Raw genomic sequence first — 115,343 nt, 5'->3', positions numbered from 1 at the left:
GTCTGCGCGTCAAGGCCGGTGATCAGCTGAATATCGGCCCAGCGCCAGGTCGCCTTGATCCGCGCGCCGAGGGTGCGGCGATCAACATTCGACGCCATCGGGCCTGCCATCATGCCGGTGCCGGACGGTGTGCGCAGGGTGTAGTTGTCCATCACGTGGTCGGCGTAGTTGTAATAGACCTGCGCTTCGAATTTCTCCAGCACGTCAGTGATGTTTGATTTCTCGAAGCGCAGACCGAGGCTTTCGCGCAGAAATTGCGCACCGTCCATGCCGCGTCCAGCGTAGCGCGCTTCGCCATCGCCCTTGCCGGCGGTGAGCTCGATCAAAGTGTCGGCGTCCGGGGTCCAGCCGAGTGCGATATCGCCGTTCCACTTGTCATAGCGCGAGGCGACGATGTCGTTGTTGCCGTCGCGATAATCGTCGGAATGCGCGGTATTGCCGATCACCCGCACGTAACCCAGCGGGCCGCCAGCAGCGGCGTCGATCACCTTGTCGAAGCGCCCATGGGAGCCAGCCAGAATGCTCGCGTTGACCCGGGTGCCGAGTTCGCCGAAGTTTTCCGGCTCACGCTCGAACAGCACCGTGCCGGCCGATGCACCCGGCCCCCAAAGCACGGTTTGCGGGCCTTTGATCACTGTGAGTTGATCGTAGGTTTCCGGGGAAATGTACGAGGTTGGCGCATCCATCCGCCCGGGGCAGGCGCCGAGCATCATGCTGCCGTTGGTGAGGATATTCAGGCGTGAGCCGAACATGCCGCGCAGCACCGGGTCACCGTTGGTGCCGCCATTGCGCACCAGGGCAAAACCGGGAATGGTTTTCAGGTAATCGCCACCGTCGCTGGCCGGCACCGGTTGGCGCGGGTCCTTGGGGTTGGTGACGATGGTCAGCGGCGAACTCGGTGCGATCGCGGTGATCACCGTCGGGCTCAGTTCTTGATCATGGCCGGCGTGTTCATCGGCCAGCACCAACGGGGATAGCAGGACGCCGCAAAGCACGGCGGTAGCGTGCCTGAAACGAATCGATGATTCGTTCAAAGCGAAAGACGCCGGGGCAGAGCCCGAGCGGGAAACAGCAACAAACCTGGACATGACAATTTCCATCGAACAGTCGTAAACGACACGGCCGGCAGCCTGAAGCTGTCTTCTCAACCGTGTGCAATCAGCGGTGTGTGTTTACGCGGCGATGGGCGGGGCGCGGGTGCGGGCGCCGGGAAACAAGGGTTGCCGGGCGTGACCCTGACGTGGCGAGGGCGGGGTGAAGGTGTTCTGCGGCGGGACGTTGAACGCGACGAAGTCGCCTGCGCCGGTCAGCGCCGGGCAGTTGAACAGCAGGCTGCAGTAGCCGCATTTTTCCCACAGCACGTGGTGCGAGGATTGCGGCGGGCAGTGTTCGGCAGCGGGTTGCGCATCATGGCTGCTGTGGTCCATGCCGGGCATGGCCATCGACATGTCCATGCTCATCGGCATCGAGGTCGAGGCGTGTTGATCCATCGGCATCGACTGAGAAATCAGTGGGCCGATGAAGATCATCAACATGGCGAACAGAGCGATCCAGCTGCCGCGGGTCAGGTGTTCAGTCTGACGGCGTTGCCGGGTGGGCCTGCTGCCTGGCGAGCGCATGGGCGAGGTCTGCCGGATGGCTACTGAGCGTGCGCGTGCGTCTGCGTGGTTTCCGGTGGTTTTTTCTGCACGGCGACTTCGACGGTGACGTCGCCAGCCTTTTCGAAATGCAGCGTCATCGGGAAGCGTTTGCCATCGCTGAGCAGGCTGCGATCGCGCGGATTGAGCAGCATGACGTGGTAGGCCATTGGCGCGAAGGTCACGTTGCCGCCAGCCGGAATCGCCACGTTCGGCACCTGCTGCATCTTCATCAGATCGCCCTGCATGATGTGTTCGTGCAGTTGCGCTTCGGGGACGATGGGCGAGTCGACGCTGAGCAGGCGATCGTCGGTCTTGCCGGTGTTGTGAATGATGAAATAGGCGGCGACCGTTGGCGCATTCGGCGGCAGTTCCTGCGACCACGGATGCGCGATTTCCAGCGCTCCCGCCTTGTATTCATGGGCATGGGCAAAGCACGCCGGCAACAGCAGCGCAGCGACGACGATGAGTTTGTTCAACATGGCAGTTCTCCAGAACGATTTGAAACGCGGGTTATTGCGCGAACAAATCAGACCAGAGGGGAAGCTCGGGGGTTGAGACTCGGCCATTGCTGGCGCGGTGTCGGGGTTTGCAGTGAGACGGGCGCGACGCTGTGGTTGCTCTCGTAGCGGGCGAAATACAGCTGCGGCGAATGCCCCGGCAGCGCCACCAACGGCGCCGAGCCCGAGCAACACCAGCAATGCTGCATGTTCGAATGAGTGTCGTTGAGCGGCGCTTGCTGATCGCTGGCGCCGATATCGATAGCGACCATCTTCGTGCCGCTGCCGGTGCAGAAACTGCTCCAGAGCAATTGCTCGGCCGGTGAACTGGCCGCCTGCGCCATCGCCCCGCTCATCGGCATGGCGAGCATGTTGAACAGCACTGCAAAGCAGGCGATCCAGGCAATTGCTAGCCGGTGTCGGTTCATGGGACAGATCCGTTGGAGTGGGCGATCAGGCGCGGGCTATTTAGCCTGATCAGGGCCGATAAGTAAAAAAGCGTCGTGCGGTTTGGTGTCGCAGTGCTTTTAAAGTGTTACGGCATGCAATCTCAAGCCAAGAGCCTTCATGACTTTCATGATAGTTGCGAATTCGGGATTGCCAGTGCTGCTCAGCGCTTTATAAAGACTTTCGCGGCCCAAACCTGCATCCCGTGCCACTTGTGTCATGCCTTGAGCCCGGGCGATGTCATTGAGCGCTGCACGGATAAGGACGCCGTCGCCTTCATCGTCGTCAAAACAGGCATCCAGATACGCCGCCATGTCCTCGGGAGTTTTGAGGTACTCGGCGGCATCAAAACGGGCGAATTCTTCGCTCATGATCTACTCCTCATTTCCGATGTGTGAGCCATCTGCACGGCGCGTTTGATATCTCTTTTTTGTGTCGATTTGTCGCCCCCGATCAGCAGCAGATAAATCACTTCACCTTTGCGTGTGAAGTACATCCTGTAACCAGGGCCATAATGAACACGCATTTCATAAACAGTGTCACCGACGAACCCGCAATCACCGAAGTTGCCATTTTCGGCTTTTTTGATTCTTGAGATGATTCGGCCTTTCCCATTGATGTCTTTCAAGGCGTCGAGCCATTCGGAAAATATGCGGGATCGTTCAAAAGCGATCATGTCGGGATCGTATTCCTTGGGATACAAGCTGGCAAGCCGCTTTTCTTGGCTGTCTGCTTGTCGGGATTAAAGGAACCGAAGTATTGGGGTGAGGATGTGGTGAAAGACAGTCGGCTGTGTCCTCAAAAATTGCAGGTAAATTCGCAAATAAATTCGAAGTCAGGAAAAGTCTGACGTCGTCAGGGCTTCAAGGACTTCAGACGCTGATCGAAACTCCCGATAAACCCCCGGTAGCCCCGGCCGCTTCAACACCAACACCGGCACCCCGCGTTCGCGCGCCACTTGCAGCTTCGGCTCGGTCGCGTTGCTGCCGCTGTTCTTGCTGATCAACACATCGATCTGCCGCCGTTCGAACAGTGCGCGCTCATCCTCCAACAGAAACGGCCCACGGGCGCCAATCACTTCGCAGCGTTCGTTGCCGGGATAAACGTCGAGGGCGCGGAGGGTCCAGAACTGGTCGGCGGGGATTTCATCGAGATGCTGCAGTGGTTCACGGCCAAGAGTGAACAGCGGTCGGCGAAACGGTTTGAGCGCAGCGATCAACTCGGCCCAGTCGCTGACTTCGCGCCAGTCATCACCGGGCTGCGGCTGCCACGCCGGACGGCGTAATGCCCAGCAGGGGATACCGGTCAGTTGCGCGGCAGTCGCGGCGTTCTGGCTGATCTGTGCGGCATAGGGATGCGTGGCGTCGAGCAGCAGATCGATGCCTTGGTCATGAATGAATTGCGCCAGACCTTCAGCGCCACCGTAACCACCGACACGCACCTGACAGGTCAGATCTGTCGGCACCCGGCCAACCCCGGCGAGACTGTAAATGTGTTCTGGCCCAAGAGTTCGGGCAATCGCCAGCGCTTCAGTCACGCCGCCCAGCAGCAAAATCCGCTTCATGCAAAACCTCCGGCATGCCCGACAATGCCGCCCTGACGATCGATCGCGAACACCTCGACCTGCACCTGCGCCGGCACCACGCTGCGGGCGAAATTCAACGCATGGCGGCAGACTTCATCACCGAGACCGACCCCTGCCGCAGCCGCCATGGCCAGCGCCTGCTGACTGGTGTTGGCCGTGCGAATGCCTTGCTGCAAGGTTGCGTCTGCGCCGATCGCTGCCGCCCAGTCAGCCAGTTGCGGCAAGTCGATGCTCGAGTGCCGTGAATGCAGGTCCATGTGCCCGGCGGCGAGTTTGCTGATCTTGCCGAAACCGCCGCACAGGCTGAGTTTTCCTACCGGCACTTTGCGCAAGTGCTTGAGCACCGCACCGACGAAGTCGCCCATTTCGATCAGGGCGATTTCCGGCAGGTCGTAGACCCGGCGCATGGTGTCTTCGCTGGCGTTGCCGGTGCAGGCGGCGATGTGCAGGTAACCGTTGGTTTTCGCCACGTCGATGCCCTGATGGATCGAAGCAATGTAGGCCGCGCAGGAGAATGGCCGCACGATGCCACTGGTGCCGAGGATCGACAGCCCGCCGAGAATGCCCAAGCGTGGATTCATGGTTTTCAGCGCCAGTTCTGCGCCGCCTTCGACATTCACCGTGACTTCGAACCCGCCGCCGTAGCCGGTTTCCACCGCGAGCAGGTTCAGGTGATCGCTGATCATTTGGCGCGGCACCGGGTTGATTGCCGGTTCGCCTACTGCCAGCACCAGGCCCGGGCGGGTCACGGTGCCAACGCCAACACCGGCCATGAAGCGCACGCCCGGTTCGGCCAGCAACCGCACCTGCGAGTACAGCAGCGCGCCGTGGGTCACGTCGGGATCGTCGCCGGCGTCCTTGATCGTGCCGGCTTCGGCGCCGTGCGCATTCAGTCGGCAGAACTCCAGACGCATCTGCACCTGCTTGCCTTTGGGCAAGACGATCTGCACCGCATCGGCCAAGGTGCCGCTGAGCAGCAGGCGTGCGGCGGCGAGGCTGGTGGCGGTGGCGCAGCTGCCGGTGGTCAGGCCGCTGCGCAGGGGCGCGGGTTGTTCGGCGGTTTCGTCACGCATCGAGGGGTTTGACCAGATCGAGCAGGGTGATCGGCAAGGCCTGACGCCAAGTGTCGAAGTCGCCGAGCGGCTGGGCCTGGGCGACATGAATGCGCGTCAGCTCGCCGCCGTAGCGCTCACGCCAGTTCATCAGCGTCAGTTCGCTTTGCAGGGTCACCGCGTTGGCGACCAGACGGCCTCCGGGTTTGAGCTGTTGCCAGCAGCTTTCGAACACGCCTTCGCGGGTCACGCCGCCGCCGATGAAAACCGCGTCCGGGCGCTCCAGCCCGGCCAGCGCCTGCGGTGCCTTGCCGCGAATCAGCTGCAAACCGGGCACGCCCAAGGCATCGCGATTGCGTTCGATCAGTTGCTGGCGACCAGCATCGGCTTCGATGGCCAGTGCGCGGCAGCTCGGGTGCGCGCGCATCCATTCAATGCCGATCGAGCCGCTGCCTGCGCCGACGTCCCAGAGCAATTCACCGGGCGTTGGCGCGAGGCGGGCGAGGGTGATTGCGCGAACGTCGCGTTTGGTCAGTTGGCCGTCATGCTCGAATGCCGAATCGGGCAGCCCGGCCAGACGCGACAAGCCGCGCGTATCGGCATCTGCCAGGCATTCGAGGGCGATGACATTCAGGTCGGCTACCGGCGCATCAGGCCAGCCGCTGGCCATCGCGTCGACTCGCCGCTCGGCGTCGCCGCCCAGATGCTCAAGCACGCTCATGCGACTGGCGCCGAAACCCCGCTCACGCAACGACTGCGCGACCGCCGCCGGGCTCTCGCCGTCGTTGCTCAGCAGCAACAGACGCACGCCACTGGCCAGATGTGCATTCAGCGCCGCCAACGGTCGAGCCACCAGCGACAGCGTAACCACGTCCTGCAACGGCCAGCCGAGGCGCGCGGCGGCCAGCGAACAGGACGACGGTGCGGGCAGAATCAGCATTTCGTCGCTCGCCACCTGCCGCGCCAGACTGGCGCCGACGCCGTAGAACATCGGGTCACCGCTGGCCAGCACGCAGACTGCTTCACCACGACGTTCCAGCACGGGCGCGAGGGAAAACGGGCTCGGCCACAATTGCCGCTCGCCGCCAATGCAAACCGGTAGCAGATCCAGCTGGCGCTGGCCGCCGACGATCCGCGAGGCGCCCATCAGGGCACGCCGGGCCTGCTTGCCCAGGCCCTTGAAGCCGTCTTCACCGATTCCCACAACCGTCAGCCAAGGGCTCATTCCGATCCTCATTTATCCACAGTATTAGCGGCCGACATGATAACGCGATGGCTGTGCACTGACTGCATTCTCTTTGCCAGTCGATAGAAATCAAATGTATCGGTTGTATTTGGAAAGTTGGTTTTCTTGTTGTTAGTTTGCTCAAGTGCCTACGAACAACGTCAGGCAAATACAATAACCTGATCAATGAGGTTTTCCGTGAGTGAAGTCAATAAGGTCTTGTCCGATAAAAGTAACAGTGTGGTACAGGACGGCAATCTTTTATCGTTTTTCTCTGAAGTGAGCAGGGAAGACAAACGCTTCATAAAAAACAGCATGCGCTGGGCAGAGCATAATGCAGACCTGCGCTTCAATAGAAAGCTGGAGTCCGCCAACTGGTTTGAATTTTATTCGGGCCATCTCTGGTCGGTGGGTTGGGGGCTGGAGCATGAGCCGGTTATTTTCTCTGACAAACGCTTCTCCGGCGATGTTGTCGAGATCTGGGCGAACTCACTCTCCAAGCTATTGAGTCGAGAAAAAGTAAGCGCCATGAAGGCATCATTTCAGTTGCTGGAGTTCGACCCGGCGGCTATCGACGTGTTTACCACGAGTACACGCAAGTTTGGTGATTTCCGGTTTTCTCCGGCGCAGTACAACCGTTATACGGAACTGGAAATAGTGATCAGTAACGTACGTTTGCTGAGTTCCGAGTGGGCCTCGACCTATCTGTTCTGGAATCTGCAGCACAACGGCTCGCAACTGGACATCCAGTCCAGACGTTTCGTCATCAAGCGAGCGCAGATCGACAAGTACCGAGAACGTCTGAATGCCGCAGTAGCCGAACTGCGAGTGAGGGAGATTGAATTGGCAGGTTGATGCTTTAGTTGTGGGGTATCTGCGGGTGTGGACACAAGTTGAATAAAGTGTGGTTTGATTGTTCTTTGCTCCGCAGGTAGTTTTGTTTTGCGCCATAGGGGTGCGTTAATATTGAAAAAGGAATATAAGTAATGAATATGGAAGTTGAGCAAGTAATGTGCGCCGCTGAGCGTATTTCCTTGATTGAAGAATGCAACGCGTTTATCGCCGCGCAGCCTGTGCGGAGTGCGCGAACCGCCCGTGTGGGTAATGCACTGCCGATCGATAAGGACGAACTTAATGCGGCCATCATGGGCTCGGGTATTGCCGGTTTTGATGCAAGCATGTCCAAGCGAAGTAAGCGGATCGTCAAGAATACTTACATGTATGCCGATCTCGCAGCGTTGTTGAAGTATCCGGCGGCTTCGCAAAAAGAGCAGCGCTACAATGAGTTCATGCGTCTTATGAAACTGGCGGGCTGGTTCGCGTTCAGTCAGCCCTATAACCGTTATCAGGCCGAGTCGCAAAAAGTGACGATGGACAATATTGCACTGTCGATTATTCACGCCGCGGTGGGTGCTGCTGTCGGCCAAGGGCAGGCAGCCCTGAAAGTGCTGTCGACCGTGGCGGACTCGACCATGGAGGCGCTCAAGAATGAGCCGGAAGCACTGGCACTGTTCGAAAGAAACTCGAAGAAAGCCGAAGGCGGCAACTTCTGCATGACCAGCGCCGTGCAGGATGCCGAGGGCGGAATCACCATGGCGGTTGCGGCAGTACAATATTTCACCAGCGCTCAGCAGACCAAAGTGCTGTTCGTGGAATGGGCGCCGACCAGTGTCGAGGTTTACAACGGCGCGGCCACCATGGAAATGGATGAAGAAGACTATCTGATCGCCGAGCCCCTGATCGTCAAGGCGCTGACCGCCATGCGCGAGAAAGCGTTGAGCATCGAATTTGGCCCCAAGGCCTGATTTCGCTTAAGGCCAGAGGTGAAAACCTCTGGCTTTTCAGGAGTGGCCAAATGAGCACCGGACTGGATTGTAATGCATTCGTTTGCGCTGGAACGCTGGTTCTGGTGGCAAACGGGTTGCCTGATGCACAGAAGACTGACGTACTGAATGCGCTGCTTTACGCGCAAACAGTGGCCGACCGCAACGTCGCGGATTTTTCGCCTATCGCTTCGTGGACTCAGGCCAGAAACAGGGCGATGAGCGTGACCGGAGCACTGCTGCTGGGGGAGCCGGAGATACATTTTCCAGTGCCAGCGCCGGCCAGTTTCACCTTGCTGACATTGGCGCAGCAGGCCATGCACCGGGTGAATCCGGATATGGCTGTTATTACCGATGGCTGGCTTCAGGGGCTGCGACTGGAGCAGACACCTGCTGCGCTCCAGGTGCTTGAAAAGCATGTCGTGAAAGAGGAAAAGTGGGTCCGCTTCCTGCTCACTCTCGTCACTGCGCAAGCCAGCATCACTACGGTGGTCATAAGCTTTCAGGCAACCGGCCTCAGAGAGGCGCCGGTTATTCAGCGCCGTTTCAGTGCTGGAGCTTTAATCGGAAACATGTCTATCAGCGCAAGCAAGGCGCTGCTGGAGTCGGAAGACTATGACTTTTCCCGGGCAGCGGTTGTTTCATTATTGGGAGAGCGGTGCCGGGAGCAAATCATCAGCTTGACCTGAGCGTCTGTGATTGCAACGTTCAGCCTGTGGCTCTGCCCGTCCCTGTTGCGTTCCGACGGGCAGACTTTTCATGCCGGCGGACAAAGCAGGCATAATACCGCACCTTCGCTTGCGAAGCGCCTTTGCCACACAACCGGTCAGCCCCTTGAACGAACACCCGACTTCCACCGCTGTACGCCCCTCGGCCTGTCCGGGGTTGCTGCGTATCGTCCAGGCGCTGGATGGCGGGATCTGCCGGATCAAACTCAATGGCGGTTCGATCAGTGCCGATCAGGCCGACTCCGTGGCAAACGCCGCCGAACGCTTTGCCAGCGGCGCGATCGAGGCGACCAATCGCGCCAATCTGCAGATCCGCGGAATCGGCGCGCAGTCGGCGGCACTGATCGACAGCCTGCTCGCCGTCGGTCTCGGTCCACGCACGCCAGGCGGCGACGACGTGCGCAATCTGATGCTCAGTCCCGCCGCCGGGATCGATCGGCAGATGCGCTTCGACACCCGCGCCCTCGCCGAGCGCATTCTCGACACCCTGCAAAGCCATTCGCGTTTCCATGAGTTGAGCGCCAAATTCGCCGTGCAACTGGACGGGGGCGAAGCGCTGGCGATGCTCGAGCATGCCCATGACCTGTGGTTGTCGGCGTTCGAGCACGGCGACGAAATCCGGCTGGCCTTCGGCCTGGCCGGCTGCCCGACGGATCGTGCGCTGGGTTCGGTGGCGGTGGAAAACGGCCACGCACTGGTGGTGGCGGTGCTGGAACTGTTTCTCGTCCTGGCGCGTCCCGAGCAGACACGCATGCGCCATGTGCTGGAAGAACTCCCCGTGCTGGCGTTTCTTGAGCAGTTGAGAAACCGCGTTCAGGTCAGCGCCAACAGTGGCTGGAAGCGCCAAGCCGCGCACGACGTTCTGCACATTGGCGTACATCCGCAAAGCATTGCCGGGCAGGTGTATGTCGGCGCCGTGCCGCCACTGGGCCGCCTCGATCCGATGATGCTGCGCGGTGCCGCACAACTGGCCCGCCAGTTCGGTGACGGTAGCCTGCGCTTGACGCCTTGGCAGAGCCTGCTGCTGCCCAATGTCACGGCGGCGGACGCCGCAGAGGTGCTGCGTCGATTACAGGCATTGGGTCTGTTGACCGAGGTCACTGAACCGCTGGCGCGTCTGATCGCCTGCACCGGTGCCAGCGGTTGCGCAAAAGGTCTGGCCGACACCAAGGGCGACGCCCGACAACTGGCGGCGCGGCTGCCCGCAGCGGTCGATGTACATCTGAGCGGCTGCACGCGCTCCTGCGCGGCAGCGCACTGTGCCGCGGCGACGCTGCTGGCCGTCAGTCCCGGTCACTACGATCTCTATTTTCGCGATGCAGCGCTGCCGGGTTTCGGCGCGCTGCACGCCTGCAACCTTACTATTGAAGCGGCCGCGACCTTGCTCGCCGCCCGCGCCCGGAGCCCCCTTGATGCTTGATTACATCCGCGATGGTCAGGAGATTTATCGCAACTCCTTCGCGATCATTCGCCGTGAAGCCAATCTGGCGCGCATCCCGGCCGACCTGGAAAAACTCGCGGTGCGAGTGATCCACGCCTGCGGCATGGTCGAAGCCGTCGACGGTCTGCAATTTTCCGAGGGTGCCGGCAAGGCCGGGCGCGATGCGCTGGCCGCCGGCGCGCCGATCCTGTGTGATGCGCGGATGGTCTCCGAAGGCGTGACCCGAGCGCGCCTGCCGGCCAATAACGAGGTGATCTGCACCTTGCGTGACGACAGCGTGGCTGATCTGGCTCGCGAACTGGGCAACACCCGTTCTGCCGCGGCGCTGGAGTTGTGGCGTCCGCACCTTGAGGGCAGCGTAGTGGTGATTGGCAACGCGCCGACTGCGCTGTTCTATCTGCTGGAAATGCTCGACGCCGGCGCACCGAAACCCGCGCTGATTCTCGGCTTTCCGGTGGGCTTCGTCGGCGCGGCCGAATCGAAAGCCGCACTCGCCGCCGACAGCCGTGGCGTGCCGTTCGTGATCATGCAGGGCCGCCTCGGCGGCAGCGCCATGGCCGCAGCGGCGGTCAACGCGCTCGCCACGGAGGTGGAATGATGCAGGCCAAAGGACGTCTGATCGGCCTCGGTGTCGGCCCCGGTGATCCGGAACTGATTACCGTCAAAGCCCTGCGCCTGCTGCGCGAATCACCGGTGGTGGCGTACTTCGTCGCCAAAGGCAAAAAGGGCAATGCGTTCGGCATCATCGAAGCGCATCTGGTCGAGGCGCAGAACCTGCTACCGCTGGTCTACCCGGTGACCACCGAGGCGTTGCCGGCGCCGCTGTCGTACGAGCAAGTGATCAGCGATTTCTACGACGAAGCTGCCGTGGCGGTCGCCGAGCATCTGGATGCCGGGCGCGACGTCGCGGTGATCTGCGAGGGCGATCCGTTCTTCTACGGCTCCTACATGTATCTGCATGATCGCCTCGCCAGCCGTTACGAGGCCGAAGTGGTGCCGGGCGTGTGCTCGATGCTCGGCGGCGCTTCGGTGCTCGGGGCGCCGCTGGTTTACCGCAATCAGAGCCTGTCGGTGCTCTCCGGTGTGTTGCCGCACGAAGAGCTGAAGCGACGTCTGGCCGATGCCGACGCGGCGGTGATCATGAAGCTGGGGCGCAACTTTCCCAAGGTTCGTCAGGTGCTCGAAGAACTCGGCCTCGCTGAGCGTGCGCTGTACGTCGAGCGCGCGACCATGGCCAACCAGAAAATCGTGCCGATGGATCAGGTCGAGCCGATGTCCTCGCCATACTTCTCGCTGATCATCGTGCCCGGCGAACGGTGGCAAGGTTGATGACGCAGATCACTCCCGCCATCGTCATTCTCGGTCAGGGCAGCCTGGCCACCGCGCGGCGCATTCAGCAGGTGTACCCGGCGGCGCAGATTCACGGCCTCGCCGGACGTGTTGACGGTGCCGATTGTACGTATCAGGAATTCGGCGCGGCCCTGCGTGCGCTGTATCAGCAAGACACGCCGATCATCGCCCTGTGTGCGGCGGGGATTGTCATTCGCACGCTGGCGCCGCTGTTGCTGGAAAAGGGCGCCGAGCCGCCCGTACTCGCAGTCGCCGAGGATGGCAGCGCAGTGGTGCCGTTGCTGGGCGGCCTCGGCGGAGTCAACGTCATGGCGCGCGACATCGCTGCCGGATTGCAGGTGGCAGCAGCGATCACTACCAGTGGCGAGTTGCGCTTTGGTACCTGCCTGCTCAATCCACCGAGAGGTTATGCACTGGGCGATCTGGAATCGGGCAAGCGCTTTGTCTCAGACCTGCTCGCCGGCCACAGCGTGCGCATCGAAGGCGCGGCGCCGTGGCTGGATCAGGCGCAGTTGCCGCAGGATCCACAGGCGCAACGCACCATTCATGTCGGCAGTGCCGAGCGTCAAGCGAGCACCGACGAATTACTGATTTACCCGCGCAGCGTCGCGGTGGCGGTGAGTGCGGAAACCGCCGACCTGGCGAAGGCCGTGCGCAGCGCTTTGCAGCAGGCGAAAGTCGCCGCGCAATCGCTGGCCTGCCTGCTGGCGGCTGACAGCGAAATGGCCTCGGCAACCTTGCGCGAAGCGGCGCTCGAATTAGGCGTGCCGCTGCGCTTTGTCGCTGCTGCAGCTGATGTGCAGGCAATCGCGCTGGCTGCCGTACCGCAAGCGCAGATTCATCTTGTGCAGAGTCTGGCTATTGCGGTGGTCGCCGAGCCGCTGGACATCGAACACGTCGGCCGCCCCCGCGGTCGTCTCGCGGTGATCGGCCTCGGTCCCGGTGCTGCCGAATTGATGGTGCCGGCGGTGAAGGCCGAACTGGCCCGCGCCACCGATGTGCTCGGCTACGAAACCTACGTGCGCATGGCTGGCCCCTTCCGCGACGATCAGGTGCAGCATTGCACCGACAACCGCGAAGAGATGCAGCGCGCCCGTCACGCCTTCCGCCTCGCTGCCGAAGGGCGTTCGGTGATCGTCGTGTCCTCGGGTGATCCCGGTGTGTTCGCCATGGCCGCGGCCGTGCTCGAAGCGTTGCACGAATCGAGCGACCCGGCGTGGCACAGCGTCGATCTGGAAATTCTCCCCGGCGTCTCCGCTTCGCTGGCCACCGCCGCACAGGCCGGTGCGCCACTGGGGCATGACTTCTGCGTGATGTCGCTGTCGGACAACCTCAAGCCGTGGTCGATCATCGAAAAACGCCTGGACCTCGCTGCGCAGGCAGATCTGGCGCTGGCGTTCTATAACCCGATCTCCCGTGCGCGTCCGTGGCAATTGGGCCGGGCGCTGGAAATCGTTGCGCAGCACCGCACCCCGCAAACGCCGGTCGTGCTGGGGCGCGATATCGGCCGTCCGGGCCAGACCTTGCGCACCACTACCCTCGGCGCGCTGACGGCGGATCAGGTCGACATGCGCACGATGGTGCTGATCGGCTCTTCCACCACCTGCACGTTTCCCCGTGCCAGTGGTGGTGAATGGGTTTACACACCGCGTTGGTACGGCGAAAAGCCGCTTGCCTGAATTGCACGCCGAGGCAAGTTGTAAGCAACTTGTCTCGGCGTGACATACGGTCAAAGTTCCTGTCTGAATCCTGTCCTTTGAAATCGACGATGCCTGCGTCTAGAACACCGCTTTGGCTGTCTGGCCAATGACTGGCGGCCAACTTATTTGTTGCCGGATGGTGCGCGTGAGCGACGTGACTGTTATTCAATGTTTCTCCGGTAATCATTTGAGTTTTGTGTTTTTTGAAGTCACTGCATTAGCGGCATAACTTCGTCCAGGTTCACTTTACTGAATCAGGAATGAAGGCTTATGGGTGTCATGAGACAGTATGTCGGCGAAGCGGATCTTATTTCTGCCGAAGATTATTCAGCGCTGCAACGCGCCTTGAAGGAGTTTTCCGCTACTGGCGAATATGCCGAGTTGGCAGCGCTTTACGAGAGCGCCGGCAGGGCCTCGGATTTCACTGAAAAACTACAAGTCGTAACGCTCTTCCTCGACAACTTCGAACGCCTGGCCAAGCGCAAGACGGCGCCCATGCCGGTGGCCATTGATCGAATCGAAAACGGGCTGCGCGATTACGCGGCGCGCCTGGCGGCAACGGTGAGCATGTTCAGTGACGTACCCGCGCCAGTACCAAAAACAATGCATTTTGTATGGGTCGGCGGCAGTCAGGTCGGCGCTATCCAGCGTGATTACATGAATGTCTGGCGTAAGGTTCTGGCCACAGAGGGCTACCAGTTCAATCTCTGGTATGACAGCGATGCCTTGCTGGCTTTCGAAATGAATCGGGTCATTTCCGACAGCGCGCGAGTGGATGCGATGGAGTCGGGCGGCGACACCGTGAGCCGCCCCGGTGCGCTGGCACAAATGATCGAAGATCGTGCGCGAGTCTTGAAGCGCGAGATGTTCGATTTTCTGCAACAACCACAATGGCAAGGCAAAGCCGATCAGGCCCGGATCGAATTGATGGTGCGCGCTTACGGCAAAGACCGGGCGACACTGGAGAACTTCCGGCAGCAATGTTTGCAGACCCATGAACAAATGGCCGGCAGCGATTTGCAGTTGCGCGATGTTCGCCAAGAACTTCACGGGCATTTTCTGGCCGATGTCTATCAGCGTGAAGTGGCGATGCGCGGCAACTTCGCCGCCGCCAGTGATGTAGTGCGCTTGCAGGCGCAATATCTGGAGGGTGGGCGTTACAGCGACATGGACTACTTGCCGCCGTTGGCTGAGAAGTTGGGTGGCGTCGATATAAGCAAGTTCGATGACGTGCAACGCTTGGGCCTGTTGCAACTTTTGCTCAATCACGATGAAACATTGCTGCCAAGTCGCGATCGCCTGCGCTATGCCGACCGCACCGATACCTTGCCTGCTGCCGATCTGGATGCGTTGCTGGCCTTTGCCCGCGGCAAGCCCGGCGTGACGCAGATATTCGTCGCCCCGCTTGAAAGCCGCAGCCCGGCTCATGGTTTGCGCATGGGTACGCAACTGGACCGGGAAATGAACGCCTACATGCTGGCCCAGCCGCACAGCGAAATGACGCTCGCGGTCATGCAGTTGATCCGGTTCAACTACGACTGCCTTCAGGCCGTAGAACAGTCGGCCGTAGCCTCGTCGGTGGATTGGTCGCAGTCAGAACGATTGCTCGACGTCATCGAAAATGTAATGAACGAACACATCGAACGGGGCCGACTGACGCAAACGCTGCAAGATTTTCTCGGTAGTTTAAGCCAGGCCATTCTGAATTATTACCGTGATGGCATTCGCGTCGGAGCGCGCGGCACCATTGCGCTGACCGGACCCGGAGCGGCGGTGACCGGGGTCAGGAATTATGTTGAAACTCGCCTGTTCGCACATGATGTGGTCAAGGTTCAGCAACACTTGAAATTGGCCGAGGGTTACAACGTCCAGACCGAAGAAGAAATGATCTCCGGCTGGACCGTCAATGACGATGAGGCGCAGTGGCTGGCCAAAGAGCAGGAAAAGTGGCGCAGCGGCAAACTCAAGTCGCGTTATACCGGCCAACTGGCGGATCTGCTCAAACCGCAACAGACGCTGACGTTCAAGCAGGGCTGGCCGGTGGTGGGCGGTAAGCCGGTATTGCTGACGTCGGTGCTGCAGCAATGGATGGATGACCTCGGCGAGCCCTTTGTCCGGGCCATGCGCGAAAAACTCAGCGGTGAGATCACCTTCACCGATGCTTTTGCCATCGGCTTCGACACGCGGCAGTTGATTGCTGCGCAACCGCAGAGCGAGCTGCCGGTTTCCCATGGCGCCGAAACGTCCAGTAACCTCAACGAACTGTTCAGTCGGATTGCCCATGACGCGCTGCCGCTGCAACAACTCAGTCCGCTACAGCGGGTCATGCTCGGCGGGATTTTCGGTGCAGACAGTCTGGACGATGCGGGCTTTGCGGGCATCTGGCAGACCGTGCGTGAGCTTGCCGTGGCAACCGATGGCGACGGCACTTTCGCGCGTTTTGACGCTATCGAAAAAGCCATTCACCAGCGCCCGGAATTCGCGACAGCGCTGACGCCGGGTGAGGCGCATGAAGTGCTGACTGCGCGTGAACTCAAGGTCCAGGCGCTCTTCGAAGCGCTGACGGTGCGGCAATGGAGCGAGCGTATCGGGCAGATCAAGCGCACCGCGCAGCGTGAATACCGCACCCGGATCATTCAGCGCAGTGCGCAGGTGCGGGAAATGTTCATCAGCGCCGGCGCGACCTCGGCCCGGCAACTGTCGCAGGACTTACTCATGCAAGGGACGAGCGACCCTGGGCGCCGCTGCTATCCGCTGGCGCTGTTGATGGGCGCAGCGGTGGTCGCCGGCGAGTCGGCCGAGCGCACGCTGGTCGGGCATGTCGCTGCGGCCAACATCGATCCTCAACACACCAGCTCACGGGCGTTGCTCAGTGCGCTGAACGAATTGCGGACGGTGCCGACCCATACCATTGGCAAGCCTCTTGGCGTGCAGAATCTGGACTCGCTGATGCAGAAGCTGGAGGCGAAAACGGCCTCTACCGTCCTGTTGCTCGACACCGGCGATCACGCGTTGTTGATGGCCAAGGTGCAGGTAGACGGCCGGTTCGTCTATCGCTTCTACGACCCGAACTTTGCCATCTACGCGTTCGCCACAGGAGCCCAGACCAGGCTTGGCGTGGAGCGTTATCTGAGTGCAGGCGATAGCGCACTGGCCAGGCTTTACGGGCTGGGCGACATGGCCGGAGCGCGATTCAACGTGGTCGAGCTGAACACCGAGGAGATTGCCACGCGCAAGCTGTCGGCGGGCTTGCGCGTCGACAGTTTTCTGCACTCGCCTTCGAGCGATTCGCGCCGTACCTCGGTCTGGGCCAGACAAGCGCTGGCGCGCCAGCGCTCGCTCAGCGAAAACGCGCGCATGGGCACCAGCCTGGCGCAAGTGGATGCACGGTACTGGGCGCAGGCATTTGGCGAGGCCACGCAGCAATTGCGCAGTGAGCACTCGCTCGGGCGCGAATATCTGCCGTTGCTCGACACCCTCAAGCCGCAGGCGGACGGCGCTTTTTCGCTGACCCTGGTCGATGCGCAAAACCCGCGTCAGGCGCGAAGGGTCAGTACAATCGACCCGCGATTCAACAAGCTCAAAGACCATGTGCAGCTGTTGGTCAAAGCGGCAAAATCCGCGGCCTCGGCTGAGTCTGACGGCGGCAGTCGCTTGAGCTTTGCCTTTGCGATCCAGACCCTGGTCACCGAAATGCGCCAGCGCGATCACCAGGCTGGCGAGCAGTTGCCAGCCCTGTCGATTGCGCTGCAAGTGCAGGTCTACGTCAGTTATGCCCAACTGGGTTTCGGCGTGGTCAGCGATACCGCTCAGGTGATCAACCTGGTGCGGCAGGTGGCCGCCAGTGAGCAAGCGCTGCTGTTGCGTCATTCATCACTGGCCGGGCGCGTGCTCGGGCCGGCAGCCATTGGTGTCGGCTTTGCCTTCTCGCTGGTCAACATCGGCTTCGACATCTACAACCTTTCGCTGGCGCAGAACCACGAGCAGCGCTCGCGCTTTTCCACGTCGCTGGCGTTCAATGTGGCTGCGTTGGGGCTGGACATTGCTGCGCTGGCGGCAGGTGGAGCGGCGGGGGCGGCGGCCGCTTTTCTATCGGTGCCGTTGCTCGGTATCGGCATCGGGGCCACCGCGATTGCCAGCAATCTCGGGCAGATCGCCGACAAGGCTACGGCGGTCGGTAATCATTTGCGTGCCATCCACAACGCTTACCGGCCAGGCGCTTTTACCTTTGCCGACGGGACGCTGCAGTTTCCGGCCGAAGCCGTCATTACCCAGCTCGATCTGCAAGACCGGCAGGTTCGTTTTGACAGCCAGCGTTTTTATCCGTGGGGCGGCGGCCCGCTTGAGTTACCGCAGTACAACGATGATCCGAAGCAGATCCACCGATCGCTGAACATTCGCCAGGCCTTCGGTCTGGGCGAGAGCGCAATGCTGGATATCCGCGACGATGCTGCGCTGCATACCGTGGTGCTGCCCTGCACACCGCTTTGCTATTACGGTTACGACTATCAACTGGGGGGCGCCGGTCATGTCTACGAGGCCTTGCCGGGAGAACAGGTTGAACCGCGTAGCGCCAGTGAACATCCCGACCCGAACTGGTTGTCGTATTTAAATCCGTTCACGGCACTGGGCGAAACTCTGAAAGTACAGCTCGATGAGCGCATCCACACCCGCTACCCGCAGTTGCGCAACAGCGTGGCGGACAAGCTCGAATACGACGAGCGAGGCAACCGACGTTTTCATCTGCACAGCACGCCGTCGCTCAAACATATTCTCTACAAGCTGCACCCGATCTATAAACCGACCACGATCGGCGTGCAGCTTGACGAGCATGTCCGTCAGTTGGTGGTGCCGACGTTGCCGGTGGAGTGGCAGCAAAAAATTTCCTATGAAATCACCGCCACGCCCGGTCACTGTCAGTTGCGCCTGACTCCCGGTTTGAGCGGGGTGAAATTTAACGGCGGTGGCAAATGGCTGGCGCATGCGCCCTGGGTCAACCTCGAGCAGGTCAGCTTTGCTGATGCAGTGATTGCGGACGACGGCGGCCCACGGTTACATCTGGCGGGGCGCCATTTGACGATTGACGGCATCGTGCTGTCGGCTTTCGAGGGGCTGATCGAACTGGCCGGGGGTGAACTGTACGAGCTGGACTGGCAGCACAACGCATTGCGCCTGGTGTCCGTCACCCTTGGCGATACCCATCACTCGCGCGATGTCCTTGCGCGACTGCGCAAACTCGGTGACGAGCAACGTCTGGCCGCCGGCTATTTGAGGCTTGAGCGATTCAACGTGCCGTTCAGTCCGGCCAGCCGCCCGCTGAAGACAACGGCTTTTTACGATGGCACGCGCAGACGCCTGTTATATGCGCGCAACCTGCCCGGCGAGGTTAACGACGGCTTGCTGCTGGGCGCCGCCACTGCAGATCAAGCGTGGTTTTATCATCCCGATCACGCCACCGTCTGGCGCGTAGATGTGCTCAGCGGGCTGGTCGTGCAGCGCTATCGTTTGCTGAGTCTGGAATCCGGCACGAAAATCAGCGCTTTCGTGCAACTCGCAGACGGCACTCTGCGCGTCTCGCAGCAGTTGGTTGAGCGCAAAAACCTCAACGTGCGAACCACGCTGGAATTTCACCTGGCTGACAAGGACGTGACGCTGACCGACATCACGCTAAGGTCGCGCGGGTTGGAAAATTCCCCGCTCATACCTGAAGAAGGCAGCCGGATCGTGTTTTTCCGTCATCGCCAGAAACAGCCTCGCCCCTATGCCGACGAAACCCCCGGCATGGTTTCAGCCATCAGCACCTGGCGTTACGCACCGTATATTCATGCGCAGGCTTATTCCTTCGACCAACTGCTTGAGCGAGCCTGGATCGGCGCGGAAAACGGCCGCTACTTCCGCGCTGACCCGGACAGTGACGCGGACAGAGTGTTGCTCATGCCGCGATCCGCTGATCTGGCCACGGCACGGCTGTTCTACAGCAAGCAAAGCCAGATGCTCAGCCATGGCATCGAACTGCGTGACAATGTTTTCATGCAGCAAGCGCTGGCGCGGGATGTAGTTGACATCAGACGTGTCGGTGACAGCTATCTCGCCACGTTGAGCGATGGCCGACTGTTCGAGATCGACCTGAGTGCCCGTGAGGATAACTGGTTGTCCGAGATAGACAGGGATGTGCTGCAGTTCGTCGGCCTCAGCCAACGCTGGCTGCAACAACATACCGACTGGCTGGTCGCACTGCCGGCGTTGGCCAGGCAATACAACAGCGCAGCATTTAAGATCATCGGTTTGCGCGCCCAGCCAGGCCAGCCCTTTCTGGCCGCGTGGTGCGTGGACGAAAAGCTCGTACTGGCGCAAACGCCTGGCAACCGTGAGCTGACGTTATTGGGCCTGACGCCGGACCGGCAAGCCGTCTGGCTGCTGGATAGCGAAGCCGGAGCTATCTGGCGCCAAAGGCTGGTGTCTTGCGACGACATGCGCGCAGCGTTCGGCGACAGCAGCGTCGTGCAGCATCGCCAGGCCTTGCCACAGGCCGAGCCGGTCTGGTCATCGTGGACATTCAGCGAAGTCCTGCCGCAGGGTGATGGCCTGCTCGGGCGCACCCGCGAAGGCGTGACGCTGCAACTGCAGGATCAACAACCGGCGCGAATCATCGGCACGCAGAATCGCTGGTCCTGGCGCCTCGGCGAAACGCCCGCACAATTGTGCGAGCGTTTGAAGCAACTGCTGGACGGACAATCTCATGCCGCCTTCCTGCCCGTCGAAAATACCGGCAACCGTTACCAATATTACGTACCGACGCTGAATCGGCTGTTCGATGTGTCGGCCCGGGAGGATGGTCATTGGGCGACATTCCTCGGTACGCGCGATACCGACAATCCGCTGTTGCTCGACTCGACCGACGAGCTGGTTTTCAGTGCCGGAACGACCGACAGCGTCTGGTTGCCGGGCAGCCATGCTCATCGTGATGCGCAAGTCATGACGCTGCAAGTGAGCGATGACCTCACCGAGGTCCTGCCGCTGCTGGTTGACGGCGTGGACACGTTGATCCTGAGCTTTGGTTCACACACGGAGGGCTATCGGATTTCGGCCGATAGCTGGCAACGTCTGGATTGCATTGTTGTCGATGCGCGGCGTCCGTCCGCCAGCGAAGCGTCGGAGCCAGGCTTGCTCGCGCTCGACGTAGGGGACTGTGGGCATTGGTTGATGTCACGGGTTGATGACGAGCTGCTGCTTGCCGATCCGGACAATGGCCGCAGTCTGATCGTGCGCAACGCCCAAGAGCAGAGCGCATGCGAGTTGGCGCTCAGCGTGTCGGGTCGCCTGTATCTGTTCGCGCTGGAGCAATGGTTGCTGGCGTTTGGGGCCGCGCAGGACAGCGACGCCACAGCTACGCTAGCGGCCGTAACTGAACAGTTGCCTTGACGGGTTGAGCCTGCACACTAAAACGCCGCGAACGTTGCCGCTCGCGGCGTTTTAGTGTGTCCCGTGCTTACAGCTGCCAGCGCTCAAGGCACCAGATAACCTTTGACTCCGGTAAAGATGATCTGCGCAGCCAGTGCGCAGACAAAGAGGCCCATCAAGCGGCTTACGATCTGCAAGCCCTGATCACCGAGAATCCGCTCAATGCGGTTCGACAGATACAGCACCACGCCGACCGTAAAACTGGCCAGGGCGATACTCATGATCGCGGTGAGCTTGTCGTCCCAATGCGGTTGGCTGACACCCATGACCAGCAATGCACCGATGGTACCGGGGCCGACCGTCAGCGGAATGGTCAGCGGCACGATGGTCACATCCTGCTGCACGTTGTCGGCCTGCACCGCCGGCTTGCCCTGCGCCATGCCCAGTGCGGAAATGAACAGCACGCTGCCTGCACCGATGCGGAACGCATCGACGGTGATGCCGAACACGTCGAAGATCACCCGCCCGAACAGATACAGCAAGACGCTGGAGACCAGCGTGGCGACCGCAACTTTCCAGGCCAGACGCCGTTGCTCTTTGCGCGAATAACCGCGGGTCAGGCTGATAAAGCAGGACAACACGAAGAATGGGCTGTAAAGCACAAGCATCTTCAGGTAAACGCTGAACAACACATGGAGCATGATGCAGGCTCACTGGCGGGGGAATCGTAAGGAGTCTATCAGGCACCGCAAAGCCTGTCGGCTTACGAAGGTTGCGTCGAGGTGCGGTTCTGTTGGTCGCGCTGGGCCACCCAATGCTCGATCAATTCGCGCAGTTGGGACAACTCGACCGGTTTGGACATGTGCCCGTCCATGCCGGCCTGGCGTGCGCGCTCCTTGTGTTCGGCGAGAATGTGCGCGGTCAGCGCGACGATCGGCGTGCGAACACGCTGGTTGCTGACTTCCCAGGCGCGCAATTGCTGAGTTGCCGAAAAGCCGTCGAGAATTGGCATTTCGCAATCCATCAGCACCAGGTCGTAACGCTGTGCCTTCATCGCCTGCAGCGCTTCTTCGCCGTTGGCGGCGGTGTCCGGTTGCAGGTTGAGCTTGCCGAGCATGCCGCGAATCACTTTGGTCGAAATCGTGTTGTCTTCGGCCACGAGGATGCGGAAATCGCTGGGTACTTTCGCCGCCGTGGCCGCCGTGAGCACTTGCGGCTGAAACACGGTCTGGCCTTTGTTGCGCTGGTTCAGCTCGTCGGCCAGGGTAGTTTTCAGGGTGTAGCCTGCCACCGGTTTGGCGAGGATGCGTTTGATCCCCGAGTTGCGCGCAATGATCTTGCTCGGCGCATTGCTGATGCCGGTGAGCATGATCAGCAGGATGTCGTGATTGAGGCTAGGGTCTTCCTTGATCTTGGCCGCCAATTGCATGCCGGTCATGCCGGGCATGTTCTGATCGAGCAGCACTACATCGAAATAATCACGCAAGTGCGCCTTGGTTCGCAGCAGAGCCAGCGCTTCCTTGCCCGACGGCACGGCGCTGACATTCAAGCCCCAGGCACTGCACTGCTGGACCAGCACTTTGCGGCAGGTGTCGTTGTCATCGACCACCAGCACCCGCGCGCCTTGCAGTGGGCTGTCGAGGTCCGAGGTCGGGTGTTCGAGGCGATCGGGATCCAGCGGCAGTGTCAGCCACAAGGTACTGCCCTGCGTGGCGCCGCTCTTGATGCCGAATTCGCCATTCATCAGGCGGATCAGTTGCCGCGCGATCACCAGCCCCAGATTGCCGCCCAGGCGGTTGGCCGACAGGAAGTGCTTGCTGTGCAGTTCGGCGTGCATCAGCGCGTCGCGTTCTTCCTGTTCCATCGGTTGGCCGCTGTCCTGCACGGCAATCCGCAAACGCGGCTTGTTGCTGCGCTCGTCGAGGGCGACGACGATCAGCACTTCGCCTTCGTCGGTCTTCTTCAGGGCGTTTTCCAGCAGGCTCAGCAATGTCTGGCGCAGACGGGTCGGGTCACCGCTGATGACACGCGGCACTTGCGGCTGGATAAAGCTGATCAGCTCGACGTTCTGCTGTTCGGCCTTGGCGCGGTAGATGCTCAGGCAGTCATCGATCAAGGCGTTGAGGTCGAATTGCACGTCGTCCAGTTCGATCTGTCCGGACTCGAGTTTGGAGATGTCGAGGATCTCGTTGATCAACGTCAGCAGTTCATTGCCGGCGCTGTGGATGGTCTGCACATAGTCGCGCTGCTTGACCGACAGCGGCGTGCCCAGCAGCAGTTCAGTCATGCCCAGTACGCCGTTCATCGGCGTACGGATTTCGTGGCTGATCTTGGCGAGGAACTCGGCTTTGGCGTTGATCTCGGCGTTGCTCGCGGCCAGATCGCGACTGACGCTGAAACGGCTCTCGGTGATGCTGCGCTGACGCTCGCCCAGGGCGACGCTCATCAGCAAGCCGCTGATGCAGATGAACACCATCAGAATCATGATCAGGCCTTGCGGCGATACCAATGTCAGCCCCAGCAGCGCCGGCAGAATGATCAGCGTGCCGATGTTGAACACCACCATCGCCGCAACGAAAAGCCGCGCCGGGCGGTAGCCTTTCTGCCAGTGGTAGACGCCGACGAACAACATGCTCAGGCCGGCCAGTGCCACCAGCGCGTAAGTGATGATGTTCAGCGGCAGGGTGTTGACGAATAACAGCAGCAGGCTGCACGTGACGATGAGCAGGATGTCGCCGAGCAACAGTTTGTTCAGCGGGTGCGGGCCGAGCGGAGCGAAGTAACGGTAAGCGAACATCAAACCGGCCGGCGCGGTCAGCAGCAGCGCCAGGTACGCGCCCGGGGTCTGTACCGCATGCCAGTTCGGCAGCCACGGACCTGCCAGATTGAGCAGCAGCAACAGGCTCAGCCCCAGCAAACCCTCGCAGACCGCCAGCCACAGGCTGCTGCGCGAACGCGAATAGGCGTAGCGCACCAGGTTGTGCAACAGCAGCATGGCCAGACAGCCGAACAGCAGGCCGAACAGCAGCGTCTGATGGTGGTCGGCCGCACTCGTCACCGCCGATTGCAGGGTGACGTGCGGGCGCAATTGATGATCGGAAACCATGCGCAGGTAGACGTCGAGCGATTTTTCGCTCTGCGGCAGCGGTAGCATGAAGTCGCTGCTCGGCAGCGGTCGTTCGGCCTGAGGCTGGTCGGTGCCGGTGTTGCGTTGCTCGATCAGCCTGTCGCCGTCGAGCACATACAGATTGAGCTGCGAAAGGTCCGGAGCAAAGATGCGCAGTACCTGTTCATGCTTTCCCGGCGCCAGCCTGAAACGCAGCCACAAGGCGCCATCGGGCGCGGCCGCGGTGAGGCGGTCGAGTTCGATGGGGCTGAATTGATTGGTGTAGCGGGCAGAGCGGATATCGCTCAGTTGCAGATTGCCCTGATCGTCAAGCAATACCGACCAGCCACTGCCTTGACCGGCGAGGGCCGGGAGCATGCAGAGCAAGGTCAGCAGCGTGACGGTGAAGCTTATGGCAATCCTGAGCCAGCGCACGGCGAAATCCCTTCGTAGGTTGATGCCAGAATATAACGACGCGCGGCGGCAGAACAGCCCGGCGAGGAACGACATCCCGCGCCGGGCATGACTCGGCTTATTCTTGCGTTTCGCCACGTTCACGGGCAATGGCGCGGTAGCCAATGTCCTTGCGGTAGAAGCAGCCTTCCCAGTCGATGGCCGCTGCCAGCTTGTACGCCTGCTGCTGCGCTTCACCCACGGTAGCACCCATGGCAGTCGCGCAGAGCACACGGCCACCGGCGGTGACGACGGTGCCGTCTTTCAGTGCGGTACCGGCGTGGAACACTTTTCCTTCCAGGCTTGCCGCTGCATCCAGACCGTTGATCGCCGCGCCCTTGGCATAGTCGCCCGGGTAGCCACCGGCGGCCAGCACAATACCGACGCTCGGACGTGGATCCCACTGCGCTTCAACCTTGTCCAGCGCTTGCGCCAGTGCGGCTTCGACCAGCAACACCAGGCTCGATTGCAGACGCAGCATCACCGGTTGTGTTTCCGGATCACCGAAGCGGCAGTTGAACTCGATGACTTTCGGATGGCCGGCCTTGTCGATCATCAGGCCGGCATAGAGGAAACCGGTGTAGACGTTGCCTTCGTCGGCCATGCCGCGCACGGTCGGCCAGATCACCTGGTCCATTACGCGCTGGTGCACGTCGGCGGTGACCACCGGGGCAGGGGAGTAAGCACCCATGCCGCCGGTGTTCGGGCCGCTGTCGCCGTCGCCGACGCGTTTGTGGTCCTGGCTGGTGGCCATCGGCAGGACATTCTTGCCGTCGACCATGACGATGAACGAGGCTTCTTCGCCGTCGAGGAATTCCTCGATGACCACCCGCGAACCGGCGTCGCCGAACGCGTTGCCGGCGAGCATGTCGCGCACGGCGTCTTCGGCTTCAGCCAGGGTCATGGCGACGATTACGCCTTTACCGGCGGCCAGGCCATCGGCCTTGATCACGATCGGCGCGCCTTTTTCACGCAGATAGGCCAGCGCTGGCTCGATCTCGGTGAAGTTCTGGTAGTCGGCGGTCGGGATCTTGTGACGCGCGAGGAAATCCTTGGTGAACGCTTTCGAGCCTTCGAGCTGCGCAGCACCAGCGGTCGGACCGAAGCAGTCCAGACCCCGAGAGCGGAACAGATCGACGACACCGGCGACCAGCGGCACTTCCGGGCCGACGATGGTCAGGGAAACGTTCTTCTCGGCAAAATCGGCCAGTTGCTCAAGTGCGAGCACATCGATGGCGACGTTCTCGCACTTGGCTTCGATCGCCGTACCGGCGTTGCCCGGCGCGACGAAAACCTTCTGCACGCGCGGATCCTGAGCCACTTTCCAGGCCAGGGCATGTTCACGGCCACCGCTGCCAATGATCAAAACGTTCAAAGAAAGACTCCTTCGGAGAAAGCTGCAAGCTATAAGCTGCAAGCAAGAGCGAATGTGTGGCTCTTAACTACAGCTTATGGCTCTGAATTAATAAGGGTGCATCTGCAAGAAAGAGCGACACATGCCTGCTCTTTCTTGCAGCTTGCAGCTTGAGACTTGTAGCTGCCGTATTTCAGTGACGGAAGTGGCGCATGCCCGTAAAGACCATTGCAATGCCCGCTTCATCGGCAGCAGCAATCACTTCAGCATCACGCATCGAACCACCCGGCTGGATCACTGCGGTGATGCCAACCTTGGCCGCGTTGTCCAGACCGTCACGGAACGGGAAGAACGCGTCCGAGGCCATCACCGAACCGGCGACCTGCAGACCCGCGTGCTCAGCCTTGATCGCGGCGATACGCGCCGAGTTTACGCGGCTCATCTGGCCGGCGCCGACACCGATGGTCTGACGGTTTTTCGCGTAGACGATGGCGTTGGATTTAACGTACTTGGCGACTTTCCAGGCGAAGATCAGGTCGTGGATTTCCTGTTCGGTCGGGGCGCGCTTGGTCACGACTTTCAGGTCATCGGCGCTGATCATGCCGATATCGCGGCTCTGTACCAGCAGGCCACCGTTGACGCGCTTGTAGTCCCACGCGGCGGCGCGGTCTGCCGACCACTCGCCGCAGGCCAGCAGGCGCACGTTGGCTTTGGCAGCGACGATGGCGCGGGCTTCTGCGCTCACGCTCGGAGCGATAATCACTTCAACGAACTGACGCTCGACGATCGCTTTGGCAGTCTCGGCATCCAGTTCACGGTTGAAGGCGATGATGCCGCCGAAGGCCGATTCGGTGTCGGTGGCGTAGGCCAGTTCGTAAGCCTGACGGATACCGCCTTCGGCGTCCGGGCTTACGGCTACGCCACACGGGTTGGCGTGCTTGACGATCACGCAGGCCGGCTTGACGAAGCTCTTCACGCATTCCAGCGCGGCGTCGGTGTCGGCCACGTTGTTGTACGACAGCTCTTTGCCCTGCAGTTGCGTCGCGGTGGCGATGCCGACTTCGGCAGGCTTGGCTTCCACGTAGAACGCCGCGCTCTGGTGCGGGTTCTCGCCGTAGCGCATTTCCTGGGCCTTGATGAACTGGCTGTTGAAGGTGCGCGGGAATTCGCTGCGGCCTTCGGTGGTGAGGGTTTCAGCCGCCTGATTCACGGTGCCCATGTAGTTGGCGATCATGCCGTCGTAGGCCGCGGTGTGTTCGAAAGCCTTGAGCATCAGGTCGAAACGCTGGGCGTAGGTCAGGCCGCCGGCCTTCAGGCTTTCCAGCACGCTGGTGTAGTCGCTGGCATTCACCACGATCACCACGTCTTTGTGGTTTTTCGCCGCCGAACGGACCATGGTCGGGCCGCCGATGTCGATGTTCTCAATGGCGGTCGGCAGGTCACAGCCTGGCTTGTTGATGGTGGCTTCGAACGGGTACAGGTTGACCGCAACCAGATCGATCGGCTGGATGCCGTGTTCACTCATGATCGCGTCGTCAATACCGCGACGACCGAGGATGCCGCCGTGGATTTTCGGGTGCAGGGTTTTCACCCGACCGTCCATCATTTCGGCGAAACCGGTGTAATCCGCGACTTCCACTGCGGCAACGCCGTTGTCGCGCAGCAGCTTGAACGTTCCGCCGGTGGAGAGGATCTCGACGCCGAGAGCTTCCAGCTCTTTGGCGAATTCGAGGATCCCGGTCTTGTCGGAAACGCTGATCAAGGCGCGGCGGATCGGCAGGCGGGTAGTCTGGTCGGTCATCTCAATTTCCATCAAAAGCAAAGGAAGTCAGCAAAAAAGGCGACCGTTTTTTACGCGGGCGCCTTTCTGGTTTGATTGAATGCTTACAGCAGATCGTACTGCTTGAGTTTCTTGCGCAGCGTGCCGCGGTTGAGTCCCAGCAGCTCACTGGCCTTGGTCTGGTTGCCCTTGACGTAGTTCATCACGCTTTCGAGCAGGGGAGCCTCGACTTCGGAGAGCACCAGGTTGTACACATCCGTGACGGACGCGCCCTCAAGGTGGGCGAAATAATTGTGCAGCGCCTTCTCGACACTCCCGCGAAGGGTCTGGCCTTCTTCGCTCGGCGTGTTGAGGTGCTGTTTCAAATTCACGTTGTCGCTCACGGGTGTTGTTCCACTCACTAAAGTCTCGGTCATCATCGTCATGCGGCCACCCCTTCTTCGTCCCCTGTCAGGCTCTTGTAACGCTCGGCGAAGAACTCCCGAACGTTGGCGCATTGTGTTTCCGTACCATCCAAACGATTGAAACGGGCGCGAAACTCCCTGGCGCCCGGCAAGGTTGCGAGATACCAGCCCACATGCTTGCGCGCAATGCGCACGCCCATCACATCCCCATAGAAAGCGTGAAGGGCGGCCAGATGTTCCAGCAGAATGCGTTCCACTTCGTTCAGTTCCGGCGCCGGCAATTTCTCGCCGGTCCGCAGGAAATGATCGATCTCACGAAAAATCCATGGCCGCCCTTGAGCGGCGCGACCCACCAACAGGCCATCGGCACCCGTGGCATCAAGCACGTAACGGGCCTTCTCTGGCGAATCGATATCGCCATTGGCGAAGACCGGAATCGACACCGCCCGCTTGATCGCGGCAATCGTGTCGTATTCGGCTTCCCCGGTGTACAGATCGGCGCGCGTGCGGCCATGCACGGCCAGCGCAGTGATCCCGGCCTGTTCGGCGATTTTCGCCACGGTCAGGCCGTTCTTGTTCTCGCGATCCCAGCCGGTGCGGATCTTCAGCGTGACCGGTACATCCACCGCAGCCACCACGGCCTGCAGGATCTCGGTCACCAGTGCTTCGTCTTTCAGCAACGCGGAGCCGGCGGCCTTGTTGCAGACTTTCTTCGCCGGGCAACCCATGTTGATGTCAATAATCTGCGCACCCAGTTCTACGTTGGCCCGGGCCGCGTCCGCCAGCATTTGCGCATCACCCCCGGCAATCTGCACCGAGCGTGGCTCGGGATCGCCTTCGTGGATCATGCGCATGCGCGACTTGCGGGTGTTCCACAGGCTCATGTCACTGGTGACCATTTCCGAGACTACAAGGCCTGCGCCCAGACGCTTGCACAGCTGACGAAAGGGCTGGTCGGTGACCCCCGCCATCGGGGCGAGAATCAAGCCGTTCTGCAATGTGTATGGGCCGATGCGTACCGCCGACATAGGACTTCCCTGAGGTGGGGCCGGATCATGAGAGTTCGAAAAAGGGTTGGCATGATACCCGCTCTCGATGACTGGTTAAAGGCTGAATTGAACAAAATCTGAACAGTAATTTCGTTATCGCCACTGGTTTGGTCGAGCGCGGCGAAGTCAGAAAACCGCCGTCAATGCACAAGCCTCGCGGGCTTCACTCGGGCGAGTGGAAACTCAGGCTGTAATTCACCGCTTTCGGGCCTGGATCGAGGATGTCCAGTGCGATGTGGATCGGCGTCTGCGGCGGCATCTCCGGCAGACCTTCAAGATCGCCCTTGAGGTATTCGCCGGGTTTGAAGCGACGACTGGCGATCAGATGGCCGTTGAGGTCGGCAAAGCGCAGTTCCAGCAACGGAAACGGCTGGGAAAACGTCGCTCGGTTGTAGATGATCGCATCGACCACCAGCGCACCATTGAACTCGGGATGGCTGCGCACCACCAGATTGCTGCTCTTGATTCTGGCGATGTCGACCTTGGACGGCACCGTGCAGCCGATCTGCGGGCAGATTTGCTGGAACCACGGGCGGTATTGATCCTGCCGTGCCAATTCGTCGAAATGATAGGCGATGTACTGCGCCGCCAGACCGCCCGCCGCGATCAGCACCAGCAGCAGCCAGAGCAGGCGTCGGCCCCAGGGCGAACGGCGTTTCTGCCAGCCAAGTTGCAGCGGGTCGTCGGTGAGGTCTTGCAGGTCGGCGCGTACGCCGGGTTCTGCGCGTTCGCGCTTTTTGCGCAGCGGCGCGAGCGACGGCAAATCGTCATCATCGCTGTCGTCGCTGGCCGACAGCCGCTCATGGCGGGCATTCGGGTCGATCGGGTCGTGCAGGCGCAGCTGCGGGATGCGCGGTTCGTCATCCAGATCCACCGGCTCCAGCGACAGCGAGGGTTCGGTGCGCTCGGGTTCGAGGATTTCGATGGCTTCGATGTCCGTCTCGACATCCGGCTTCGATGTGCGCTCGTCAACCGGTTCGCTGAACAGGCTGCCGGGCCATGCCGCATCATCCGGTTCGGGGCTGTCGCGGCGCGCACTCAGGGCGTCCTCGCGCGGATGCCCCAGTTCGGTGGCCGGCTGGATTTCGCGCTGTTCGAGACGGGCCAGTTCCTGATCCAGATCGAGGCTGTCGAGATCCAGCTCCGAAGCGTTCCACTGCCTTTGGCTGATCGCGCGCGGCGCTGGTGCTTCATCGATAGAAGGCGATGGCGCTTCAGCCTGCGGCGGCGCGACGGGCGTCAGCGCATCCTTGCCGGCGTGTTGTTCAAGCAACTGTTTGGCGGCGTTGAACACTTGCAGGCAGGAGCCGCAGCGAACCACTCCGCGGGCCACGCTCAACTGGGCGTGGCTGACACGGAAACTGGTTTGGCAATGCGGGCACTGAGTGACGAAGCTGTCGGTCATGCGGCGATCCGGTTTATGCAGGCGCTCATATTAGCGCCGACGGCCAGTGATGCGCACCCAGCCGTCGCGATTGGCAATCGGGTCGAGATCGAAGTTCTGTGCATAAGCGGCGGCGACTTCGTCACCTTGTTCAGCGAGAATGCCGGACAATGCCAGGCGCCCGCCGGTCCTGACCAGGCCAGACAGCTGCGGCGCCAGCGAAACCAGCGGGCCGGCGAGAATGTTGGCGACCAGCACATCGGCTTTGACCTGCGGCAGATCGTGCGGCAGGTACAGCGGGAACAACTCGTCGGCGATATTGTTGCGCCCGGCATTGTCGCGCGACGCTTCCAGCGCCTGCACGTCGATGTCGGTGCCGACCGCTTGTTTCGCGCCAAGCAGCAGCGCCGCGATCGCCAGAATCCCCGAGCCGCAGCCGAAGTCGAGCACGTTGCAGTCTTTCAGATCCTGGCCATCGAGCCATTCCAGGCACAGCGCAGTGGTCGGGTGCGTGCCGGTGCCGAAGGCCAGGCCCGGGTCCAGCAGCAGGTTGACCGCATCAGGCTCCGGCGCGGCGTGCCAGCTCGGCACGATCCACAGGCGCTGACCGAAACGCATCGGCTGGAAACCGTCCATCCAGCTGCGTTCCCAATCCTGATCTTCGATCACTTCACTGTGGTGCTCGGGCAGCGGACTGCCGGTCAGCAACTCCAGATGAGCAAGCACCGGTTGCGGTTCGGTGCCGCCCTCGAACAGGGCCAGCAGATGGGTGTGCGACCACAATGGGGTGGTGTTGAGTTCTGGCTCGAAGATCGGCTGATCTTCAGCGTCCATGAAAGTCACCGACACGGCGCCGACTTCAAGGAACGCGTCCTCGTAGGTTTCGGCTTGTTCCGGGGTGATGGCGAGACGGACTTGCAGCCAGGGCATGGCGGTTACCTTCAAAAATCTGTGGGGCAGCCCGAAGCTGCAAAAGCGCGCAGTTTACGCCAGGTCGCCGGCAAAGTGGACAAGCCGCTTTGCTGTTACACATTGGCGGGCGCGATATACCTGTGTATCGCCTGAGCGTGTTTGTCGGCAAATACAGTACACGCTCATTTCTACGCAACGACGGGCTGGGATATGGCGAGTCAACAAGGGATTGTAGAAGAAACGGCAACCGCCGCTGCCTCTACCGGGACGGTGCAGGAGGTTTTGCTGCGGATTACGCGTTGGCAGGCGCTGATCGACAAGCGCCTGAGCAGCCAGATGAGCTTGCTGGAGGCCATGGAAGATTTCGCATTGACCGAACTGCGCAATCATTACCCTGACGGCAATATCGATCCGGGATTTGTGCAGGTCCTGCTTGATGCGGTTATGCAGAAAATGATCGATGGCAAGTCTTTGATGTACCTGGCGATCCGCGACTCGCCGTACCGCTGGCCAGGCGGCGCCGACCGCGGATTGGCCGCCAGCCATCGTCAGGCGGTCATCCAGACAGTGGATAGCGTTGCCGGGCATTTCCTTGTTCAGTACAAGAACTACCTGCAAGAACATTGGGAAACCAAGGGGCAGGAGGCGGCGTTCGATCGCCTCGTCTTGCGCAAGCTGCAGCGTTTTATCGACGACATCGACGCGCTGTTCAACGCAGACCGGCTCGCGGCGCTGACACTGGATCGCTTGCGCAGGCAAATCGACAGGATTCATCGCCGAAGCACTCGCCGGTATCGGTTGACCTCGCTGGCAACCGGTACGGAAAAGAAATTGCTTCAAGCGCAGTCATACGCGAATTTGCCGCACTGGCTGCGAGTGCTGAACGAACCGGACCGTGCCAGGTTGCGCCAGTATCAGCAACAGACGGCGCTGGGGCAGGCCGCGCTTGATGATCTGCTGGAAGGCTATGGATCGCTGCGCGCCTTCGCCCGTCAACAAGCGATCGATTACCTTCAGCTCAAGCTTGACATCGAAGTGGAGCCGGACCGGATCGAGGTGCGCTTGAAATGGCGCTCGGCCGTTGGCGAGCCGACGCAAAACCGCAGCCTGAGCGAATTGCTCGCAGCCGGGCCGATCGGTAAGGATTTTGCTGCAGTGCTGGACGTTACCAGTGGTGCTTCGCAACGTAATCAGCCTCTGACGCCGACATTCGTTGCCGACATGCTGGCAGAGCAGGACTATCCGGCGGATTACCTGCAAATCCTCCCCGGACAGTACGAGCGCATTGACGTACACAAAGCCTCGTTCGACTGGCTTACCGCGCGGCTCAAGCAGAGCGCGTTCGTCGCGCGTTGCGCCGGGCATTTGACTGTGGCCGATCATGAGCGTCTCGAGCAGGCGTGGGCGGCGGATGTCATGCAAGCACGTTTGCAGTTCGCCGCGCTGACGCTGCCCAATGGCATGCAGTGTGCTGAGCTGCTGGTGTGTTATCGCGAAGAGACTGCGCAAAAGGTTGAGGATCTCTTGTTGTACGCGCCGAACAAGCCAGACGGCCAGGAGTGGGTGCGCTTGCGTTCGCTGGCGGCGTTGACCGGAGAAGTCTGGAGCTGGACGCAGAGCGAATCCGGGCGCGAATACCTGTTGCAGCAACTTGCGCCAACTGCACATCGTACGGCGCGCGATTACCTGTTAGCCGTGTCGGCGAGCCCGGCACTCTGGGGAATGACCAGCGACATCCGTCGTGACCCATTGCCGTTCGCCGAATGCATCGAAACAGCGGTAAAAATGGGCCTGGCAAAAAATCTGCAGCGTATCGAGGAAGACAACTCGCTGCGCTGGTACACGACGCTTGGCCTTGATGCCCGCCGGCGCATCAGCAGTCTGAATCAGGAGCTGATAGTGCATCAGCAGGCTTTCAGTGAATTGCTGGGCGGTTTCGAAGTTTTCGTCGACTTCGCCAGGCGCACGGTTGCCGCCGCGATTGCGCCGTACATGCGCAGCAAGAATGTGCTCGAGCCGGTCGACCCGGCGACCGTGTTGATCGATTACAGCCCCGGCATTGTCGACCGCAGGAAGCAATCATCAGCCAGTCTGCTCGACCTGGCGATCTACGGCTACGACGACAACGCTGGCATCGAACATCCGAAAAGAGGTGTGCGCTCGTCAGTCGGTCAGGATCTGAGTCAGGTGCGCAGCGCCGATCTGGCGCGGTACATGCGTGGGGCCTGGCTGGGTGAAAAATACGCGAAAGAAATCCGTGGCCAATATCTGGACGCTCGCGATGAAATCTACGAGTCGCGCCGGTTCGGCTACCGCAATGTGCTGCTGTCGAAAATGGATCGCGATCTGCGCATTGCCAGAAGTCAGGCACGATTGAGCGACGCGGTGTATTCAGCTCTGGTTCGTCAGGTTTCGCTGTTGAGTCAACTGCCTGCGCCGGGAGCGCATTCGCCGGGCGCCGACATTGCGACGAGTGACGGGGTGTTCAGGCTTACCGTGCGCCATAACGTCGTGCTCGGGGTATACGTCTTTATCTGCTGCCACCCCGAGCCGTCCCGGTGGCTATACACGCCGGACGCGCCCGACGGTCTGACGGTGCGGCCGTATCTGTCACTGGAGGGCGACGTTGCCGCTACATTGCATGACTATCTGATGGCGCGCAGCCCCGTTGCTGCGCGCAATACGGTGTCGCGCTCGTTGCGAGCGATAGCGGCAAAGAAACAGCGCGTCGATACGCTGTTCGAAGCGCAACGAGTGGGGGACGCACGCAGCGAATTCAACGCTTACATCGAGCGCACGGTCACCGACGTGGAGGACATCACCACCAGCCGCGCGGAAATGATCGAGAGACAAGTGGTCAAGGGACTGATGTTCGGCGCTGCACCGTTTTGCATGGTATTTGCGCCTTTTGCCTTGCTGCTGGATGTTGTGTTCATCGCTGTCAGCGCCGTTCAGGCAATCGCGGCGCACCTGGAGGGCGATGTTGATGGCGCGCTCGGTCATTGGCTGGAAGCATCCTGGGGCGCGCTGTTTGCCATGGCTGGCGCCGGCAGTTCGGTCAAATTGCTCGCAGGCACGGCCAGAAACCTGAGACGCACGACGAGGCCGGTCTCCTTGTTGGCCGAACGCCTTGAGGCCGTGACACTCGTTCGCAAGGAAACGCTGCCAGCGGTTCGGGAAGTGCGTTTTCGCGCCAGGCAGGCAGTCGGCAAGACACCCGAACAATTGCAGCGGGTCACTGAAGAAGGCGTCTTTTACGGCACATGGCGCAGTCCGGCAAGTGCTGCGCAGCCTCAGCCGACCTACTACATCCGTAACAGAGGCAGCTATTTCCAGGTCAAGGAAAACCCGCATTTCGGTGGGCTCAGCCTGATTGATGCCCGTCGACCCACGGCCATTTATCAGCGGCCCATCCGTTTGACCGCGAACGGTAAGTGGACGCATGACCGGGTCGGATTGCGCGGCGGCAATGATCAGGTGCGCAATCTTGGTCAAGTGCAAAACCTTCGCAACGCGTTTCCCGGGCACGTCGAACCGTTGCTCAACCGCGGGGCAATGCAGGGGGAGGCGGTGGTGGCGAAGTTCATCGCCGGGTCCAGGGACAACTATCTGTTTTCGCTGAACGCGCAGACCTGTGTCATCGCCTCGATGTACAACCCGCTAACGAAGGTGGGTGCGGTCATCCATTTCGATCACAACATTCGCTCGCTGGTCGAGCGCACTGTTCGGAACGTGATGAAGCGCCTGGGAGGTTCGGCCAAGGATGTTCGCGCTACGCTGGTCGGCGGCGACTGGTTGACTGGCACGGATATCGGCGGATCGATCAGGAGTGTGTTGCGCCAGCAAGGGCTGCGACCGACCTGGGATTACTGGTCGTATTCTTCTTGCCTCGGGAACAATTATGCCGTCTCGTTGAATTTGCAGAACGGTGTATCGACTGTGTTCAAGACCTCCGCCAGTCAGGTTGAGCGTTTGTATACGCCGGTTTTGCAACGGGCGCGGTATGCCAATGACGCGGTCTCGACGCGTGCGACGAGCTTCATGCAGCGAGTGCGCAGCAGGCCGTTGTATGAGGATGGCTCAGGCAGCGTAGTCGATCAGGCAGGACGTCGGGCCACCGCCGCGATGATCGAGGAACAGGCTTTTTCGACGGTATTGATGAACTGATGTGTTTGTTGCAGGCATAAAAAAACCCGATCGCAAGGATCGGGTTTTTCACGCCGGTGCAGTCTTACGACTGTTTGGCCAGCTTGTGCTCGAGGTAGTGAATGTTCACACCGCCTTTGCAGAAGCCTTCGTCGCGGACCAGATCACGGTGCAGCGGGATGTTGGTCTTGATCCCGTCGACCACGATTTCGTCCAGGGCATTGCGCATGCGCGCCATGGCTTCGTCGCGGGTCGCGCCGTAAGTGATCAGCTTGCCGATCAGCGAGTCGTAGTTCGGCGGAACGGCATAACCACTGTACAGGTGCGAGTCGACGCGCACGCCGTTGCCCCCTGGGGCGTGGAAATGCTTGACCGTACCCGGGCTCGGCATGAAGGTTTTCGGGTCTTCGGCGTTGATGCGGCACTCCAGCGAGTGACCGCGGATCACCACGTCATCCTGAGTGAACGACAGCTTGTTGCCAGCGGCGATGCTGAGCATCTCCTTGACGATGTCGATACCCGTGACCATCTCCGAAACCGGGTGCTCCACCTGAACACGGGTGTTCATTTCGATGAAGTAGAAACGACCGTTTTCGTAGAGGAACTCGAAAGTGCCGGCGCCACGGTAGCCGATGTCGATGCACGCCTTGACGCAGCGAGCCAGTACTTCCTGACGCGCTTTCTCGTCGATGCCCGGTGCCGGCGCTTCTTCGAGAACCTTCTGGTGACGACGCTGCAGCGAGCAGTCGCGGTCGCCCAGATGGATGGCGTGGCCCTGGCCGTCAGACAGCACTTGCACTTCGACGTGGCGGGGGTTGGTGAGGAATTTTTCCAGATAGACCATCGGGTTGCCGAACGCCGCGCCAGCTTCGGTGCGGGTCAGTTTGGCGAACGCGATCAGGTCTTCTTCCTTGTGCACCACGCGCATGCCGCGACCACCGCCGCCGCCAGCGGCCTTGATGATCACCGGGTAGCCGACTTCGCGACCGATGCGCAGCGCTGTTTCTTCGTCTTCCGGCAATGGGCCGTCGGAACCAGGAACGGTCGGCACACCTGCTTCGATCATCGCGTGCTTGGCGGAAACCTTGTCACCCATCAGGCGAATGGTTTCGGCTTTCGGGCCGATGAAGGCGAAGCCGGAGTTCTCGACCTGCTCGGCAAAATCGGCATTTTCCGCGAGGAAACCGTAGCCTGGGTGAATGGCGGTAGCGCCAGTCACTTCAGCGGCGGCGATGATGGCCGGGATGTGCAGGTAAGACTGAGAGGCAGACGCCGGGCCGATGCAGACGGATTCGTCCGCCAGACCCAGGTGCATCAGCTCTTTGTCGGCCTTGGAGTAAACGGCGACGGTCTTGATGCCCATCTCTTTGCAGGCACGCAGAATCCGCAGGGCGATCTCACCGCGGTTCGCGATCAGAACTTTTTCCAACTTCGCAGTCATCAAAGGCTCTCCGCAGTTCAAACGATGGTGAACAGCGGTTGGTCGTACTCAACCGGCTGGCCGTCTTCGACGAGGATGGACTCGATCACACCGCTGGTTTCAGCTTCGATGTGGTTCATCATCTTCATGGCTTCGACGATGCACAGGGTGTCGCCTTTCTTCACGGTCTGGCCGACTTCAACGAAGGCTGGCGACGCTGGCGAAGATTTGCGATAGAAGGTGCCGACCATCGGCGAACGGGCAACGGTGCCGTTCAGCGCCGGGGCAGCAGCGGCAACCGGGGCTGCAGCAGCGACTGGAGCGGCGGCAGGTGCAGCGGCCGGAGCCTGCATCGGGGCCGGCGCGTAGTATTGCTGAGCCGGAGTCTTGCTGTGACGGCTGATGCGTACGGACTCTTCGCCTTCCTTGATCTCGAGCTCGTCGATGCCGGACTCTTCCAGCAATTCGATCAGTTTCTTAACTTTACGGATATCCATGAATCATCAACTCCCAAGGGTCGGTCAGGGGCGTTTAACGCTTGTTGTTCAAGTCGTTGCCTGTGTTTCAAGCTGTTCTAGCGCGGCCTCCAGGGCCAGTCGGTAACCGCTGGCGCCAAGGCCGCAGATCACTCCCACCGCTACGTCGGAGAAGTAGGAGTGATGGCGGAAAGGTTCGCGTTTGTGCACGTTGGACAAATGCACTTCGATGAATGGGATGCTCACTCCCAGCAGCGCGTCACGTAATGCGACACTTGTGTGCGTAAAAGCCGCCGGATTGATCAGAATGAAGTCGACACCTTCGCCGCGGGCAGCGTGGATGCGCTCGATCAATTCGTACTCGGCGTTGCTTTGCAGATACAGCAGATGATGGCCGGCTTCACGGGCGCGACGCTCCAGATCCTGATTGATCTGCGCCAGGGTCGTTGAACCGTAGGTGCCGGGTTCGCGGGTGCCGAGCAGGTTCAGGTTGGGGCCGTGCAGCACCAGTAGGGTCGCCATCTGCGGAGTCCTTGTCATGAATGAGCAATCGTCAGAACCCGGCGACTATGCCGCAAAGCCTTTGTGACTGTCCAGTTCCATGCAATAGCCGGCACGATGGCCGATGTTTGCGCGAAGTATGTGACCAAGTGCTCTGATCTGGTCATTTGCGATAACAGGGCGGGCCTCTTCGCGAGCAGGCTCGCTCCCACAGGGTTGTGCTTCCATTGTGGGAGCGAGCCTGCTCGCGAAGGCGGTCTGTCAGACGCGGAAGGCTTGAACGGCGGTATGCAGTTGTCCGCCCAGAACGAGCAGATTCTCACCCTGCTCGCGACCGCGACCAATGCGCAGCAGATTATCCCCACCCAGTTGATGAATTCGCTCACTGTGATCACGAATCTCGCTGACCGCGCCGCTCTGCTGCGCGGTCACATCGGCAATGCGGATCGCCGTGTCGGCAATGGTCTGGATCGCGCCAACGATCTTGTCCAGTGCACCGTCCGCCGCTTGCGCCTGATTGGCGGTGGCCTCGGCGTGTTCGACCTGCGCACGCATGCCTTCGACCGATTGCCGTGCGGCCGTTTGCAGGCCGGCGATCAACGTCTGAATTTCCGCCGTGGCGCCGGCGGTGCGTTGCGCCAGTGAACGCACTTCTTCGGCCACCACGGCAAACCCGCGACCCATTTCCCCGGCGCGCGCCGCTTCAATTGCCGCGTTCAGGGCGAGCAGGTTGGTCTGGTCGGCGATCGAGCGAATCACCGTCAGCACGCCGCCGATGGTGGCCGACTCTTCAGCCAGGTGCTCAATCATCTGCGCGTTGCCCTGTACCTCGCCGACCAAGGCATGCAGCCCGGTGAGGCTCTGGCCGATCACCGTCTGACCATGTTCAACGGCAAGGCCCGCGTGGCGGCTGGCGTCCGCTGCCTGCTGCGCATCGCCGGCAACCTGTTGAATGGTCGCTTCCAGTTCGCCCAGCGAATCGCGGATCAGCGCGGTGTCGCCGGCCTGATGTTCAGCACCGCTGTGCAGGTCATTGCTCAATTCGGCGAGGGTGCGACTGCTGCCCGCCACTTGCTCGGCATTACCGCGAATGGTTCCGACCAGATCCACCAGATACGCTCGCAAGCGATTGAGCGAGGCTTCGATGTCATGCAGTTCGCGGTTGGTCTTGCCCAAGCGGATGTCACTGCTGAAATCGCCCTCGGCCCAGGTTGACAGCGCGGGGGCGAGATTGGTCAAAGTGCGCGCCAGACTGCGCTGCAAGGTGTCGATCAGCAACGCGATCAGCAGAATCAGGCCGATCATGACGCCTTGCAGCAAGCGCACTTCGCCCTGGATCTGGCCGTGCTGGGCGCGCACCGCCGGTTCCAGAGCAGCGATGGCTTGTTGCACCGCAGCGATTTTCTGATGGGTCGCGACACTTAAATCAGTGCGTTTCTGAATCTGTTCGCGGGTGCGCTCAAGCTCCGCCGGATAACGACCGAGCAAGCTGTTGAGTTCGCGTTTGAGGCCGACGCCAGCGTCTTCGGCGACGGTTTTTTCGCTGTTCTCAATACCCATCATCGCGGCGAAGTCATCGCTGCCCGATGCGCTCTGACTGACCACGCCGAGCAAGGGCAGGGCGTCGATGGCTTGCGCCTGGGCGCGGATGTTGCTGACTTCGCGCTCGACATCCGCGGCCAGTTCGCTGCGTCCGCTGCTGACCAGTTTGTCCCGTGCGAGCGAAAGTTTGCCCAGATGCTGCGACGCCACCAGCAGCGGCGTCAGATAGCTCGCGTTGCCGTTGGCGTACGTGCTCAGTTGTTCGAGGCTGGCGCTCAACTCGCGCTCGGCTTGCAGCAGCAAAGCCTGCGGATCACCGGCCAGTTTACCGGCGGCGAGCAGGTCGGTCTTGCTGAATTCGGCCAGCCCGGACAGGCTTGGGCGCAGTGATTCGGCCAGCGCGGGCGGCAGTTCAGCGATCTGGGTCTGCAAATCATCGATAGCCTGGCTGGCGCTGCTCAACCGCAAGGCGTCGCCGCTGGCGAGGTAATCCTCGACGTTGCGCGCGACCTCGTTCTGGAATTGCTGGGACAAGCCCAGATATCGCTCCATCAGCAAATAGGGGCGCTCCAGGGCTTTTTGCGACCACCACAGCGTGGCGCCGAGTGCCAGGCACACGGCGACCAGCAGCAGCGTATTGAGATTGGTGAGCAACTTCAGGCGCATGACGGCTACCAACGGCAGAAATGGTAAGCGCCTGAATTTATTGCGGTTCTGTTACAGGGTTATGACCGAATCAGTGGATTCCGATGAAAAAGTGGCACTTTGCTTTGAGTGCCGCGCGGTCTGTACCCGATTGCGTCCGGCACCCTTGGCGCGGTACAGCGCTTCGTCGGCCTGACTGGCCATCATCAGGCTGTCGCAGTCGTCGTGCATTTCCACCACACCGGCGCTGAAGGTGCACCACAAGTCCTGCGGCTGCGCCGGATAGTGGATTTCGGCGAAGCGCTGGCGGATCTCATCGAGCACATTGTGCGCTGCTTCAATATCAGTGTCGGGCATGACGATGGCGAACTCTTCACCGCCGTAACGGCCGATGAAATCGGTCTTGCGCAGACGCTGCTTGAGAAACAGCGCCAGGCTCTTGATCACCCGGTCGCCCATCGGATGGCCATGGCTGTCGTTGACCCGTTTGAAGTGGTCGATGTCGAGCATGGCGAAACTCAGCGGCTTGTTCTCGCGGCGGGCGCGGAACGAGCAGTCCTCAAGCAATTGCAGGATGTGCGTGTGGTTGTACAGGCCGGTGAGGCTGTCACGCACCATCCGCGCTTTCAGATTGCGCGCGCGGGCGGCACGGTTGCGCACCGTGGTAATCAGGTGGCGTGGCTTGATCGGTTTGGTCAGGAAATCATCGCCGCCCTCGCTCATGGCGTCGAGCTGCTTGTCCAGATCGTCTTCGGCCGACAGATAAATGATCGGCACACTGACGTAACGGTCGTTGTGGCGAATCACCTTGGCCAGTTCGGTGCCGGTGCAGGCCGGCATGTACATGTCGAGGATGATCAGGTCGGGTTGAAAATCCGCCAGTTCGGCCATCGCCTGGATCGGCTCGATCAACGTGCGGGTGACGATCCCGGCGCTGTTGAGCAAGCGCTCGGTGTGCAAGGCCTGGGCGCGCGAATCATCGATGATCAGCACTTTATAAGGCTCGTACTGCGCGACGCAGGTGAGCACTTCGATTTTTTCCAGCAGGCTCGACGCTTCGAGGGTGCCGGTGAGAAATTCCTGACCGCCGGCGCGCACGGCGGCGAGACGGGTCGGGGTGTCGGTTTCATGCAGGCTGAAAAACAGCAGCGGCAACGGCTCGTCGAGACCGACCTGGGCTTCAGCGGCAAGCTTCAGGCCGACGCCGGGGCCGCTGAAGTCCACGTCCATGACGATCGCTGCCGGCAGGCGCTCGACCATCGATGAGCGAAACGCCGAAACGCTGTCCAGCGCTTGCGCGCTCAGGCCAAAGAACTCAAGTTGTTTGGCCAACCGTTCAGCACGGTCGTGATCCTGCAGCAGCACATAGATTGGTTTGCGCAGCGGCGGCAGGAAGGTCTGCTCGAGCTGATCGCCATGCCGCAGCCCGGTGCGCGACAGGCGCTGCATCAACCGATTGAGGTCGGTGATCAGCCCGCTGCTGAGGCGGCCGCGATTGGCGTCCACTGCTTCCAGCGACTGGCTGATATGTCGCGCCAGCTGCGTGTGCTCAGGCTGTTCGAAGCGCTCGGCAAAACGCAGCAGGCGCAAATTCGCCTCGCTCAGTTCGGCGAGGTCGACGGTTGACCATTCGCTGCGCTGCAGGCGCTGCCAAATTTCGAGAATCTGCCGCGCCTGATGAATTACCCGCTGGGCAAAGTGGTGCTTGAGACGCTCACGGCTGGGGTCTTCTGGCTCGGTCATATCCTGACTACTAGTTAGGCTGCATGCTGAGGTCGACTGGTGGCTCTATGCTAGCACCTCTTTTCCCTTAGACGAGTGTCGTACGTCAATAATCTGATGTGCGACACAATTCAGTTTCTGACTGGTTGGTTTTGTTTTTTTCTCTGATTTGCGCCAAGTGCTCGAATATCGGGGCTTTTCGAGCAATCCTGCCAGCGCTGTCGACATTTCACCGGCCTTGAAGGGTGGCGTCTGACAGCTGTTTCTGATTTTTCTTCCACGCGCTTTCACCGACCAGATTGGCTGGTACGGTTCAGGGATTCCCCTAGCTGCCGTCCATCCACCATGAGCCAATGTTTCAACGAACTCGCCAGTGATTCACAGCGCCTCAATCACAGCATCATGCCCATCGACGACTGCGCCTGCGGCGAAGAGCTGTTGTATGGCGAGCGGGTCCAGGTGACGGAAGTGCCAGTGCTGACCTGCCAATGCCTCTGGCGGCGTTATCAGCGCGCGGCCGAAAAAATCGTCGCTCCGAACGGCGTGTTGATTGCCGATCCGGTCGCGCGCAATCGGGCGATCAACGCGGCCTATGCCCGGTTGTGGCTGCACGACCCACGTTTTCAATGGGCGGGCCTGGCGGCGTTTGCCTCCAAGCAGGTGGGCTGCGGCTTGCTGCACGCGGCGCACAGTATCGAAAGCATCCGCGAGGAACATGAAGCGCGGCAACGTCTGCGCGATAGCCGCAGCGAAGCCGGATTGCTGACTCCAGGCAAGATGCCGGAACAGGCCGCTGCGTTGGGCGAGTATCAACAGGCCCGGGCGCGCAATCCGCTTGCTGCCGTGGATGTTCGGGGGCTTGGCGAAGAACAGTCGATAGTCCAGCGACAGTTCAAGCATGTGTTCGAAATGATGGCGATGGGCAACACCACGCTGTTTCTGGATGTTTATCCGTTGCATCAGTTTTATGCGGTGCGCGGGTTGGCGGAGTTGAAAAAGTGTCTTCGCGACAGGCGAAAGATTTTCGGTCATGCGAAGTGGCCGGTGCTTTGGCCAGTGGGTGATGAAACACTTGTTTTCGGTCGTGAGCATGCTGAAATCGAAAAAGCCTTTGAAGCTATGGAAGCGGGGGAAATCGCCGAAAGCGTGGAGCATTTGGCAAGACATGAGCAGCGCAACATTCTTCAGCCAACCATTTACGAAAACCTTCATCTGGTTGCGCTTTTGCGGGGCAATCATTTCGCTTATGTCACCGACTTTCCGTCTGGCGTCGCTCAAGCCATCGAATTGACCCTGACCAGTCAATGCCGCCGCGTCGATGATGGCCGCACAATCGACTTCAACAGCCATCCACTGGCGGATCTGTCTGATATCGATCAGCGAATGGAATTTGTGCTTCGGGCGGCGGCACGCTTTGATGAAATGCTCAATGACGACAATCAAGGCGCACTGGCGCAGTCCATTCGAGAAATTGCGGCAATGGCGGTAGGGGCATGAAGTTGCGCTTCTCTCATCTGCGCTGGCGATATTGGGCGTTGCTTGTGCTTGGTTTCATTTTGGCGCTGGTTGCTGCTCGTCAAGCGCTGCGGCCGTTATGGAACGATCCGGTGATCGTCGTGGAAATCGGCGGCACGTATGAAAGCATGATGGAGCGCTCGACAACCCGTTTCAGCCCATTGATTCGCGGTCACATATGGGCAGGTAGTCCCAAGTCCGATGCTCGTCTGCGCTTTATTGATTCGCAATTTGGATTCGAGACACCTCTCGCCCGTTTTTTATCAGTCGGTTTCGATGACAACGTCGTCGACGACCTTCGCATGTCTCCGCAAATCGAGCCTTTGCTCATAGATGACGCCATGAAGGTAATTGTCGATCTGCAGACCCAATGGTGCGCAAAAGGCTGGAAACCGATGGGTACGCAGGGTGACCCGACAATCGCGGACACCCCTGAGTGGCGCGCATACGTCAGACAAGGAGTGCTTCCAGGGGTGTCATTCTGGCAGGCCGGCGACAAATACCAGGCAATGCTGATTCTTGCGCGCTTTAGAGATTCAAGGCACCTCGATCAGGAGCGCTACCTCATCACTCTCGCCGTGGCGGAGCCCTGGATTCCTTTCGACGAAATCGAAGATCGCCGTCTCGAATCCCATCACTTCCCCCCACCTCTACCCGAAAAAGGAGCGATCCCATGCCCATCCCAGCCTTCATGACCATCCACGGTAGCCGCCAGGGCCTGATCACGGCCGGCGCTTTCACCGAAGCGTCGGTGGGCAATACTTACCAGAGTGGGCGCGAAGACAAGATCATGGTCCAGGCCCTCAGCCATGGCCTGTACATACCCAAGGACCAGGGCGCCGCGCGGCGGATGCACAAACCATTGATCATCACCAAAACCCTCGACAAGGCCTCGCCCTTGCTGAATATGGCGCTGTCTGGCGGAGAGCTGTTGAGCGAATGCCGCGTGGAGTTTTACCGCACGTCGGCCGGCGGCGTGCAAGAGCATTTCTATACGCTGGAGCTGGAGGACGCGTTGGTGGTCGGCAGCGAAATATTGATGCCGCACTGCCTCGACAGCGGCACGTCGCACCTCACGCAGCTGGAAAAAGTCCATTTCAGCTACCGCCGCATCTACTGGCGCCACGAAATCAGCCGGACGATGGGTTCGGACGAGTGGCAAGGTGAGGGGCAGCGATGAGGCTGGTCCGTGAGTTCAGCCTGACCGATGACGAGCGCCAGCATGTCTGTCCCGTGGAGGAGGCGCTGGAGCAGGTGGCAGGTCTTCTGGACGGGCGGCAATCGCTCGAAGGGCTGGATCAACTGCGCGCGGGCTTGATGATCAATCTGGACAGCGAAGTCCTGGCGCAGATCAGACAGGGCGAATGGTGCCTGATCAAAGCCGAGGCCGAATATGGCCACTGGCAAGGCGCCGAAGCATTGTTTAAACAGGCCGTGCTCGATTTGATGGACAATCCTCCAGAGCAGCCCACCCGCACCCCGCGAATCTTTCGTCTGGTCGACAGCGTGACCGGCGAACCGTTGCCTGCGCAGGCCTGCATCGCCACGGTCGACGGCATACCCAGTCAGCGCCGGACAGATGCCCAAGGCATTGCACATCTGTTTGCCAGCGAGCAGGCGCAGCTGTCGTTGCGGATTTTCAACGCCTGAATCGCTGCGTCTATCCTTTCGTTCGCGACACCCTGCGCTTGTTTTGCGCCAGCGCCCTGATAGCGCGTGCCCGGCCAAGGCACGTTGTTGTATGGTTGTGGTCGAACCGTTGAACCCAAGTGATTGAAAGGATATCGCCATGCTGGACTGGAAAAACCGCGCGGGCAGTGCGCCTGAACGTGCCGCCGAGCCCAAGTCGGCCACCCGCAGCTACGTCGGCGGGCTGTTGTTCAGCCGCGCGCTGGCCACCCTGGTCGGCATTTATCTGCTGGTGACCATTGGTCTTGGCTGGTACTGGAGCCAGGAGCCGGCGCTGTTTCCGGTGGCGCAAAATGCCCAGGTCGCGGCCGAGAAGGAAGGCAAGCAAATGGTGGTCGGCTACACCACGGTCGAAACCCTGAAGACCGTCGCCGGCACCTTGCTCGACAAACCGGGCGGCTACATTTCCAACGACCGCTTCCCGCCGGGCCTGTGGATGGACAATACGCCGAGCTGGGAATACGGCGTGCTGGTGCAGGTGCGTGACCTGACCCGTGCCTTGCGCAAGGACTTTGCCCGTTCGCAGTCGCAGTCGGCCGAAGACGCCGATCTGGCCAAGGCCGAACCGCGTTTCAACTTCGATAACAAGAGCTGGGTGCTGCCGTCCAGCGAGTCGGAATACCAGGAAGGCATCAATTCCCTGAGCCGCTATCAGTCGCGCCTGTCCGACCCGAACCAGAAAAACGCGCTGTTCTACGCGCGCGCCGACAACCTCAATAACTGGCTGGGCGATGTCGGCACCCGTCTCGGTTCGCTGTCGCAACGGCTGTCGGCCAGTGTTGGCCGGGTCAAACTCAATACCGCGCTGAAAACCGAAGTGCCCGCCGTCGGCGAAGTGCCGCAGGTCGACGAGGAAGTCGTCGAGACGCCGTGGATGCAGATCGACAACGTCTTCTATGAAGCACGCGGTCAGGCGTGGGCGCTGTCGCACTTGCTGCGCGCGATCGAAGTCGATTTTGCCGATGTGCTGGCGAAGAAGAACGCGACGGTCAGCGTGCGTCAGATCATTCGCGAGCTGGAAGCCTCGCAGGAACCGGTGTGGAGTCCTATGATTCTCAATGGCAGCGGCTTCGGCGTGCTGGCCAACCACTCGCTGGTCATGGCCAACTATATTTCCCGGGCCAATGCCGCGGTAATCGATTTGCGTCAACTGCTCAATCAGGGCTGATCAATGAGCCACAACGCCAGGGAGGCAGCCCATCGCGCCGCCTCCGATGCCGAACAGATCGCCTGGGTCGACGAGCACGACAACCTGCTCGGTGCCCTGGTGCGCTCCGATTTGCGCGAGCGCGGGCTGATCGGCCGTGGGACCTACATCATGCTGTTCAATTCCGCCGGTGAGCTGTGCGTGCACCGGCGCACGTTGAGCAAGGCGATCTATCCCGGTTATTGGGATGTCGCTGCGGGCGGCATGGTCCAGGCGGATGAAAGCTATGCCGAGTCGGCGGCTCGCGAGCTGGAAGAGGAGCTGGGCGTCAGCGGCGTCGAGCTCACCGCTCACGATCATTTCTACTTCGAAGACACCGGCAACCGGCTCTGGTGTTCGGCGTTTTCCGCTGTCTGGGACGGTCCGCTGAAACTGCAGCCGGAAGAAGTCCTTGAAGCGCGCTTCATTCCCGTCGAACAGGTCATGCAGGAAATCTTGCAAAAGCCTTATTGCCCGGACTCTTTGGCAGCTCTGAAGCGCTATCTCAAGGTCCAGCAAAGCGACGTCGCAAAGAACGCATGAATTGGCGCCGATTGGCACTTAGCAATCGCGATTTTTGCCGTTACACTGCGCGACCTTTTCAAGCTGTGCCGAGCGCTTTTGCATAAGCGTTCGCTGCAGTTGCGCTGCCCCTGCCTGAGTGGGGCTTCGCGGTCGCTGACCTTGCCCAAGGTTGCGATCAGTCTTTGTCCTCCCGAGAGGATTGCCGGTGGCCAAAAAAGCCGCATCCTTCGCCGCCCTGGGCGGCCTGGTATTTTCTACCGACGCAGGTCGTCACTGTCCGGAATGCAGCAAGCCGGTGGACGCCTGTATCTGCAAACAAACCGTGGTCCCGGCCGGTGACGGCATTGCCCGCGTGCGTCGCGAAAGCAAGGGGCGTGGCGGCAAGACGGTGACCACCATTACCGGTGTGCCCCTGGCCGAAGACGCGCTCAAAGAGCTGGCGACAACGTTGAAGAAACGTTGCGGCACGGGCGGGGCGTTGAAGGATGGCATCATCGAAATCCAGGGCGATCACGTCGAGCTACTGTTGGCAGAGCTGATCAAGCACGGTTTCAAAGCGAAGAAGTCCGGCGGCTAGCAGCCTCTGTGAAACCCTCCGGCGGCTTGATTCGGCTTTGCAGTATTGCAGAACCGGCGGCGTCGCCATGGTTTTCACAGAGCCTGTTCATGACCGGTTTCTAAACTCCACGCAGTCAGTGCGGTCTACCGCGGCACTGACGAACCGTCATTTTCATTCTTTAGACTGCGCCGGCCTGAGCAACAGGCGACGCACTCTGACTTCTTTATAGGGGACTTCGATGTCCGTACGACGCACACGTAAAGACGATGGCAGCCAATGGACAGTTGCGGACAGCCGCAGCGTTTACGGGATTCGCCATTGGGGGGCCGGGTATTTCGCGATCAATGAAGCCGGTCGCGTCGAAGTACGTCCGAACGGCCCGAGCAGCTCGCCCATCGACCTGTTCGAGCAAGTCGACCAACTGCGCAAGAGCGGTTTGTCCTTGCCGTTGCTGGTACGTTTCCCCGACATCCTGCAAGACCGTGTCCGTCAGTTGACCGGCGCTTTCGATTCGAACATCGAGCGCCTGGAATACCAGAGCAAATACACCGCGCTGTACCCGATCAAGGTCAACCAGCAGGAAGCGGTGATCGAGAACATCATCGCCACCCAGAACGTCTCCATCGGTCTGGAAGCCGGCTCCAAGCCTGAGCTGCTGGCCGTGCTGGCGCTGGCGCCGAAGGGCGGCACCATCGTCTGCAACGGTTACAAGGACCGTGAGTTCATCCGCCTGGCGCTGATGGGCCAGAAGCTCGGCCACAACGTATTCATCGTCATCGAAAAAGAATCCGAAGTCGGCCTGGTGATCGAAGAAGCCGCCTCGCTCAAGGTCAAGCCACAGGTTGGCTTGCGCGTGCGTCTGTCGTCGCTGGCCTCCTCGAAGTGGGCGGACACCGGTGGCGAAAAATCCAAGTTCGGTCTCTCGGCGGCACAGTTGCTGTCAGTGGTCGAGCGTTTCCGTGGCGCCGGGCTGGATCAGGGCATTCGCCTGCTGCACTTTCACATGGGCTCGCAGATCGCCAACCTCGCGGACTACCAGCACGGCTTCAAGGAAGCGATCCGTTACTACGGCGAATTGCGCAACCTCGGTCTGCCGGTCGATCACATCGACGTCGGTGGTGGCCTGGGTGTCGACTACGACGGCACGCACTCGCGCAATGCCAGTTCGATCAACTACGACATGGACGATTACGCCGGTGTCGTGGTCGGCATGCTCAAGGAATTCTGCGACGCGCAGAGCCTGCCGCATCCGCATATCTTCTCCGAAAGCGGCCGCTCGCTGACCGCGCACCACGCCATGCTCGTGGTGCAGGTGACAGACGTCGAGAAACACAATGACGAAATCCCGCTGATCGAGAACAAGGAAAGCCTGCCGGAAACCGTGCAGTGGCTGGTTGACCTGCTCGGCCCGACCGACATCGAAATGGTCACCGAAACCTACTGGCGCGCCACGCACTACATGAGCGACGTCGCTGCGCAGTACGCCGACGGCAAGCTGACCCTGGCGGAAAAAGCCCTCGCCGAGCAGTGCTACTTCGCCGTGTGCCGTCGCCTGCACAACTCGCTCAAAGCGCGTCAGCGTTCGCACCGCCAGGTGCTCGACGAGCTCAACGACAAGCTGGCGGACAAGTACATCTGCAACTTCTCGGTGTTCCAGAGTCTGCCGGACACCTGGGCGATCGATCAGGTGCTGCCGATCATCCCGCTGCACCGTCTCGACGAAGAACCGCTGCGCCGCGCGGTGCTGCAGGACCTGACCTGTGACTCCGACGGCAAGATCAACCAGTACGTCGACGAGCAGAGCATCGAAACCAGTCTGCCGGTGCATGCGTTGAACGAAGGCGAAGACTACCTGCTGGGCGTGTTCCTGGTCGGCGCCTATCAGGAAATCCTCGGCGACATGCATAACCTGTTCGGCGACACCGATTCGGTGAACATCTACCAGAACGCCGATGGCAGCGTGTACCACGCCGGCATCGAGACCCACGACACCATCGAAGACATGCTGCGATACGTGCACTTGTCGCCGGAAGAACTGATGACGCACTACCGCGACAAGTGCGCCAGTGCCCGCATCAGTGCCAGCGAGCGCACGCAATTTCTCGATGCCTTGCGTCTGGGCCTGACCCGCTCCTCCTACCTGTCTTCCTGAGGCCAGGTGGCGATCTCGCCGGGTTGTCTGAAACTTTCCCGCAAGCCGCGGAAAATTCGGATGATCTGGTGGGATGTCTCCCAAAATCTGCGCGAAATGCTTGCCGATCCAGGCCAGCAAAGTCATCCGGTCTGCTTTTCGCGTAGGTCATTTCCTAAGTTGTACTTCAGCTCTCTACTCGGCCATGGCTCTCGGCGAGAATCCCCGGCCGCCCCTCCTGTAGAGATCCGCCCATGTTCGATCCAGTCAACGAGTCGTCGTTTCGTCTCGATGTAGCGGGCCTGTCCGACCCTTTCGAAGTCCTGGCCTTTACCGGTAGCGAAGCCCTCAGCGAAGCCTTTGCCTTCGAGATCGATGTGTTGATCGACGATCCGCATCTGGACCTCGCCGGCCTGCTTCACCGTTCGGCTTTCCTCTGTTTCGGGCCGTCAGGGGAGGGTGTGCACGGGCAATTGCAAAGCCTTGTCCAGCATGAGCACGGCACCGGCTTGCGCTTGAGCCGGGTCCGGCTGGGGCCGAAACTCGCCTGTCTGGCGCTGCGCCTGAGTCAGCGCATCTTTAGCGGTCGTTCGGTACCGCAGATCCTCGAACAAGTGCTCAGAGAGCACGGCATCGTCGGTAACCAGCGCCGTTTCGAACTGTGCGGCGAGTACCCGGCGCGCACGTTTTGCACGCAATACCGCGAGTCGGATCTGCAACTGCTGCAGCGTTTGTGCGCGCAGGCGCAGATTCATTATTACTTTGAGCATGAGCGCGACCGACATTGTGTGGTGTTCACCGATGATCCGGCGCACCTGCCACTGGCCGGTGCGGCGCGCTATCAATGCGAAGACGACGAGCCGTGCGTTTCACCGGCGCTGCGCCAATGGCAGTTGCGCAAGGCATTGCAGCCAGGACCGTCAGGTCTGCAAACCGTGCAGCACGCCGAAGGTTGCAGTGACCTGTCAACGTTGCGCTGCGGACGATGGCTGCGTCTGGCCGGCCATCCCTTTGCCGAATGCAATCGCCAATGGTTGCTGACGCGCGTTGAGCACCGCGCCGATCCCGCTCTCGAGCCGCCTTACACTAATCGCGTATTCGGCGCGGTGCAGTTGCCGAACCCATCACTGAGCACAATCTCGCGCGTGCGCATGCACAGCCTGCAACGGGCCTGGGTGGTGACGGTCGATGAGCCGCAGCCTGATCATCAGCGACCGGTGGCGGTGCAGTTCGACTGGCTCTATCAGGGCGAAGGCGCTGCTCCCAGTCATTGTTGGCTGCCACTGGCGCCCTCGCTGGCGCAGTCGTCCATGGCGACGCTGAACGACGGTGTCGAAGTGGTGGTGAGCTTCTTCGAGGGCGATCCGGATCAACCGATGATCAGCGGTGTGCTGCAGCCATCGTCCACTGCTGTCGGGCATGACGCTGATCCGCCACCGTTGCCCGACAGCCTGGAAAGTCACGGCCTGCAGCAACTGCTGATGTCCGCTGAGCCATTGCTGTTGCTATGCCTGATCCCCGGCGGTGGCAGTTTCAGTCATTGTGCGCAGGCGGTTTGCAGCTGTCGGCTGGTCACGGCGCTCGAACAGAGTGGCGCAACATGACTGGCGCCGAGCCCGAGGCGCAGTGGCTGTTGCTCGATAGTCTGGATGCACCGCAGGCCTTGCCGGTGTTGCGCCAGGCGTTCAGCGAAGTGCGCCGATTCAGTCTGTTCGATGGCACCGAGTTCGAGCCGGTCAGTGCACACGGGCCACTGCTGATCGATCTGAGCGAATGCCCGGCCCTGACTGCGCTGTGTCACCGCGACCCTAATACCTGGCGCGGGCTGTTGCTCGTCAGCGAGGCGCCGGTACAACAACTGCTCAGCCATTTGCAGCGCATGCTCACGGTATCGTTCGGCCTGAGCCACCGCGCCTTGCTCAGCTATTACAACCGGCAGACCGCGAGCTATTTTTTCGATGCCTGCGATGCTGCCGAACTGAGCCGCTGGCTCGGGCCGGTACGGCAGCTGCGCTGGTTCGGCGGCACCTGGGCCGACCGGGCGATCGGTAGCCAGGGCTGGCAACAGTTGCGCAATCCGGGGCTGTTGGTCGAGCCGCTGAACATCGAGCAAAGCCTGACCCGACGTCAGCGCGAGCGCCTGCAAACCTGTCTGCTGGAACAGCACACCTGGCGCTGGTGCCAATCGCTGGGAACCGAATACGCCACGATGGCCTCCCATGTTCAGCAAGGTCTGGCGCTGGGCTTCAGCGATCGCAGCGTGCTCGATGGCTGGTTGTGGCTACGCTTGTTGCATCCGCGTGCGGTGCTGGTGCCGCCGCCGGTGGGGCTGACCCAGCAAGAACGGCTTGACCATGTGCGGCGCCAGTGGCGCGGCGATCAGCCCTGAGATGAGGTTCGGCGCAGATGGCAGGTTTATTCCGGCAAGGGTTTGGCGCGACGCTTGGCAGCCTGTGGCTGCTCGCGCTGTGCGCGTGTTCGCCGGTGCAAGTGCTCAATGCACTGACGCCGGACGGCACCTATAGCAAAACCGCGGGCCTCGCTTATGGCGACGACCCGCGGCAGAAGCTCGATGTGTATGTGCCGCACACGTCATTGCCGGATGCGCCGGTGGTGGTGTTTTTCTATGGTGGCAGCTGGAACAGCGGTTCGCGGCGCGACTACGGTTTTGTCGGCGAAGCGCTGGCATCGAGAGGCATCGTCGCGGTGGTGGCGGATTACCGTTTGTATCCACAGGTGCGTTATCCGACGTTTCTTCAGGACGGCGCACGTGCCGTGGCTTGGGTTCGAACGCACATCGGTGAGTTTTCCGGCAACCCGCAAAACCTTTATCTGATGGGCCATAGCTCCGGCGCTTACAACGCGGCGATGCTCGCGCTGGACGGCGAGTGGCTGGCGGCGGTGGGCTTGGCGCCCACGGATTTGCGCGGCTGGATCGGACTGGCCGGGCCGTATGATTTTCTGCCGATCGAGAACCCGGCCGTGCGCCCGGTGTTCTTCTGGCCGGATTCACCGCCGCAGTCGCAGCCGATCAACCACGTCAGCCGCGGTGCGCCGCCTGCGCTGCTGATTGCGGCCCGTGAGGATGATCTGGTCAATCCGACGCGCAACACCGGCGGTCTTGCCGGCAAGCTGCGCGCCGCCGGCGTTCCGGTGCAGGATCTGTATTACGCGCGCCCCAACCACATCACATTGGTCGCGAGCCTGTCACGCCCGTTGCGACGCCTGGCGCCGGTGCTCGATCAGGTGGTCGGCTTCATCCGGCATACGCCGACTCAGTGAACGCCGCCGTTGAACCAGCCATCGTTGCGCTTGAGCCACCAGCCCTGCGTGCCGAGGGTGAGGCTGCGCAGCACCATGAACAGCAGGAACGATATCCACAGCCCGTGATTGCCCAGACCCTGCAACGCCCAGGCGAACGGCACGAGTAACACCACGGTAATCAGCATGCCGTTGCGCATCTCGCGCGCACGGGTCGCACCGATGAACAAGCCGTCGAGCAAATAGCTCCACACCGCAATCAGCGGCAGCACGGCGAGGTACGGCAGGTAGATGAATGCGGTGTTGCGCACGCTCTGGATGTTGGTCTGCATCTCGATGAACAAGTGCCCGCCGAGCAGAAACAGCACGGCAAAACCAAGGCTGGCGATCAGCGACCAGCCTCCGGCGACCACCAGCGAACGCCGCAGGGCGAGGCGGTCGCGGGCGCCGATGGCGTGGCCGCACAACGCTTCGACGGCATGGGCGAGGCCGTCGAGCGCATGAGCGGTCAGCAGCAAGCCGTTGAGCAACAGTGCATTGGCCGCCACGGTCGCATCGCCCAGTCGTGCGCCTTGCACGGTGATCATGAAAAACACCGATTGCAGCGCCAGACTGCGGATGAAAATGTCGCGGTTGACCGCCAGCAACGGGCGCCAGCTCTGCCATCGTTTCAATGCCGCCCAGACGATGTGCCCCGGATACGCGCGCAGCGCTTTGCGCGTCAGCAACAGGCCGAGCAGGGCGCCGCTCCATTCAGCAATCACCGAGGCCCGCGCCGAACCGACCACGCCCCAGTCCAGGCCCATGACAAACCACAGATTAAGCACAATGTTGATCAGGTTGGTGCTTAGCAGAATTGCCAGCGGCGCGCGGGCGTTCTGCGTGCCGAGGAACCAGCCGACCAGCGCATAACTGGCCAGCGCCGCGGGCAGGCCGAACAGCCGCGTGTGGAAGAATTCGCGAGTGAGTTGCTCCAGCTCCGCAGAAGGTTGCATGAAATGCAGCGCGAGCCCGCTCAACGGCACGCCCAATGCGCCTAGCAGAAGCGCCAGGCCCATCGCCAACAGCAAGCCCTGCAACAGGATCTGCCGCAACGCCGCGCCATCGCTGCGCCCGGCGGCCTGCGCCGCAAACCCAGTGGTGCCCATGCGCAGAAACCCCATGGCCCAGGCCAGAAACGTGTAAAGGCTGGCGCCCACCGCCACCGCGCCCAGTTGATGGGCGTGCGGCAAATGGCCAATGACCGTGCTGTCGACCAGCGCCACCAGCGGCACGGAGATATTAGAGAGGATCATCGGCGCGGCGAGCGCCCAGACCTTGCGGTGGGTCAGGCGGTCGCGCCAGTCGGCAATCAGAGTGGACATGCAGGCTCCTTTGAGGAGCGGGCATTGTAGCGACTCATGAGACTTGAAATGCGATCCACTGTAGGAGTGAGCCTGCTCGCGATAGCGGTGAGTCAGTCAAAAATGTTTCGAATGACCCACCGCTATCGCGAGCAGGCTCACGCCTACAGGTTTTGTGTTTTCAGTGAATAATCCAGCTGAGCAACCACAACCCCAGCAACAGCCAGATGATCCCGGCAATGATCGACGCATTCATGAACGCGCGAATCGCTGACCACAACAGCATCAAACCGACGATCAGCGCGATGATACTGATGATCGAAGTGTCCATCCCCAGCGTGCGTGAGAGCCCGTCGACGAAGTTGCCACCGGCATTGCTCAACAGGTTGAACAGGCCGCTGAGCCCATCGACGATAAAGCGGATCACTGAACCGAGCACCTGCCCGAGCCATTCGAAAAAGCTTTCTACCTGCATGTGTGCGTCCTGATGAAAGAGCTGAGCCTTGGGCCACAACGGTAGTGGCCGAGTTCCCTGCATCATAGAAGGTTTACTCAGTCGCTGTGGTTACTCAGTCCCCTGTGTGCGAGCTTGCTCGCGAAAGCGTCGTGTCAGTACCGGCAAGTGTTGAATGACTACCGCATTCGCGAGCAGGCTCGCTTCCACAATAGTTCACTTGCGACCCTTGCCTTCGGTGGGTATCCCCCCGAAGCTATACGCCTTCAGGAGAGCCCGATGAACCTTGTTGAACTGACCGAACGCCTGCACGCCATTCGTGACCGCAATGACTGGCGGCAATTTCATAGCCCGAAGAACCTGGCGATGGCCGCCAGCGTCGAGATGTCCGAACTGCTGGAAATCTTCCAGTGGCTGACCGAAGACCAGTCGCGCCAGTTGCCCGCCGACCAGCTTGCCCATGCGGGGCAGGAAGTCGGCGATATCGTCCTGTATCTGTTGTTGCTGTGCAGCGAGTTGGGGTTGGACATGAATGAAGTGGTGCGCGCCAAGCTCGCCGACAGCGAACGGCGGTTCAGCTGATGGGCGACCGGCATTTCGATCAGTTGGCGACGCGTTTCGCCGAAAAAATCTACGGTGGAGCCAAAGGCGCGATTCGCCTCGCGGTGTTGCAGGCCGATCTGGCCGAAGCGCTGCCGGAGCGTCCGTTGCGCGTGCTCGACATCGGTGGTGGGCTCGGCCATATGTCGCTGTGGCTGGCCGAACGCGGGCACGACGTCACGTTTACCGAGCCGGCTGAACCGATGCTCGAAGGCGCCCGCCAGCGTTTCGCCGATGCCGGGCAGCGCGCCACGTTCATTCAGGCACCGTGGCAAGCGCTGCCCGACCAGCTCAGCGAACCGTTCGATCTGGTGATCTGCCACGCCGTGCTCGAATGGCTGGCCGAGCCCCACGCAATCTTGCCGGTGCTGCATCAACTGACCCGGCCCGGCGGCTGGTTGTCGCTGGCGTTCTACAACCGCGACGCGCTGATTTACCGCAACCTGCTCAAAGGCCATTTCAAGAAAATGCGCAAGAACGTCATGGCTGGCGAAAAGCAGAGCCTGACCCCGCAGCAGCCGCTCGACCCGCGAGAATTGGCAACGCAACTCGACGGTCTGTGGCAGGTCGAAAGCCAGAGTGGCGTGCGGGTTTTTCACGATTACATGCCGGTGGAATTCCAGGCCCGCGCCGACCTTGCGGATTTGCTCGAGATGGAGCTCGCTCACCGCCGTCACCCAAGCTTTGCCGGGCTTGGGCGGTACTTGCACTGGATTTGCCGGCCGATCTGATCGGAGCGCGTCATGAAAGCTCAATCCGGGTTATTGCTCATGTGTCTGGGGTTGGCCGCCTGTCAGGGCAGCAACCCCTACGTGGCGCAATCGCGGCCGTTGCCGCCGGCACCGCCGCAAGCCGCCACCACCTTTGATCGCAGTGCCTATCCGGCGCCGCCGCGTGATTACGCGCGCTACCGCAGTTGGGCCTGGCGCAACGGCCAGCTGCCGCCGGGCACGGTGTGGGCGGATTCGGCGCAAGTCGCCGAAGCGGTCAGCAATGCTCTGGATCAGCGCGGTCTGCGCCCGTTGCGCGACAACCGCCCGGCGGATGTGCTGGTCAGCGCCCACCTGCGCATGGAAACCCGCTTGCGTCAGGTCCGGGACGACTATGGTTACGGTGGGTACGGCGGCTACGATCGTTACGGGCGCGGTTACGGCATGTACAACAGCGTGCCGATCGTGCGCACGTATCAAGAGCAGGTCGTGGTGATCGAGGTTGATCTGTTCGACGCCGGTAACGGTCAGCCGGTGTGGAGTGCCAGCGCCGAAACCGCCGCCACCGGTAATCAGATCGAGCGCAGTGATGCGATTCGCGAGGCTGTGGAGAAGGCCTTGGCGGCGTATCCTCCTGGTTGACTTCGCAGCATTCGCAACGCCCGCAGGTTCATGTCTTCAACCGGAGAAAAATCATGTTCTGCCGTCTCGCTTTACTGACCATCGTCGCACTGCTCAGCGCTTGCGCGGCTAACCAGGTCAATCACGATTTCGATGCCAGCCGCGACTTCGCTGTCTATCGCAGCTGGAGCTGGAAAGACCCCGCCCTGCAATATCGTCCTGACGATCCGCGGATCAAGAGCGACCTGACCGAGCAACGCATCCGCCAGGCGGTGGCCGATCAGCTCGATCAGCGCGGCTTGCGCCCGGCGCCTGCGGGCACCAAGGCTGACGTGAATGTGCAAACCTACCTGATCGTGGAGGATCGTCAGCAACAAGTGACGACCAACTATGGCGGCGGTTGGGGCGGCCCATGGAACGGCTATTGGGGCGCGCCGATGTACAACGAAACGCGCAACATCACCTACAAGGTGGCGACCATCCAGGTCGATTTGCTCGACGGCAAGGACGGCAAACTGGTGTGGCGCGGCAGCGACGAGCAGATGCTCGCCAGCCGGCCGAACCCGGAAGACCGCAGCAGTGCGATTCGCGAAACCGTGACGCGGATTCTGAGCAACTATCCGCCGCGTTGATCGGTAGTGAAAAGGAAGCCGCGGAGCTCCCTTTTACCTGCACACCCACTCCCTGCGGGAGTGAGCCTGCTCGCGATGCGGTGTGTCATTCAGCACTGATATGTCTGACACGGCCCCTTCGCGAGCAGGCTCGCTCCCACAGGGTTGTTTCTCTGTTCGCAAGGATGCGCAGCCTTCAGCCCCGTCTACACTCACCAGCACCCACAGGAGGTCAAGGCCAAGGAGTGCGCCATGTCACCTCGTTCGCGATTCAACGGTCCGGCCCGGCAACGCGGGGCGATCGGGTTGATGGCGGCGGCCACGCTCAGCCTGGCGGTGGTCATGCTGTTGCTGGTAGTCGACAGCGGTCGCTTGTACATGGAGCAACGCAAGTTGCAGCGCGTGGTCGACAACGCCGCGCTCGAAGCGGTCAGCCGTGGCGGCACTTGCCTGCCGGGCCTGAGCGCCGCCAATTACGCCGGGCAGAGCGCGCTGCGCAATGGCTATGTCGTCGACGCCAGCAACACCCTCGCCACCACCTGCGGCACCCTGCTCACGACGGCGGGCGGGCTGCGCACCTTCAGCGTGGATGCCACCCAAGCGGTCGCGGTGAAAGTCGCCGCCAGTCGCACCGTCACCCGCAGTGTTGCCGGCGGCGTACAGGCATTGTTCAGTGCCAACCCGGTCAGCCTGAACACCACGCTCAATGCCTCGGCAGTGGCTGCCAAGCCGCAGCCGACGGTGGCCCAGTTGAATATCCGCAGTAACCTGGCGACGATCGACACGGCGCAATCGAACCTCCTCAATCCCCTGTTTTCCGGCCTGCTGGGCGGTAACGTCAATCTCACCGCACTCGGTTGGGACGGCTTGCTCAACACCGATATCAACCTGTTGAAATACCTCGATCAGTTGGCGATCAACCTTAATGTCGCCGCCGGTAACTACACGCAATTGCTCAATACCCAGACCAGCGTCACGCAGCTGATTCAGGCGGCGGCGACGGTGGTGCAGGCCAACGGCGCGACCGCCCAGGTGGCCACTGCATTGGGTCAGTTGCAGGTGGCGGCGATCAACGCAGCACCGGTCAAACTCGGCGACATTCTGCAATTGCAGACCGGCACCACAGCGGCGGGGCTGGATGCCAATCTGCAATTGCTGCAACTGGTACAGGGCGTGGTGCAACTGGCCAACAGCAAGAGTGCGGTGGCGGCGACGCTGCCGGTCAGCGTGTTGGGGCTGGCGAACGTCACGGTGCGGGTCAAGGTGATCGAGCCGCCGCAGTTTTCGGCGATTGGCGATCCGGCGCGGGCCAAGCTCGACCCGCTGGGGGCCGACCGGATTTATGTGCGGACGGCGCAGGTGCGCACGATGCTTTCGGTAAATTTACCGGTGCTGTCCGGGGTGACTGGACTGACGAATGCGGTGCTTGGACTCGTGGGTGGTTTGACCCCGACGCTCAATCAGCTGCTAAATCTGAATCTGGTCGGCACGCTTAACTCAGCGCTGTGTCTGCTGGGCGCCGGTTGCGAGCAGCTTGATCCGCAATTGCTGGCATCGCCAAGGATCGACATCAGCCTCGACGCCGGCGGCGCGAAAAGTTACGTGACCGATTACAGCTGCCCGACAGGCACCAGCGGAACCAAGAGCCTGACCGCGCATACCGTCACTTCGCTGGCCGACCTCAAACTCGGCAAGATCGACCCGATCAACGCTTTTTCTTCCGCCGCCCAACCGACCGTCGCGCCGTTGCCATTGATCGATCTGGGCATCGTCACCTGTCACAAGATCCTCTTGCTCGGCACCTGTAATCCCGCCACTCACGTTCCGTTTGGGGCAGGGGGCATCGGCATCAAGCTCGATACCAGCGTCGCGCAGAGTTCCCGAGATCTGGTGTTCTCCAGCACCACGCCGTTCGCCACCCCGGCCAACCTGAAACTGCCGCCGAGCGTGCTGCCCGCTGTGCCGACCAGCAACATCGTCGGCAGCCTGTCGAACACGTTGGCGGGGATCAATCTGATCGTCTACCAACCCGTGGGTAGCAATCCGCTGGGCGCGATCGTCACCGGGGTCGCTTCGTTGATCAGTGATGTCACCAACCGTTTGCTGCCAGTGGTCACCAGCACCATCAGTCCGCTGCTTGACCCGTTGCTCAACAACCTGCTCAAAGGCCTGGGCATTAACCTGATGGACGTCAAAGTCGGTGCCAACATGACCTGCGGCCAGACCGGCAAGGCCTATCTGGTGATCTAGGCGTCGCTGACAATCGGCAGTTCGATGCAGAACCGTGCGCCCTCCGCCGAGTTGCGCACGCTCAAGCGGCCGCCCATGTTGTCGATGATGCCGTAGCTCACCGACAGCCCCAGCCCGGTGCCGACACCGATCGGCTTGGTGGTGAAAAACGGTTCGAAGATGCGTTCGAGCAGACGCGCATCGATGCCGCCGCCGTTATCCTCGACCCACAGCCGCACCTGCTGTTCATCGCGTTCGACGTACATCGATATCCATGGCTTGAACGCTGACTCCTTCTCACGCCGGCTCAGTAATGCGTCGCGCGCATTGACCATCAGGTTGATCAGCACTTGCTCCAGCTGATCGACGTAGCCGCGCACCTGAACCTCGAACGCGGTCTCGCTGATGCGCAGGTCGACGCCTTTGCCGCGCATGCCTTCGGCCAACAGCGACAGCGTGCCTTCGATCGCATAGGCGGGGTTGAACAGTTGCTGTTCGATTTCCGAGCGCCGGCCGAACACGCGCATGTGATCGACCACTTTCGCCGCACGCTGGACCTGCGCGTCGATGCGGCTGAGCTTGTCGGTCAGGTAGTCGATCTGCACGTCGCCGTTGCCCAGGCGTTTGAGCACATTGACGATGGCCATGCGCATCACGTTCAGCGGCTGGTTGATTTCGTGGGCCAGGCCGGTAGCCATTTCACCGAGGGTGGCCATTTTCGCACTTTGCGTGAGTTGCTGTTGGGAGCGGCGCAGCTCGGTGTTGTCACGGCCGACCGCTTGCACTTCGATCAAACGACCCTGTTCATCGAACACGCCGCGATCGGACCACACCCACCAGGCGTGTTCGCGGCCGGGCAATTGCAGGCTGATTTCCGCGGTGCTCAGCGGTTGCTCCGGGGTCAGCGCGGCGAGACGTTGAACGAACGCGCTGCGCTGCTCGTCGGACATCCAGTTGCCCAGATCGACTCCCGGCAAATCCTCCGGCCAGCACTCCAGATACGTCGCCAAAGGGCGGTTGCCGAAGGTCAGAATCAAGTCAGGTCGATAGCGGCAGATCATTGCCGGCGAGTCTTCGACCAGGATTCGGTAGCGTTCTTCACTGCTTTTCACTCGCTCGGCGGCCAGCGTCGCCTCGGTGACGTCCAGCCACAAACCCACCGCTTCGACCGGCAGGCCAAGGTCGTCGCGCAGCAGTCTGGCTTCGTCGAGCAGCCAGTGATAACTGCCGTCACGGTCACGCAGTCGATAACGCCCACGCACCGACCCTTCGCGCAGCAGCTGACGAGTACGTTCAAAATACAGGTCGTGGTCGTCAGGGTGGATCATTTCGATCAGCGCACCATCGCTGCAATCGGCCAGGCTCCAGCCGAGCAGCGGTTGCAGGCTGGCACTGAAAAACGTCGGGATCAGCGCGCCTTCGCGGTATTGCTGAACGTAAATCACCGCAGGCGAACTGGCGATAAGGTTGTCCAGCCGCGCATGCGCAGCCGCGGCGCGTTGCTGCTGGTTCTGGATGTCGCTGATATCGAGCATGAACCCGACCAGCCGCCGGTTGACGCCGCTGCCGCTGACCTGGCCTTGCACCCGGTACCACGTTGCGGGCTGCGCAGGTTCGCTGCCGGCCAGGCGCACCGACAGCGTCAGGGCTTCGCCGTGTTGCTGCAAGGCGTGCAATCGGCTGCGCAACTCGTCGCGATCGGCGGGATGGATCTGCGCCAGCCAGTCTTCAAGAGCGGGTTCGTCAATGTTCAGGTGCAGCGCGGCGGCTAGTGTGGGGGGCAGTTGTATGCGCTGCCGGTCGGCGAGAATCTCCCACCAACCGCTGCCCAACAGGGTTTGCAACACTTCGACGCGTTCCAGTTGTAGCTGATGCTGGTGTTCGCGCAGACGTCCCAGCAAGGGGCCGGCGAGGGCGCCGAGCAACGCCGTCCAGTCACGCTCGCTCAGGTACGGCGCGGCCGTCTCGACAGGGTAAAAAGCGCAAAGCAGCCAGGCGACCCCACCACGCTCATCGCTGTACGGCACCGCGAAACCTTCGGCATTGCCGAACAGTGCCTGCACCCGCGAGCGCTCATCGAAACCCGGCTGCCTGCCGATCCGCTGCGGCGCAGCGCTGCTGAGGCTATCAAGCGGCGTGCCGAGACGCTGGCCGTCGTCCCAGAGGTTCGGCGCATCGTGAGCGCGATACTGTCGATAAACCTGCCAGCCCTGTTCCTCATCATCGAGCAACGCCAGCGCTACACAAGGGATGTGCCAACGCTGCGCGATCACTTGCAGTTGTTCGCCGACTATTTCCGGCAAGCGCGTCTGGCTACACGCCCGCACCTGCTCGCTGATCCGCGCGGCGATCGATTGGCAATCGTCGCGCTGACGCGCTTGCTGGCGTTCGAGCAACAGATCGCCGATATCGATCAATTGCAGCAGCCAGCCTTCGCCCAGCGGCTGCACCCAACCCCGCAGGTGCAAGGTCTGCTCCCCGAGGCTGGGGAAATCCAGATCAAGCAAGAGGCCTTGCCACTCCTTCGGCCGACCTTCGATTGCCAGTGTGCTGTGCGCTTTTACATAGAGGCTCAGCGGCAAGGGCCTGTCGTGAGGTTTGTGCTGCACGAGCAAATGCCGTAGCGGCCCGGCCATTTGCACCACGTCTCCGTCGTCGTTGAGGTACAGATGCAAGCCACTGGCGGGCGAGCCGAGCGGGTCGGGCAATGGGTGAGCAGCGAATGTGGTGCGTTTGAGCAAACGCCCCAAAAATTTGTCGCCCGAGGTCAAAATTGCAGGCTCGAAGTGGCGGTCAGATGGCTGGGCAGACTGGGGACCGGGCCGATACCCGGCAGCACCAGAACCGGCATGACCTGATTCAACTTGCTGACCGGATAATCCACTCGCACCGTCAGCAGGCCGGTCGCGCTGTATTGGGCGCTGGTATCCACGCCGACCACCAGGTTGAAGACCGGCGGAATCCAGGACAATTGCTGAGTCAGCGTCGCATTTGCAGTGTTGATCACCACGGTTGAGTAGCCGGGGGTGTTCGGATCGACCGCAACACTGCGACGTACCGCTTCGGCCGTGGCCTGATTGAACGACTGCATCATCACCAGCGGCAGGCTGTAGCTGACCAGACCGTAAAACACCGCGAAAAAGATGATGAACACCAAAGCGAACTCAATCGCCACCGCACCTGTTTGCGACTTCCGGAAGGCGTATTTCATGAGTGCGTCTACCCTGACTGTCACTGCGTAGTATCAGCATAGAATCATTCAGCAAAAATGGACGGCTTTTAGCGAATGCACAGTCTTATCCTGTTGCTCTGGCTGGTGTTGTGCGCCGCGCAAGATGCGCGTCACCGACGCATCGCCAACATGCTCACTTTGGGGGCTGCTGTGTTGGCGCTGGTTTATCTGCTGGCAACCGGCACCACCTGGCTGGGTGCGGAAGCAGGGCAGGGCGGTTGGGCGGTTCTGATTGCACTCGCGCTGACATTGCCGGGTTTTTTCATTGGGCGCATGGGCGCCGCTGATGTGAAATTAATGACAGCTCTGGGCCTTGCGACAAACGGTCTGTTTATCCTTGGGGTGTTTATCGGCGCGGGCATCGCCAGCGTGGTCTGGCTTCTGCTGGCGCCAAGACTCTGGCTCCATATAAGTCAACGGCTTAGAGAACGTTTGCGATATCTGGCGCCAGACAAGTCAAAAAAGCTGCCATTTGCACCGTTCGTGCTGGTCGGTGCCCTGTCTGTTTTGCCATGGATTGATTGATCGCCAAGCGCCACTAGTCCTATGTACATAGTCGGAAAGTAGGTCTACTTTCAACTGGAACGGGTTATACCGCTGAAAGCTGGCAGTACAGGAATGGTCAGCTTTGGCCCAGGGCAATGGAGTGGCACGTGAACAAGCTTACGTCTACGGTGAAAATCCTCGTGGTCGACGATCAGCCATTGGTGGTCGAGGAACTGTGCGAATTTCTGGAAAGCAGCGGTTACCGCTGTGTGCCCTGCCAATCCAGTCTGCAGGCGATCGAGCGATTCAGTGAGGACGCCGGGATTGGCCTGGTGCTGAGCGATCTGCACATGCCGGACATGGATGGCATTCAGTTGATTCAGGAGTTGCAGCGGCTGGCAGGCAAGCATCGTGCGTTCGAGGCGATCATGCTCACCGGGCGTGCCGACAAGCAGGATGTGATCAAGGCGTTGCGTGCCGGGATTGCCGATTACTATCAGAAGCCTATCAATCTGGATGAGTTGCTTGAGGGCGTGCAGCGTCAGGAAGCGGCGCTGCAGGAGCGTCAGAAGAATCTGCACTTGGGTCATCTGAATCAGAAGTTACAGTTTCTGTCGGAGTCGATCGACGATCTTTATCAGGATCTGGACAAGGTGAGGCGCAATCCGGTAGTGGTGGCTCGCGATGGGGCGGGCGGTGAGCCTGACGGGGGCGAGGCGCAGGAGACGCCGGCGCTGTTCAGTCAGTTGTCGCCACGTCAGCTCGATGTGGCGCGATTGGTGGGCAAGGGGCAGACCAATTATCAGATTGCCTGTGAGTTGGGGATTACCGAGAACACGGTGAAGCTGTATGTGTCGCAGGTGTTGCGGTTGACACATATGCATAATCGTACGCAGTTGGCGTTGGCCTTGGCGCCCAGTGGTTCGGCGTTGCGGCAGCGGGTTACGGCGCATTGACCCTTGGCGGCCTCTGGGCCGACCAGGCTTTGGTTGTTTTTGGGTGTATATCCGTTTTTTGGGGTGTGGCGGCTGGCGGTTTCGCCCTTACGGCGAGTCCCTTTTTCAGACGCCAAAAAGGAACCAAAAGGCTTTGCTCCTGCGTTCGGCCCTCGCAGGCTCGGGTTCCTTCGCTCCGGGATCGATCCGGGCGCAGCGGCTACGGTTTGCTTCGCTGCACCTACGTCCGCTGTGTCTGGCTGCGCCAGACGGTCGCTGCGCTCCCACGCCCGGATCAATCCCTGCGCTCAGCCTTCCGATGTCGCTGGTTAGTCAAGATCAAGATCAAGAGCACGCGAGCTAACGCTCATTGTTGAGTGGTGAAAAGCGGTTGTTCGGCTTGGGATTTACGGTGGATTCGCCCCTCACCCCAGCCCTCTCCCTCTGGAGAGGGAGCCGATTGGTGTGCCGTTCAAAACTTGTGTTCGACTTGGTATTTCAGGTCGGCGTAGCGCTCGCATCCACCCCGGTCAGTCCCCTCTCCCTCCGGGAGAGGGCTAGGGTGAGGGGCTTTTGATTCTCAAAACTCGAGTACGACTCGATATCCCAAGTCGGCGAAGCTCTCGCATCCCCCGCGGTCAGTCCCCTCTCCTTCCGGGAGAGGGTTAGGGTGAGGGGCTTTTGATTTTCAAAACTCGAGTACTGACTGAACACACCCAATCCAAATGTAGGAGCGAGCCTGCTCGCGATAGCGTCCGCAAGCTCACCACCTCACTAATTCTTGGTCTCGACCTTCCCACCCGCATCCGGGTCATAAAAATCCGGGATCTCGTATTTGTACTTTTTCAACCAGCGCTGCATGGCGAGGTCGCGTTCGGTGGCGGTAGCTGTTTGCGGTTTTGGTGAGGCGACTTTGTTGCGGCTTTGCAGGAGCAGCCAGCCTTCGGTTTCCTGTTGTTGCGCCGAGGCGGGGCCGGCGTCGATGGCGGGGGCGCTGAGGGGCAGGGTGAGCAGGGTCAGGTAGCACAGGCCTTTGAGGGGATGCATGGCTGTCTCCTTATTTGAGGGCCGGCGGCAGTGGATCGGCCACGGCGGCGACCTGGTTGCCGGTGGTGGGTCTGGCTTTGGCCGGTGCTTTGAGTTGTTCTGCGCGTTGTTGGGCCTGGGTGAATTGTTCCGGGGTCAGTTTGGCGCGGCTGACGATCTCGGCGGCTTGCGGCCAGTCGTTCTGGTACAGCAGCAGGGTGACCATGTTCAGTGTCGCCAATTCGTTGTTCTGCTTGAGTTCGATGGCGGTGAGAAATTCGAAACGCGCGTCGTTGAGGCGCAATTGATTGAGGTAGACCACGCCGAGGTCGTTGCGGATTTTCTCGTCGGTGGGTGCGAGTCGGGCGGCGCGTTGCAGGTGGGCCTGGGCCTGGCCGTAGTCGCTGCGGGCGGCGTAGAGCTGGCCCAGGCCATGTTCGGCCTGGGCGGTCAGGCAGCCGCCGAGCAGGCTGCGATATAACGGCTCCGCCTCGCTGCGACCGAGCAGGCGGTAGACCTTGGCTTTGCGCAGGCGCACTTCGCTGAGGTTGTCCGGCAGGCTTTGCAGGTTGGCCAGGCTGGCGTGCAGTTTGCCGTCGTTGGCCAGATCGTCCGCCAGATTCAGCGCCAGTTCCTGCTCCTGGGTCATCTTGCTGCAACTGCTCGGTGACAGCAGCGCCGTCCACGGTGCCTGGCCGTCGGTGGCGCAACCGCCGAGCAGCAGCAGACTTGCCATGACTATCAGTATTTTCATCAAACGCTCTCCATGAGCCGAGGTCAGTTTGCGAACGCCCGGGCAATCGCGGTGAAGCCCGGGCCGGCAAGGACGATCAGCAAGGCCGGAAACAGAAACAGCATCATCACCACCGACATTTTTGCCGACATTTTGGAGATGTATTCCTGCAGGCGGGTCAGGCGTCGGTCATCCAGCAGTTGCTTGAGCGCCAGCAGCGATTTCATCGCGCCGCCGCCCTGGTGAATCAATTGTTCGAGGATCACACAGGTATCGCTGAACTCGTCGACGGCGAGCATCACCGCCGCTTTGTGCAGCTCCTGGCCGAGTTCCAGTCCGCTGTCGACCCGCGCCAGAATCAGGTGCAGTTCGCTGGTCAGTTCCGGCAGCAGTTTTTGCGCTTCGCTGCTCAGTACGCGCAGTGCCTGCTCCACCGCCATGCCGGATTCGAAGAGGATGCGCAGCAGCGGAATGAAGGTGGATATCTCCACGGCGAGGGTGCGCTGGCGTCGAGCCGCGGCGTAGGCGAGCACGCGTTTGGGCAGCAGATAACCGCCGCCGGTGGCGAGCATCGGTACGATCCAGCGATTGCCGGCCTGGGGGAAGAACACTTGCTGCAGAAAGATCGCCAGGACCAAAGTCAGCAACGGCGTGCCGATCTGGCAGGCGGCGTACAACGAGCGCTCGCTGGCACGGCGCCAGCCGAGGCGGTTGAGCAGGGTCTGGGTTTCGCTGTCGATGCTCACCGAGCGCTGGCCGAAGCGGCTGCTGCCGACTGCGCGCAGCCAACTGCCGAAACGGTTTTCGCGCACCAGTTGTCCTTGCAGGCGCTGGTTGACCTGCCGCACCCGGCGCCGCTCGACCAGCAGGTGATTGATCACCAGCAACAGCGCGCCAAGCAGCAGCATGAGTGCCGCGAGCCAGATCATCTCAGACGCTCCGCAACATGCGCCACAGCGCCAGGCTGCCGACCACTTGCAACGCGGCGGCGCTGATCAACATCTGCCGCCCGCCCGTATCATTCCACATGCCCAGCATGTAACCGGGATTGGTCAGCATGAAGTAACTCACCAACAGCAGCGGCAATGCGCCGAGCACCCAGGCGGTCATGCGTGTTTCGCCGGTCAGGGCGCGCAGTTGCCGCGCGCCTTGATCACGTTCGCGTATCAGTTTGATCAAGTTCTCCAGCAGCTCGCTGGCATTGCCGCCGTAGCGGTGATTGACCTTGAGGCCCAGAGCGAACATGCGCAGTTCGTCCTGTTCATACAGCTCGGCAAAATCGCTGACGGCGTCGGGCAGATTCACGCCCAATTGCACGTTGCGCTGCACCCGGCCCATGGCCTCTTTCAGCGGGTCGTCGCTGGCGTCGATGCTGCCCATCACCGCGTCGCTCAGGGTGCGTCCGGATTTCAGGCTGCGCACGGTGTGATCGAGCAGTTGCGGCAGTTGCTCGATCATGCGCTTGATCCGCCGCTGGTACAGAAAGGCGATGTACAGCCGCAACGCCAGTGGCGGCACGACCACCATCAGCAGCAGGCCGATCCAGTCGGCGAGCACATAACCCAAGCCCACGGCCACTGCCCACAGACTCAGCCACAGGCCGAAACGCTCGGTCGGGCGACCCAGTCCGGCGCGCAGAAACATCCGCTCCAGCCCGACCCAGAACGGTTTTTCCACAGCCAGGTGCGGTTGCCCGGCCGCCAGCCGGTTGAGGACTTTTTCCGTGGCGGTCTTGCGCAGGCCTTGCAGGAACAGGCGGATCGCCAGCCCCAGCAGGGTCAGGCAGACGAGGACCAGAATCAGCGGTGCCCACATGTTCGCAGCTCCTCGCCATCAGACCGGATGCGCATCAAAACGCAATTTGTCGCCGGCCGGATTCACTGCTTCGCGCAGAAAGCCAAAACCTGTGCGGCGATCGAGGCGGAACAGGGTGTTGGTGACGTAGACGTCTTCGCGAATGCCGACCACCTCAACCACTTCGCTGACGCAGCGGCGCCCGTCGGGCATACGTGTCAGCTGGATGATCACGTCGAGGGCGGCGCAGATCATCTGACGCAGAGTGCGTTCGGCGATCGAACGGCCGGTCAGACCGACCAGGGTTTCCAGGCGCAGCAACGCATCCTGAGCATTGTTGGCGTGCACGGTACTCATCGAACCGTCATGGCCGGTGTTCATCGCGGTGAGCACATCGACCACTTCAACGCCGCGAATCTCGCCGAGGATGATCCGGTCCGGGCGCATGCGCAGGGCGTTGCGAATCAGGTCGCTGGCCTTCACTTCACCATGCCCTTCGGCATTTGGCGGACGGGTTTCCAGACGCACCACATGCGGGTGGCCGAGCTGCAATTCGGCGACGTCCTCAATGGTCACCAGACGTTCGTGGGGGTTGATCAACTGGCTGAGAATGTTCAGCAGCGTGGTCTTGCCGGTGCCGGTGCCGCCGCTGATGAGGATGTTGCAGCGCTTGCCGACCGCGTTCTGAAAAAACTCGAAGATCGCCAGGTCGATGGTCTGCATCGCCATCAGGTCGCTGCTCTTGAGCATGTCCTTGCGAAATTTGCGAATCGACAGACACGGCCCGTCGAGGGCGATCGGCGGAATGATCGCATTGACTCGACTGCCATCGGGCAGACGCGCATCGACCATCGGCGAAGACTCATCGAGGCGCCTCCCGAGCGGCGCCAGAATCCGCTGCATGACCCGTTCGACGTGATGTGCATCGATAAAACGCAAATCGCTTTGATGCAGCACGCCGTCGCGTTCGATGAATACCCGATGCGGGCCGTTGACCAGAATCTCGGTCACCGATGGGTCGCGCAGCAGCACTTCCAGCGGGCCGAAACCGGTGAGTTCGTCGACGATTTCTTCCGCCAGCCGCTCCATTTCATAGCGGGAAATCGCCAGGTGCAGACGGGCGATGTACTCGGCGACCTTGTCAGTGACGAATTGCGCGAGCTGCTGCCGCGAGCCTTCCAGCAGGTTTTTTCCCGACTCCTCGAGGGCATCGATGATGTAGCGATGCAGCACCAGTTTCAGGCCTTCGTGATCGCTGTTGCCGTTGCCAGTGCGCGGGGCGGCGCCGAACAGTTTTTCTGTGCTCATGAGCTGCCTCGCAAGCGGTCGAACCAGGTGACTTTGGTTTTCGTCAGACCCTCGGAGCGTTTCGCCAAGCGCTCGCCGAGGGCGCGCAGGTTCTGCGTGAGTTTCTCGCGCGGGGCCAGTTCGAACAGGCTGACGCCCTGGTTTTTTGCGTTCAGGCGCACTTCCGGGGTCAGGGCGAGGGTGGCAATCACTTCGAGGTTGAAGGTCTTGCCGAGGGTTTCCGCGTTCGGCGCGACGCTGCTCAGGTAGCGGTCAATCAACAAGCGACCGTGGTCGAGCTTCATGCCTTTTTCGCGCCACAGATTGAGCACGGCGAGGTTGCGCCGACAGTTGAGGATGTTTTGGTCGGTGTACCAGAGCAACTTGTCGCAGTGGCTGACAAAGGTGCGCAGCGCTTCGCTGTCGCTCTGCCCGGTGAGGTTCACGACGATGTGCTGGAAATGCTGACGCAGGGCGCTGAGCAACATGTACAGCTCGGCGGCGCTGGTGTTTTCCAGCGGCTCGTCATTGCTTGCATAGGCGAGGATGCGCAGGCCGGCTTCGGTGCTGGTGAAGGCGCTGTCGATCAGTGTCGCGTCGAGCCGGCGCAAGTGGCGCAAGGCATCGCCAAAATGAAACGAACTCTCCAGCCCGAGCAGGGCCAGGCTGTCACCGCGCGGCAGACCGAGGTCGAGCAGCAAGGTTTGCTGACCGCTTTTTTGCACCACCAGCGCCATGTGGTTGGCCAACAGCGCGCCGTCAGAACTGCTCTGCACCCCGTACATCACCGTCAGCCCGCCCAGTTGCGTGTTCGGCGCCACTGGCGGCAGGCGTTTGCTCAAGCGCCGCACCAGCCCGGCGACCTCACTGGAGCGCGAGCCGTAGGCGACAAAATCCCGCGCGCCGGCGCGCATGGCATTGAGCACAAGCTGATTGTCCATGCCGTCGCCGAGGGCAACGATTGCCAGCATCGGTTTGGCCTCCAGCGCGCCTTCGATGAGTGCACTCTGCGCGACCACATGTTCACGATCGAGACCGACAAACACCAGGCTGGCGAACGTGACGTCGACCAGTGCCAGCAATTCGTCGAGGCTGCCGCCACCGGCGCTGACCACTTGGCCGAGCGGCGCGAGCGCACCTTGCAGCCACTCCAGGTCAGTGCTGTTGCGGGTGATGGCGAGGAAGGTCTGGCTGAGGTTCTGGCTCATTGCGATAACCCGCTGCGCTTGTCGAAATTGCCGTTCTCAAGGAAAAACATGCGGTAGAAATTCGGGTCGTAGTTGCGCAGTTTTTCTCCCGGCAACGACGGCAATTGCGCGTCCGCCGCCAGTGGCTGCACCAGATGCGGCGTGACGATCATCAGCAGCTCGCGCTCTTCGCGCTTGATCTGCGAGCCTTTGAAAAACGCACCGAGCACCGGGATGTCGCCCAGGCCGGGAAACTTGTTCACCTGCGAGCTGTTGGTGGTGCTGATCAAACCGCTGATCACAAAACTTTCGCCATCGCCCAGCGACACGCTGGTGTCGGTGCGACGGATGGTCAGCGCGGGCACAGTGGTGCCGGCGATGTTCACCGCGTTGGCGAAGTCCAGTTCGCTGACTTCCGGGGCGACCTTCAGGGCGATGCGATCGCGGCCGATGATGGTCGGCGTCAGGGTCAGGCGGATGCCGAATTCCTTGTACTCGATCGACACGTTGTCGCTTCCGGAACTGGGCACTGGAATCGGGATTTCACCGCCAGCAAGAAAGCTCGCGCTCTGCCCGTTCAGCGCCACCAGACTCGGGCGGGCGAGGGTGTAGGCAAAGCCACTGGTTTCCAGCGCATTGATGATTGCCATGGTCTTGCCGCCGACCCACGAGAAATTGAACAGCGAGTTATCCACCGGCAGGCGTGGCTGCGGCACCCCGTCAATCGGCGGCAGGGTGCCGGGAGAGCCGAAAAGAAAATTGCCGCGCGTGCCGATCAGCGAGGCGGTGGCTTCCTTGAGTTTGGTCCGGCTGACTTCGACAAAACGAATATCTGTTTGCACCTGTGACGGCAGGCTTGGATCGTCTGAAGGCAGGCTGCCGGTCATCGCCGCAGTGGCGGCGCCTTGCACAAACACCATGCTCTGGCGCGGCTCACTTGAACAGGCCGTCCAGACCATCAGGCTGGTAGCACCGGGCGTCACGCCGGTGAGCAAGAATGACGAACTGCCGTTGGCGTGCACGTCGGCGATTTTCGGATCGCCGATCGCCAGACGGGTGATCGCCACGGGCGACTGCACATCCTGCTGAAAGCCTTCGCCGATCTCGATCACCGGCGGCAACCGGCCGAGGGTCGAGCAACTGCCAACGGCCGCTGATGCCGCACCCGTCGACAATCCCATCACCATCAAGACGCGGAGCATGTGTTTCCCTGTCGACCTGCAACGACTCTGCATGCACCTGGATCCTTGTGCTGTCATGGGTTTTGTTGGCTGAGCTGATTGCCACGGATGATTTCCACTGGCGGGCGTGCGCTACCGGCGGGCCCGACGCCGGATGGCGCTTTCGCGGCGGCGCCCATGGCCAGTTGAGTGAACTGGAAAAGTTGACTATTGGCGTTGTCGAGGTGCGCGGAGGACTGTTGTTCGCCGGCCCAATATCGGGCCAGACGTTGTTCTTCGCTGCTGCGCACGGCCAGGCGCAAGGTGCCGGCCTGGGTGGCGAGCATCAGGCGGCTGAGCAGTTGCTGCGGCACCGCGAGCACCACGGTGCGCGCAGCGAGTCGGCGTTGATCCTGTTTGAATCTGTCTTCGGCGCTGAGCGCCGGTGTGGCCGGTTGGCCGTCGTTGGTCAGGCCGTACTGCTCACCAACGCCGAGCACGCGCATCGCCGGCAGGACTATCTGCGCCGACTGTTGTGGGTTGCTGGCGTCCTGACGCAGATACAGCAACACATCGACGTAATCGCCCGGCAGCAATTGCCCGGCCGCGCCAATCACTTCGTCAACTGCCACGGTCAGCGCGCGCTCATCGCTGCGGATCATCCGCGCCAGCGTGCCGCCGGCGCTGAAACTTTCATCGTTGAGCCAGGTGCCCGCGCTCAAGGAACGCCAGGGTGTGCGACCGATGGCCTGATCGACACTGCTCAAGCTACCGGCCGGTGCGCTGCGCAATTTTTCCACTGTCACATCTGTCGCCGTCAGCGCGGTGAAGGGCGGCACATCGTGCAGCAGCACCACCACCGGTTGACGAGTCTGGTCTTCGGCGGTCGCGACAGTGTTTTCAACGCTGACCGCCGGGGCGATCGGTGCTTGCGCGACGGGGGCTGGCTGTCGACTGAGGACCAGCCCCCAATAACCGACAAAAATGGCACCCAGCAAAAGAATGGCGGCAAGGGCCATGGTGACGCGACTGTTCATGACGGCTCTCCCTTTCCTGCTGCACTACCCATCGCACTTGCTAACGAGAGAAATTCCCAGTCCGGCAGCTGTGAACATGCAACTATTTCGCTATTTGCACGCTAGCTGATCCACACAAAAGCGCCATTAATGACAGGCAAATAACCCACTAAAGTATGGGCCTTGGCCAATTAACAGCAGGAAATGGCTTGGAGAGAGGAGGATTAATGCTTTGTGATTAATCCGTTCTTACAGTTGTTGGGCGGGGGTTTGTTGACAATGCTCAGGTTGCACGGTGGAACCTTGCCGCGGTGGTGATGTCGGCGCCAGAGGCGCGAAGGAGCAGGCGTATGTTGGGCATGAATCTGGAATATCTGATGGCCAAGGCCCGTTTGTTGTTCAAGAGCGAGGAGGGTGCTTCGGCGATCGAATATGCGATTGTCGTGGCGATGGTCGCGGTGGTGGTTGTGGCGTTTGTTACCCCATTGGGCGACCGGGTGCTGGCGATCTTTAACAACGTGCTGACCACTTTGGGTGGGACCGCTGTGGCTCGGCCAACACCTTGAACGCGGCGTTGGTCGCCGTTGGCTGATCTCGGGCTACACTCCGGTTTACTTTCCGTTTTCAGGGATCGCCCATGACTTCCTTCCCTATGCCCCGTCAACAGTTGCTTCTGGTTGACGATGAAGAGGACGCGTTGCTGGAGTTGGCGGAGTTGCTGGAGGGGGAGGGTTTTGTCTGTCATACCGCGACGTCGGTGAAGCTGGCGTTGCATCATCTGACCCGGCATCCGGATATTGCTTTGGTGATTACTGATCTGCGCATGCCGGAGGAGTCGGGGATGTCGCTGATCCGGCGCTTGCGTGAGCATACTTCTCGGGAACATTTGCCGGTGATTGTGATGTCGGGGCATGCGGATATGGAGGATGTCAGCGATATGTTGCGGTTGCAGGTGCTGGATCTGTTTCGCAAGCCGATTTATCACGTTCGGCTTTTTGAGACTTTGGATAATTTGTTTCCCAAGGTTCGGGGGAGGTGAACGCGGCGGCCTGTGGGCCGACCGGGCTTTGGTTGGTTTTGGGTGTATATCCGTTTTTTTGGGGGTTGCGGCTGGCGGTTTCGCCCTTACGGCGAGTCCCTTTTTCAGACGCCAAAAAGGAACCAAAAGGCTTTGCTCCTGCGTTCGGCCCTCGCAGGCTCGGGTCCCTTCGCTCCGGGATCGGTCCGGGCGCAGCGGCTACGGTTTGCTGCGCTGCACCTACGTCCGCTGTGTCTGGCTGCGCCAGACGGTCGCTGCGCTCCCACGCCCGGATCAATCCCTCCACTCAGCCTTCCGATGTCGCTGGTTAGGCAAGATCAAAAGCACTCGAGCTAACGCTCATTGTTGAGTGGTTAGAAGCGGTTGTTCGGCTTGGGATTTGTGGTTTATTCGCCCCTCACCCCAGCCCTCTCCCCCTGGAGAGGGAGCCGATCTGCGTTGGCTTTGAAATCGTGTACGACTCGGTATTTCACGTCGGCGTATCCCTCACATCCACCTCGGTCAGTCCCCTCTCCCTCCGGGAGAGGGCTAGGGTGAGGGTCGGCTTTTGGCTACCAGGCCTGATCCGCGAGATCACCGCGTTCATCGCCAGCAGGCTGCCTCCCACTGCTCACGCACCGATCATGAAATCAGCGCAAAACCTGTGGGAGCTGGCTTGCCAGCGATAGCGGCCTCACAGCCACCTAACCTCTAACTGAAAAAGCACACAGTCCAATTGTAGGAGTGAGCCTGCTCGCGATGGCGTCCTCACAGCCGCCCGATATTTTCCAGAACCCACCCACTCCATTTGTGGGAGCGAGCCTGCTCGCGAATACGGCAGGTCAGCCAAAACAGTTTTCGCCTCTGCCCCCTCTCGCGAACATCCTCTCCCCCTACAACTGATAACTGAAACTAACGCTATACCGCGGTTTGCGATTCAACGTGTCCAGCGCTTCATCGGACATGGCCTTGGCCACTTCCAGCGATATGTTGTAGTACCTGGCGTCGCCAAACCTTAGCCCGATGGCGGTCGAGGACAGGTTGTTGGCTTGCACCGGCAATTGGTTGAACCAGCTGCGTGAGCGGTCGAGTACGACGTACGGTTGCAGGATGCGTAGCCAGTTGCCGGCGCGGTTGAAGCTGTAGTTGACCTCGTACGCCACGCCCCAGCCCTTGTCGCCGGAGGCCTGGTCGTCGGGGTAGCCGCGGCCGAAATTCTGGCCGCCGAATACCGCGCGTTCGCTGTCGGGCAGCGTGTCGTCGCTCCAGTACAGCGCGGCCGAGAGGACGCCTTGCCAGTTGTCGAGGAATTTATCGCTCTGCACGCCAGACAGACGTACGCGGAAGAAGTCCAGGTCGATGTCGTCGTAGTTGGTGTGCGCGCCGAGGCTGTCGAAGCCTTGGTAGACGCCGGCGCTGAGGATGCGCAGTTGGCGGGCGTCGGCCTTGCGCCAGTCGCCTTCGAAGGCGAGGGCGCGTACGTCGGTGCGCAACTCGGTGCTGAACGGGAAGTTGATGCCGTCGTAGCGGGTCTTGTCGTCGACCGCATAGAGGCGTGAGCCGGCGGTCAGCAGTTCGTTGGCGGAGGCGATCAGCGGCATGCTGAAACCGATCGAGTAGCGGTCGTTTTCGCGATGGGTACTGAGTCGTCCGCCGCCATTGACCAGCACTTCGGTGTCGGGATCGGCGCGGTAGCGAGAGGCCGAGAGGTTCAGTTGTGTGCCTTCGCTGTCGAGGAACTGGCTGTAGTCGAGTCGGTAGTAATGCTCTTTGTCATCGCCCGGTGGAAACAGGCCGCTGAGGCTCAATTGCTCGCCCAGCGACGTCTGCGAATTGCTGCTGACGCCGAGCAGGGCCTGGGGGCCGTTGCGGTTGTCTTCGGTGGTGCTCAGGGTGCTGGTGAACGGTTTGCGGCTGGCCTGGGCGATCAGCGTGGTGGCGCCATCGGTGGTGCCCGGAGGCGGCACCTGGGCCTGGATCGTCACGCCGGGGATGCGCGTCATCAGCGTGGTGTAGCGCTCGAAGGTCTTGCGGGTCAGCGGACGTTCGGCCTGGATTTTCGCCGCCAGTTTGTCGAGCAGGCCTTTGACCCGGCCGACGTCGCCCTGCATCTGGATATCGCGCACATAGCCCTCCACCAGCACTACCCGGGCGACGCCGTCGTTGAAGTTCTGTTGCGGCAAAAAAGCGTAGGACAGCAGGTAGCCGTCCTGTTGATAGCGACGGGTGATGTTGCGCGTGACTTCGATCAGGTCGGCGAGGCTGGTCTGCCGACCAATCAGCGGTTTGTAGACTTCGGCCAGTTCGTTGAGCGGATAGATCGTGCCGCCTTCGATCTGTACGGTCTTCAGGTTGACTTTGGTTTCCATCAGCAAGGGCTGCGCGGCAGTCGCACCGGGGTCCGGCACTTGTAGCGGCGTGGCGCTCGGGCGATAGGCGTCGGCCGGCAGGTTCGGCTGGGGCAGGTTGCGGATGGTTTCGTTGCTGTTGAGAAAGCTGGGCAGGGTGTCGGCGAAGGCGGTGGAGGTGAGGCTGAGCAGCAGCAGGGATGCCATTACGCGCATAGGACACTCCATGGTCAGATCACAGCGCTGGACTGAATTTTCCTTAGAAAAAAGGCGGAAGACTCGTGGGAATCTTCCGCCCTCAACCAAGCGTAGGCGCTGTAGGTGAGGCCGTCGAATCGGCCAGGTGCAATTTAGCGTTTGTTGCCTCCCAGAGTGCCGGTCAGACCACCGAGTACCCCGCCCAGACCGCCAGTGGTGCCGCCAGTGGCAGTGCCGCCGTTGACCAGGCCACCGACTGCCGCCACGGTGCCGCCGACGTTAGTGACCAGACCACCGACCGCTGTGGTGACCGGATTGTTGGTCGCGGCGATGGTGTTGCCGAGACTGCTGACCGCGCCACCGACCTGGCCGGTGAGGCCTGTCACCGGTGAGCCGAGGCCAGTGGCGGCGCCGACCTGTTGAGTGACGCTGGTGACGGCGCTGGTGACCGGGTTCAGGCCTGCGCCGACCGCAGCCCCCACCGTAGCCAGTGGTGATGTCGTAGCGGTGATCGGAGTCCCCGAACCACCGAGCACCGTGTTGAGCGAAGCGATGGTGTTGCCCAGACCGCCAGCGGTCACACCACCGGCACTGACCACGCCATTGGTGTTGCCAGCATTGAGACCCGTGCCGACGTTGGCCACCGCACCGCCGACAGTCTGCAGCAGGCCGGTGCCACCGAGGCCGCCACCCAGACCACCCCCGAGACCACCGCCAGTGCCCGAACCGGTGCCGTTGGACACCAGACCACCGGCTTTGCCGACCGCCGTGCCGGTGTTGCTCAGCGCACCGCCCAGCGTGTTGGTCAGCGCATTGCCGCTTCCAGCGCCCGTCACTTTACCGCCTAGGGAGTTCACCGCGCCGCCCACTTGCGACACCAGGCCTTTGAGCGGATCGCCAAGGCCGGTGGCATCGCCGAGTTTATCGGTGGTGCTTTCCACCATGGCGATCACCGGAACCAGGCCGCTGCCGACTTTATTGGTCAGCTGGCTGGTCGGGCCGTTGCTCAGGGTGGTGTTGAGGGTGTCGCCGAGCATGGTGACTTTCACCCCGACTCCGTCGAGTACCGGGGCCACTTTGGTGACCACGCCGCCCACCACCGGCACGCTGCTGGTGGCGCTCGCCAGTTTGCCGCTCAGGTCCGAGACACCGTCGCCAACATCCGACACCACGCCGCCGACCGAGGCCACGGTAGTGGTCAGGCCTTTTGGATCGGTGGCCAGTTTGCCGATGCCGTTGCTGACGCCATCACCCAGGGTGCTGACCACATTGCCCGTCGTGTTGGCCACACTTTGTACGATGCCGCCAGCCACTGGAACGCTGCTCAGGGAATCGCCGATCTTGCCGACGCCATCGCCGACACCGCTGACGGTTTTGCCGACATCCTGCACCAGCGTGGTGGTGACAAGCGAGGGTGTGGTCGGGTTGGTCGGATTGGTAGGGGCAGTCGGGTTGGTCGGATCGGTGCCGCCGCCGGTTCCACCAGTACCACCGGTTCCACCACCAGTACCGCCGGTGCCGCCGGTGCCTGCGGTATCACCACCGCCAGCAGTGCCGCCTGTGCCACCGGAGCCGTCGGTGCCAGCCGTGCCATCCGCCGCCGCACCGCCCGAACTGCCCGAGCTGCTGTGGTGGCCGCCACCGCCGCTGCTGCAGCCGGTGAGACCGAGAGAAAGTACCAGAGCCAGAGCGATTGCCGATTTGCACCACACGTCTTGAGTTTTCATGATTGAGATTCCTGCACCTGTCACAACATTACGTTGCCTTCGATGGCCCGCCGTTCTGCTGTCGGCGATGCCTCGTCCATGGCTCTAATCTCAGTCGATGGGTGATTTCGCACCATTCTCAAGTTGGTATTAACGCCTTTATACAAGTGCCGCAGCGCACTGCCTAAGGACTAATACCGCGGTAATAGACGCACAAAAAAAAGCCCTGAAAATCAAGGCTTCGACTTTTTGAACAGTGGGGAGTGACGGGCGAAAAACTTAAGTTATATATACACAATTAACGGTTTTTACCGCTCGATCCGCTCAGGCAATCGGCTGCCACTGGCCAACCATGTGCTCCAGATCTCCGACACCGACCAGTCGCAATTCGCCGCAGGACCCCGGCGCACTCGCCAGCAAGGTCACTTCGCTCGGCAGGCGCACCGGTTTGCGAAAATGCACAGCGATTTCCAGATTGGCTTTGGGCAAATGCTCTGACAGTGCCGCCAGCGTGCGCGCCTTGTTCCACAAACCGTGGGCGATGGCGGTGGGGAAACCGAACAGTTTTGCGCTGGCGGTGCTCAGGTGGATCGGGTTGTAGTCGCCGGACACTTTCGCGTACTGCCGGCCGATGTCCGCCGGCGCTTGCCAGTGTGCTACCTCCAACAGGGCTTGCGCGGGTTGCCAGATTTGCTCGCCGGGCTCGCCGTCGAGTTTCACCCCACGACACAGCATCTGACTCTGCGCCTCCCACAACGGCCCGAGCTGATCATCCAGTGTGGTCAACAGATCGAACGTTGCGCCTTTGGCGTGCGCTTGCAGATTGTGCACGCGTACGCTGACCTGCGCCCGGCTGATCGCGCCCAGCGGTCGCAGCACGCGAATACGGTTGCTCAAGTGAACCAGCCCGAGCAGCGGGAACGGGAATTCGTTGTCAGTCAGCAACCGCATCTGCAAGGCGAAGGCGAGGACGTGCGGATACGTCGGTGGCAGCAGACCGTCATCGGTGAAGCCGCAGACCTTGCGATACCCCGCCAGACGTTTGCCTTCGATGTCGACCCAGCAGCGCAGTCCTCGGTCGGGCAATTGCGTGCCGGTGATCTTGCGCCGTGTCGCCGCCCTGGCATACAGCGCGGGCAGGCTCGGTTCGCGGTCCAGCGTGTGCCATTCGATGCTCATGCCTAGGCCCCCAGAACGCTTTGTCCGCAGACCCGCAGCGCCTGCCCGGTGAACGCGCCGCTGCCCGGTTGCGCCAGCCACGCCACCGCTTCGGCGACATCCTGCGGTAAGCCGCCCTGGCCCAGCGAACTCATGCGGCGCCCGGCCTCGCGCAGGCCGAAGGGAATGTGTGCGGTCATTTGCGTCTCGATAAAGCCCGGTGCCACGGCGTTGATACTGATGCCGCGGGGCAGCAGCGTTGGCGCCCAGGCTTGCGCGAGACCGATCAGCCCGGCCTTGCTCGCGGCATAGTTGGTTTGCCCGCGGTTACCGGCGATGCCACTGATCGAGGCGAGCAGAACCACTCGCGCGTTGTCGCGCAGGGTGCCGCTGTCGAGCAGGGCCTTGGTCAGCACTTGCGGGGCATTGAGGTTGACCGCCAGCACCGCGTCCCAGAACTCCGGGGTCATGTTGGCCAGGGTCTTGTCGCGGGTGATCCCGGCGTTGTGCACCAGAATGTCGAGGCCGTCCGGCAACTGTCCGATCAGTTGCGCGGCAGCGTCTTCAGCGCAGATATCCAAGGTGATGCTACGTCCGCCGAGGCGAGCGGCGAGGGCTTCCAGATCGGACCTGGCTGGCGGCACGTCGAGCAGAATTACTTCGGCACCATCGCGAGCGAGGGTTTCGGCAATCGATGCGCCGATGCCGCGCGCCGCGCCGGTGACCAGCGCTTTACGTCCGGCCAGAGGTCGCGTCCAGTCGCTGACCGGCGTGGCGCAGGGGCTGAGGCGAATCACCTGGCCGGAGATGAACGCGCTTTTCGGCGAGAGGAAAAACCGCAGCGGGCCTTCCAGCTGATCTTCGGCGCCTTCGCCCACATAGATCAGTTGCAGTGTGCCGCCGCTACGCAGCTCCTTGGCCAGCGAACGGGAAAAACCTTCCAGTGCACGCTGCGCACTCGCCGCGAACGGATCGCTGAGGGTTTCCGGCGCGCGGCCAAGAATGACCAGATGTGCACTGTGTTCGAGGTTCTTCAGCAACGGCTGGAAAAATTCGCGCAATTGTTTGAGCTGGTCGGTGTGCTGCAACGCGCTGGCATCGAACACCACCGCTTTGAGTTTCGGCCCATGACCCGGAATCCATTCGCTGGCGCTCGCCGGTTGTTCGCCGTAGCGGTAGATGCCATCGGTCAAGCGATTGGCGAATATGCTGATGCGCTCGACCAGCGGCCCGCCACCGATCAGCAGCGCGCCCTCGACCGGCCGCAGGCGCCCGGCCTGCCAGCGTTCCAGCCGCACCGGCGACGGCAGGCCCAACGCCCCGACCAGACGATGGCCGAGGGACGAGTTGGCGAAGTCGATATAGCGGTCAGACATGGAACGCTCTCCAGAAGTTGGGGTTCAAAGTGTGGACTGCCGAGGGCAATCAATCGTTCGATCAGCGCAATAAGGCCTACGCTGCAACATTGAGGTTTAGCAGGTCTTGCAGGGGAACGCGGGACTCGTGGGAGCGAGCCTGCTCGCGAAGGCGGTTTATCAGTCGCTGAAAATGCTGACTGTGCCGGCCTCTTCGCGAGCAGGCTCGCTCCCACAGGGGACCGCATCGAATTCAATTATTTTGAAAAGGAGTTATTCATGACCCAGCTGCGCCGCGTCGCGATCATCGGCGGTAACCGTATCCCCTTCGCCCGCTCCAACGGACCGTACGCCACGGCCAGCAATCAGGCCATGCTCACCGCCGCCCTCGAAGGCCTGATCGAACGCTACAACCTGCACGGCCAGCGCATCGGCGAGGTCGTAGCGGGCGCGGTGCTGAAATTGTCACGGGATATGAACCTGACCCGCGAATGCGTGCTCGGCTCGCGCCTGTCACCGGCCACCCCGGCCTACGACATCCAGCAAGCCTGCGGCACCGGTCTGGAGGCGGCGATCCTGGTGGCGAACAAGATCGCCCTCGGTCAGATCGACTGCGGCATCGCTGGCGGCGTGGATACCACCTCGGACGCGCCGATCAGCGTCAGCGAAGGCCTGCGCAAGATTCTCCTGCAAGCCAACCGCGCCAAGAGCACTGGCGACAAACTGAAGACCCTTCTGCAGTTGCGGCCTCAGCATCTGATTCCGGATTTCCCGCGCAACGGCGAGCCACGCACCGGTCTGTCGATGGGGCAGCACTGTGAATTGATGGCGCAGACCTGGCAGATCCCCCGTGAAGAACAGGACCAACTGGCCCTCGAAAGCCATCACAAACTCGCCGCGTCCTACAGCGAAGGCTGGCACAACGACCTGATGACACCGTTCCTCGGCCTGACCCGCGACAACAATCTGCGCCCGGACCTGACCCTGGATAAACTCGCCAGCCTGAAACCGGCCTTCGAAAAAAGCGCGAAAGGAACGTTGACCGCAGGCAACTCCACGCCGCTGACCGATGGCGCCTCGGTGGTGCTGCTGGGCAGCGAAGAATGGGCCAAGGAACGGGGGCTGCCGATCCTCGCTTATTTGCGCGACGGCGAAGCGGCAGCGGTGGACTTCGTCAACGGCGCCGAAGGCCTGTTGATGGCCCCGGTGTACGCGGTGCCGCGTTTGCTGGCGCGCAACGGCCTGACCTTGCAGGACTTCGATTACTACGAAATCCATGAAGCGTTCGCGGCGCAAGTGCTGTGCACGCTCAAGGCCTGGGAAGATCCCGACTACTGCAAGACCCGCCTGGGCCTCGACGCACCGCTGGGCTCGATCGACCGCAGCCGGCTGAATGTGAAGGGCAGCTCGCTGGCGGCGGGGCATCCGTTTGCTGCAACGGGTGGGCGGATTGTGGCGAACCTGGCGAAGTTGCTGGATGCGGCGGGGAAGGGGCGCGGGTTGATTTCGATTTGTGCGGCGGGTGGGCAGGGCGTGACTGCCATTGTTGAACGCTGAAAGAGCTCTCCCTCACCCTAACCCTCTCCCGGGGGGAGAGGGGACTGATTGGGGGATACTGGCGAGATACGCCGACTTGAACGAGCAGCGTTGAATCCGAAACCGACCGAGCCGGTGGATTTTTACAATTCATAATCAACCCGTTATTTCAGGTCGATGTAAAACGCCAGACACCGCGGTCGGCCCCCTCTCCCTTTGGGAGAGGGCTGGGCGGGCGGCGTTCCGATGAGGGGGCTTTTAGGACCGCCACAATCTCAGGTCCGAAACCGACGAACCAACCCATCCAGCTCATTCGACAACCCCGCCAGACTCTGCGAATCCATCCTCGCCGAATTAGCCAGTTCCGCCACCAACTGCGCATCCCCATGAATCTGGCTGATGTGCCGATTGATGTCCTCAGCTACTTGATGCTGTTCTTCCGCGGCCGTGGCGATCTGCGTGTTCATGTCGCGGATCACGTCGACCGATTCGCGGATCTGCCCGAAACTTTCCCGTGCCTCGCCGATGCGCGTTACCGATTGCTGCGAAACCTTCAGGCTGGCGTGCATCTGTTGGGTGACCTGGCTGGTGCGCTTGGCCAGATTGCCGAGCAAACCGTCGATCTCTGCCGTCGAATCCGCGGTGCGTTTGGCCAGCGCGCGGACCTCGTCGGCGACCACGGCAAAACCGCGACCCTGTTCACCGGCACGCGCAGCCTCGATGGCGGCGTTGAGCGCCAGCAGGTTGGTCTGTTCGGCGATCGAGCGGATGGTGCCGAGGATCGACTGGATGTCGTTGCTGTCGCGCTCCAGTTGCTGCATCGACTGCGCCGATTGCTCGAGTTCCTGGCTTAACTGATCGACGCTGTGCACCGCCGCGTCGATCTGTTGCTGGCCCTGCCGCGCCTGACGCTGGCCGCTGTCGGCCGAGTCCGCCGCTTGACTGCATGAGCGCGCGACTTCGTTGGCGGTGGCGACCATTTCATGGAAGGCCGTCGACACCATATCGACCGCTTCGCGCTGACGCCCGGCCGCTTCGGCCATGTCACTGGAGACCTGAGTCGAGCTTTGCGAGGTGGCGAGAATTTTTCCCGCCGCGCCGCCGATGTGCTGGATCAGGCTGCGGATCGCCGTCAGGAACTGGTTGAACCAGTTGGCCAGTTGCGCGGTTTCATCGCTGCCACGGATATCGAGGTTTTTGGTCAGGTCGCCTTCGCCCTGGGCGATGCCTTCCAGGCCACTGGCGACGCTGCGGATCGGCCGCACGATGAGGCTGGCGAAACTGGCACCGACCACGGCGAACAGCACCGCGAGCACGGCGGCAATGATTGCGATCAACCAGGTCAGTTGTGTGGCAGAACTCATCACATCGCTCTGCTTGATCAGGCCGACAAAAGTCCAGCCCAGTTGCTCCGATGGCCAGACGTTGGCCATGTAGCGTTCGCCATTGAGTTCGACTTCCACCAGCCCTTTGCCGGCCTTGGCCAGTTGCGCATAACCCTCGCCGAGGCTGTCGAGCGGCTTGAAGTTGTGTTCCGGCTGTTTCGGATCGACCAGCACCGTGCCGCTGTTTTCCAGCAGCATCAGGTAACCGCTGTCACCCAGTTTGATCTGCTTGACGATTTCAGTGAGCTGCTTGAGCGTCACGTCGATGCTGACCACACCGCCATTGCTGCCGAGTTTGTTGTCGATGGTGCGCACGGTGCTGACGTAGGTGGCATCGTCCTGCGCCCAGTAATAAGCCGCGGTGCGAAACGGTTTGCCCGGCTTGGCCTGGGCGGCCTTGTACCATGGGCGCTGGCGCGGGTCGTAATTGTTCAGCTTGGGATCGTCCGGCCACGACACATAACCGCCGGCAGCGGTGCCGACAATCGCGTAGGCGTAAGCGGGGTGGGCGTTGCCCAGGTCCTGCAGAAACGCAAAGACCTTTTTGTCCATCTCGCCCTGCGGGATGGTTTCGGCGTTGGCGCTCATGTAGGTTTTGAGGCTGTCGTCGGTGTTCTTGATCAGCGGTTGCGACGCCAGGTAATCGACGTTCTGGCTGATGCCGTCAAAAAACAACTGCATGGCGTTGCTGACCTGACGGATCTCGCGGCCGCTGCTGTCGACAAAACTGTCCCGGGCATCGCTGCGCAGGTTCATCACCACGAGGGTGGCGACCAGCACCACCGGCAAGCAGGCGATGATTGCAAACGCCCACGTCAACTTCTGTTTGATGTTCATCCGCGCTCCAGATTTTCTTGTAGGCCCACGCAGTGCAGATGACTTGTGGTTTATTGGCAGCCGAAAACGTTGTGGATCACCCGTTTCCCTGGGCGCGGCATCGCAGGTTGTTGTGGAACGATTGTCGAACAGATCCCTCTGTCATTCAGGGCTTCGGCTGCGCAAACGGGAAATTGAGGCGGCGCGGAAAAAATCTGCCGAAGGGTCGTCGGGCAGCCAATGTCAGATTCTGTCGCAAATGCCCTTGCAAACGGCGGCCAACAAACACGCCGGGCTCGGCTATGATTCGCATCGGTCGATGCGCGAGCGCAGAGTTGGCCCTGTAATCCGGCACAGTGTGTGCATTCTCTACGTTCACAGGTCGGCACCCCCTCCCCGTGATGCGAGGATTGCCGTATAACGAGTGACATTCGCGTGTTTGGTAATAAAGGACCCACAATAAAAGCTGATGAAGACTCCAAAACGCATTGAACCCCTGATCGAGGACGGTCTGGTCGACGAAGTGCTGCGCCCACTGATGAGTGGTAAAGAAGCAGCTGTTTATGTGGTGCGCTGCGGCAATCAGTTACGTTGCGCAAAGGTCTACAAGGAGGCGAACAAACGCAGTTTCCGCCAGGCGGCCGAGTATCAGGAAGGTCGCAAGGTGCGCAACAGCCGACAGGCTCGCGCGATGGCCAAGGGCTCCAAGTTCGGCCGCAAAGAGACCGAAGACGCCTGGCAGAACGCCGAAGTGGCGGCGCTGTTCCGTCTGGCCGGTGCCGGCGTACGAGTGCCCAAACCCTATGACTTCCTCGACGGCGTGCTGTTGATGGAGTTGGTGGCCGACGAGTTCGGCGACGCCGCGCCGCGTCTGAACGACGTGGTGCTGGAGCCGGATCAGGCGCGCGAATATCACGCGTTCCTGATTTCGCAGATCGTACTGATGTTGTGTACCGGTCTGGTGCACGGTGACCTCTCGGAGTTCAACGTGCTGCTGACCCCGACCGGCCCGGTGATCATCGACCTGCCGCAAGCGGTCGACGCCGCCGGCAACAACCACGCGTTCAGCATGCTCGAGCGCGACGTTGGCAACATGGCTTCGTACTTCGGTCGCTTCGCCCCGGAGCTGAAGAAGACCAAGTACGCCAAGGAAATGTGGGCGCTGTACGAAGCCGGCACCTTGCACCCCAACAGCGTGCTGACCGGTGAGTTCGATGATCCGGAAGACCTGGCCGATGTCGGCGGCGTGCTGCGCGAGATCGAAGCGGCGCGCCTCGACGAGGAACGCAAGCAGGCCATTCGCGCGGCGGACGACGAGCCCAAAGGCAAGTCCGAGGAACCGCCTCCACCGCCGTGGATGCAGTGACCGCGTGAACGGAAACCCGGCTTCGGCCGGGTTTTTTGTCTCACTCCAACAAGCACCCTCACCCCAGCCCTCTCCCAGAGGGAGAGGGGGCCGACCGAGGTGTCTGGGGTATTTCATCGACCGGAAATACCGAGTCGATTATGGAATGGGCTACCGCGTTGATTTTGGATTCGGTAAAGCACTATCAGGTCGGCGCATTTTCACAGCATCCCCCGATCAGTCCCCTCTCCCTCTGGGAGAGGGCTAGGGTGAGGGGCTCTTCCGGATCCTGGCAAATTCGCGTCTACTGTCCTCCGCTCCAACCACACTCAAGGACTGAATGTGCCCACCCCACGCAACCTCCAGCTGATCGTCAGCGCCCGGCTGATCTCCGATTTCGGCGCCTTCCTCAACATGGTCGCGCTGGCCACTTACGTCTACCTGCTGAGCAACAGCGCCATGAGCGTCGGCATCTTCCTCGCCAGCCGCGTCGGCGGCGGAATTTTTGCCAGTCTGATCGGCACCGCGTTCTACCGCCGCTGCAGCGGGCGGGTGCCGTTGATCGCCTTCGACCTGCTGCGCGCCGGCGCATTGGCGTTGCTGCTGATTGTGCCGGTCGGCCAACAAGCGCTGCTGCTGCCCCTGATCGCCTTCGTGCTCGGTTTGGGCAATTCGATGTTTGCGATTGGCGTGAACAGCCAGCTACCGCGCTTGATCGAACCGGCGCAGTTACTCAAGGCCAATGCCTGGATCACTTCAGCCTCGTCGGCAGCAATGGTCGGCGGCAGTCTGGTGTCTGGATTGCTGGTGGCGGCGTTTGGCTTTGAAGCGGTTTTCGCCTTGAATGCGCTGACCTATGTACTGGCCGCGCTGTTGATTGTGCCGCTGCGTTTTGCCGCAACGACCGTCAACGATGCACCCGAACGCGGCGAATGGGCCGCCCTGAAAAGCGGTCTGCGCAATGCCCCGGTGGTCGCGGCGATGCTCGCGGTGACCATGGCCGATACCCTCGGCAGCGCCGCGCACAACGTCGGCTTCCCGATAATTGCGAAACTGCTGACGCCCGAGTCGGCGAGCACCACCCTGGGCCTGGCACTGGCGGTGTGGGCCTGCGGCAAGCTGCTCGGTGCGCGCATCGCCAGTCGCCTCAAAGCTACGGGCAACAGCGATCTGCAGCGCCGATATTTTCTCGGTGTAGCTGTGATGTCCTGCGGGTTCATTCTGATGTTCCAGCAACACAGCCTGTATGGCTTGCTGTCGTTTGCGCTGCCGGCAGGCCTGGGTGACGGCATTTCCGAAGTCAGCCTGATGTCGCGCCTGCAACGCGAGTCCGAACAACTGCGCCTGCCGATCTTCAGCGTCCTGACCTTGCTGCAAATGACCGGTTTCGGCATCGGCATGCTCATTGCCGCACCGTTCTATGAAGGGTGGACGCCGGGCGCCGTGGTCATGCTGTTCCACGGCATTCCCCTCGTTACACTGCTCGTGCTGAAAGTGCTGGCGCTCAGGCGCGCGCGGGTTGCGCGCAGCAGCCCGACGCCAGTTCCTTGAGAATCGGGCAGTCGGGGCGCTGGTCGCCGCTGCAGTGTTCGACCAGATCCTGCAGGGTGTCGCGCAACTCGCCCAGCTCGCGGATCTTCTGATTCAGCTCGTCGATGTGCTGGCGCGCCAGAGCCTTCACATCGGCGCTGGCGCGCTGGCGGTCCTGCCACAGGGTCAGCAATTTGCCGACTTCTTCCAGCGAGAAGCCCAGGTCCCGCGAGCGCTTGATGAACGCCAGCGTGTGCAAGTCATCGCTGCCGTAGACGCGGTAACCGGCGTCGGTGCGATGGGCTGCTTTGAGCAAACCGATCGACTCGTAATAGCGGATCATTTTTGCGCTGAGGCCACTTTGCCGGGCCGCTTGGCCGATGTTCATCGCTGTTCCTCCAATTCATCGGGCTTCCAGGTTTTCAACAGTAACGCATTGCTCACCACACTGACGCTCGACAAGGCCATGGCCGCGCCGGCCAGCACCGGATTGAGGAAACCGAACGCTGCCAGCGGAATGCCGATCAGGTTGTAGACAAAGGCCCAGAACAGGTTCTGGCGGATCTTCGCGTAGGTCTTGCGGCTGATCTCCAGCGCCGCCGGCACCAGTCGCGGGTCGCCGCGCATCAGGGTGATGCCGGCAGCGTGCATGGCGACATCGGTGCCGCCGCCCATGGCGATACCGACGTCGGCGGCGGCCAGGGCCGGCGCATCGTTGATGCCGTCACCGACCATCGCCACCACGCCGGTCTTCTTCAGTTCGGTGACGGTAGCGGCTTTGTCTGCCGGCAACACTTCGGCGTGGACAATGGCGATGCCCAGCGCCTCGGCGACCACCCGCGCACTGCCGCGGTTATCGCCGGTCAGCAGATGGCTGTGGATATCTCGCGCGGCAAGTTGTTGCACGGCTTGCAGCGCGCCGGGTTTCAGCGTGTCACCGAAAGCGAACAATCCGAGTACGCGCGGTTGCGGGCTCTGCTCGATCAGCCATGACAGGGTGCGGCCTTCGGTTTCCCAGGCCGTGGCGCTGTCGTTCAATGGCGCGGCGCTCAATCCGCTTTCTTCGAGCAACCGACGATTGCCCAGGGCCAGGCGGCAACCGTCCAGCGTCCCGGCGATGCCGCGCCCGGTCAGCGACTGGCTGTCGCTGACATTTGGCACATCCAGGTCGCGTTCGGCAGCGGCATCCAGCACCGCTTTGGCCAGTGGATGTTCACTGCCGCGTTGCAACGCCCCGGCCAGTTTCAGCAACGTGTCTGCGTCGCCATCAATCGCACTGAGATGGGCGATGCGCGGCGTACCGGAGGTCAGCGTGCCGGTCTTGTCGAACACCACGCTGCTGACGGCATGGGCACGCTCCAGTGCTTCGGCGTCCTTGATCAGAATGCCGTGGCGTGCGGCGACACCGGTGCCGGCCATGATCGCGGTCGGCGTGGCGAGGCCGAGGGCGCAGGGGCAGGCGATGACCAGCACCGCGACGGCGTTGATCAGCGCGGTTTCGATCGGCGCGCCGTAGAGCCACCAGCCGATCAGCGTCGCCAGAGCGATCAGCAACACCGTCGGCACGAAGATCTGGCTGACCTTATCCACCAGTTTCTGAATCGGCGCTTTCGCCGCTTGCGCGTCTTCGACCAGACGGATGATCCGCGCCAGTACACTTTCTGCACCCAGCGCTTGAGTGCGCACCAGCAAGCGCCCCTCACCGTTGATCGCGCCACCGGTGACCGGGTCGCCCGGTTGTTTTGGCACCGGCAGGCTTTCGCCGCTGATCAACGCTTCGTCGGCGTGGCTCTGACCTTCGATGACTTCGCCGTCGACCGGGAAGCGTTCGCCGGGTTTGACCAGCACCACGTCATGCAGGCGCAGGGCGCTGATGGCGACGTCCTGCTCGCGGCCGTCAATCACTTGAATGGCGCGTTCCGGACGCAACGCTTCAAGGGCGCGGATGGCGCTGGCGGTCTGGCGTTTGGCGCGGCTTTCCAGGTATTTGCCGAGCAGCACCAGGGCGATGACCACCGCCGAGGCTTCGAAATACAGATGCGGCATGCGTCCGGCGGCGGTGGCCCATTCATAGAGGCTCAAGCCATAACCGGCGCTGGTGCCGAGGGCCACCAGCAAGTCCATGTTGCCGGCGCCGGCGCGCACGGCTTTCCACGCGGCGACGTAAAAGCGTGCACCGAAAATGAATTGCACTGGCGTGGCGAGGGCGAATTGCGCCCAGGCCGGCAACATCCAGTGCAGGCCGAATGGTTGCAGCAACATCGGCGCGACCAGCGGCAGGGCCAGAGCGATCGCGCAGATCAGTGCCCAGCGCTCGTACTTCAGGCGCTGTTGCTGTTTATCGGTACTCGCCGATTCGGCTTGCCAGACGCTGGCGGTGTAACCGGCCTTGCTCACCGCGTCGAGCAGGCTTTGCTGATCGACCGGGCCAAGCAATTCCAGGTGCGCACGCTCGTTGGCGAGGTTGACGCTGACGCTTTTCACCCCGGCGACTTTGTTCAGGGCGCGCTCGACGCGGCCGACGCAGGACGCGCAGGTCATGCCGTCGATACTCAATTCGAGAGTTTGCTGGGGGACGCTGTAACCGGCGCGCTCCACCGCTTCCAGCAACGCCGGCAAGCTGTCGTCCGGCGCCTGCACGCGGGCCTGTTCGGTGGCGAGGTTGACGCTGACATCGCGGGCGCCGCTGACTTTGCTCAAGGCGCGCTCGACCCTCCCGGCGCAACTGGCGCAGGTCATGCCAGCAATCGGCAGATCGAAAGTGGTGGAATCGGACATGGGTCTTACTCCCTGCAGTAGATGCCTGCAAGGATCAACCTTGCCATGCGGGCAAGGTCAAGCACCATTATTTGACTCGCCGCAAAACCAACTGTGGGAGCGAGCCTGCTCGCGAAAGCGGCGGGTCAGTCAACATCATCGCTGAATGACACACCGTATTCGCGAGCAGGCTCGCTCCCACAGGTTCAGGTTGGCTCAGTAGCCGAGATCGGCGCGCTTGAGGTACATGCCTTCCTGATTCATCGCTATGCGGTATTTCTGTATATCGCCCGCTTGCAGCTTTATTTCCTGCGAGCCGGGCGCGAGCAAGCCCGGATTGCAACCGGGTACTTGCCCCGGCAACAGCTTCAAGCGCAAAGAAACATTACCCGGCGGCAGGTTGAACGAGGTGCTCTGTTCCTGAAACAGCCGCGCCGAAAGCTGATCCTGAATGTACACGCCAATTTCGCACGAGGTCGCCACTTCCAGGCGTTCGCGGGAAATGATCAGTACCGCGTAATCCTCCCCGACAGCCTGCACAGGCGCGACTGCCGAAAAGAGACCGAGAAAGCCAAACAGGCTGAAAGCTGACCAGCGCATGGCTGCATCTCCTGCAATTGAAGTCATTGATGTACGCAGCTTGGCCGAGCGCGGCGCCGATTGCCAGCCCGGCAGTTTTTGCCAGAACTTGACCTTGCCATCGTGGCAAGCTCGAAACTGCGGGCAACCTCACTCAAAGGAGTCATCCCATGCAAGTATTCAACGTTCAAGGCATGTCCTGCGGTCATTGCGTCAAAGCCATTACCAGCGCCGTTCAGGCCAGGGATCCGGCGGCCAGCGTGCGTGTCGATCTGGCTGCGAAAGAGGTCGGTGTCGAAAGCTCACTGGACGCTGAAAAGATCATCGAAGCGATCAGCGAAGAAGGGTACACGGTGAAGCTCGTCTGAAATTGATCGTTAGCGAGCTATCGGAATGTTCAAGGCGTTCGGGCGCGGCTAGACTGTCGGGCTGCGACTTGCCCACCTGGATGCCTGATGAACTTTCGTACCATTTTGATACTTGGCGCCTTGAGCGCTTTCGGTCCATTGGCGATCGACTTCTATCTACCCGCGTTTCCGGCCATGGCGCTGGCCTTCGGCACCGATGAGCAGCATGTGCAGCTGACGCTGGCGGCGTACTTCCTCGGTCTATCGCTGGGCCAACTGGCTTACGGGCCGATTTCCGATCGGTTCGGCCGGCGGATTCCACTGCTCAGCGGCGTCGGCCTGTTCACCTTGGCGTCTTTGGCCTGTGCCTATGCGCCAAGTCTGGAATGGCTGATTGGCGCGCGTTTCGTCCAGGCGCTTGGAGGCTGCGCGGGTATGGTGATTTCCCGCGCGGTGGTCGCCGACAAGTGCGACGCGGTGGGCTCGGCGAAGGTTTTCTCGCAACTGATGCTGGTGATGGGCCTGGCGCCGATTCTGGCGCCGATGCTCGGCGGTCTGCTGGTCAATACCAGCGGTTGGCAGTCGATCTTTCTCGTGCTGACCGGTTTTAGCGCCCTCGCGGCGCTGGCCGTGGCGCTTGGCCTGCCGGAAAGCATGCCGGCGCACGTGCCGCGCCAGCCACTGTCGGGTGCATTGCGCCAATACACGCGACTGGTCAAGGACCGGGTTTACCTCGGTCACGCACTCACCGGCGGTATCGCCATCGCCGGCATGTTCGCCTACATCGCCGGTTCACCCTTTGTGTTCATCAAGCTGTACGGCGTGCCCGCCGAGCATTTCGGCTGGCTGTTCGGCACCAACGCGGCGGGTTTCATTCTGGTGGCGCAAGTCAATGCGCGGTTGTTGGCCAAGCGCGGCCCGGCGTTTCTGCTGGTGCGTGCGGTGTGGGTGTACTTTCTTGCAGGGCTTACCTTGCTGGCGGTCGGCGCGATGCGGCCGGAAGCCTTGTGGCCATTGCTGATTCCGCTGTTCATCTGCATCGCCAGCCTTGGCTGCATCATCCCCAACGCATCCGCCTGTGCGATGAACGGCCAGGGGGCGCGGGCCGGCAGCGCGTCGGCCATGCTCGGTTGTCTGCAATTCAGCATCGCCGCCGGTGCGGCTGCGCTGGTGGGCGTGCTGCACGATGGCAGCGCCGTGCCGATGGCGATGGTCATCAGCTTGTGCGGGTTGCTGGTGGTCAGCGTCGCTTCGCTCACCCGCCGCCTGCAGAGTGCCCGGGCATTGGCGCAAGCCCAGGCCGAGGCGTAAACAGTCTCAGCCGGCAGCGCGCTGCTGGCTGTATTCGGGAATGCGATGGGGCGCGCAGAGTCGCGCTTCGAGGGTGCGAGTGAACGCCAGCGCTTCGGCTTCACTGCGAAAGGTCACGACATGCTGGTCGAGGCGAACCTGCCATTGAGACTTTGCCACTTCTTTTATCAGGATCTTCATTGCTGACCTCCCTTGTGTAAAAGATGTATCGCAGAGGCTTCGATTGTAGACCCGAATACGATCGCAATTGTGACAACGCCCGGGCATCGGACTGACGGCAAAAAATCTCGCAGCCCGGCCAGCCGCTCTAGCGCTGGCACAGGCTGCGACGTCCGGTTTCTCAGAAACCTTCTAAAACAATTTTCCCCTTGGCCTTGCCGCTTTCCAGCAATTCATGGGCGCGACGCAGGTTGGCTGCATTGATGCTGCCGAAGTGTTCGCCCACGGTCGTTTTCAAGGTGCCCGCATCGATCAGTTGCGCGACACGGTTGAGCAGGTTGTGCTGCTCGATCATGTCCGGCGTTTCGAACAGCGAGCGGGTGTACATGAACTCCCAGTGCAGCGACAGGCTCTTGCGCTTGAGTTTGCTCACGTCCAGCGACTTCGGATCGTCGATCAGCGCCAGTTTGCCCTGCGGCGCCAACGCTTCGACCAGTTGCTCCAGATGCTGGTCGGTCTGGGTCAGGCTGGCGACATGGGTGACGTTATCGAGGCCGGCGCGCTTGAGTTCTTCGCTCAGCGGCTGGCTATGATCGATCACTACGTCAGCACCCAGCGCTTTGACCCAGTCGCGGGTTTGTTCGCGGGATGCGGTGCCGATGACCTTCAGGCCAGTCAGCTGCTTCGCCAGTTGTGTAAGGATCGAACCGACCCCGCCGGCCGCGCCGACGATCAGCAGGCTCTGGCCCTCGTCGGTGTTGCCTTCACTGATTTGCAGACGCTCGAAGAGCAATTCCCAGGCAGTGATCGCGGTCAGCGGCAGCGCGGCAGCTTCGGCAAACCCGAGGGTTTTCGGCATATGGCCGACGATGCGCTCATCGACGACGTGCAACTCACTGTTGCCGCCGGCACGGGCGATGGAGCCGGCGTAGAAGACTTTGTCGCCGGCCTTGAACAGCGTCACGTCGCTGCCGACCGCTTTGACTACACCGGCAACGTCCCAGCCCAGTACTTTCGCGTCGCCGTTTTCCGGCGCTACGTTCTGCCGCACTTTGGTGTCGACCGGGTTGACCGAGATGGCTCTGACTTCCACCAGCAGGTCGCGCGGGCCGGCGACCGGTTCCGGCAGTTCGATGTCCTGCAGGGCGTTGGTGTCGCTGATCGGCAGGGATGCGTAATAGGCGATGGCTTTCATGAAAGGCTCCGTACGTTAATAGAAGAAGAAATCAGGCAATCGCGCCGAGGCGCTTGAGCTGGAAGTGTTCGATGGTGTCGCCGGCACTGCTCTGAAACTGCTGGAAGTGCGCGCTGACGTTGTGCGCCTGCAGCGCCTCATCACTGGCCCAATGCTCGATCACGTAGAAAACCTGCGGATCAGCGAGGTCGCGGTGCAAGTCGTACTGGCCGCAACCTGCCTCGGCGCGGCTCGGTGCAACCAGCGCGCGCAGGGCCTGTTCAAGAGCATCCTGTTGGTCGGGTTTGGCGGTCAGGGTGGCGATGGCAGTGAAGGGCTGGGACATGTCGGGCTCCAATAGTGCAGCGAGAAATTCGATGGACAGATGATTCGCTATTTCTGTTGGCGATAAAACCGGCTAAAACAGCAGTCTCTTTCAATATTATTTTGATAATCGGGGCTGAGCATGCTGCGTTTCGATGACTTGCAATTGTTTGTCCGGGCGGCGGATCTGGGCAGTCTGTCGGCAGCGGCGCGGGTGATGGACATGTCTGCCGCGGTGGCGAGTGCGGCGTTGAAGCGCATCGAGCAGCAGTTGGGCGCGCGCTTGCTCGCCCGCTCGACGCGCAGTCTGCGCCTGACCGCCGAGGGCGAGGGGTTTCTTGAGTACGCGCGAGCGGCGCTGAGCAACCTCGATGAAGGCCGGCGCCTGCTCGCCAGCGGCCAGGATCAGGTCAGCGGGATTTTGCAGCTATCCGCACCGTCGGACTTTGGTCGCAACCTGCTGCTGCCGTGGCTCGATGAATTCCAGCGCGAGCACCCGCGGCTGACCGTGCGCTTGCTGCTCGGCGACCGCATCGCCGATCTGTTCCGCCAGCCGGTGGACATCGCCCTACGTTACGGCGAGCCGGAGGATTCCAGCCTGGTCGCGTTGCCTATCGCCGCGCACAACCGTCGTGTGCTTTGTGCATCCCCGGCATACCTCGCCCGGCATGGTGAGCCGCGCCAGCTCGAACAACTGGCTCAGCACAACTGCCTGCTGTACATGCTCGGCAGTCGCGTCCATGACCATTGGAGTTTCCATGATGGCAAGCGCGAAGTCGGCCTGACCGTCAGCGGCGACCGTTTCAGCGACGACGCCGACGTCGTACGCTTATGGGCACTGGCGGGCGCCGGGATCGCCTATAAATCCTGGCTCGACGTCGGCACCGATGTGCTCGCCGGGCGCCTCAAGGTGCTGCTGCCGGAACTGCTCTGTGAGCGCGCACCGCTGAATCTGCTGTGCGCTCATCGCGCACAATTGAGTAAGCCGGTGAACCTTCTGCGGGACATGCTCGCCAGCCGTTGCGCTGAATTGAGTAGTCAATTTCGCGTTTTTTCAAGAGTTGATCATTAGTCGCAGGTAAATAGAGAAATTTCTCTCAGCAACAATCACCACCTGTGCAGGCCCGAGCGCAGGACGCGGCGCCTAACCGGCTTATACTAGCGCCCGCCTCATGCCAGCACCGACACCCCGGCCCGGAGACCGCACCCCGTCGCCCGTACTGGCGTGACGGTGCGCATCTGCTGCGGGTGCTGTGCCGGGGCAGGCTGCGTCAGTGGCTTGCCTCGCCCCGGTTCATGGCGATTTTCGCGTCTTGGCCGACGACCGATTACCGGCCAAGATGTCTCCGAGCAGTAGACGATACGATTCAACAGGGAGTGAACACATGGAACATGCACCTTGCATCAGCCAGATCGCCACGTTGCTGGCCGACCCCAAGCGCAGCGCGATGATGTGGGCGTTGATGGATGGCGCGGCGCGGCAGACCGAGGAGCTTGCGCTACAGGCGGGGCTGTCGCCGTCCTCGGCCAGTGCGCACCTGACGCGGCTGGCCACGGGTGGTCTGTTGAGGGTCGAAGTCCGGGGTCGCAAGCGGTTTTTCCGCCTGGCGGCGCCCGAGGTCGGTGCGGCGATAGAAGCTCTCGCCAGCGCCACCATTGCCAGTGCGCCGCGCGAGGTTCCCGAAGTGTTCAAGCGCAGCACGCCGCTGGCCAAACCGCAAACCGCACCGTCGTCGCTGTTGCGCGCACGGTTTTGTGACGATCACCTGGGCGGTACGCTGGCCGCCGATCTGTACCAGAGCCTGCTCGATGCCGGCTGGATCGAACAGTTGGAGCATCGCGTCGTGGTCACCCAAAAGGGCGCGAAGTTACTGGCCGACCGCGGCGTGTACATTCAGGCGTTGGCCCATCGCAACGTGCAAGTGGCGTGTGCCTGCCCGGACTGGAGTGAGCGGCGTCCGCACATGGGCGGTTCACTCGGCGCGGCATTGCTGCAGTTGTTCATGCAGTCCGGCTGGCTGACGTTGCCCAACGATTCCCGAGCCTTGCAACTGACGGCCACCGGGCAACGCGAATTGCACCGTTTCGCCAAAGACACCGAGCTGGAATTGGCGTAGCAGAGCGGTGCACGCAGGCTGCCCGAACTGCACCTGCGTATCTCGCGTCGTTGACGGCTGCGAACAGGTCGCATCCAGCAACAACGCCGAATCGCTATCGCGCACACTCGTTCCGGGGATATTTCGGAAGGGGGGAAGCAGCATGCAAACACAGCGCTACAGCGCGGCAGAACGTCTGGAACGCCTGCCGATCAGCGGTTATCACCGGATCATTTTCATCATCATCGCCCTGGCGTTTTTCTTCGACTCCATGGATCTGGCGATGATGACGTTCCTGCTCGGCTCGATCAAAGCCGAGTTCGGCCTGAGCAGCGCACAAGCCGGACTGCTCGCCAGTTCGAGTTTTTTCGGCATGGTGCTCGGCGCCTCGCTGTCCGGGATGCTTGCCGATCGCTTCGGACGCAAGCCGGTATTCCAGTGGAGCATCGTGCTCTGGGGCGTGGCCAGTTATCTGTGTTCTACGGCGCAAACGGTCGAGACCTTGACCCTGTTCCGCATCCTTTTGGGGATCGGCATGGGCATGGAGTTTCCGATTGCCCAGTCGATGCTGTCGGAGCTGATTCCGGCGCAACGTCGCGGGCGCTACATCGCCTTGATGGACGGTTTCTGGCCGCTCGGCTTCGTCGCAGCCGGCGTGCTCTCTTATTTTCTGCTGCCGGTGATTGGCTGGCGCGACATCTTTCTGGTGCTGGCAGTGCCGGCGGTGTTTGTTTTGGCGATCCGATTTTTCATACCCGAATCGCCACGCTGGCTGGAACAGGCCGGGCGCGACGCCGATGCGGACAAGGTGTTGAACGGTATTGAAGCGCGGGTGCGTGCTTCGCTTGGCGGTGCGGCACTCCCTGCACCGCTGCGATTGCCGCGCACCGTGACGCCACCGGGCAATTTCTTCGCTGCGCTGAAACAGATCTGGTCGCCGCAGTATCGCCAGCGCACGACGATGATCTGGAGCCTGTGGTTTTTTGCCTTGCTCGGCTTTTACGGGCTGACTTCGTGGCTCAGTGCGTTGCTGCAACAGTCGGGGTTTGCCGTGACGCAGTCGGTGTATTACACGGTGCTGATTTCACTGGGCGGGATTCCCGGGTTTCTCATGGCCGCCTGGCTGGTCGAGCGCTGGGGGCGCAAGCCGGTGTGCATCGTGACCTTGCTCGGCGGCGGCGTGATGGCGTTCCTGTATGGGCAGAGCGCGGTGTTCGGCGGCAACGTGGCGCTGCTGATCAGCACCGGGTTGCTGATGCAGTTCTTTCTGTTCGGCATGTGGGCGGTGCTCTACACCTACACGCCCGAGTTGTACCCGACGTCGGCACGCGCCACCGGTTCAGGCTTTGCCTCGGCGATTGGCCGGGTCGGCTCGCTGCTCGGGCCATTGGTTACCGGGCTGGTATTCCCGATTACCGGGCAGGGCGGGGTGTTTGCGCTGGGCGCGGCGTGCTTTGCGATCGCGGCGGGGGTGGTGTGGCTGTTCGGGATGGAAACGCGAGGGAAAACCCTTGAGGAGCTGACTGAAACCCCAATCTCAGACTGAACACATATCCAATTGTAGGAGTGAGCCTGCTCGCGATAGCGGTGTGTCAGTTGAAGATTCTTATCTGACACAACGCAATCGCGAGCAGGCTCACTCCTACAAGGGATTTGCGGTGAGGCTTAGGGTTTTACCAGGCGCGCATCCAGGCTGTTCTGCGCCAGGCGCCTGGCCTGATCCTGAGTCATGCCGAGGTGTTCATGCAACGCATGAAAGTTCTCGGTCACATAACCACCGAAATACGCCGGGTCATCGGAATTCACCGTGACCTTCACACCGCGCTCGAGCATGTCGAGGATGTTGTGCTGCGACATGTGATCGAACACGCAGAGCTTGGTGTTCGACAGCGGGCAGACGGTCAGCGGAATCTGCTCATCGATGATCCGCTGCATCAGGCGCTCGTCTTCGATGGCGCGCACGCCGTGGTCGATGCGCTGGATTTTCAGCAGGTCGATGGCTTCCCAGATGTATTCCGGTGGGCCTTCTTCACCCGCATGGGCGACGGTCAGGAAACCTTCATGGCGGGCGCGATCGAACACGCGCTGGAATTTGCTCGGCGGGTGGCCCATCTCGGAACTGTCCAGACCGACGGCCACGAACGCATCGCGGAACGGTAGCGCCTGATCGAGGGTTTTCTCGGCCGCGTCTTCGCTCAAATGACGCAGGAAACTCAGGATCAAACCGCTGGTAATGCCCAGTTGCGTCTCGCCATCCTTCAGCGCCGCGGCGATGCCGTTGAGCACTACTTCGAAGGGGATGCCGCGGTCGGTGTGGGTCTGCGGATCGAAGAACGGTTCGGTGTGAATCACGTTCTGTTCTTTGCAGCGTAGCAGGTAGGCCCAGGTCAGGTCGTAGAAATCCTGCGAGGTGCGCAGCACGTCGGCGCCCTGGTAATACAGGTCGAGAAATTCCTGCAGGTTGTTGAAGGCGTAGGCCTTGCGCAGGGTTTCCACGTCGTTCCACGGCAGGGCGATCTTGTTGCGCTCGGCCAGGGCGAACAGCAGCTCGGGCTCCAGCGAGCCTTCCAGATGCAGGTGCAGTTCAGCCTTCGGCAAGGCGTTGAGCCAGTCGTACATAGTCTTTTCTCATCAGGTGCAATGACGGCATTCTACAGATGCTCGCCGAAACAATTGGCAAAACCTGACCAAGCGATCCATCACACCGCCTCTTGCTCGCGCCGGTAAGCGTAGGTATCGGCGAAGCGCGACAGCAGGAATTCGGCGCAGGTAGTGGTCGGATATTTCGCTGGGTGCTGCGCGTCCTGGCAACCGGGCAGGCATTCGATGCGCGTGTCCGGGTGCGGCTCGGCGAAGAACGGCATCGAATAACGGTCGATGCCCAGCGGGCTGATTACCCGGTGCGGTGTCGAGCGATAACGATCGTTGCTCCAGCGCGCCATCATGTCGCCGAGGTTGACCACGAAGGTGTCGTCAATCGGCGGCGCGTCGATCCATTCGCCCTTTACATTCTTGACCTGCAAGCCGCCGGCGCTGTCCTGATACAGCAGGGTGATGCAGCCGTAATCGGTATGCGCACCAGCACCTTGCTGCTCGGCGGCACTGGCGGTGTGGCGCGGCGGGTAATGGATCATGCGCAGCACGCTGACCGGGTCGACGAAACGGCTGTCGAAGAAGTCGCGCTCGATCCCCAGCGCGATGGTCATTGCCCGCAACAGTGTCTGCGCCAGCGCCTGCATGTCCAAGTAATGCTGCTCCATCAATTCAACCCAGCCTGCCTGCGCCGGATGACGGTTGGGCCCGCGCAACGGTTTTTCGGCGAGAACCTCGGGATGATCCGCGGGCAGGTGCAGGCCCATGTCGAAGGTTTCTTTCAGGTCACTGGGTTTGTTCGGGTCGAGCTGCTCGGTGGCGATGGCGCCGTAGCCGCGATGATGGCGGGTTTGGGTAATGTCGATCTGGAGTTTTTCCGCAGCGGGCAGGGCGAAAAATCGTTGCGCGTGATCGAGCACGGCACTGATGCGTTGCGCTGATATCGGGTGACCCTTGATGTAGAAGAAACCCCACTCGCGGCAGGCCTGGTCGATCTTCTCGGCCACGGCGGGCCAGGCATTTTCGTTGTCGGCGTAGAGCGGGCTGATGTCGATGATCGGAAGGCTGTTCATGCACGATCCTTGAGAGAGCGCTGAAGTTCCAAATGTGGGAGCCAGCCTGCTGGCGATGGCGGTGTGTCATTCAGCAAAGTCGTCGGCTGAAATACCGTCATCGCTAGCAGGCTAGCTCCCACAGGGGACTGTGTAGATGGCAGAGGATTACTTCGGCATCTCAGCCTTCATGCCTTCCACGTAGTAATTCATTGACGCCAGTTCGGCATTCGTCGCACTCACGCCCGCCGGGATTTTCTCGACGCCGGCCTGATCCTTGATCGGCCCGGTGAACGGCTGCAGCGCACCGCTCTTGATGTCGGCAATGATCTGCTCGGCTTCGGCTTTCACCGGCGCCGGTACCAGATCGCTGATCGGCAACTCAACCGTGCCTTCCTTCAGTCCGCCCCAGTAATCCTGCGGTTTCCAGGTGTGATCGATCACGCTCTGCGTCGCCTGAATGTAGTGCGGTGCCCAGTCGTTGACGATCGATGTCAGCACCGCTTTCGGCCCGAAGTGCGCCATGTCCGAGGCATAGCCCACCGCGTACACGCCACGGCGTTCTGCGGCCTGAATCGGTGCCGGGCTGTCAGTGTGCTGGAACACCACGTCGACGCCCTGATCGATCAGCGCGTTGGCTGCATCGGCTTCCTTGCCCGGATCGAACCAGGAGTTGACCCAGACCACTTTGATCTCGGTGCCGGGGTTGTATTTGTTCAGGGCCAATTGGATGGCGTTGATGTCGCGGATCACTTCCGGGATCGGGAACGAGGCGACGTAGCCGATCTTTTTGCTTTTGGTCATCTTTGCCGCAAGGAAGCCGCCGACGTAACGCCCCTCGTAAGTGCGCGCCAGATAGGTGCCGAGGTTCTTGTCCTGCTTGTAGCCGGTGGCGTGTTCGAAGGTCACCTTGGGAAACTGTTTGGCGACTTTCACGGTGGGGTTCATGTAGCCGAAGGAAGTGGTGAAGATCAGGTCGTACTTGTCCTTGGCCATGTTGCGGATCACCCGCTCGGCATCGGCGCCTTCGGCGACGTTCTCCACATAGTTGGTGGTGATCTGGCTGCCGAATTTTTCCGCCAGCGCCTTGCGCCCCTGTTCATGCTGATACGTCCAGCCGTGGTCGCCGATCGGGCCGATGTAAACGAAACCGACCTTCAGCGGATCGGCAGCGCCGGCGCTCAGGCTGATGCCCAGACCGATGGCGGCGCACAGCAGTTTGTGCAGCGGACGTATTTGCATGAAGTGGAGCTCCGTTTTGTTGTGTGTACCCAGAGCCAATGCAAATTGCTGACCAACAGGACAACAATCGTTTCGAAACCGCAGTGCGGCCTTCGCGAGCAGGCTCGCTCCCACAGGGGATCGCATTTCAGGGTGGGAGCGAGCCTGCTTGCGAAGAGGCCGGCAAGGCCAATAAAAGGGCAACTGCTAAAACGGCTGCCATGGCTTGGTGCGCGAAGATGTAACGAAACGTTAGCGCCGCGCGGCAGTCAGTAGCTTCATCAGCTCCTTTCGGCAAAAGGCCCACCATGTTCTCGATCCTCAAACAAGAAAGCTTTCTGCTGCTGGCAATCATTGCCGCGTGCATCGCTTATCCGCTGGAACACTGGTTGCTGCACAGCGGCCAGATGGTCGCGCTGATCGGCGGCCTGGTGTTGATCGGCTTCATCGTCGCCGCTTCGATGCGCGTCGCCCATCACGCCGAATTGCTCGCGGAAAAAGTCGGCGACCCTTACGGCACGATGATTCTGACCCTTGCCGCCGTGCTGGTGGAAGTGGTGATCCTGGCGATCATGATGAGCAACGAAGCCTCGCCGACGCTGGTGCGCGACACGATCTATTCAGCGGTAATGCTCGACATTAACGGCATCCTCGGCCTCGCCGCGCTGATGGGCGGGATCAAGCATGGCGAGCAGTCCTACAACGACGATTCGGCGCGCAGCTACAGCGTGATGATTCTCACTGCCATGGGCGTGTCGATGGTGGTACCGGAGTTCATTCCCGAAGCGAACTGGAAGCTCTATTCGGCGTTCACCATTGGCGCGATGGTGGTGCTTTACGCCTTGTTCCTGCGCATGCAGGTCGGGCCGCACAGCTATTTTTTCAGCTACAGCTACCCGGACAAACGACGCAAGAAAGATCCCATCGAGCAAGAACCGAAACCGCTCAGCCTGGGCCTGTCGATCGGCATTCTGGTCGGCGGTGTGGTGGTGATCGGTGCGCTCGCCGAGATCATGTCCAAGACCCTCGATCTCGGCCTGGAAGGCACCGGGGCGCCGCCGGTGATCACGGCGATTCTGGTGGCGGCGATTTCCGCCGCGCCGGAAATTCTCACTGCATTGCGCGCGGCACTGGCCAACCGCATGCAGTCGGTGGTCAATATTGCGATGGGCGCGTCATTGTCGACGGTGATTCTGACCGTGCCGGTGATGGAAGCCATGGCACTGTACACCGGTCAGCCGTTTCAGATGGCGATGACTCCGGTGCAGACGGTGATGATCTTCATCACCCTGATCGTCAGCGCAATCAACCTCAACGACGGCGAGACCAATGCCATCGAAGGCATGACCCACTTTGTGCTGTTTGCGACATTTATCATGCTGTCGCTGCTCGGTCTCTGAAAACAGATGCCCTCCCGATGATCGTTCCCACGCAGAGCGTGGGAACGATCATGTGGGGAGATCAGGTCCCGGCGATCAGCTGGCGCGCCGCCTGGCTGTGATCGGCAATCAGGCCTTTGAGGTCCAGGCCTTCAACCAGTCCATCCACCACCCGCCACTTGCCACCAATCATCACCCGATCCGCGCGATCTGCGCCGCACAGCAGCAGCGCCGAAATCGGGTCGTGGCTGCCGGAGAAGCGCAGTTCGTCGAGCTTGAACAACGCCAGATCCGCCTGCTTGCCGACCGCCAGTTCACCGATGTCGCTGCGGCCCAACAGGTTGGCCGAGCCCTTGGTCGCCCAGCCCAGCACGCGTTCCGGCGTGATCTTTTCGGCGCCATAACGCAGGCGCTGGATGTACAGCGCCTGACGCGCTTCGAGGATCATGTTCGAGGCGTCGTTGGACGCCGAACCGTCAACGCCCAGCCCGAATAACGCGCCGGCGTCGGTCAGGTCGATACTCGGGCAGATGCCCGACGCCAGGCGCATGTTCGAACTCGGGCAATGGCAGATACCGGTGCCGGCCTGGCCGAGACGGGCGATTTCGTCCGGGTTGAAGTGGATGCCGTGTGCCAGCCAGGTGCGCGGGCCGAGCCAGCCGACGCTGTCCAGATAGTCGACGGTACGCAGGCCGAAACGCTGCAGGCAGAAATCTTCCTCATCAAGGGTTTCGGCCAGATGCGTGTGCAGGCGCACGTCGAGCCTGTTCGCCAGTTCAGCGCTGGCCGACATGATTTCCGGCGTTACCGAGAACGGCGAGCACGGCGCGAGGGCGATCTGGATCTGCGCACCGTCGCCGCGCTCGTGGTACTCGTGAATCAGGCGCTGACTGTCGTCGAGAATCACCTGGCCTTCCTGCACGGTCTGCTGCGGTGGCAGGCCACCGTCCTTTTCGCCGAGGCTCATCGAACCGCGAGTGAGCATGGCGCGCATGCCCAGTTCGCGCACGGTTTCGACTTGCACGTCGATGGCGTTTTCCAGGCCGTCCGGGAACAGGTAGTGATGGTCAGCGGCGGTGGTGCAGCCCGACAGCAGCAGCTCGGCCAACGCGACTTTGGTGGCGAGGGCGAGTTTTTCCGGAGTCAGGCGTGCCCATACCGGGTACAGGGTTTTCAGCCAAGGGAACAACGGCTGATTGACCACCGGTGCCCAGGCGCGGGTCAGGGTTTGGTAGAAATGATGATGGGTGTTGATCAGTCCTGGCAGGATCACATGCTCGCGGGCATCGAACACTTCGCTGCACGGTGCCGAGGGCTGCTGGCCGGCGGCAAGCACTTCGACGATCACACCGTCTTGCAGGACCAGACCGCCACGGGCATCGAGCCCGTTGGCTGTGAAAATGGCGAGAGGGTTTTTTAACCAGATACGGGTCGCAGGCATGGCCGCCGGCTCCTCTGAAAGTTGGGTTCAGGGTTGCCAGCTCAGTGTTGCCCTGTCTGCTGATCCAGGTTCGCCGCAATGGACGAGGCGCGCAGTTTCAAACAAATCGCTGCGCCGGGCAAGCCCGACCCGACCATTCACCACACACCCCCTGTGGGAGCGAGCCTGCTCGCGAAGGCGTCACATCAGTCGAAACATCGAATATCTGACACACCGCTTTCGCGAGCGGGCTCGCTCCCACATTGGGATTTTCAGCGCTTACCAGGGAATCGTTTCACCCTTGTAATTGACGAAGTGATGCCCGCCCTTGCCGCTGAACGCGTTGACCTGATCAATCAGCCCGCGGGTACTGGTTTGCACATCGAGGTCAGCGCCATCACCGCCCATGTCGGTTTTCACCCAGCCCGGATGCAGCGACAGCACGGTCAGTTTCTGCTCGCCCAGTTGCGTGACGAAGGTGTTGGTCATCGAGTTCAGCGCAGCCTTGCTCGCCTTGTACAACGCCAGCTCCGGTGCGTCCGGCACCGTCACGCTGCCCAGCCCCGAACTCATGAACGCCAGCACGCCGCTGCCATCGCGGATCTGCCCGACAAAGCGCTGGGCCAGATTGATCGGCGCGACTGCGTTGGTGAAAAACAGCTTGCCGACTTCGGCCAGGGTCGCGCCGCCCGGGGTTTGTACCTCCGGGCCCTTGACCCCGGCGTTGACGAACAGCAGGTCGAACGTTTCGCCTTTCAATTGCTGACTGAGGGCGATCACCGCCTGCTGATCATCCATGTCGAGCTTCTCGATCCGCACGCTGCCCAGCGCTTGCAGGGCCTCGGCGTTTTGCGGATTGCGCACGGTGGCGGTGACTTGCCAGCCATCGGCCAGCAGGGTTTTCACCAGCCCGAGGCCCAGGCCCCGAGAGGCGCCAATGATCAGTGCGTTTTTTGCCTGAGACATGATGGGTTCCTTGAGAGTCAGCATTCAGGATTCAATGGACAGGCCTGCCCGAGGCAAAGTTGCAGCGCCCGGCGCAAAAGCATCGGCCCGCAGCATACCCCAGTCCTGACTGTGCTTGCTTCCTGAAACTCTCAAGATTGTTTGATCTGGAACAGCTGTTGCCTGTGCGGACGCTTTCGCGAGCAGGCCCGCCCTGACAACCATCAATGTCCTGCCTGCCAAGGCTGCCCCAACGACACCGGCGCATACAACCGCGTACGCAACGCATCCCGCGACAGCAGCACCAAAACGACAATCGTCGCCACATACGGCAGCATCGCCAGCAGGCTCGAAGGAATCGCCAGCCCCAAGCCCTGCGCCACCAGATGCAGGATGCTGGCGAGGCCGAACAGATACGCGCCGAGCAACAACCGCCACACTCGCCAACTGGCAAACACCACGAGCGCCAGGGCAATCCAGCCGCGCCCGGCGGTCATGTTTTCTGCCCACATTGGGGTGTACGCCAGCGACAGATAGGCGCCGGCCAGCCCGGCCATCGCCCCGCCAAACAGCACCGCCAAGGTACGCACGGTCAGCACCGGCAAACCCATCGCGCTGGCCGCATCGGGGTTTTCGCCGACCGCCTGAATGATCAGCCCGACACGACTCTTGACGATCACCCACGCCACCAGCGCAAACAGCGCGAACGACAGATACACCAGCAGATCCTGGGCAAACAGCATGCGCCCGAGTAGCGGAATGTCACTCAGGTACGGAATCGCCAACGGCTCAAACCCGGCCAGCGGTTTGCCCACCCAGGCCGCGCCAACAAACGTCGACAGTCCCACGCCGAAAATCGTCAGCGCCAGCCCGGTGGCCACCTGATTGGCATTGAACACCAAAGCAACCACGGCAAACAGCGACGACAGCAGCATCCCCGCGAGCATTGCCAGCAGCACGCCCAGCCACAGGTTGCCGCTGCTGAGCGCGACGATAAAACCGATCACCGCGCCAAACAGCATCATCCCTTCCTGACCGAGGTTGAGCACGCCGCTCTTCTCGCAGATCAGTTCACCCAGCGCCACCAGCAACAGCGGCGTGCCGCAGCGCACCATGGCGTAGAAAATATTGCTCAACAGATCGATGTCCATCACAGCGCTCCGGCAGTTATGGCGGTGGACGACGTGCGCCGGGTCCAGCGCCGATTCAGGCGCGGCCGGTAGAGAATCAGCACGTCACAGGCGAGCAGGAAAAACAGCATCATTCCCTGAAACAACTGGGTGATTGCCTGCGGCAAATTGAGCGTCATCTGCGCGCTCTCGCCGCCGAGGTACAGCAGCGCCATCAACAGACTGGAAAACACAATGCCGATTGGATTGAGCCGGCCGAGAAACGCCACGGTGATCGCCGCGTAGCCATACCCCGGCGAGACCTGCGGGACCAATTGGCCAATCGGTCCGGTGACTTCGCTGACCCCGGCAAGCCCCGCCAATCCACCGCTGATCAGCAGTGTGAGCCAGATCAAACGCTTTTCGCGAAAGCCGACGAATCCTGCCGCACGCTTGTCCAGACCGAGCACTTTGATCTGGAAACCGATAAAGCTTTTCTGCAGCAGCACCCACACCGCCACCAACGCGAGGAGGGCGAAATACACCCCGGCATGCACGCGGCCATCTTCAAGCAACAGGGGCAAGCGGCTGGCGTCGCCGAACATCGCCGACTCGGGAAAGTTGAACCCGGCCGGGTCCTTCAGCGGCCCGTGCACGCAGAACAACAGCAGGTTCAGTGCGATGTAGTTGAGCATGATGCTGGTGAGAATTTCATTGGCGTTGAAGCACGTGCGCAACCACGCGGTCAGCCCGGCCCAAGCGGCGCCGGCGAGCATGCCAACGAGCACAATCAGCACCAGCGCCCAACGGCTTTGCCAGTCGATGATGTGCACCGCCACGGCACTGCCGGCGAGGGCGCCGAGGAGCAATTGACCTTCGGCGCCGATGTTCCAGATCCGCGCCTGATAGGCCACCGCCAGACCGAGTGCGCAGAGCAGAATCGGCAATGCCTTGACCAGCAATTCGGAGATGCCGTAGAGATCGCTGACTGGCGAGATCAGCAGCGTGTGCAGGGTTTGCAGCGGGTCATGGCCGAGTGCGATGAACAGCAGCGAGCCGCACGCCAGGGTCAGCACGGCGGCCAGTAACGGCGAACACCAGAGCATCAGGCGCGATTGCTGGCCGCGCGGTTCGAGGGAAAGCAGCATGTCAGGAAAACTCCGTTAAACCGTGGCCGATGAAGGAGAGTGCGCGAACTGCCCGGCCATCCAGCCGCCGACGTCGCTGAGTTGCGTTTCGCCGGTGTCGTGGAGCGGCGACAGACGCCCGCCGCACAACGCGCCGAGGCGGTCGCTGATCTGGAACAGCTCGTCGAGGTCTTCGGAAATCACCAGAATCGCCGCGCCGGCATCGCGCAAAGCAATCAACGCGCGGTGGATGGTCGCGGCAGCGCCAACGTCGACGCCCCAGGTCGGGTGCGCGGCGATCAACAATTTCGGTTGCTGAAGAATTTCCCGGCCGAGGATGAATTTCTGCAGATTGCCCCCGGAAAGGCTGCGAGCGGCGGTCTGCGTGTCCGGGGTTTTCACGCCGAAGCGCTGAATGATTTGCTCAGCAAAGGTTTCGAGTTTGCTGCGCTGGATCATGCCGCGGCTGACCAGTCCCTGCTGGAAAGCGGTCAATAGAGCGTTATCGGCCAGACTCAATTCCGGCACTGCGCCGTGGCCAAGACGTTCGGCCGGGACAAACGCCAGACCGAGTTTGCGCCGCGCATCCGGGCGCCGATCGGCGACGTTTTGCGCGCCGAATCGAATGGCGGCGGCGTCTGTTCGAGGCAAGCGCTGTTCGCCGCTGAGCAGCGCCAGCAATTCATCCTGACCATTGCCGGCCACCCCGGCGATGCCGACGATTTCACCGCTGCGTACCTGCAAGTCGATGTCGCGCAGCGAGCAGCCGAATGGATCGGGGTTGTGCCAGCTCAGCCCGTTCACCTGCAAGAACGCCGCGCCGCCGCTGACCTTGGGATATTCACCAATCATCGCCGCCGCTTCGCCAACCATCAATTGCGCCAGTTGCTGATCCGAGCATTCGGCCGGTCGGCAATGTCCGGCCACACGCCCGCCGCGCAAGACCGTAGCGCTGTGGCACAGGGCGCGAACTTCGCCGAGTTTGTGGCTGATGAACAAAATGCTGCAGCCCTCGGCGGCGAGCCGACGCAGGGTGACGAACAGCTCGTCGGCCTCCTGCGGCGTCAGCACCGAGGTGGGTTCATCAAGGATCAACAGCCGAATGTCCTGCATCAGGCAACGCACGATCTCGACGCGCTGGCGCTCGCCGATCGACAGACTGTGGATCAGTCGTTCCGGCTCTAGCGCCATGCCATAACGCCGCGACACTTCGGCGATCTTCGGTGCCAGTTGTTGCGGCGTGCCAGCCGCCGCGCCCATCGCCAGTGCAATGTTCTGTGCGACGCTGAGGGTTTCGAACAGCGAGAAATGCTGGAACACCATGCCGATTCCCAGCTGTCGCGCCTTCGCCGGGTTGCGGATTTTCACCGGCCGACCTTGCCAGAGCATGTCGCCCGCATCGGCCTGGGTGACGCCGTAGATGATCTTCATCAAGGTGCTTTTGCCGGCGCCGTTTTCGCCGAGCAGCGCATGGATTTCACCGGGCGCAATGCTCAGGTCGATGGCGTCATTGGCCAGACAACCGGGGTAGCGTTTACTGATATGGCGCAGTTGCAGGCGCGGGACGGGCGGAGCGATGGGCATGACAGGCTCGACTGCTTGGAGTTGTGCCTGTGGATAAAGCAATTTCCTGGCCATTGAGTCAGGAACGCTCGCGGGCCGCGTTTGGCGGCGCCTGATGTAGAGCTTCGGATTAATAAAAGGACGCAAACGCAGCACCAATTCAGCGCAAAGGTATTGATCGGGCTCCAGTTTTGCCCATGGGTAACTGATCAAAAAACGAGCAAACCGTTGCGAAGCAGGCAGAACCTGCGACTGCGCCGGTCATGAACGGGTTATCCACAGGTTGTTCCACAGTTATTGTGCGCAAGCCAAAAAGCTCGGCATAAGCACTGCGGTGCTTTGTTCTAATGGTGCTAAACATCGCTAACTGATTGTTTGGGCTGGGAATTTACGTTTCGTCAGGAAAATTGAACGAAAAGTGAACAAACCGCGCAAAGCCGCGTAACAGAAGGGTTACAGACAAATGTACTCAGGTTATCCACAGTCGGGTGCACAGCGCATGTGGGCAACTTGGCGGAATAAGGGGAAACGGCTGCGCCCTAAAAGCTCGCAGTGTTCTAGCGCTGCAGCAAAATCCGCCCGCGACTCAGATCGGCCAATTGGCTTTGCAGCAATTCGATGTGGGCCGCACCCAGCGCCAGACGCAATTCGACGCCGTTGGCGGTGAAATGTTCTTCCAGCACCAGGCCACCGAGATCGGCGACGCGCAGCTTGACCAGCGCCAGTTCGGAAAAACCACAGGCACAACTCAGCGGCACGCGACTGATCAGTTCGATCTTGTCTGCAGCTTGCAGGCATTTGTTCGCGCCACCGCCGTATGCCCGGGCCAAACCACCTGTGCCGAGTTGGATACCGCCGTACCAACGGATCACCAGCACTGCGACCTGATCGCAATCCTGCGCCTCGATTGCTGCCAGAATCGGGCGCCCGGCGGTGCCGCCGGGTTCGCCGTCGTCGCTGCTGCGGTATTGCGCACCGAGTTTCCACGCCCAGCAATTGTGCGTGGCATTCAAATCGCTGTGCTGCTCGAAAAACGCCTGCGCATCGCTTGGGCTGTCGATCGGCGCGGCCAGGGTGATGAAGCGGCTTTTGCGAATCTCTTCGCGGTACTCGCAAAAACCGCTGAGGGTAAAAGGCATAAAACGTCTTATACAGAAGGAGTGAGGCCGCAGCCCTTGAGGATAATGCGGATCAGGTTGTTGCCGGCATCTTCCATGTCCTGTTTGGTCAACTTGCTGCGCCCGCTGACGCGGCAGATCTGTGTGGCGAAGTCGGCGTAATGCTGGGTGCTGCCCCACAACAGGAAGATCAGGTGCACCGGATCGACCGGGTCCATTTTGCCCGCATCGATCCAGGCCTGGAACACGGCGGCGCGGCCCTGGAACCAGGCGCGATAGTCCTGATTGAAGTACTCGGTCAGGCATTCGCCGCCGCTGATCACTTCCATCGCGAAGATTCGCGAGGCCTGTGGCTGGCGTCGGGAGAACTCCATTTTGGCGCGGATATAGCGGGTCAGCGCCTCAGCCGGATCGTCCTCGGCGGTGAGGGTGTTGAAGGTGCTGTCCCACAACTCGATGATGTTGCTCAGCACCGCCACGTACAAACCGAGTTTGTTAGTGAAGTAGTAATGCAGGTTGGCTTTCGGCAACCCGGCATTCTGGGCGATGGTGTTCATGCTGGTGCCTTTGAACCCGTGACGGGCGAACTCGTCTTCGGCGGCTTTGAGAATGGTCTCTTCGTTCTTCTGACGAATGCGGCTGGCGGGCTTGCCGCCGTGAGCGGGGACTTCAAAGGTCATAGGCACTTCCGGGTTTGTCTGTGGGTGCAACCAATTGCGTTGATAGCGCACCCACAGGCATCCGACAAGTCCTTGCGCGGAAAAACAGTTACGCCTGTTCGATCTTGTTCAGTGACGCGGGGCTTTTTGTCTCAACAGTTTTGCCTTCCGGCAACAACAGACACAGGACGATTGCCGTCAGCCCGCCGCTGGTAATCGCCGAGTCGAACAGGTTCTGCACCAGTTTCGGCAACAAGTGCAGCAGGTTCGGTTGCGCGGCGATGCCCAGGCCGACGCCGAATGAAGTCGCAATGATCAACATGCTGCGCCGGTCCAGCGGCGACTGCGCAAGGATGCGCACGCCGGCTGCGGCGACGGCGCCGAACATCACCAGCGTCGCGCCACCCAGCACCGGTTTCGGAATCTGCTGCAGCACCGCGCCGATCATCGGGAACAGGCCGAGGCAGAACAGAATTGCGCCGATGTACAGCCCGACATAACGGCTGGCGACACCGGTCAACTGGATCACACCGTTGTTCTGCGCGAATGTTGTATTAGGGAATGCGCTGAACGTCGCGGCGATCATGCAACTCATGCCGTCGCCCAATACGCCACCGCGTAAACGGCTTATATAAGAAGGACCGCTGATCGGCTGGCGAGCCAGCATGCAATTGGCGGTGAGGTCGCCGACGGTTTCAATGGTGCTGATCAGATAAATCAGCGCGACCGGCAAGAAAGCCGTCCAGTCGAAGCTGAAACCGAACCTGAACGGCGTGGGAAAACTCACCAGCGGCAATTCAGGCAACGGCTGCGGCACCAACTTCCCGCTGAACCACGCCGCCAGACTACCCAGCAGCAAACCGATGATGATCGCCGACAGTCGCACCCACGGGGTGTTCGAGCGGTTGAGCAGAATGATTGTCAGCAGCACAAACACGCCCAACGCCAGATTGCCCGGCGCACCAAAGTCCGGCGCATTGAAGCCACCGCCCAGATCGGTGATGCCGACCTTGATCAGGCTGATGCCGATCAGGGTAATGACGATACCCGTCACCAGTGGCGTGACGACCCGGCGCAACTGGCCGATGAACCGGCTAAGCACGATCTGCACCAGCGCACCGAAAAAACATACACCGAAGATCATCGCCAGAATGTCTTCCGGGCTGCCGCCGCGCTGCTTGACCAGAAATCCGGCCGATAGCACCGCGCCAAGAAAGGCAAAACTGGTGCCCTGCAGGCAAATCATCCCGGCACCAATGCCGAACGGCCGCCGCGCCTGAATAAAGGTGCCGACGCCAGAGACCATCAGCGCCATGCTGATCAGATACGGCAGGTGCGCCGTCAGGCCGAGCGCCGAGCCGATCACCAGCGGCGGGGTGATGATGCCGACGAAACTGGCGAGGACGTGTTGCAGTGCGGCAAGGGTTGCTGCGAGAGGTTCTGGACGGTCGTCGAGGCCGTAGATCAGTTCACTGGACGATTCGGAATCTGGCTGCATGGCGCTGGGCTTCTTGTTCAGGGATCGGGTTGATCCTGCTTTGCAAAAAGCTGTCCACTTGCTCAGGTTATTCTGTGTTTTTGCCCGCAAGGCCCAGCGCTGCAGGGCCTTGCGGGGATTTTCAGCGCGTCGCAGCCAGGCTTTCCAGAAAGCTTTCCAGCACCAAATGAGGGCGACGCCCCTTGCGCGTGACCGATGCGAGGCTCAGGTCATAGAAACGTGTCGTTGATTTCAGCGCACGCAGACGACCCTGTTGAACCCAGAGGCTGGCGTAGTGATCCGGCAGGTAACCGATGTAGCGCCCGGTCAGGATCAGGAACGCCATGCCCTCACGATCGGAAGCGCTGGCGGTGCAATTGAGTGCCTGATAATGCGCCTGGATGTCCGCCGGTAAACGGAACGTCGGTGCGATGGCGTCCTGACTGTTCAGGCGCTGGTCATCGAGTTGTTTGTCATCGACATAAAACAATGGATGGCCGACAGCGCAATAAAGCAGCGATCGCTCGCTGTACAGCGGCTGATACTCCAGCCCCGACAGCGCGCTGGCCTGCGGCACCACGCCGACATGCAGACGGCCATCGAGTACGCCTTGCTCGACTTCATTGGGCGCGATCATGCGGATCTGGATCTGCACATCCGGCCCGCGCTCCTTCAACTGCGCGAGGGCATGGGTGATGCGCATGTGGGGCAGGGTGACGAGGTTGTCGGTCAGGCCGATGATCAGCTCGCCACGTAAATGCTGGTGCAGGCCGTTGACTTCGGTACGAAAACTTTCCAGCGCACTCAGCAGTTGTAGCGCCGATTGATAGACCTCGCGGCCTTCTTCGGTCAGCGAAAACCCGGCGCGACCGCGTTGGCACAGGCGCAACCCGAGGCGCTGCTCCAGATCGCTCATCTGCTGACTGATCGCCGAGCGACCGATGCCCAGCACGGTTTCCGCTGCGGAAAAGCCACCGCATTCGACCACGCTGCGAAAAATCCGCAGCAAGCGAATATCAAAGTCACTGACCTGGGCCAGCGGATCGGGGCGGCGGCTGCTCATTTATTGGGCTCTTTGTTTAGCAATGTTCTAACTGAAGGTTAGAAAAGTTGGATTTCACCGACTTTATCGCCGTGGCAACTTAGCTGCAATAACGCTTTTTATCTCCCTGTCGCTTATGCCCTGCGAGGTTTTGCCCGATGAACATGCCTGAAAACGCGCCGTCGCCACTGGCCAGCCAACTGAAGCTGGACGCGCACTGGATGCCGTACACCGCCAACCGCAACTTTCAGCGCGACCCGCGCCTGATCGTCGGTGCCGAAGGCAGCTGGCTGTTCGATGACAAGGGCCGCAAGATCTATGACTCGCTGTCCGGTCTGTGGACCTGCGGCGCCGGGCACACCCGCAAGGAAATTCAGGAAGCGGTGGCCAAACAGCTGGGCACCCTCGATTACTCGCCGGGCTTTCAATACGGCCATCCGCTGTCGTTTCAACTGGCGGAGAAAATCACCGAGCTGACCCCGGGCAATCTCAACCATGTGTTCTTCACCGACTCCGGTTCCGAATGCGCCGACACCGCGGTGAAAATGGTCCGCGCCTACTGGCGCCTGAAGGGTCAGTCGACCAAAACCAAAATGATCGGCCGTGCCCGTGGCTATCACGGCGTGAACATCGCCGGCACCAGCCTCGGTGGCGTCAATGGCAACCGCAAACTGTTCGGTCAGGCGATGATGGATGTCGATCACCTGCCGCACACCTTGCTGGCAAGCAACGCTTTTTCTCGAGGCATGCCAGAGCAGGGCGGGATCGCTTTGGCGGATGAGTTGCTGAAGCTAATCGAACTGCACGATGCGTCGAACATCGCTGCAGTCTTCGTCGAGCCGATGGCCGGTTCCGCCGGCGTACTGGTACCGCCGCAGGGTTACCTCAAGCGCCTGCGCGAGATCTGCGATCAGCACAACATCCTGCTGGTGTTTGACGAAGTGATCACCGGCTTCGGCCGCACCGGTTCGATGTTCGGCGCCGAGAGCTTCGGCGTGACCCCGGACCTGATGTGCATCGCCAAACAAGTCACCAACGGCGCGATTCCGATGGGCGCAGTGATTGCCAGCTCCGAGATCTACCAGACCTTCATGAACCAGCCGACCCCTGAATACGCGGTCGAATTCCCCCACGGCTACACCTACTCGGCGCACCCAGTGGCGTGCGCCGCTGGCCTGGCCGCACTCGACCTGTTGCAAAAGGAAAACCTGGTGCAGAGCGTCGCCGAGGTCGCACCGCATTTCGAAAATGCGCTGCATGGTTTGAAAGGGGCGAAGAATGTCATCGACATTCGTAACTACGGCCTGGCCGGCGCGATTCAGATTGCCGGTCGTGACGGCGATGCAATCGTGCGTCCATTCGAAGCGGGCATGGCGCTGTGGAAGGCCGGGTTCTATGTGCGCTTCGGCGGCGACACCCTGCAGTTCGGCCCAACCTTCAACAGCAAGCCGCAGGACCTCGATCGTCTGTTCGACGCAGTCGGCGAAGTGCTGAACAAGCTCGACTGATTTTTTCTTCTATATAGATGCACCAATGGCAGGCGCTCCTTGCGGGCGTCGGCGCACAAGAATTCAGGAGTGTTCGATGAGCGTTATTCCGCATTTGATCAATGGCGAACTGGTGACCGAAAACGGTCGCGCAGTGGATGTGTTCAACCCGTCTACCGGTCAGGCCATTCACAAACTGCCACTGGCCAGCCAGGCCACCATCGAGAAAGCCATCGATGCCGCCAAGGCTGCGTTCCCCGCGTGGCGCAACACGCCGCCGGCCAAGCGTGCGCAGGTGATGTTCCGCTTCAAGCAACTGCTGGAGCAGAACGAAGCGCGTATCTCGCAACTCATCAGCGAAGAGCATGGCAAGACCCTCGAAGACGCGGCCGGTGAGCTGAAGCGCGGCATCGAGAACGTCGAGTTCGCCTGCGCCGCCCCGGAAATTCTCAAGGGTGAATACAGCCGCAACGTCGGCCCGAACATCGACGCCTGGTCGGACTTCCAGCCCCTGGGCATCGTGGCGGGGATCACCCCGTTCAACTTCCCGGCCATGGTGCCGCTGTGGATGTATCCACTGGCGATCGTCTGCGGCAACTGCTTCATCCTCAAACCGTCCGAGCGCGATCCAAGTTCGACGCTGCTGATCGCTCAACTGCTGCTGGAGGCCGGTCTGCCGAAAGGCGTGATGAGCGTGGTTCACGGTGACAAGACAGCGGTGGACGCGTTGATCGAAGCACCGGAAATCAAGGCGCTGAGTTTTGTCGGCTCGACGCCGATTGCCGAATACATCTACGCCGAAGGCACCAAGCGAGGTAAACGCGTCCAGGCACTGGGCGGCGCGAAGAACCACGCGGTGCTGATGCCGGATGCCGATCTGGATAACGCGGTCAGCGCATTGATGGGCGCGGCGTACGGTTCTTGCGGCGAGCGCTGCATGGCGATCTCCGTTGCCGTGTGTGTCGGTGATCAAGTGGCGGATGCACTGGTAGCCAAACTCGTGCCACAGATCAAGGCGCTAAAAATTGGTGCCGGCACTTCCTGCGGTCTGGACATGGGGCCGCTGGTGACTGGTCAGGCGCGAGACAAGGTCAGCGGCTACGTCGATGACGGCGTTGCGGCGGGCGCGACGTTGGTCGTCGATGGCCGTGGTCTGAGCGTCGCCGGTCACGAAGAGGGCTTCTTCCTCGGTGGCTGCCTGTTCGACAACGTGACCCCAGAGATGCGCATCTATAAAGAAGAGATCTTCGGGCCGGTCCTTTGCGTGGTACGGGTAAACAGCCTGGAAGAGGCCATGCAACTGATCAACGATCATGAATACGGCAACGGCACCTGCATCTTCACCCGTGATGGCGAAGCGGCACGTCTGTTCTGTGACGAGATCGAAGTCGGCATGGTCGGCGTCAATGTACCGTTGCCGGTGCCGGTGGCTTATCACAGCTTCGGCGGCTGGAAACGTTCGCTGTTCGGCGACCTGCACGCTTACGGTCCTGATGGCGTGCGCTTCTACACGCGGCGCAAGGCGATCACCCAGCGCTGGCCGCAGCGTGCCAGCCATGAAGCCTCGCAATTCGCTTTCCCTAGCTTGTAAGGAGCGGGGCGGAAGCGCAGAAGGCCGACCTCGTTGAGCTCGGCCTTCGTACTTGTGGGCTTTTTTGACTGATATGACAGATTTATGAAAATAGAAGTTGACGGCAGATCTGAGGTGTCTATAATTCGCCCCACTTCCGGCGCAGTCGAAACGGAAAACTCCTTGAGATTCAATGAGTTAAGTAGGTTTCGGCGGCAAGCGGCTTCAGTTCATCGAAGTCCGAAAGGAAGTTGAAAAAGAGGTGTTGACAGCAGCGTGTAACGCTGTAGAATTCGCCTCCCGCTGACGAGAGATCGGAAGCGCAAGTGGTTGAAGTTGTTGAAGAAATCTTCGAAAGCTTCTGAAA

At 61.2% G+C, this 115,343-nt stretch carries 96 protein-coding genes and 2 pseudogenes (1 of these 98 running past the window's edge); 40 read left to right on the top strand and 58 right to left on the bottom strand.

Annotation, left to right across the window (positions count from 1 at the left end):
* From V6F91_RS13305 to cbiE, 9 genes are all read right to left on the bottom strand, one after another.
* Window positions 1-1,088, bottom strand: partial view of a TonB-dependent copper receptor gene (locus V6F91_RS13305; RefSeq protein WP_332765102.1) — the 5' portion only. Its footprint begins 1,033 nt before the window's first position; 1,088 of the gene's 2,121 nt are visible here — the first part of the coding sequence; the start codon lies at window positions 1,086-1,088; the stop codon falls past the left edge of the window.
* Window positions 1,089-1,172: 84 nt separating this feature from the next.
* Complete coding sequence (locus V6F91_RS13300; protein WP_332765100.1) at window positions 1,173-1,619, bottom strand: DUF2946 domain-containing protein; 447 nt, start codon at window positions 1,617-1,619, stop codon at window positions 1,173-1,175.
* Window positions 1,620-1,639: 20 nt separating this feature from the next.
* Window positions 1,640-2,119 carry a copper chaperone PCu(A)C gene (locus tag V6F91_RS13295; RefSeq protein ID WP_332765098.1) on the bottom strand — a complete coding sequence of 160 codons (480 nt, stop codon included), beginning with the start codon at window positions 2,117-2,119 and terminating at the stop codon, window positions 1,640-1,642.
* Window positions 2,120-2,166: 47 nt separating this feature from the next.
* On the bottom strand, window positions 2,167-2,565 hold the full coding sequence (locus V6F91_RS13290) for a DUF2946 domain-containing protein (RefSeq protein WP_332765096.1): 399 nt from the start codon (window positions 2,563-2,565) through the stop codon (window positions 2,167-2,169).
* Between the two features lie 99 nt (window positions 2,566-2,664).
* A complete protein-coding gene (locus V6F91_RS13285; protein WP_077570750.1) occupies window positions 2,665-2,955 on the bottom strand; it encodes an addiction module antidote protein in 291 nt (96 codons plus the stop codon).
* On the bottom strand, window positions 2,952-3,260 hold the full coding sequence (locus V6F91_RS13280; protein WP_332765091.1) for a type II toxin-antitoxin system RelE/ParE family toxin: 309 nt from the start codon (window positions 3,258-3,260) through the stop codon (window positions 2,952-2,954). Before V6F91_RS13280 ends, V6F91_RS13285 begins: the two co-directional genes overlap by 4 nt.
* Window positions 3,261-3,419: 159 nt before the next feature.
* Window positions 3,420-4,148, bottom strand: a complete 729-nt coding sequence (locus tag V6F91_RS13275) for a cobalt-precorrin-6A reductase (protein ID WP_332765089.1) — start codon at window positions 4,146-4,148, stop codon at window positions 3,420-3,422.
* The gene (locus V6F91_RS13270) at window positions 4,145-5,242 is read right to left on the bottom strand and encodes a cobalt-precorrin-5B (C(1))-methyltransferase (RefSeq protein WP_332765087.1); all 1,098 of its coding nucleotides are present in this window, start codon (window positions 5,240-5,242) and stop codon (window positions 4,145-4,147) included. Before V6F91_RS13270 ends, V6F91_RS13275 begins: the two co-directional genes overlap by 4 nt.
* Window positions 5,235-6,446: a precorrin-6y C5,15-methyltransferase (decarboxylating) subunit CbiE gene (gene cbiE / locus V6F91_RS13265; protein ID WP_332765085.1), complete on the bottom strand. Its 1,212-nt coding sequence runs from the start codon at window positions 6,444-6,446 to the stop codon at window positions 5,235-5,237. Before cbiE ends, V6F91_RS13270 begins: the two co-directional genes overlap by 8 nt.
* A 198-nt stretch (window positions 6,447-6,644) precedes the next feature.
* Between cbiE and V6F91_RS13260 the strand changes: the two genes are divergently transcribed.
* The 8 genes from V6F91_RS13260 to V6F91_RS13225 all read left to right on the top strand — a co-directional run bounded on the left by V6F91_RS13260 (window position 6,645) and on the right by V6F91_RS13225 (window position 20,910).
* On the top strand, window positions 6,645-7,301 hold the full coding sequence (locus V6F91_RS13260) for a hypothetical protein (protein WP_332765083.1): 657 nt from the start codon (window positions 6,645-6,647) through the stop codon (window positions 7,299-7,301).
* Window positions 7,302-7,432: 131 nt separating this feature from the next.
* Window positions 7,433-8,251 carry a hypothetical protein gene (locus tag V6F91_RS13255; RefSeq protein ID WP_332765081.1) on the top strand — a complete coding sequence of 273 codons (819 nt, stop codon included), beginning with the start codon at window positions 7,433-7,435 and terminating at the stop codon, window positions 8,249-8,251.
* A gap of 50 nt (window positions 8,252-8,301) precedes the next feature.
* The gene (locus V6F91_RS13250) at window positions 8,302-8,958 is read left to right on the top strand and encodes a hypothetical protein (protein WP_332765079.1); all 657 of its coding nucleotides are present in this window, start codon (window positions 8,302-8,304) and stop codon (window positions 8,956-8,958) included.
* Window positions 8,959-9,028: 70 nt separating this feature from the next.
* Complete coding sequence (gene cobG / locus V6F91_RS13245; RefSeq protein ID WP_332765077.1) at window positions 9,029-10,417, top strand: precorrin-3B synthase; 1,389 nt, start codon at window positions 9,029-9,031, stop codon at window positions 10,415-10,417.
* Entirely contained in the window at window positions 10,410-11,036 is a 627-nt protein-coding gene (locus tag V6F91_RS13240; RefSeq protein WP_332765075.1) for a precorrin-8X methylmutase, read from the top strand. Before cobG ends, V6F91_RS13240 begins: the two co-directional genes overlap by 8 nt.
* Entirely contained in the window at window positions 11,033-11,767 is a 735-nt protein-coding gene (locus V6F91_RS13235) for a precorrin-2 C(20)-methyltransferase (protein WP_370695113.1), read from the top strand. The genes V6F91_RS13240 and V6F91_RS13235 overlap by 4 nt, the downstream gene beginning before the upstream one ends.
* Window positions 11,767-13,467 (top strand): precorrin-3B C(17)-methyltransferase, encoded by a 1,701-nt coding sequence (gene cobJ, locus V6F91_RS13230; protein WP_332765073.1) that lies wholly within the window; start codon window positions 11,767-11,769, stop codon window positions 13,465-13,467. The genes V6F91_RS13235 and cobJ overlap by 1 nt, the downstream gene beginning before the upstream one ends.
* A gap of 291 nt (window positions 13,468-13,758) precedes the next feature.
* Window positions 13,759-20,910 carry a TcdA/TcdB pore-forming domain-containing protein gene (locus V6F91_RS13225; protein ID WP_332765070.1) on the top strand — a complete coding sequence of 2,384 codons (7,152 nt, stop codon included), beginning with the start codon at window positions 13,759-13,761 and terminating at the stop codon, window positions 20,908-20,910.
* 83 nt (window positions 20,911-20,993) lie between these two features.
* On the opposite strand, the gene V6F91_RS13220 is transcribed toward V6F91_RS13225, so the two are convergent.
* The 8 genes from V6F91_RS13220 to prmA form a co-directional block, all read right to left on the bottom strand.
* Window positions 20,994-21,590, bottom strand: a complete 597-nt coding sequence (locus V6F91_RS13220) for a MarC family protein (RefSeq protein WP_025111770.1) — start codon at window positions 21,588-21,590, stop codon at window positions 20,994-20,996.
* A gap of 62 nt (window positions 21,591-21,652) precedes the next feature.
* A complete protein-coding gene (locus V6F91_RS13215) occupies window positions 21,653-24,430 on the bottom strand; it encodes a hybrid sensor histidine kinase/response regulator (RefSeq protein WP_332765063.1) in 2,778 nt (925 codons plus the stop codon).
* 97 nt (window positions 24,431-24,527) lie between these two features.
* The gene (gene purD, locus V6F91_RS13210) at window positions 24,528-25,823 is read right to left on the bottom strand and encodes a phosphoribosylamine--glycine ligase (RefSeq protein ID WP_332765061.1); all 1,296 of its coding nucleotides are present in this window, start codon (window positions 25,821-25,823) and stop codon (window positions 24,528-24,530) included.
* Window positions 25,824-25,995: 172 nt separating this feature from the next.
* Window positions 25,996-27,603 carry a bifunctional phosphoribosylaminoimidazolecarboxamide formyltransferase/IMP cyclohydrolase gene (gene purH, locus V6F91_RS13205; RefSeq protein WP_332765059.1) on the bottom strand — a complete coding sequence of 536 codons (1,608 nt, stop codon included), beginning with the start codon at window positions 27,601-27,603 and terminating at the stop codon, window positions 25,996-25,998.
* An 83-nt stretch (window positions 27,604-27,686) separates the two neighbouring features.
* Window positions 27,687-28,007 (bottom strand): DNA-binding transcriptional regulator Fis, encoded by a 321-nt coding sequence (fis, locus tag V6F91_RS13200; protein ID WP_002555375.1) that lies wholly within the window; start codon window positions 28,005-28,007, stop codon window positions 27,687-27,689.
* On the bottom strand, window positions 28,004-29,014 hold the full coding sequence (gene dusB / locus V6F91_RS13195) for a tRNA dihydrouridine synthase DusB (RefSeq protein WP_332765056.1): 1,011 nt from the start codon (window positions 29,012-29,014) through the stop codon (window positions 28,004-28,006). The genes fis and dusB overlap by 4 nt, the downstream gene beginning before the upstream one ends.
* Before the next feature lie 184 nt (window positions 29,015-29,198).
* Window positions 29,199-30,440, bottom strand: coding sequence for a DUF3426 domain-containing protein (locus tag V6F91_RS13190; RefSeq protein WP_332765054.1), 1,242 nt, complete (start codon window positions 30,438-30,440; stop codon window positions 29,199-29,201).
* A gap of 30 nt (window positions 30,441-30,470) precedes the next feature.
* Window positions 30,471-31,349, bottom strand: a complete 879-nt coding sequence (prmA, locus tag V6F91_RS13185; protein ID WP_332765052.1) for a 50S ribosomal protein L11 methyltransferase — start codon at window positions 31,347-31,349, stop codon at window positions 30,471-30,473.
* 192 nt (window positions 31,350-31,541) lie between these two features.
* Between prmA and V6F91_RS13180 the strand changes: the two genes are divergently transcribed.
* The gene (locus V6F91_RS13180; RefSeq protein WP_332765050.1) at window positions 31,542-35,498 is read left to right on the top strand and encodes a type III effector 1; all 3,957 of its coding nucleotides are present in this window, start codon (window positions 31,542-31,544) and stop codon (window positions 35,496-35,498) included.
* A 64-nt stretch (window positions 35,499-35,562) separates the two neighbouring features.
* Here the strand turns inward: V6F91_RS13180 and accC are convergent, their stop codons facing one another.
* The 5 genes from accC to gcbA all read right to left on the bottom strand — a co-directional run bounded on the left by accC (window position 35,563) and on the right by gcbA (window position 41,804).
* Window positions 35,563-36,918, bottom strand: a complete 1,356-nt coding sequence (gene accC, locus V6F91_RS13175; RefSeq protein WP_203420579.1) for an acetyl-CoA carboxylase biotin carboxylase subunit — start codon at window positions 36,916-36,918, stop codon at window positions 35,563-35,565.
* A gap of 17 nt (window positions 36,919-36,935) precedes the next feature.
* A complete protein-coding gene (gene accB, locus V6F91_RS13170; protein WP_093105137.1) occupies window positions 36,936-37,394 on the bottom strand; it encodes an acetyl-CoA carboxylase biotin carboxyl carrier protein in 459 nt (152 codons plus the stop codon).
* Window positions 37,395-37,442: 48 nt separating this feature from the next.
* A complete protein-coding gene (gene aroQ, locus V6F91_RS13165) occupies window positions 37,443-37,895 on the bottom strand; it encodes a type II 3-dehydroquinate dehydratase (protein ID WP_090281057.1) in 453 nt (150 codons plus the stop codon).
* 240 nt (window positions 37,896-38,135) lie between these two features.
* The gene (locus tag V6F91_RS27425) at window positions 38,136-39,179 is read right to left on the bottom strand and encodes a methyl-accepting chemotaxis protein (RefSeq protein ID WP_423815331.1); all 1,044 of its coding nucleotides are present in this window, start codon (window positions 39,177-39,179) and stop codon (window positions 38,136-38,138) included.
* A 954-nt stretch (window positions 39,180-40,133) separates the two neighbouring features.
* Window positions 40,134-41,804 carry a diguanylate cyclase GcbA gene (gene gcbA, locus V6F91_RS13155; RefSeq protein WP_203420582.1) on the bottom strand — a complete coding sequence of 557 codons (1,671 nt, stop codon included), beginning with the start codon at window positions 41,802-41,804 and terminating at the stop codon, window positions 40,134-40,136.
* Between the two features lie 324 nt (window positions 41,805-42,128).
* Here gcbA and V6F91_RS13150 point away from each other — a divergent pair, with 324 nt between their 5' ends.
* From V6F91_RS13150 to V6F91_RS13100, 11 genes are all read left to right on the top strand, one after another.
* Complete coding sequence (locus V6F91_RS13150; RefSeq protein WP_332765042.1) at window positions 42,129-43,280, top strand: DUF2515 family protein; 1,152 nt, start codon at window positions 42,129-42,131, stop codon at window positions 43,278-43,280.
* The gene (locus tag V6F91_RS13145) at window positions 43,277-43,993 is read left to right on the top strand and encodes a hypothetical protein (RefSeq protein WP_332765040.1); all 717 of its coding nucleotides are present in this window, start codon (window positions 43,277-43,279) and stop codon (window positions 43,991-43,993) included. Before V6F91_RS13150 ends, V6F91_RS13145 begins: the two co-directional genes overlap by 4 nt.
* Window positions 43,972-44,478, top strand: coding sequence for an Hcp family type VI secretion system effector (locus V6F91_RS13140; RefSeq protein ID WP_332765038.1), 507 nt, complete (start codon window positions 43,972-43,974; stop codon window positions 44,476-44,478). The genes V6F91_RS13145 and V6F91_RS13140 overlap by 22 nt, the downstream gene beginning before the upstream one ends.
* Window positions 44,475-44,948, top strand: coding sequence for a hypothetical protein (locus tag V6F91_RS13135; RefSeq protein ID WP_332765036.1), 474 nt, complete (start codon window positions 44,475-44,477; stop codon window positions 44,946-44,948). Before V6F91_RS13140 ends, V6F91_RS13135 begins: the two co-directional genes overlap by 4 nt.
* A gap of 139 nt (window positions 44,949-45,087) precedes the next feature.
* Window positions 45,088-46,155 (top strand): DUF2333 family protein, encoded by a 1,068-nt coding sequence (locus V6F91_RS13130; RefSeq protein ID WP_332765034.1) that lies wholly within the window; start codon window positions 45,088-45,090, stop codon window positions 46,153-46,155.
* Between the two features lie 3 nt (window positions 46,156-46,158).
* The gene (locus tag V6F91_RS13125) at window positions 46,159-46,716 is read left to right on the top strand and encodes an NUDIX hydrolase (protein ID WP_332765032.1); all 558 of its coding nucleotides are present in this window, start codon (window positions 46,159-46,161) and stop codon (window positions 46,714-46,716) included.
* 187 nt (window positions 46,717-46,903) lie between these two features.
* Window positions 46,904-47,275: a translation initiation factor Sui1 gene (locus V6F91_RS13120; RefSeq protein ID WP_332765030.1), complete on the top strand. Its 372-nt coding sequence runs from the start codon at window positions 46,904-46,906 to the stop codon at window positions 47,273-47,275.
* A 220-nt stretch (window positions 47,276-47,495) separates the two neighbouring features.
* Window positions 47,496-49,409, top strand: a complete 1,914-nt coding sequence (speA, locus tag V6F91_RS13115) for an arginine decarboxylase (protein WP_016771856.1) — start codon at window positions 47,496-47,498, stop codon at window positions 49,407-49,409.
* 233 nt (window positions 49,410-49,642) lie between these two features.
* On the top strand, window positions 49,643-50,992 hold the full coding sequence (locus V6F91_RS13110; protein ID WP_332765027.1) for a type VI secretion system Vgr family protein: 1,350 nt from the start codon (window positions 49,643-49,645) through the stop codon (window positions 50,990-50,992).
* Window positions 50,989-51,777, top strand: a complete 789-nt coding sequence (locus V6F91_RS13105) for a DUF4123 domain-containing protein (RefSeq protein WP_332765025.1) — start codon at window positions 50,989-50,991, stop codon at window positions 51,775-51,777. The genes V6F91_RS13110 and V6F91_RS13105 overlap by 4 nt, the downstream gene beginning before the upstream one ends.
* A gap of 17 nt (window positions 51,778-51,794) precedes the next feature.
* On the top strand, window positions 51,795-52,670 hold the full coding sequence (locus V6F91_RS13100) for an alpha/beta hydrolase (RefSeq protein ID WP_332765023.1): 876 nt from the start codon (window positions 51,795-51,797) through the stop codon (window positions 52,668-52,670).
* Here the strand turns inward: V6F91_RS13100 and V6F91_RS13095 are convergent.
* Both V6F91_RS13095 and V6F91_RS13090 read right to left on the bottom strand, forming a co-directional pair.
* Entirely contained in the window at window positions 52,664-54,013 is a 1,350-nt protein-coding gene (locus V6F91_RS13095; RefSeq protein WP_332765021.1) for an MATE family efflux transporter, read from the bottom strand. The two genes, V6F91_RS13100 and V6F91_RS13095, sit on opposite strands and share 7 nt — an antisense overlap.
* Before the next feature lie 160 nt (window positions 54,014-54,173).
* A complete protein-coding gene (locus V6F91_RS13090; protein WP_090281091.1) occupies window positions 54,174-54,467 on the bottom strand; it encodes a hypothetical protein in 294 nt (97 codons plus the stop codon).
* A gap of 258 nt (window positions 54,468-54,725) precedes the next feature.
* Here V6F91_RS13090 and V6F91_RS13085 point away from each other — a divergent pair, with 258 nt between their 5' ends.
* The 5 genes from V6F91_RS13085 to V6F91_RS13065 all read left to right on the top strand — a co-directional run bounded on the left by V6F91_RS13085 (window position 54,726) and on the right by V6F91_RS13065 (window position 59,238).
* Window positions 54,726-55,028 (top strand): MazG-like family protein, encoded by a 303-nt coding sequence (locus V6F91_RS13085; protein ID WP_332765019.1) that lies wholly within the window; start codon window positions 54,726-54,728, stop codon window positions 55,026-55,028.
* Window positions 55,028-55,777, top strand: a complete 750-nt coding sequence (locus tag V6F91_RS13080; protein WP_208938874.1) for a methyltransferase — start codon at window positions 55,028-55,030, stop codon at window positions 55,775-55,777. The genes V6F91_RS13085 and V6F91_RS13080 overlap by 1 nt, the downstream gene beginning before the upstream one ends.
* Window positions 55,778-55,789: 12 nt before the next feature.
* Window positions 55,790-56,398, top strand: a complete 609-nt coding sequence (locus V6F91_RS13075) for a DUF4136 domain-containing protein (protein WP_332765014.1) — start codon at window positions 55,790-55,792, stop codon at window positions 56,396-56,398.
* A gap of 53 nt (window positions 56,399-56,451) precedes the next feature.
* Window positions 56,452-57,009, top strand: a complete 558-nt coding sequence (locus tag V6F91_RS13070; RefSeq protein WP_332765012.1) for a DUF4136 domain-containing protein — start codon at window positions 56,452-56,454, stop codon at window positions 57,007-57,009.
* Between the two features lie 231 nt (window positions 57,010-57,240).
* Window positions 57,241-59,238: a pilus assembly protein TadG-related protein gene (locus V6F91_RS13065; RefSeq protein ID WP_332765010.1), complete on the top strand. Its 1,998-nt coding sequence runs from the start codon at window positions 57,241-57,243 to the stop codon at window positions 59,236-59,238.
* Here V6F91_RS13065 and V6F91_RS13060 read toward each other — a convergent pair.
* Window positions 59,235-61,988 (bottom strand): PAS domain-containing sensor histidine kinase, encoded by a 2,754-nt coding sequence (locus V6F91_RS13060; RefSeq protein ID WP_332765008.1) that lies wholly within the window; start codon window positions 61,986-61,988, stop codon window positions 59,235-59,237. The two genes, V6F91_RS13065 and V6F91_RS13060, sit on opposite strands and share 4 nt — an antisense overlap.
* Complete coding sequence (locus V6F91_RS13055) at window positions 61,985-62,428, bottom strand: TadE/TadG family type IV pilus assembly protein (RefSeq protein WP_332765006.1); 444 nt, start codon at window positions 62,426-62,428, stop codon at window positions 61,985-61,987. The genes V6F91_RS13060 and V6F91_RS13055 overlap by 4 nt, the downstream gene beginning before the upstream one ends.
* Window positions 62,429-62,503: 75 nt before the next feature.
* Between V6F91_RS13055 and V6F91_RS13050 the strand changes: the two genes are divergently transcribed.
* Together V6F91_RS13050 and V6F91_RS13045 are read left to right on the top strand one after the other, a co-directional pair.
* Window positions 62,504-62,974 (top strand): A24 family peptidase, encoded by a 471-nt coding sequence (locus V6F91_RS13050; protein ID WP_332765004.1) that lies wholly within the window; start codon window positions 62,504-62,506, stop codon window positions 62,972-62,974.
* 128 nt (window positions 62,975-63,102) lie between these two features.
* Window positions 63,103-63,891, top strand: coding sequence for a response regulator transcription factor (locus V6F91_RS13045; protein ID WP_332765002.1), 789 nt, complete (start codon window positions 63,103-63,105; stop codon window positions 63,889-63,891).
* A gap of 753 nt (window positions 63,892-64,644) precedes the next feature.
* Here V6F91_RS13045 and V6F91_RS13040 read toward each other — a convergent pair.
* Genes V6F91_RS13040 through cpaB form a run of 8 tightly spaced genes read right to left on the bottom strand, consistent with a single transcriptional unit; the run spans window position 64,645 to window position 72,094 of the window.
* Window positions 64,645-64,917: a DUF3613 domain-containing protein gene (locus V6F91_RS13040; RefSeq protein WP_332765000.1), complete on the bottom strand. Its 273-nt coding sequence runs from the start codon at window positions 64,915-64,917 to the stop codon at window positions 64,645-64,647.
* Between the two features lie 10 nt (window positions 64,918-64,927).
* Window positions 64,928-65,650: a hypothetical protein gene (locus V6F91_RS13035; protein ID WP_332764999.1), complete on the bottom strand. Its 723-nt coding sequence runs from the start codon at window positions 65,648-65,650 to the stop codon at window positions 64,928-64,930.
* 23 nt (window positions 65,651-65,673) lie between these two features.
* Complete coding sequence (locus V6F91_RS13030; protein WP_332764998.1) at window positions 65,674-66,558, bottom strand: type II secretion system F family protein; 885 nt, start codon at window positions 66,556-66,558, stop codon at window positions 65,674-65,676.
* A 1-nt stretch (window position 66,559) separates the two neighbouring features.
* Complete coding sequence (locus V6F91_RS13025; RefSeq protein ID WP_332764996.1) at window positions 66,560-67,444, bottom strand: type II secretion system F family protein; 885 nt, start codon at window positions 67,442-67,444, stop codon at window positions 66,560-66,562.
* Window positions 67,445-67,462: 18 nt separating this feature from the next.
* Complete coding sequence (locus tag V6F91_RS13020) at window positions 67,463-68,731, bottom strand: CpaF family protein (RefSeq protein ID WP_332764994.1); 1,269 nt, start codon at window positions 68,729-68,731, stop codon at window positions 67,463-67,465.
* Window positions 68,728-69,918 (bottom strand): pilus assembly protein, encoded by a 1,191-nt coding sequence (locus V6F91_RS13015; RefSeq protein ID WP_332764992.1) that lies wholly within the window; start codon window positions 69,916-69,918, stop codon window positions 68,728-68,730. Before V6F91_RS13015 ends, V6F91_RS13020 begins: the two co-directional genes overlap by 4 nt.
* Window positions 69,915-71,132 carry a type II and III secretion system protein family protein gene (locus V6F91_RS13010; protein WP_332764990.1) on the bottom strand — a complete coding sequence of 406 codons (1,218 nt, stop codon included), beginning with the start codon at window positions 71,130-71,132 and terminating at the stop codon, window positions 69,915-69,917. Before V6F91_RS13010 ends, V6F91_RS13015 begins: the two co-directional genes overlap by 4 nt.
* Before the next feature lie 20 nt (window positions 71,133-71,152).
* Complete coding sequence (gene cpaB / locus V6F91_RS13005) at window positions 71,153-72,094, bottom strand: Flp pilus assembly protein CpaB (RefSeq protein ID WP_332764988.1); 942 nt, start codon at window positions 72,092-72,094, stop codon at window positions 71,153-71,155.
* 338 nt (window positions 72,095-72,432) lie between these two features.
* Here cpaB and V6F91_RS13000 point away from each other — a divergent pair, with 338 nt between their 5' ends.
* Both V6F91_RS13000 and V6F91_RS12995 read left to right on the top strand, forming a co-directional pair.
* On the top strand, window positions 72,433-72,639 hold the full coding sequence (locus V6F91_RS13000) for a Flp family type IVb pilin (RefSeq protein ID WP_332765872.1): 207 nt from the start codon (window positions 72,433-72,435) through the stop codon (window positions 72,637-72,639).
* A gap of 71 nt (window positions 72,640-72,710) precedes the next feature.
* On the top strand, window positions 72,711-73,112 hold the full coding sequence (locus V6F91_RS12995) for a response regulator (RefSeq protein ID WP_332764986.1): 402 nt from the start codon (window positions 72,711-72,713) through the stop codon (window positions 73,110-73,112).
* An 872-nt stretch (window positions 73,113-73,984) separates the two neighbouring features.
* On the opposite strand, the gene V6F91_RS12990 is transcribed toward V6F91_RS12995, so the two are convergent.
* From V6F91_RS12990 to V6F91_RS12975, 4 genes are all read right to left on the bottom strand, one after another.
* Window positions 73,985-75,655 (bottom strand): ShlB/FhaC/HecB family hemolysin secretion/activation protein, encoded by a 1,671-nt coding sequence (locus V6F91_RS12990; RefSeq protein ID WP_332764984.1) that lies wholly within the window; start codon window positions 75,653-75,655, stop codon window positions 73,985-73,987.
* 134 nt (window positions 75,656-75,789) lie between these two features.
* Window positions 75,790-77,364 (bottom strand): collagen-like triple helix repeat-containing protein, encoded by a 1,575-nt coding sequence (locus tag V6F91_RS12985; protein WP_332764982.1) that lies wholly within the window; start codon window positions 77,362-77,364, stop codon window positions 75,790-75,792.
* A 303-nt stretch (window positions 77,365-77,667) separates the two neighbouring features.
* The gene (locus V6F91_RS12980; protein WP_332764980.1) at window positions 77,668-78,522 is read right to left on the bottom strand and encodes a MaoC family dehydratase; all 855 of its coding nucleotides are present in this window, start codon (window positions 78,520-78,522) and stop codon (window positions 77,668-77,670) included.
* Window positions 78,523-78,524: 2 nt separating this feature from the next.
* Window positions 78,525-79,877: a 3-oxoacyl-ACP reductase gene (locus V6F91_RS12975; protein WP_332764978.1), complete on the bottom strand. Its 1,353-nt coding sequence runs from the start codon at window positions 79,875-79,877 to the stop codon at window positions 78,525-78,527.
* A gap of 258 nt (window positions 79,878-80,135) precedes the next feature.
* Between V6F91_RS12975 and V6F91_RS12970 the strand changes: the two genes are divergently transcribed.
* On the top strand, window positions 80,136-81,413 hold the full coding sequence (locus tag V6F91_RS12970; RefSeq protein ID WP_332764976.1) for an acetyl-CoA C-acetyltransferase: 1,278 nt from the start codon (window positions 80,136-80,138) through the stop codon (window positions 81,411-81,413).
* Between the two features lie 254 nt (window positions 81,414-81,667).
* Here the strand turns inward: V6F91_RS12970 and V6F91_RS27420 are convergent.
* Window positions 81,668-82,267, bottom strand: a pseudogene (locus V6F91_RS27420) (methyl-accepting chemotaxis protein); the annotation flags it as partial.
* 258 nt (window positions 82,268-82,525) lie between these two features.
* Window positions 82,526-83,458, bottom strand: a pseudogene (locus V6F91_RS27415) (cache domain-containing protein); the annotation flags it as partial.
* A 604-nt stretch (window positions 83,459-84,062) separates the two neighbouring features.
* Between V6F91_RS27415 and V6F91_RS12960 the strand changes: the two are divergent.
* Together V6F91_RS12960 and V6F91_RS12955 are read left to right on the top strand one after the other, a co-directional pair.
* Window positions 84,063-84,959, top strand: coding sequence for a PA4780 family RIO1-like protein kinase (locus tag V6F91_RS12960; protein ID WP_090281144.1), 897 nt, complete (start codon window positions 84,063-84,065; stop codon window positions 84,957-84,959).
* 321 nt (window positions 84,960-85,280) lie between these two features.
* Window positions 85,281-86,489 (top strand): MFS transporter, encoded by a 1,209-nt coding sequence (locus V6F91_RS12955; protein WP_332764971.1) that lies wholly within the window; start codon window positions 85,281-85,283, stop codon window positions 86,487-86,489.
* Here V6F91_RS12955 and cueR read toward each other — a convergent pair.
* The 3 genes from cueR to V6F91_RS12935 all read right to left on the bottom strand — a co-directional run bounded on the left by cueR (window position 86,443) and on the right by V6F91_RS12935 (window position 89,825).
* A complete protein-coding gene (gene cueR / locus V6F91_RS12950; protein WP_090281149.1) occupies window positions 86,443-86,856 on the bottom strand; it encodes a Cu(I)-responsive transcriptional regulator in 414 nt (137 codons plus the stop codon). The two genes, V6F91_RS12955 and cueR, sit on opposite strands and share 47 nt — an antisense overlap.
* A complete protein-coding gene (locus V6F91_RS12945) occupies window positions 86,853-89,246 on the bottom strand; it encodes a heavy metal translocating P-type ATPase (RefSeq protein ID WP_332764968.1) in 2,394 nt (797 codons plus the stop codon). The genes cueR and V6F91_RS12945 overlap by 4 nt, the downstream gene beginning before the upstream one ends.
* Before the next feature lie 195 nt (window positions 89,247-89,441).
* Window positions 89,442-89,825: a hypothetical protein gene (locus V6F91_RS12935; protein ID WP_332764966.1), complete on the bottom strand. Its 384-nt coding sequence runs from the start codon at window positions 89,823-89,825 to the stop codon at window positions 89,442-89,444.
* A gap of 149 nt (window positions 89,826-89,974) precedes the next feature.
* On the opposite strand from V6F91_RS12935, the gene V6F91_RS12930 reads away from it, so the two are divergent.
* Window positions 89,975-90,172, top strand: coding sequence for a cation transporter (locus V6F91_RS12930; protein ID WP_332764964.1), 198 nt, complete (start codon window positions 89,975-89,977; stop codon window positions 90,170-90,172).
* A gap of 87 nt (window positions 90,173-90,259) precedes the next feature.
* Window positions 90,260-91,462: a multidrug effflux MFS transporter gene (locus tag V6F91_RS12925; protein ID WP_332764962.1), complete on the top strand. Its 1,203-nt coding sequence runs from the start codon at window positions 90,260-90,262 to the stop codon at window positions 91,460-91,462.
* 6 nt (window positions 91,463-91,468) lie between these two features.
* On the opposite strand, the gene V6F91_RS12920 is transcribed toward V6F91_RS12925, so the two are convergent.
* The 3 genes from V6F91_RS12920 to V6F91_RS12910 form a co-directional block, all read right to left on the bottom strand.
* Window positions 91,469-91,642, bottom strand: a complete 174-nt coding sequence (locus tag V6F91_RS12920) for a hypothetical protein (RefSeq protein WP_172833298.1) — start codon at window positions 91,640-91,642, stop codon at window positions 91,469-91,471.
* Between the two features lie 160 nt (window positions 91,643-91,802).
* Window positions 91,803-92,816: a zinc-binding alcohol dehydrogenase family protein gene (locus tag V6F91_RS12915; RefSeq protein WP_332764960.1), complete on the bottom strand. Its 1,014-nt coding sequence runs from the start codon at window positions 92,814-92,816 to the stop codon at window positions 91,803-91,805.
* Between the two features lie 31 nt (window positions 92,817-92,847).
* Window positions 92,848-93,141: a putative quinol monooxygenase gene (locus V6F91_RS12910; RefSeq protein ID WP_332764958.1), complete on the bottom strand. Its 294-nt coding sequence runs from the start codon at window positions 93,139-93,141 to the stop codon at window positions 92,848-92,850.
* A 120-nt stretch (window positions 93,142-93,261) separates the two neighbouring features.
* On the opposite strand from V6F91_RS12910, the gene V6F91_RS12905 reads away from it, so the two are divergent.
* The 3 genes from V6F91_RS12905 to V6F91_RS12895 all read left to right on the top strand — a co-directional run bounded on the left by V6F91_RS12905 (window position 93,262) and on the right by V6F91_RS12895 (window position 96,761).
* Window positions 93,262-94,191, top strand: coding sequence for a LysR family transcriptional regulator (locus V6F91_RS12905; protein WP_332764956.1), 930 nt, complete (start codon window positions 93,262-93,264; stop codon window positions 94,189-94,191).
* A gap of 313 nt (window positions 94,192-94,504) precedes the next feature.
* Window positions 94,505-95,236, top strand: a complete 732-nt coding sequence (locus V6F91_RS12900; RefSeq protein ID WP_332764954.1) for a helix-turn-helix transcriptional regulator — start codon at window positions 94,505-94,507, stop codon at window positions 95,234-95,236.
* 142 nt (window positions 95,237-95,378) lie between these two features.
* On the top strand, window positions 95,379-96,761 hold the full coding sequence (locus tag V6F91_RS12895; protein WP_332764952.1) for an MFS transporter: 1,383 nt from the start codon (window positions 95,379-95,381) through the stop codon (window positions 96,759-96,761).
* 119 nt (window positions 96,762-96,880) lie between these two features.
* On the opposite strand, the gene V6F91_RS12890 is transcribed toward V6F91_RS12895, so the two are convergent.
* The 3 genes from V6F91_RS12890 to V6F91_RS12880 form a co-directional block, all read right to left on the bottom strand.
* Window positions 96,881-97,834, bottom strand: coding sequence for an adenosine deaminase (locus tag V6F91_RS12890; RefSeq protein ID WP_332764950.1), 954 nt, complete (start codon window positions 97,832-97,834; stop codon window positions 96,881-96,883).
* An 80-nt stretch (window positions 97,835-97,914) separates the two neighbouring features.
* On the bottom strand, window positions 97,915-98,880 hold the full coding sequence (locus V6F91_RS12885) for a 2-oxoglutarate and iron-dependent oxygenase domain-containing protein (RefSeq protein ID WP_332764949.1): 966 nt from the start codon (window positions 98,878-98,880) through the stop codon (window positions 97,915-97,917).
* Window positions 98,881-99,027: 147 nt separating this feature from the next.
* Window positions 99,028-100,101 carry a BMP family ABC transporter substrate-binding protein gene (locus V6F91_RS12880; RefSeq protein ID WP_332764947.1) on the bottom strand — a complete coding sequence of 358 codons (1,074 nt, stop codon included), beginning with the start codon at window positions 100,099-100,101 and terminating at the stop codon, window positions 99,028-99,030.
* Between the two features lie 287 nt (window positions 100,102-100,388).
* Here V6F91_RS12880 and V6F91_RS12875 point away from each other — a divergent pair, with 287 nt between their 5' ends.
* Window positions 100,389-101,480 carry a calcium:proton antiporter gene (locus V6F91_RS12875; RefSeq protein WP_332764945.1) on the top strand — a complete coding sequence of 364 codons (1,092 nt, stop codon included), beginning with the start codon at window positions 100,389-100,391 and terminating at the stop codon, window positions 101,478-101,480.
* Between the two features lie 61 nt (window positions 101,481-101,541).
* Here V6F91_RS12875 and V6F91_RS12870 read toward each other — a convergent pair whose 3' ends face one another.
* The 9 genes from V6F91_RS12870 to V6F91_RS12830 form a co-directional block, all read right to left on the bottom strand.
* A complete protein-coding gene (locus V6F91_RS12870) occupies window positions 101,542-102,900 on the bottom strand; it encodes an 8-oxoguanine deaminase (RefSeq protein WP_332764943.1) in 1,359 nt (452 codons plus the stop codon).
* Between the two features lie 258 nt (window positions 102,901-103,158).
* Window positions 103,159-103,845 carry an SDR family oxidoreductase gene (locus V6F91_RS12865; protein ID WP_332764941.1) on the bottom strand — a complete coding sequence of 229 codons (687 nt, stop codon included), beginning with the start codon at window positions 103,843-103,845 and terminating at the stop codon, window positions 103,159-103,161.
* Between the two features lie 203 nt (window positions 103,846-104,048).
* Complete coding sequence (locus tag V6F91_RS12860) at window positions 104,049-104,975, bottom strand: ABC transporter permease (protein ID WP_332764939.1); 927 nt, start codon at window positions 104,973-104,975, stop codon at window positions 104,049-104,051.
* Window positions 104,975-106,081: an ABC transporter permease gene (locus tag V6F91_RS12855; protein ID WP_332764937.1), complete on the bottom strand. Its 1,107-nt coding sequence runs from the start codon at window positions 106,079-106,081 to the stop codon at window positions 104,975-104,977. The genes V6F91_RS12860 and V6F91_RS12855 overlap by 1 nt, the downstream gene beginning before the upstream one ends.
* A gap of 15 nt (window positions 106,082-106,096) precedes the next feature.
* Entirely contained in the window at window positions 106,097-107,644 is a 1,548-nt protein-coding gene (locus V6F91_RS12850) for an ABC transporter ATP-binding protein (protein ID WP_332764935.1), read from the bottom strand.
* A gap of 536 nt (window positions 107,645-108,180) precedes the next feature.
* Complete coding sequence (locus tag V6F91_RS12845; protein WP_332764933.1) at window positions 108,181-108,762, bottom strand: IMPACT family protein; 582 nt, start codon at window positions 108,760-108,762, stop codon at window positions 108,181-108,183.
* 8 nt (window positions 108,763-108,770) lie between these two features.
* Window positions 108,771-109,421 (bottom strand): TetR/AcrR family transcriptional regulator, encoded by a 651-nt coding sequence (locus tag V6F91_RS12840; RefSeq protein ID WP_090281215.1) that lies wholly within the window; start codon window positions 109,419-109,421, stop codon window positions 108,771-108,773.
* A gap of 88 nt (window positions 109,422-109,509) precedes the next feature.
* Complete coding sequence (locus tag V6F91_RS12835; protein WP_332764930.1) at window positions 109,510-110,898, bottom strand: nucleobase:cation symporter-2 family protein; 1,389 nt, start codon at window positions 110,896-110,898, stop codon at window positions 109,510-109,512.
* Window positions 110,899-111,019: 121 nt separating this feature from the next.
* A complete protein-coding gene (locus V6F91_RS12830; protein WP_093104952.1) occupies window positions 111,020-111,940 on the bottom strand; it encodes a LysR family transcriptional regulator in 921 nt (306 codons plus the stop codon).
* Between the two features lie 137 nt (window positions 111,941-112,077).
* Between V6F91_RS12830 and V6F91_RS12825 the strand changes: the two genes are divergently transcribed.
* Window positions 112,078-113,427 (top strand): aspartate aminotransferase family protein, encoded by a 1,350-nt coding sequence (locus V6F91_RS12825; protein ID WP_332764926.1) that lies wholly within the window; start codon window positions 112,078-112,080, stop codon window positions 113,425-113,427.
* 76 nt (window positions 113,428-113,503) lie between these two features.
* Window positions 113,504-114,997 carry a CoA-acylating methylmalonate-semialdehyde dehydrogenase gene (locus V6F91_RS12820; protein WP_332764924.1) on the top strand — a complete coding sequence of 498 codons (1,494 nt, stop codon included), beginning with the start codon at window positions 113,504-113,506 and terminating at the stop codon, window positions 114,995-114,997.
* Window positions 114,998-115,343: the final 346 nt, after the last annotated feature.

Origin of the sequence: Pseudomonas koreensis, assembly GCF_036668835.1 — a bacterium.
Taxonomy (GTDB): domain Bacteria; phylum Pseudomonadota; class Gammaproteobacteria; order Pseudomonadales; family Pseudomonadaceae; genus Aquipseudomonas; species Aquipseudomonas koreensis_I.
This window is presented reverse-complemented; position numbering and strand designations above follow the sequence as displayed.

Coding starts and splice junctions, on each gene's coding strand:
- V6F91_RS13270 (WP_332765087.1), bottom strand. CDS start 5,242: ATGCGTGACGAAACCGCCGAACAACCCGCGCCCCTGCGCAGCGGCCTG.
- V6F91_RS13000 (WP_332765872.1), top strand. CDS start 72,433: ATGAATCTGGAATATCTGATGGCCAAGGCCCGTTTGTTGTTCAAGAGC.
- V6F91_RS12985 (WP_332764982.1), bottom strand. CDS start 77,364: ATGAAAACTCAAGACGTGTGGTGCAAATCGGCAATCGCTCTGGCTCTG.
- V6F91_RS12880 (WP_332764947.1), bottom strand. CDS start 100,101: ATGCAAATACGTCCGCTGCACAAACTGCTGTGCGCCGCCATCGGTCTG.
- V6F91_RS13275 (WP_332765089.1), bottom strand. CDS start 4,148: ATGAAGCGGATTTTGCTGCTGGGCGGCGTGACTGAAGCGCTGGCGATT.
- cbiE (WP_332765085.1), bottom strand. CDS start 6,446: ATGAGCCCTTGGCTGACGGTTGTGGGAATCGGTGAAGACGGCTTCAAG.
- V6F91_RS13280 (WP_332765091.1), bottom strand. CDS start 3,260: ATGATCGCTTTTGAACGATCCCGCATATTTTCCGAATGGCTCGACGCC.
- V6F91_RS13100 (WP_332765023.1), top strand. CDS start 51,795: ATGGCAGGTTTATTCCGGCAAGGGTTTGGCGCGACGCTTGGCAGCCTG.
- V6F91_RS13075 (WP_332765014.1), top strand. CDS start 55,790: ATGAAAGCTCAATCCGGGTTATTGCTCATGTGTCTGGGGTTGGCCGCC.
- V6F91_RS12890 (WP_332764950.1), bottom strand. CDS start 97,834: ATGTACGACTGGCTCAACGCCTTGCCGAAGGCTGAACTGCACCTGCAT.
- V6F91_RS12885 (WP_332764949.1), bottom strand. CDS start 98,880: ATGAACAGCCTTCCGATCATCGACATCAGCCCGCTCTACGCCGACAAC.
- V6F91_RS13055 (WP_332765006.1), bottom strand. CDS start 62,428: ATGAAATACGCCTTCCGGAAGTCGCAAACAGGTGCGGTGGCGATTGAG.
- V6F91_RS12900 (WP_332764954.1), top strand. CDS start 94,505: ATGGAACATGCACCTTGCATCAGCCAGATCGCCACGTTGCTGGCCGAC.
- V6F91_RS13095 (WP_332765021.1), bottom strand. CDS start 54,013: ATGTCCACTCTGATTGCCGACTGGCGCGACCGCCTGACCCACCGCAAG.
- V6F91_RS12820 (WP_332764924.1), top strand. CDS start 113,504: ATGAGCGTTATTCCGCATTTGATCAATGGCGAACTGGTGACCGAAAAC.
- V6F91_RS13240 (WP_332765075.1), top strand. CDS start 10,410: ATGCTTGATTACATCCGCGATGGTCAGGAGATTTATCGCAACTCCTTC.
- V6F91_RS13110 (WP_332765027.1), top strand. CDS start 49,643: ATGTTCGATCCAGTCAACGAGTCGTCGTTTCGTCTCGATGTAGCGGGC.
- V6F91_RS12920 (WP_172833298.1), bottom strand. CDS start 91,642: ATGAAGATCCTGATAAAAGAAGTGGCAAAGTCTCAATGGCAGGTTCGC.
- V6F91_RS13220 (WP_025111770.1), bottom strand. CDS start 21,590: ATGCTCCATGTGTTGTTCAGCGTTTACCTGAAGATGCTTGTGCTTTAC.
- V6F91_RS12975 (WP_332764978.1), bottom strand. CDS start 79,877: ATGTCTGACCGCTATATCGACTTCGCCAACTCGTCCCTCGGCCATCGT.
- V6F91_RS12845 (WP_332764933.1), bottom strand. CDS start 108,762: ATGCCTTTTACCCTCAGCGGTTTTTGCGAGTACCGCGAAGAGATTCGC.
- V6F91_RS13285 (WP_077570750.1), bottom strand. CDS start 2,955: ATGAGCGAAGAATTCGCCCGTTTTGATGCCGCCGAGTACCTCAAAACT.
- dusB (WP_332765056.1), bottom strand. CDS start 29,014: ATGTCGGCGGTACGCATCGGCCCATACACATTGCAGAACGGCTTGATT.
- V6F91_RS12970 (WP_332764976.1), top strand. CDS start 80,136: ATGACCCAGCTGCGCCGCGTCGCGATCATCGGCGGTAACCGTATCCCC.
- V6F91_RS13180 (WP_332765050.1), top strand. CDS start 31,542: ATGGCGAGTCAACAAGGGATTGTAGAAGAAACGGCAACCGCCGCTGCC.
- V6F91_RS13050 (WP_332765004.1), top strand. CDS start 62,504: ATGCACAGTCTTATCCTGTTGCTCTGGCTGGTGTTGTGCGCCGCGCAA.
- V6F91_RS13190 (WP_332765054.1), bottom strand. CDS start 30,440: ATGACCGACAGCTTCGTCACTCAGTGCCCGCATTGCCAAACCAGTTTC.
- V6F91_RS12945 (WP_332764968.1), bottom strand. CDS start 89,246: ATGTCCGATTCCACCACTTTCGATCTGCCGATTGCTGGCATGACCTGC.
- V6F91_RS13135 (WP_332765036.1), top strand. CDS start 44,475: ATGAGGCTGGTCCGTGAGTTCAGCCTGACCGATGACGAGCGCCAGCAT.
- cobJ (WP_332765073.1), top strand. CDS start 11,767: ATGACGCAGATCACTCCCGCCATCGTCATTCTCGGTCAGGGCAGCCTG.
- V6F91_RS13130 (WP_332765034.1), top strand. CDS start 45,088: ATGCTGGACTGGAAAAACCGCGCGGGCAGTGCGCCTGAACGTGCCGCC.
- V6F91_RS13035 (WP_332764999.1), bottom strand. CDS start 65,650: ATGAAAATACTGATAGTCATGGCAAGTCTGCTGCTGCTCGGCGGTTGC.
- cueR (WP_090281149.1), bottom strand. CDS start 86,856: ATGAACATCGGCCAAGCGGCCCGGCAAAGTGGCCTCAGCGCAAAAATG.
- V6F91_RS13025 (WP_332764996.1), bottom strand. CDS start 67,444: ATGTGGGCACCGCTGATTCTGGTCCTCGTCTGCCTGACCCTGCTGGGG.
- V6F91_RS12960 (WP_090281144.1), top strand. CDS start 84,063: ATGAAGACTCCAAAACGCATTGAACCCCTGATCGAGGACGGTCTGGTC.
- V6F91_RS12895 (WP_332764952.1), top strand. CDS start 95,379: ATGCAAACACAGCGCTACAGCGCGGCAGAACGTCTGGAACGCCTGCCG.
- V6F91_RS13140 (WP_332765038.1), top strand. CDS start 43,972: ATGCCCATCCCAGCCTTCATGACCATCCACGGTAGCCGCCAGGGCCTG.
- V6F91_RS12980 (WP_332764980.1), bottom strand. CDS start 78,522: ATGAGCATCGAATGGCACACGCTGGACCGCGAACCGAGCCTGCCCGCG.
- V6F91_RS13015 (WP_332764992.1), bottom strand. CDS start 69,918: ATGAGCCAGAACCTCAGCCAGACCTTCCTCGCCATCACCCGCAACAGC.
- V6F91_RS13070 (WP_332765012.1), top strand. CDS start 56,452: ATGTTCTGCCGTCTCGCTTTACTGACCATCGTCGCACTGCTCAGCGCT.
- V6F91_RS13150 (WP_332765042.1), top strand. CDS start 42,129: ATGAGCCAATGTTTCAACGAACTCGCCAGTGATTCACAGCGCCTCAAT.
- V6F91_RS12830 (WP_093104952.1), bottom strand. CDS start 111,940: ATGAGCAGCCGCCGCCCCGATCCGCTGGCCCAGGTCAGTGACTTTGAT.
- V6F91_RS13235 (WP_370695113.1), top strand. CDS start 11,033: ATGATGCAGGCCAAAGGACGTCTGATCGGCCTCGGTGTCGGCCCCGGT.
- V6F91_RS13090 (WP_090281091.1), bottom strand. CDS start 54,467: ATGCAGGTAGAAAGCTTTTTCGAATGGCTCGGGCAGGTGCTCGGTTCA.
- prmA (WP_332765052.1), bottom strand. CDS start 31,349: ATGCCCTGGCTGCAAGTCCGTCTCGCCATCACCCCGGAACAAGCCGAA.
- accC (WP_203420579.1), bottom strand. CDS start 36,918: ATGACTGCGAAGTTGGAAAAAGTTCTGATCGCGAACCGCGGTGAGATC.
- V6F91_RS12930 (WP_332764964.1), top strand. CDS start 89,975: ATGCAAGTATTCAACGTTCAAGGCATGTCCTGCGGTCATTGCGTCAAA.
- V6F91_RS13010 (WP_332764990.1), bottom strand. CDS start 71,132: ATGCAGAGTCGTTGCAGGTCGACAGGGAAACACATGCTCCGCGTCTTG.
- V6F91_RS13250 (WP_332765079.1), top strand. CDS start 8,302: ATGAGCACCGGACTGGATTGTAATGCATTCGTTTGCGCTGGAACGCTG.
- V6F91_RS13080 (WP_208938874.1), top strand. CDS start 55,028: ATGGGCGACCGGCATTTCGATCAGTTGGCGACGCGTTTCGCCGAAAAA.
- V6F91_RS12995 (WP_332764986.1), top strand. CDS start 72,711: ATGACTTCCTTCCCTATGCCCCGTCAACAGTTGCTTCTGGTTGACGAT.
- V6F91_RS13085 (WP_332765019.1), top strand. CDS start 54,726: ATGAACCTTGTTGAACTGACCGAACGCCTGCACGCCATTCGTGACCGC.
- V6F91_RS12870 (WP_332764943.1), bottom strand. CDS start 102,900: ATGCCTGCGACCCGTATCTGGTTAAAAAACCCTCTCGCCATTTTCACA.
- V6F91_RS13040 (WP_332765000.1), bottom strand. CDS start 64,917: ATGCATCCCCTCAAAGGCCTGTGCTACCTGACCCTGCTCACCCTGCCC.
- fis (WP_002555375.1), bottom strand. CDS start 28,007: ATGACGATGATGACCGAGACTTTAGTGAGTGGAACAACACCCGTGAGC.
- speA (WP_016771856.1), top strand. CDS start 47,496: ATGTCCGTACGACGCACACGTAAAGACGATGGCAGCCAATGGACAGTT.
- V6F91_RS13225 (WP_332765070.1), top strand. CDS start 13,759: ATGGGTGTCATGAGACAGTATGTCGGCGAAGCGGATCTTATTTCTGCC.
- V6F91_RS13290 (WP_332765096.1), bottom strand. CDS start 2,565: ATGAACCGACACCGGCTAGCAATTGCCTGGATCGCCTGCTTTGCAGTG.
- V6F91_RS13125 (WP_332765032.1), top strand. CDS start 46,159: ATGAGCCACAACGCCAGGGAGGCAGCCCATCGCGCCGCCTCCGATGCC.
- V6F91_RS12850 (WP_332764935.1), bottom strand. CDS start 107,644: ATGCCCATCGCTCCGCCCGTCCCGCGCCTGCAACTGCGCCATATCAGT.
- V6F91_RS13145 (WP_332765040.1), top strand. CDS start 43,277: ATGAAGTTGCGCTTCTCTCATCTGCGCTGGCGATATTGGGCGTTGCTT.
- cobG (WP_332765077.1), top strand. CDS start 9,029: ATGCCGGCGGACAAAGCAGGCATAATACCGCACCTTCGCTTGCGAAGC.
- purH (WP_332765059.1), bottom strand. CDS start 27,603: ATGACCGACCAGACTACCCGCCTGCCGATCCGCCGCGCCTTGATCAGC.
- V6F91_RS13255 (WP_332765081.1), top strand. CDS start 7,433: ATGAATATGGAAGTTGAGCAAGTAATGTGCGCCGCTGAGCGTATTTCC.
- V6F91_RS12825 (WP_332764926.1), top strand. CDS start 112,078: ATGAACATGCCTGAAAACGCGCCGTCGCCACTGGCCAGCCAACTGAAG.
- V6F91_RS13030 (WP_332764998.1), bottom strand. CDS start 66,558: ATGATCTGGCTCGCGGCACTCATGCTGCTGCTTGGCGCGCTGTTGCTG.
- V6F91_RS12835 (WP_332764930.1), bottom strand. CDS start 110,898: ATGCAGCCAGATTCCGAATCGTCCAGTGAACTGATCTACGGCCTCGAC.
- V6F91_RS12925 (WP_332764962.1), top strand. CDS start 90,260: ATGAACTTTCGTACCATTTTGATACTTGGCGCCTTGAGCGCTTTCGGT.
- gcbA (WP_203420582.1), bottom strand. CDS start 41,804: ATGACCGAGCCAGAAGACCCCAGCCGTGAGCGTCTCAAGCACCACTTT.
- V6F91_RS12855 (WP_332764937.1), bottom strand. CDS start 106,081: ATGCTGCTTTCCCTCGAACCGCGCGGCCAGCAATCGCGCCTGATGCTC.
- V6F91_RS13295 (WP_332765098.1), bottom strand. CDS start 2,119: ATGTTGAACAAACTCATCGTCGTCGCTGCGCTGCTGTTGCCGGCGTGC.
- V6F91_RS12860 (WP_332764939.1), bottom strand. CDS start 104,975: ATGGACATCGATCTGTTGAGCAATATTTTCTACGCCATGGTGCGCTGC.
- V6F91_RS13105 (WP_332765025.1), top strand. CDS start 50,989: ATGACTGGCGCCGAGCCCGAGGCGCAGTGGCTGTTGCTCGATAGTCTG.
- cpaB (WP_332764988.1), bottom strand. CDS start 72,094: ATGAACAGTCGCGTCACCATGGCCCTTGCCGCCATTCTTTTGCTGGGT.
- V6F91_RS12910 (WP_332764958.1), bottom strand. CDS start 93,141: ATGTCCCAGCCCTTCACTGCCATCGCCACCCTGACCGCCAAACCCGAC.
- V6F91_RS12935 (WP_332764966.1), bottom strand. CDS start 89,825: ATGCGCTGGTCAGCTTTCAGCCTGTTTGGCTTTCTCGGTCTCTTTTCG.
- V6F91_RS12840 (WP_090281215.1), bottom strand. CDS start 109,421: ATGACCTTTGAAGTCCCCGCTCACGGCGGCAAGCCCGCCAGCCGCATT.
- V6F91_RS12865 (WP_332764941.1), bottom strand. CDS start 103,845: ATGTCTCAGGCAAAAAACGCACTGATCATTGGCGCCTCTCGGGGCCTG.
- V6F91_RS12990 (WP_332764984.1), bottom strand. CDS start 75,655: ATGCGCGTAATGGCATCCCTGCTGCTGCTCAGCCTCACCTCCACCGCC.
- V6F91_RS12905 (WP_332764956.1), top strand. CDS start 93,262: ATGCTGCGTTTCGATGACTTGCAATTGTTTGTCCGGGCGGCGGATCTG.
- V6F91_RS13065 (WP_332765010.1), top strand. CDS start 57,241: ATGTCACCTCGTTCGCGATTCAACGGTCCGGCCCGGCAACGCGGGGCG.
- aroQ (WP_090281057.1), bottom strand. CDS start 37,895: ATGGCGACCCTACTGGTGCTGCACGGCCCCAACCTGAACCTGCTCGGC.
- V6F91_RS12875 (WP_332764945.1), top strand. CDS start 100,389: ATGTTCTCGATCCTCAAACAAGAAAGCTTTCTGCTGCTGGCAATCATT.
- V6F91_RS12915 (WP_332764960.1), bottom strand. CDS start 92,816: ATGAAAGCCATCGCCTATTACGCATCCCTGCCGATCAGCGACACCAAC.
- V6F91_RS13300 (WP_332765100.1), bottom strand. CDS start 1,619: ATGCGCTCGCCAGGCAGCAGGCCCACCCGGCAACGCCGTCAGACTGAA.
- accB (WP_093105137.1), bottom strand. CDS start 37,394: ATGGATATCCGTAAAGTTAAGAAACTGATCGAATTGCTGGAAGAGTCC.
- V6F91_RS27425 (WP_423815331.1), bottom strand. CDS start 39,179: ATGATCGGCCTGATTCTGCTGATCGCGTTGCTGATCGACACCTTGCAG.
- V6F91_RS13020 (WP_332764994.1), bottom strand. CDS start 68,731: ATGAGCACAGAAAAACTGTTCGGCGCCGCCCCGCGCACTGGCAACGGC.